This is a genomic window from Mesobacillus harenae, from assembly GCF_013343715.1.
Lineage (GTDB): Bacteria > Bacillota > Bacilli > Bacillales > Cytobacillaceae > Mesobacillus_A > Mesobacillus_A harenae.
In genome coordinates this window covers 171,398-286,740 of record NZ_JABUNR010000002.1, presented here as the reverse complement: position 1 = coordinate 286,740, position 115,343 = coordinate 171,398, and the positions used below count along the sequence as shown (strand labels likewise).

At 41.3% G+C, this 115,343-nt stretch carries 99 protein-coding genes and 2 riboswitches (2 of these 101 running past the window's edge); of the genes, 77 read left to right on the top strand and 22 right to left on the bottom strand.

Annotated features, from left to right (window positions below; genetic code table 11):
* Window positions 1-1,216: the 5' portion of a bifunctional diguanylate cyclase/phosphohydrolase gene (locus tag HRJ06_RS03585; protein WP_174729020.1), read on the bottom strand. Its footprint begins 605 nt before the window's first position; only the first 1,216 of its 1,821 coding nucleotides appear in the window; the start codon lies at window positions 1,214-1,216; its stop codon lies off the left edge, out of view.
* Window positions 1,217-1,367: 151 nt separating this feature from the next.
* Window positions 1,368-1,970 (bottom strand): DUF5317 domain-containing protein, encoded by a 603-nt coding sequence (locus tag HRJ06_RS03580; protein WP_174729017.1) that lies wholly within the window; start codon window positions 1,968-1,970, stop codon window positions 1,368-1,370.
* Between the two features lie 681 nt (window positions 1,971-2,651).
* Here HRJ06_RS03580 and HRJ06_RS03575 point away from each other — a divergent pair.
* From HRJ06_RS03575 to HRJ06_RS03565, 3 genes are all read left to right on the top strand, one after another.
* Window positions 2,652-3,482 (top strand): aldo/keto reductase, encoded by an 831-nt coding sequence (locus HRJ06_RS03575; RefSeq protein ID WP_174729014.1) that lies wholly within the window; start codon window positions 2,652-2,654, stop codon window positions 3,480-3,482.
* A gap of 230 nt (window positions 3,483-3,712) precedes the next feature.
* Window positions 3,713-4,183: a hypothetical protein gene (locus HRJ06_RS03570; protein WP_174729011.1), complete on the top strand. Its 471-nt coding sequence runs from the start codon at window positions 3,713-3,715 to the stop codon at window positions 4,181-4,183.
* A gap of 221 nt (window positions 4,184-4,404) precedes the next feature.
* A riboswitch (cyclic di-GMP riboswitch) is annotated at window positions 4,405-4,495 on the top strand.
* 43 nt (window positions 4,496-4,538) lie between these two features.
* Window positions 4,539-4,706 (top strand): hypothetical protein, encoded by a 168-nt coding sequence (locus HRJ06_RS03565; protein ID WP_174729008.1) that lies wholly within the window; start codon window positions 4,539-4,541, stop codon window positions 4,704-4,706.
* 651 nt (window positions 4,707-5,357) lie between these two features.
* On the opposite strand, the gene HRJ06_RS03560 is transcribed toward HRJ06_RS03565, so the two are convergent.
* The 4 genes from HRJ06_RS03560 to tagU form a co-directional block, all read right to left on the bottom strand.
* Window positions 5,358-5,909: a class D sortase gene (locus tag HRJ06_RS03560; RefSeq protein WP_422392711.1), complete on the bottom strand. Its 552-nt coding sequence runs from the start codon at window positions 5,907-5,909 to the stop codon at window positions 5,358-5,360.
* Window positions 5,910-5,944: 35 nt separating this feature from the next.
* Window positions 5,945-7,066 (bottom strand): processed acidic surface protein, encoded by a 1,122-nt coding sequence (locus HRJ06_RS03555; RefSeq protein ID WP_174729003.1) that lies wholly within the window; start codon window positions 7,064-7,066, stop codon window positions 5,945-5,947.
* 624 nt (window positions 7,067-7,690) lie between these two features.
* A complete protein-coding gene (gene galE / locus HRJ06_RS03550) occupies window positions 7,691-8,701 on the bottom strand; it encodes a UDP-glucose 4-epimerase GalE (protein WP_174729000.1) in 1,011 nt (336 codons plus the stop codon).
* 307 nt (window positions 8,702-9,008) lie between these two features.
* A complete protein-coding gene (gene tagU / locus HRJ06_RS03545) occupies window positions 9,009-9,929 on the bottom strand; it encodes a polyisoprenyl-teichoic acid--peptidoglycan teichoic acid transferase TagU (RefSeq protein WP_174728997.1) in 921 nt (306 codons plus the stop codon).
* Window positions 9,930-10,190: 261 nt separating this feature from the next.
* Between tagU and HRJ06_RS03540 the strand changes: the two genes are divergently transcribed.
* Window positions 10,191-14,381: a PA14 domain-containing protein gene (locus tag HRJ06_RS03540; protein WP_174728994.1), complete on the top strand. Its 4,191-nt coding sequence runs from the start codon at window positions 10,191-10,193 to the stop codon at window positions 14,379-14,381.
* A 107-nt stretch (window positions 14,382-14,488) separates the two neighbouring features.
* On the opposite strand, the gene HRJ06_RS03535 is transcribed toward HRJ06_RS03540, so the two are convergent.
* Window positions 14,489-17,041: a YfhO family protein gene (locus HRJ06_RS03535; RefSeq protein WP_174728992.1), complete on the bottom strand. Its 2,553-nt coding sequence runs from the start codon at window positions 17,039-17,041 to the stop codon at window positions 14,489-14,491.
* Between the two features lie 44 nt (window positions 17,042-17,085).
* Entirely contained in the window at window positions 17,086-17,508 is a 423-nt protein-coding gene (locus HRJ06_RS03530) for a GtrA family protein (RefSeq protein WP_174728990.1), read from the bottom strand.
* 945 nt (window positions 17,509-18,453) lie between these two features.
* Here HRJ06_RS03530 and HRJ06_RS03525 point away from each other — a divergent pair.
* The 3 genes from HRJ06_RS03525 to HRJ06_RS03515 are packed head-to-tail and all read left to right on the top strand — an operon-like array spanning window position 18,454 to window position 21,184.
* The gene (locus HRJ06_RS03525; RefSeq protein ID WP_174728987.1) at window positions 18,454-18,813 is read left to right on the top strand and encodes a hypothetical protein; all 360 of its coding nucleotides are present in this window, start codon (window positions 18,454-18,456) and stop codon (window positions 18,811-18,813) included.
* Window positions 18,814-18,840: 27 nt separating this feature from the next.
* Window positions 18,841-20,229: an O-antigen ligase family protein gene (locus HRJ06_RS03520; protein ID WP_174728984.1), complete on the top strand. Its 1,389-nt coding sequence runs from the start codon at window positions 18,841-18,843 to the stop codon at window positions 20,227-20,229.
* Complete coding sequence (locus HRJ06_RS03515) at window positions 20,213-21,184, top strand: hypothetical protein (protein WP_174728981.1); 972 nt, start codon at window positions 20,213-20,215, stop codon at window positions 21,182-21,184. Before HRJ06_RS03520 ends, HRJ06_RS03515 begins: the two co-directional genes overlap by 17 nt.
* Before the next feature lie 108 nt (window positions 21,185-21,292).
* On the opposite strand, the gene HRJ06_RS03510 is transcribed toward HRJ06_RS03515, so the two are convergent.
* The 4 genes from HRJ06_RS03510 to HRJ06_RS03495 form a co-directional block, all read right to left on the bottom strand.
* Window positions 21,293-22,270 carry a glycosyltransferase family 2 protein gene (locus tag HRJ06_RS03510; RefSeq protein WP_174728978.1) on the bottom strand — a complete coding sequence of 326 codons (978 nt, stop codon included), beginning with the start codon at window positions 22,268-22,270 and terminating at the stop codon, window positions 21,293-21,295.
* Window positions 22,271-22,401: 131 nt separating this feature from the next.
* Window positions 22,402-23,496 carry a glycosyltransferase gene (locus tag HRJ06_RS03505; protein WP_174728975.1) on the bottom strand — a complete coding sequence of 365 codons (1,095 nt, stop codon included), beginning with the start codon at window positions 23,494-23,496 and terminating at the stop codon, window positions 22,402-22,404.
* A 5-nt stretch (window positions 23,497-23,501) separates the two neighbouring features.
* Window positions 23,502-24,431, bottom strand: a complete 930-nt coding sequence (locus HRJ06_RS03500) for a glycosyltransferase family 2 protein (RefSeq protein WP_174728972.1) — start codon at window positions 24,429-24,431, stop codon at window positions 23,502-23,504.
* Window position 24,432: 1 nt separating this feature from the next.
* A complete protein-coding gene (locus HRJ06_RS03495; RefSeq protein WP_174728970.1) occupies window positions 24,433-25,863 on the bottom strand; it encodes a flippase in 1,431 nt (476 codons plus the stop codon).
* Window positions 25,864-26,239: 376 nt separating this feature from the next.
* On the opposite strand from HRJ06_RS03495, the gene HRJ06_RS03490 reads away from it, so the two are divergent.
* From HRJ06_RS03490 to HRJ06_RS03460, 7 genes are all read left to right on the top strand, one after another.
* Complete coding sequence (locus HRJ06_RS03490; RefSeq protein WP_174728967.1) at window positions 26,240-28,270, top strand: LTA synthase family protein; 2,031 nt, start codon at window positions 26,240-26,242, stop codon at window positions 28,268-28,270.
* A gap of 226 nt (window positions 28,271-28,496) precedes the next feature.
* Entirely contained in the window at window positions 28,497-33,242 is a 4,746-nt protein-coding gene (locus HRJ06_RS03485; protein WP_174728964.1) for a PA14 domain-containing protein, read from the top strand.
* A gap of 153 nt (window positions 33,243-33,395) precedes the next feature.
* Window positions 33,396-34,211 (top strand): glycosyltransferase, encoded by an 816-nt coding sequence (locus HRJ06_RS03480; protein WP_174728961.1) that lies wholly within the window; start codon window positions 33,396-33,398, stop codon window positions 34,209-34,211.
* A 10-nt stretch (window positions 34,212-34,221) separates the two neighbouring features.
* Window positions 34,222-35,094 (top strand): UTP--glucose-1-phosphate uridylyltransferase GalU, encoded by an 873-nt coding sequence (gene galU / locus HRJ06_RS03475; RefSeq protein ID WP_174728958.1) that lies wholly within the window; start codon window positions 34,222-34,224, stop codon window positions 35,092-35,094.
* A 27-nt stretch (window positions 35,095-35,121) separates the two neighbouring features.
* Window positions 35,122-36,441, top strand: coding sequence for a UDP-glucose dehydrogenase family protein (locus tag HRJ06_RS03470; RefSeq protein WP_174728955.1), 1,320 nt, complete (start codon window positions 35,122-35,124; stop codon window positions 36,439-36,441).
* A gap of 208 nt (window positions 36,442-36,649) precedes the next feature.
* Window positions 36,650-37,405: a glycosyltransferase family 2 protein gene (locus tag HRJ06_RS03465; RefSeq protein ID WP_242035121.1), complete on the top strand. Its 756-nt coding sequence runs from the start codon at window positions 36,650-36,652 to the stop codon at window positions 37,403-37,405.
* Between the two features lie 341 nt (window positions 37,406-37,746).
* Window positions 37,747-38,814, top strand: a complete 1,068-nt coding sequence (locus HRJ06_RS03460; protein ID WP_174728950.1) for a glycosyltransferase family 4 protein — start codon at window positions 37,747-37,749, stop codon at window positions 38,812-38,814.
* 98 nt (window positions 38,815-38,912) lie between these two features.
* Here HRJ06_RS03460 and HRJ06_RS03455 read toward each other — a convergent pair whose 3' ends face one another.
* Together HRJ06_RS03455 and HRJ06_RS03450 are read right to left on the bottom strand one after the other, a co-directional pair.
* Complete coding sequence (locus HRJ06_RS03455) at window positions 38,913-39,902, bottom strand: LCP family protein (protein ID WP_174728947.1); 990 nt, start codon at window positions 39,900-39,902, stop codon at window positions 38,913-38,915.
* Window positions 39,903-39,911: 9 nt separating this feature from the next.
* Window positions 39,912-40,550 (bottom strand): YigZ family protein, encoded by a 639-nt coding sequence (locus tag HRJ06_RS03450; protein ID WP_174728944.1) that lies wholly within the window; start codon window positions 40,548-40,550, stop codon window positions 39,912-39,914.
* Between the two features lie 430 nt (window positions 40,551-40,980).
* Between HRJ06_RS03450 and HRJ06_RS03445 the strand changes: the two genes are divergently transcribed.
* From HRJ06_RS03445 to HRJ06_RS03425, 5 genes are all read left to right on the top strand, one after another.
* Window positions 40,981-42,126, top strand: coding sequence for a sensor histidine kinase (locus HRJ06_RS03445; protein ID WP_174728941.1), 1,146 nt, complete (start codon window positions 40,981-40,983; stop codon window positions 42,124-42,126).
* A gap of 36 nt (window positions 42,127-42,162) precedes the next feature.
* On the top strand, window positions 42,163-42,849 hold the full coding sequence (locus tag HRJ06_RS03440) for a response regulator (RefSeq protein WP_174728938.1): 687 nt from the start codon (window positions 42,163-42,165) through the stop codon (window positions 42,847-42,849).
* Window positions 42,850-43,115: 266 nt separating this feature from the next.
* On the top strand, window positions 43,116-43,289 hold the full coding sequence (gene sda, locus HRJ06_RS03435) for a sporulation histidine kinase inhibitor Sda (RefSeq protein ID WP_174728935.1): 174 nt from the start codon (window positions 43,116-43,118) through the stop codon (window positions 43,287-43,289).
* Window positions 43,290-43,488: 199 nt separating this feature from the next.
* Window positions 43,489-44,328, top strand: a complete 840-nt coding sequence (locus tag HRJ06_RS03430) for a DegV family protein (protein WP_174728892.1) — start codon at window positions 43,489-43,491, stop codon at window positions 44,326-44,328.
* Between the two features lie 121 nt (window positions 44,329-44,449).
* Complete coding sequence (locus HRJ06_RS03425; RefSeq protein ID WP_174728889.1) at window positions 44,450-44,845, top strand: hypothetical protein; 396 nt, start codon at window positions 44,450-44,452, stop codon at window positions 44,843-44,845.
* 153 nt (window positions 44,846-44,998) lie between these two features.
* Here the strand turns inward: HRJ06_RS03425 and HRJ06_RS03420 are convergent, their stop codons facing one another.
* Window positions 44,999-45,346 (bottom strand): hypothetical protein, encoded by a 348-nt coding sequence (locus tag HRJ06_RS03420; protein ID WP_174728886.1) that lies wholly within the window; start codon window positions 45,344-45,346, stop codon window positions 44,999-45,001.
* 174 nt (window positions 45,347-45,520) lie between these two features.
* On the opposite strand from HRJ06_RS03420, the gene HRJ06_RS03415 reads away from it, so the two are divergent.
* The 35 genes from HRJ06_RS03415 to HRJ06_RS03245 all read left to right on the top strand — a co-directional run bounded on the left by HRJ06_RS03415 (window position 45,521) and on the right by HRJ06_RS03245 (window position 84,321).
* Window positions 45,521-47,014 (top strand): ATP-dependent helicase ComFA, encoded by a 1,494-nt coding sequence (locus HRJ06_RS03415; RefSeq protein ID WP_197969824.1) that lies wholly within the window; start codon window positions 45,521-45,523, stop codon window positions 47,012-47,014.
* Between the two features lie 17 nt (window positions 47,015-47,031).
* The gene (locus HRJ06_RS03410) at window positions 47,032-47,739 is read left to right on the top strand and encodes a ComF family protein (protein ID WP_174728884.1); all 708 of its coding nucleotides are present in this window, start codon (window positions 47,032-47,034) and stop codon (window positions 47,737-47,739) included.
* A 94-nt stretch (window positions 47,740-47,833) separates the two neighbouring features.
* Window positions 47,834-48,226, top strand: a complete 393-nt coding sequence (locus tag HRJ06_RS03405; RefSeq protein WP_174728882.1) for a TIGR03826 family flagellar region protein — start codon at window positions 47,834-47,836, stop codon at window positions 48,224-48,226.
* 99 nt (window positions 48,227-48,325) lie between these two features.
* On the top strand, window positions 48,326-48,592 hold the full coding sequence (gene flgM, locus HRJ06_RS03400) for a flagellar biosynthesis anti-sigma factor FlgM (RefSeq protein WP_174728879.1): 267 nt from the start codon (window positions 48,326-48,328) through the stop codon (window positions 48,590-48,592).
* Between the two features lie 30 nt (window positions 48,593-48,622).
* A complete protein-coding gene (locus tag HRJ06_RS03395; protein WP_174728876.1) occupies window positions 48,623-49,105 on the top strand; it encodes a flagellar protein FlgN in 483 nt (160 codons plus the stop codon).
* Between the two features lie 11 nt (window positions 49,106-49,116).
* Complete coding sequence (gene flgK / locus HRJ06_RS03390) at window positions 49,117-50,670, top strand: flagellar hook-associated protein FlgK (protein WP_174728873.1); 1,554 nt, start codon at window positions 49,117-49,119, stop codon at window positions 50,668-50,670.
* 9 nt (window positions 50,671-50,679) lie between these two features.
* On the top strand, window positions 50,680-51,567 hold the full coding sequence (gene flgL, locus HRJ06_RS03385) for a flagellar hook-associated protein FlgL (protein WP_174728870.1): 888 nt from the start codon (window positions 50,680-50,682) through the stop codon (window positions 51,565-51,567).
* Window positions 51,568-51,617: 50 nt separating this feature from the next.
* Complete coding sequence (locus HRJ06_RS03380; protein WP_174728867.1) at window positions 51,618-52,211, top strand: DUF6470 family protein; 594 nt, start codon at window positions 51,618-51,620, stop codon at window positions 52,209-52,211.
* A gap of 15 nt (window positions 52,212-52,226) precedes the next feature.
* Window positions 52,227-52,676: a flagellar assembly protein FliW gene (gene fliW / locus HRJ06_RS03375; protein ID WP_174728864.1), complete on the top strand. Its 450-nt coding sequence runs from the start codon at window positions 52,227-52,229 to the stop codon at window positions 52,674-52,676.
* A gap of 4 nt (window positions 52,677-52,680) precedes the next feature.
* Complete coding sequence (gene csrA, locus HRJ06_RS03370) at window positions 52,681-52,905, top strand: carbon storage regulator CsrA (RefSeq protein WP_174728861.1); 225 nt, start codon at window positions 52,681-52,683, stop codon at window positions 52,903-52,905.
* Window positions 52,906-53,054: 149 nt separating this feature from the next.
* A complete protein-coding gene (locus HRJ06_RS03365; RefSeq protein ID WP_174728858.1) occupies window positions 53,055-53,888 on the top strand; it encodes a flagellin N-terminal helical domain-containing protein in 834 nt (277 codons plus the stop codon).
* Window positions 53,889-54,018: 130 nt separating this feature from the next.
* A riboswitch (cyclic di-GMP riboswitch) is annotated at window positions 54,019-54,109 on the top strand.
* Window positions 54,110-54,187: 78 nt separating this feature from the next.
* Window positions 54,188-59,302 (top strand): OmpL47-type beta-barrel domain-containing protein, encoded by a 5,115-nt coding sequence (locus HRJ06_RS03360; protein ID WP_174728855.1) that lies wholly within the window; start codon window positions 54,188-54,190, stop codon window positions 59,300-59,302.
* A 220-nt stretch (window positions 59,303-59,522) separates the two neighbouring features.
* Window positions 59,523-60,302, top strand: a complete 780-nt coding sequence (locus HRJ06_RS03355; RefSeq protein WP_174728852.1) for an Ltp family lipoprotein — start codon at window positions 59,523-59,525, stop codon at window positions 60,300-60,302.
* A 541-nt stretch (window positions 60,303-60,843) separates the two neighbouring features.
* Window positions 60,844-61,218: a flagellar protein FlaG gene (gene flaG / locus HRJ06_RS03350; RefSeq protein ID WP_174728849.1), complete on the top strand. Its 375-nt coding sequence runs from the start codon at window positions 60,844-60,846 to the stop codon at window positions 61,216-61,218.
* 12 nt (window positions 61,219-61,230) lie between these two features.
* Window positions 61,231-63,282: a flagellar filament capping protein FliD gene (gene fliD / locus HRJ06_RS03345; protein WP_174728846.1), complete on the top strand. Its 2,052-nt coding sequence runs from the start codon at window positions 61,231-61,233 to the stop codon at window positions 63,280-63,282.
* 62 nt (window positions 63,283-63,344) lie between these two features.
* Entirely contained in the window at window positions 63,345-63,746 is a 402-nt protein-coding gene (fliS, locus tag HRJ06_RS03340; protein WP_174728843.1) for a flagellar export chaperone FliS, read from the top strand.
* Window positions 63,746-64,087, top strand: a complete 342-nt coding sequence (gene fliT, locus HRJ06_RS03335; protein WP_174728840.1) for a flagellar protein FliT — start codon at window positions 63,746-63,748, stop codon at window positions 64,085-64,087. Before fliS ends, fliT begins: the two co-directional genes overlap by 1 nt.
* Before the next feature lie 8 nt (window positions 64,088-64,095).
* The gene (locus HRJ06_RS03330; RefSeq protein ID WP_174728837.1) at window positions 64,096-64,482 is read left to right on the top strand and encodes a DUF8042 domain-containing protein; all 387 of its coding nucleotides are present in this window, start codon (window positions 64,096-64,098) and stop codon (window positions 64,480-64,482) included.
* Between the two features lie 705 nt (window positions 64,483-65,187).
* Window positions 65,188-65,733, top strand: a complete 546-nt coding sequence (gene hpf, locus HRJ06_RS03325; RefSeq protein WP_174728834.1) for a ribosome hibernation-promoting factor, HPF/YfiA family — start codon at window positions 65,188-65,190, stop codon at window positions 65,731-65,733.
* Window positions 65,734-66,025: 292 nt separating this feature from the next.
* The gene (locus HRJ06_RS03320) at window positions 66,026-66,589 is read left to right on the top strand and encodes a chromate transporter (RefSeq protein WP_174728831.1); all 564 of its coding nucleotides are present in this window, start codon (window positions 66,026-66,028) and stop codon (window positions 66,587-66,589) included.
* Entirely contained in the window at window positions 66,586-67,116 is a 531-nt protein-coding gene (locus HRJ06_RS03315) for a chromate transporter (protein WP_174728828.1), read from the top strand. The genes HRJ06_RS03320 and HRJ06_RS03315 overlap by 4 nt, the downstream gene beginning before the upstream one ends.
* Before the next feature lie 15 nt (window positions 67,117-67,131).
* Window positions 67,132-67,974, top strand: coding sequence for a DUF1028 domain-containing protein (locus HRJ06_RS03310; RefSeq protein WP_174728825.1), 843 nt, complete (start codon window positions 67,132-67,134; stop codon window positions 67,972-67,974).
* A gap of 367 nt (window positions 67,975-68,341) precedes the next feature.
* Window positions 68,342-70,855, top strand: coding sequence for a preprotein translocase subunit SecA (gene secA, locus HRJ06_RS03305; RefSeq protein ID WP_174729315.1), 2,514 nt, complete (start codon window positions 68,342-68,344; stop codon window positions 70,853-70,855).
* Window positions 70,856-71,666: 811 nt separating this feature from the next.
* Window positions 71,667-72,765 (top strand): peptide chain release factor 2 gene (gene prfB, locus HRJ06_RS03300; RefSeq protein WP_174728822.1). Its coding sequence is split into 2 segments (ribosomal slippage): window positions 71,667-71,738 and window positions 71,740-72,765, totalling 1,098 coding nucleotides; the frame shifts between segments, so codons are not numbered across the junction.
* A 298-nt stretch (window positions 72,766-73,063) separates the two neighbouring features.
* Window positions 73,064-73,927, top strand: coding sequence for a YitT family protein (locus HRJ06_RS03295; RefSeq protein WP_174728819.1), 864 nt, complete (start codon window positions 73,064-73,066; stop codon window positions 73,925-73,927).
* Window positions 73,928-73,980: 53 nt separating this feature from the next.
* Window positions 73,981-74,292 carry a cytochrome c551 gene (gene cccB, locus HRJ06_RS03290; RefSeq protein ID WP_174728816.1) on the top strand — a complete coding sequence of 104 codons (312 nt, stop codon included), beginning with the start codon at window positions 73,981-73,983 and terminating at the stop codon, window positions 74,290-74,292.
* 339 nt (window positions 74,293-74,631) lie between these two features.
* Window positions 74,632-75,318: a cell division ATP-binding protein FtsE gene (ftsE, locus tag HRJ06_RS03285; RefSeq protein ID WP_174728813.1), complete on the top strand. Its 687-nt coding sequence runs from the start codon at window positions 74,632-74,634 to the stop codon at window positions 75,316-75,318.
* Window positions 75,308-76,201 (top strand): permease-like cell division protein FtsX, encoded by an 894-nt coding sequence (gene ftsX / locus HRJ06_RS03280; RefSeq protein ID WP_174728810.1) that lies wholly within the window; start codon window positions 75,308-75,310, stop codon window positions 76,199-76,201. Before ftsE ends, ftsX begins: the two co-directional genes overlap by 11 nt.
* An 84-nt stretch (window positions 76,202-76,285) precedes the next feature.
* A complete protein-coding gene (locus HRJ06_RS03275; RefSeq protein ID WP_174728808.1) occupies window positions 76,286-77,650 on the top strand; it encodes a PcsB-like coiled-coil domain-containing protein in 1,365 nt (454 codons plus the stop codon).
* Between the two features lie 260 nt (window positions 77,651-77,910).
* On the top strand, window positions 77,911-79,365 hold the full coding sequence (locus tag HRJ06_RS03270) for a S41 family peptidase (protein ID WP_174728805.1): 1,455 nt from the start codon (window positions 77,911-77,913) through the stop codon (window positions 79,363-79,365).
* A gap of 161 nt (window positions 79,366-79,526) precedes the next feature.
* Complete coding sequence (locus HRJ06_RS03265) at window positions 79,527-80,720, top strand: PDZ domain-containing protein (RefSeq protein WP_174728785.1); 1,194 nt, start codon at window positions 79,527-79,529, stop codon at window positions 80,718-80,720.
* Between the two features lie 311 nt (window positions 80,721-81,031).
* Window positions 81,032-81,256 (top strand): hypothetical protein, encoded by a 225-nt coding sequence (locus HRJ06_RS03260; protein ID WP_174728782.1) that lies wholly within the window; start codon window positions 81,032-81,034, stop codon window positions 81,254-81,256.
* Window positions 81,257-81,383: 127 nt separating this feature from the next.
* On the top strand, window positions 81,384-82,592 hold the full coding sequence (gene cls, locus HRJ06_RS03255; RefSeq protein WP_174728779.1) for a cardiolipin synthase: 1,209 nt from the start codon (window positions 81,384-81,386) through the stop codon (window positions 82,590-82,592).
* A gap of 49 nt (window positions 82,593-82,641) precedes the next feature.
* Window positions 82,642-83,364, top strand: a complete 723-nt coding sequence (locus HRJ06_RS03250; RefSeq protein ID WP_174728776.1) for a phosphatase PAP2 family protein — start codon at window positions 82,642-82,644, stop codon at window positions 83,362-83,364.
* A 42-nt stretch (window positions 83,365-83,406) separates the two neighbouring features.
* The gene (locus HRJ06_RS03245) at window positions 83,407-84,321 is read left to right on the top strand and encodes a metallophosphoesterase (protein WP_174728773.1); all 915 of its coding nucleotides are present in this window, start codon (window positions 83,407-83,409) and stop codon (window positions 84,319-84,321) included.
* Between the two features lie 91 nt (window positions 84,322-84,412).
* On the opposite strand, the gene HRJ06_RS03240 is transcribed toward HRJ06_RS03245, so the two are convergent.
* A complete protein-coding gene (locus tag HRJ06_RS03240) occupies window positions 84,413-84,625 on the bottom strand; it encodes a hypothetical protein (RefSeq protein WP_174728770.1) in 213 nt (70 codons plus the stop codon).
* Window positions 84,626-85,035: 410 nt separating this feature from the next.
* Here HRJ06_RS03240 and HRJ06_RS03235 point away from each other — a divergent pair, with 410 nt between their 5' ends.
* Together HRJ06_RS03235 and HRJ06_RS03230 are read left to right on the top strand one after the other, a co-directional pair.
* Complete coding sequence (locus HRJ06_RS03235; protein ID WP_174728767.1) at window positions 85,036-86,031, top strand: processed acidic surface protein; 996 nt, start codon at window positions 85,036-85,038, stop codon at window positions 86,029-86,031.
* Complete coding sequence (locus HRJ06_RS03230) at window positions 86,031-86,681, top strand: class D sortase (protein ID WP_242035119.1); 651 nt, start codon at window positions 86,031-86,033, stop codon at window positions 86,679-86,681. Before HRJ06_RS03235 ends, HRJ06_RS03230 begins: the two co-directional genes overlap by 1 nt.
* Before the next feature lie 88 nt (window positions 86,682-86,769).
* Here the strand turns inward: HRJ06_RS03230 and HRJ06_RS03225 are convergent, their stop codons facing one another.
* Together HRJ06_RS03225 and HRJ06_RS03220 are read right to left on the bottom strand one after the other, a co-directional pair.
* Window positions 86,770-88,173, bottom strand: a complete 1,404-nt coding sequence (locus HRJ06_RS03225) for a DUF4179 domain-containing protein (protein ID WP_174728764.1) — start codon at window positions 88,171-88,173, stop codon at window positions 86,770-86,772.
* On the bottom strand, window positions 88,166-88,699 hold the full coding sequence (locus tag HRJ06_RS03220) for a sigma-70 family RNA polymerase sigma factor (RefSeq protein WP_174728761.1): 534 nt from the start codon (window positions 88,697-88,699) through the stop codon (window positions 88,166-88,168). The genes HRJ06_RS03225 and HRJ06_RS03220 overlap by 8 nt, the downstream gene beginning before the upstream one ends.
* A gap of 656 nt (window positions 88,700-89,355) precedes the next feature.
* On the opposite strand from HRJ06_RS03220, the gene HRJ06_RS03215 reads away from it, so the two are divergent.
* From HRJ06_RS03215 to HRJ06_RS03205, 3 genes are all read left to right on the top strand, one after another.
* Window positions 89,356-91,041 carry a glycoside hydrolase family 13 protein gene (locus tag HRJ06_RS03215; protein ID WP_174728758.1) on the top strand — a complete coding sequence of 562 codons (1,686 nt, stop codon included), beginning with the start codon at window positions 89,356-89,358 and terminating at the stop codon, window positions 91,039-91,041.
* A gap of 286 nt (window positions 91,042-91,327) precedes the next feature.
* Entirely contained in the window at window positions 91,328-91,744 is a 417-nt protein-coding gene (locus HRJ06_RS03210) for an RNA polymerase sigma factor (RefSeq protein WP_242035118.1), read from the top strand.
* Entirely contained in the window at window positions 91,731-92,945 is a 1,215-nt protein-coding gene (locus HRJ06_RS03205) for a hypothetical protein (protein WP_174728755.1), read from the top strand. The genes HRJ06_RS03210 and HRJ06_RS03205 overlap by 14 nt, the downstream gene beginning before the upstream one ends.
* A 66-nt stretch (window positions 92,946-93,011) precedes the next feature.
* Here the strand turns inward: HRJ06_RS03205 and HRJ06_RS03200 are convergent, their stop codons facing one another.
* Both HRJ06_RS03200 and HRJ06_RS03195 read right to left on the bottom strand, forming a co-directional pair.
* A complete protein-coding gene (locus tag HRJ06_RS03200) occupies window positions 93,012-93,710 on the bottom strand; it encodes an ABC transporter ATP-binding protein (RefSeq protein WP_174728752.1) in 699 nt (232 codons plus the stop codon).
* Window positions 93,711-93,794: 84 nt separating this feature from the next.
* Window positions 93,795-95,249 carry an ABC transporter permease gene (locus HRJ06_RS03195; protein WP_174728749.1) on the bottom strand — a complete coding sequence of 485 codons (1,455 nt, stop codon included), beginning with the start codon at window positions 95,247-95,249 and terminating at the stop codon, window positions 93,795-93,797.
* 295 nt (window positions 95,250-95,544) lie between these two features.
* On the opposite strand from HRJ06_RS03195, the gene HRJ06_RS03190 reads away from it, so the two are divergent.
* The 8 genes from HRJ06_RS03190 to HRJ06_RS03155 all read left to right on the top strand — a co-directional run bounded on the left by HRJ06_RS03190 (window position 95,545) and on the right by HRJ06_RS03155 (window position 105,189).
* Window positions 95,545-97,170: a M20/M25/M40 family metallo-hydrolase gene (locus HRJ06_RS03190; RefSeq protein ID WP_174728746.1), complete on the top strand. Its 1,626-nt coding sequence runs from the start codon at window positions 95,545-95,547 to the stop codon at window positions 97,168-97,170.
* Between the two features lie 93 nt (window positions 97,171-97,263).
* A complete protein-coding gene (locus HRJ06_RS03185) occupies window positions 97,264-97,494 on the top strand; it encodes a CsbA family protein (RefSeq protein ID WP_174728743.1) in 231 nt (76 codons plus the stop codon).
* 537 nt (window positions 97,495-98,031) lie between these two features.
* Window positions 98,032-100,011, top strand: a complete 1,980-nt coding sequence (gene uvrB / locus HRJ06_RS03180; RefSeq protein ID WP_174728740.1) for an excinuclease ABC subunit UvrB — start codon at window positions 98,032-98,034, stop codon at window positions 100,009-100,011.
* 8 nt (window positions 100,012-100,019) lie between these two features.
* Complete coding sequence (gene uvrA, locus HRJ06_RS03175) at window positions 100,020-102,899, top strand: excinuclease ABC subunit UvrA (protein WP_174728737.1); 2,880 nt, start codon at window positions 100,020-100,022, stop codon at window positions 102,897-102,899.
* A gap of 288 nt (window positions 102,900-103,187) precedes the next feature.
* Window positions 103,188-103,499, top strand: coding sequence for a magnetosome magnetite crystal formation protein family (locus HRJ06_RS03170; RefSeq protein ID WP_174728734.1), 312 nt, complete (start codon window positions 103,188-103,190; stop codon window positions 103,497-103,499).
* A gap of 19 nt (window positions 103,500-103,518) precedes the next feature.
* Window positions 103,519-104,622: a DUF4097 family beta strand repeat-containing protein gene (locus tag HRJ06_RS03165; RefSeq protein ID WP_174728732.1), complete on the top strand. Its 1,104-nt coding sequence runs from the start codon at window positions 103,519-103,521 to the stop codon at window positions 104,620-104,622.
* A 16-nt stretch (window positions 104,623-104,638) separates the two neighbouring features.
* Window positions 104,639-104,836 carry a PspC domain-containing protein gene (locus HRJ06_RS03160; protein WP_174728729.1) on the top strand — a complete coding sequence of 66 codons (198 nt, stop codon included), beginning with the start codon at window positions 104,639-104,641 and terminating at the stop codon, window positions 104,834-104,836.
* A complete protein-coding gene (locus HRJ06_RS03155) occupies window positions 104,836-105,189 on the top strand; it encodes a phage holin family protein (protein ID WP_174728726.1) in 354 nt (117 codons plus the stop codon). The genes HRJ06_RS03160 and HRJ06_RS03155 overlap by 1 nt, the downstream gene beginning before the upstream one ends.
* A gap of 184 nt (window positions 105,190-105,373) precedes the next feature.
* Here the strand turns inward: HRJ06_RS03155 and HRJ06_RS03150 are convergent, their stop codons facing one another.
* Entirely contained in the window at window positions 105,374-106,060 is a 687-nt protein-coding gene (locus HRJ06_RS03150; RefSeq protein ID WP_174728723.1) for an N-acetylmuramoyl-L-alanine amidase, read from the bottom strand.
* Window positions 106,061-106,317: 257 nt separating this feature from the next.
* On the opposite strand from HRJ06_RS03150, the gene hprK reads away from it, so the two are divergent.
* The 5 genes from hprK (at window position 106,318) to HRJ06_RS03125 (ending at window position 110,363) form a co-directional block, all read left to right on the top strand.
* A complete protein-coding gene (hprK, locus tag HRJ06_RS03145; RefSeq protein WP_174728720.1) occupies window positions 106,318-107,244 on the top strand; it encodes an HPr(Ser) kinase/phosphatase in 927 nt (308 codons plus the stop codon).
* Window positions 107,245-107,391: 147 nt separating this feature from the next.
* Window positions 107,392-108,210 carry a prolipoprotein diacylglyceryl transferase gene (lgt, locus tag HRJ06_RS03140; RefSeq protein ID WP_338421049.1) on the top strand — a complete coding sequence of 273 codons (819 nt, stop codon included), beginning with the start codon at window positions 107,392-107,394 and terminating at the stop codon, window positions 108,208-108,210.
* A gap of 35 nt (window positions 108,211-108,245) precedes the next feature.
* Window positions 108,246-109,199: a nucleoside recognition domain-containing protein gene (locus HRJ06_RS03135; protein WP_197969821.1), complete on the top strand. Its 954-nt coding sequence runs from the start codon at window positions 108,246-108,248 to the stop codon at window positions 109,197-109,199.
* The gene (ppaX, locus tag HRJ06_RS03130; protein ID WP_174728714.1) at window positions 109,183-109,827 is read left to right on the top strand and encodes a pyrophosphatase PpaX; all 645 of its coding nucleotides are present in this window, start codon (window positions 109,183-109,185) and stop codon (window positions 109,825-109,827) included. Before HRJ06_RS03135 ends, ppaX begins: the two co-directional genes overlap by 17 nt.
* Before the next feature lie 2 nt (window positions 109,828-109,829).
* Window positions 109,830-110,363 carry an acyltransferase gene (locus HRJ06_RS03125; RefSeq protein WP_174728711.1) on the top strand — a complete coding sequence of 178 codons (534 nt, stop codon included), beginning with the start codon at window positions 109,830-109,832 and terminating at the stop codon, window positions 110,361-110,363.
* Between the two features lie 361 nt (window positions 110,364-110,724).
* Here the strand turns inward: HRJ06_RS03125 and HRJ06_RS03120 are convergent, their stop codons facing one another.
* A complete protein-coding gene (locus HRJ06_RS03120; protein WP_174728707.1) occupies window positions 110,725-111,027 on the bottom strand; it encodes a BCCT family transporter in 303 nt (100 codons plus the stop codon).
* A gap of 238 nt (window positions 111,028-111,265) precedes the next feature.
* On the opposite strand from HRJ06_RS03120, the gene HRJ06_RS03115 reads away from it, so the two are divergent.
* From HRJ06_RS03115 to hisH, 5 genes are all read left to right on the top strand, one after another.
* Window positions 111,266-112,450: an ATP phosphoribosyltransferase regulatory subunit gene (locus tag HRJ06_RS03115; RefSeq protein WP_174728704.1), complete on the top strand. Its 1,185-nt coding sequence runs from the start codon at window positions 111,266-111,268 to the stop codon at window positions 112,448-112,450.
* On the top strand, window positions 112,447-113,079 hold the full coding sequence (hisG, locus tag HRJ06_RS03110; protein ID WP_174728701.1) for an ATP phosphoribosyltransferase: 633 nt from the start codon (window positions 112,447-112,449) through the stop codon (window positions 113,077-113,079). Before HRJ06_RS03115 ends, hisG begins: the two co-directional genes overlap by 4 nt.
* Before the next feature lie 25 nt (window positions 113,080-113,104).
* Window positions 113,105-114,373, top strand: coding sequence for a histidinol dehydrogenase (gene hisD / locus HRJ06_RS03105; RefSeq protein ID WP_174728698.1), 1,269 nt, complete (start codon window positions 113,105-113,107; stop codon window positions 114,371-114,373).
* 97 nt (window positions 114,374-114,470) lie between these two features.
* On the top strand, window positions 114,471-115,058 hold the full coding sequence (gene hisB, locus HRJ06_RS03100) for an imidazoleglycerol-phosphate dehydratase HisB (protein WP_174728695.1): 588 nt from the start codon (window positions 114,471-114,473) through the stop codon (window positions 115,056-115,058).
* A gap of 88 nt (window positions 115,059-115,146) precedes the next feature.
* A protein-coding gene (gene hisH, locus HRJ06_RS03095) for an imidazole glycerol phosphate synthase subunit HisH (RefSeq protein WP_174728692.1) crosses the window boundary here: on the top strand, window positions 115,147-115,343 show its start. It continues 442 nt past the right edge of the window; only the first 197 of its 639 coding nucleotides appear in the window; the start codon lies at window positions 115,147-115,149; its stop codon lies off the right edge, out of view.

Here is a 115,343-nt window from a genome sequence, read left to right as displayed (position 1 = left end):
ATTCTGTTTGTTCATTGTATATTTCAACCAGGTTCTTACCAAGTGATTTGGCATGATACATGGCTTGATCTGCTTTGGTGAGAATTTCGGCACTGTTATAGGTTCCTTTTTCTAGCTGAGCAATACCAGCCGAAAAGGATAAACAGCCATAGGGAAGAGCTTCAACCCCATCGAAGTGGGTGTCATTTACAAGCTTCCTTAGTCTGTCCATAAATATCAAAGCAGCGTTCTTGTCTGCAGCAGGCATTAGTATCGCAAACTCTTCACCGCCATAACGGGCAACAGTATAATCATCTGCTTGGGCTTGCGCTTCGATTAGAGTTCCGAAATCTCTCAGAAGCTTATCTCCCTGGATATGCCCGTATACATCGTTATATTTTTTAAAATCATCAAGGTCAATTAGGGACAAGCTTAGTACCTGGCCAGTTTCTTTTGCATCAGTGATCTGGGTTTCTAATATCTCTTTAAAATAGCCATGGTTATTTAAGCCCGTTAAATAGTCTTTGTTCGCTTTGTTGGAAACCTCCTGATATTGCTCGAAATGCTGAATAAACGCAATGGACAGCAGCATAGCAATACTGACAAACAGAAATAGCCCAAACAGGCCTACAGAATCTAGTAGTATAGCCACAACAAAAGAAAGCAGAAAGATATTGAAGTAGCTAACCATGAAGGTCTTGTCCTTCATGAGTTCTGATAGTAAATTCTTAAGGCCATCACGTTCAGCCAGAAGAAAATAAATAGAAATAAGGATCGTGTTTAAAAGAAAATAAACGGTCATCGATACAATATATGGGAAGAGATTAGAAGTATCAATACTGCCAACCTGGCCTCCGGTAAAGATAAACGAAAAGTCGGCTAAAATAATCATTATGCTATAGGTTGAAAAGTTAAAAACGTGCTTCCACCATTCTACCTTCCATTGATAGACCCAATATATTACGGTATAAAGAAATAAAATGTTTAAAGTTAGGTCAAGACCAAACAAAAAAATACTTGCCAGAAAAATTGCCGAATCCATAGAAATACAGTTTCCATTTGGAGGAATGATAATTCTATAGTGATTTAAAAGAAGAATTGAGCCAACAAGAGCGAAAATTGTCACAGTCTGCCCATTTGGGTCCAACTGAACTTGAGTAAACTTTAAAAAAGTACCGATACCAACAACGGCAATGAATAACAAGTATAAATTATATGATTTTTTTAATGCCTGCATGATAAAATCACTCTCATTTATAAAATAGAAGGGAGAAGTGATTGTAACATCAGCTTCTCCCTATTTCAGTGTTAGGTTAGCTTGAAACCAGAAGTTAGTGCAATAATTAAAGAACCTAGAATAATTGCATTATATAATAATGTTGTCTTTTTCAACTTATCTCACCTCCTTTTAAAAGAGGGGCGGCAGCATCATCAGTATCGTTTCCTTCTTTGAGATGATCGAGCATCAAATGCTGGATAAATAAGAAAATTCCCACGTTCATTATAACATCGCCGATGCTGATAATCTGGGTACGTGGATAAGGATCAGATAAAGGAATAATATCACCTAAAAATCCGAGTTTGGAAGCTTCAGTTAAAAGCGCATGCTTAGCGTACAATCCGTCTTTAAGGGCGGCAATATAGCTGGGGTCCAATACGGCTGCCGCTTCCGCAGAAACGGGCATCCTGCCTCCGTTTACCACCATGACAAGAAAGTTAAGAAATACCCCCGCTAAAATTAAGTTAAATCCAGGGTGATTTCGGTTTAGGAATAAGAAAGTTAACCCTACTATATATACAGCGATGTAAAGGTAACCGCTGATCTGGCCAAGGGTTTCAATTTTATTTTGCAGTGAGAATACACCAATCTGAAACACCAGCAACAAAGGGAACACCCAGCCCCAATTGAGTTGTAACGTATACATGGCCTTTAAATTGCCTTTTCGCAAAAACCCTACAATAAATGATAATATTATTCCGTCGAATACCATGCTCTATTGTTCCCACCTATAACTTTTAAATTTAATAGAATGGTAGGTACAAATCACTACTTCAATCTATTACCTGATAAAAGTAAATATTTATAATTTCATCATAAAATTTACAGTGACAAATTACAACAGATTTTTCAATATTCCCAACTTTAGACACGGAAAAATTTCCTATTCGGACAAGTGGTAAGCTCTACTTACCTATTAATCATTAGTTCAATTTAATCCCCCCTCCTTAAAAGGCTAAACTGTAAGATTGTCGTAGTTAGGAGAACCAGTATTTTATCGACCTGTCAGGTTGTTCGACAGACTTGATCAATAAAATCCTCCCTTTGATACGATTTTTTATGATTTAAAGTCTTTTTTGAATTAATCCATCATTAAAAGAGATTTATGTATCAATCAAGGCGATTTATCCATCATTCACTTTGATTTATGCATCACAAAACCAGTTTTATTGCCAAACCTGTGTCTGAATTGTGAGAACCAGACAATGGGAGGATCTCGTGTCTAATAAGGTTGCTTTTAAGGGTGAGAGAAACTGACTATATAAGGAAACGATTGAAGGGTTAACTCTATAAACAGGAAAATATTTAGTTAGTGTCTAGAGCTTATAATTAATACTTTTTGTAAAAATATGAGAGAATATAATCGGTAAGAGATGAAATAGGAGGGGATAGTATGCCGAAGAGTTTACAGGATACAACTACATTACATAATGGTGTAAAAATGCCGTGGTTCGGGCTGGGAGTTTTTAAAGTTAAGGAAGGCTCAGAAGTCGTTGATTCAGTAAGGAATGCCATTAAAAATGGCTATCGCAGCATAGATACCGCAGCCATCTACAAAAACGAAGAAGGTGTAGGCCAAGGAATTCGAGAAGCAGGAATTCCTCGTGAGGAACTATTTATTACATCAAAGGTCTGGAACTCCGATCAAGGCTATGAATCCACGCTTGAAGCATATGAAACAAGTTTAAAAAAACTTGGCCTTGAATATTTGGATCTTTATCTGGTGCACTGGCCTGTAAAAGGGAAATACAAAGAAACCTGGAAAGCAATGGAGAAGTTATACAAAGATGGCCGTGTTCGAGCGATCGGCGTAAGTAATTTTCACGTTCATCACCTTGAAGACGTGCTAGCTGATGCTGAAATCAAACCAATGGTTAACCAAATTGAATACCATCCGCATTTGGCTCAGCCTGAGGTTCGTGAGTTCTGCCGAAAAGAAGGCATCCAGATGGAGGCATGGTCCCCGCTGAAGCAAGGGGAGCTTTTGTCTGAGCCAGTGATTATCAAAATTGCAGAAAAACATGGCAAGTCGGCGGCTCAAATTATCCTAAGATGGGACCTGCAAAACGAGGTCGTAACCATTCCAAAGTCGATTAAAGAACACCGTATCATTGAAAATGCGGATATCTTTGATTTTGAATTAACAGCAGAAGAAATGAAACAGCTTAATGGATTAAACAAAAATGAACGGATCGGTGCAGATCCAGACAACTTCAACTTTTAAAATCGCAAAATAACGTAGACGGCCAAATCCTTGGCCGTCTTTATTTTTGGGAATTACCTGTGAGGTGCCTGTCACCATCCATATTCTGGATAGAGATTTCCGGATGGCACCATCCAAAGGATTTCCAGTTCACGTATTCAATGAGATTCAGCAGTTGTCTGAATCATGTCTATTTGCAGTAGGCCGTACATATTCTTGAACAAGGGACTTGTTCAAGGAGGAGGCTTAGAATGCGCAGAAGGTTTCAGCCAGCAGCGGGCTTATTCATTGGGATTGGTGCCATAATAATTGTTGTCGCGATTGTTCTTGTTGTACGAATTTTATTCTTTTCACCGGCCAACCAAGCAAAAGCAACAGTTGAAGAATTTTATCTTTATGAGCAAGAAGGGGACTTTTCTAACTCCTGGAATCTATTTCATCCGCTCATGAAAGAAAAATTCACAAAGGGCCATTATATTCAAGATAGAGCCCATGTCTTCATGAATCATTTTGGTGTCGAGACATTTACTTTTACTATTAGCGAGCCTGAGGAGCTTAAACAATGGAAGCTATCAAAAGAAGCAGAAGAAATGCAGAACATTTATAAATTCTCAGTAACCCAAACCTATAAAGGTAAATACGGACACTTTGATCTCCATCAAAACATTTACACCGCCAAAGAAAAAGACGAATGGCGAATATTATGGGATTATAATAAGTAATCCAAAAAGGCCACCAATAAGGTGTCTGTCACCCAATTAGATATACAGGTCTTTGGAATCATTTTTATATGGAACGGTTTAGTGATAATAAAACCTGGGAATTTAAGAAAAAAGGCTTCAATTACACATAATCCGGTTATTCGGCAAATTCCACTGTAAAGATGGAAAAATCTTTACTTATTGGAAAATGTTTGATAATTTAAATTTATAACACATAGATCGTACGATAACGGCAAAATCACTGAAAAGTGGTGACGCAAAGCTTTAGGGACTAATGTTATCAAAAGGTAACGATGTCAGCCAGCTTCCGAATACGATTCTCCTGCGGTTTATGTGGCTAAAAGGAGGAGTTTTTGTGTTGAATTTACTAGTTAAAATGAAGTGCAAGTTCCATTTATTCTTGCAAAGGCATAATGAAGCTTTAGTTCAAGATGCGCTCAGTGACGACCTGAAATCAAGATTAAAAGCAAAGGCCAGCTACCACGGCCAAATAGCAACGTTGTTAACATCAAAACTCAATTAACCAACGGGCTGCTTGTTTATCAAGCAGCTTTTACTGTGGGCTCTGTAAAAGCAGCTCTCTTTCCACGGACACAGCTTAGAGCTCTCTCGCTCGTACCTCGCTGCCGGCTCATGCTGGCTCGTTTTTTCGAGGAGTATCCTAATTTTATCTATTTAACTCAGCCTTTGTACCAGAATAAAGCTAACCTACGCCCCGATTAATAACTTCGAACGAGCACTGACGGCTTTTAAAATAAACAATTTATCCTGCTTCGATAACATACTCCAACTTCCAGCCTTAATCTTCACAGAGATCACATCCTTTTTTGATAGAATATTTATCATCTAAGATGCCGGTTCGTCAGATTCCAGTATTTTCATATACTTAATAAATAACCCTAATCTATCAATCGAAACAACAAAAATATCTACAAAATCCTCCGTATTTCCCGAGAAATGATTGTGTTTATGTCACAATTGCTCAGAATGGCATTGATTTCCGTTTATGTAGTAGCATTTCATAAAAGATCTTGCAGGTTGATGACGAATCCTTTTCTTTATTTTTCTATTAAAAAAGGTTTTAGAATACATCTAAATAAAAAAACTTCAGAGTTTTATATTAGGAACATGGGTACATGTCCATAACCTCACTCTGAAGGAAGTTTAACCAAGTCTAATTTTTTTGTAAATCGGCTACTAAAATATACCGCTGTGGTGCGTCGCCAATAAAGTTAAATGGATAGCACGTTGTTACAGTTAAGGTTGCCCTTGGTTTAGGAACGATAACAGTTCGGTCATCAGCATCAACAATCCGAACCTTCCGAACTTTATAGGTAAACTCTCCAGCAGAAGTGTTCACTACCAGCAAATCACCTTCACCGACCTTGCCCAGCTCTCTAAAAACGGTATCGCGATGTCCAGAAAGCACAGAATTATCCTTTTCACCTGGAAGGACACTGCCAGCGAAGTGGCCCACGCCTTTTTCCAGTTCATCTTCATCTGTTCCATGAAAGATCGGCAGCTCCGCAGATAGCTTGGGGATTACAAGTGTTCCAAACTCTTCACCGATTTTAGGGCGTTGAGAATAGATAGCAGAAACATCGGATTCTGTTTCCTGTTCAGCCATCTTGGCTACTGCTGTTGCTGAAGGCTCTTTTGGTGCCCTAGCATTGTCCTTCAGCAGGGGAGCAGCATTAATCCATAAAAGATAGACTCCCGCTAGCATCAAAACAATGCTGATAAGCTTGAATCCTTTTTGAATCATGCTTTAAAAGCAGTCCGTTTACGGAACATAAAAGCTCCTGCCAATAATAATCCAAAACCTAAAAGAGCACCTTCTGTATAATTTCCAGCAGTGTTAGGGAGTTTGCCGCCTTTGACGGTTTTAGGATTCTTTACTTTATCAACAACTTTTACAGGCTGTGTCGTAATATCTTCAATTAGGTCTGAGCCAAACAAGTCAGCCGTTAAAATTACATCAGCCAGGAAAGTACCTTCAAGGTTGTATAATTCAATCAGCATATCTGCGCCATTAGTAGATTGGAGTTTTGCTAGTTCTGCATCTGACAGAGCTGTTTTAGTTCCGCCCTTTACAAGGTAAAACTCAGCATTTAATTCAAAAACAGCTAGCATGTCATACATGATATCCATTAACTCCGCAATTTCCTCTTCAGTTAACTCTTCAGCGCTTTCGAAATCACCTAGAGCATCCATTCGCTCCATGATTTCTGTCATATTCTGCTCCATTACCAATGGATCCAAATCAGTTAATGACAAGAAATGGTTTGTCAAGTTAGCAAATTCCTCATCAGTTATTCCAAGTTCTCCAAACATATTAGGAACCAGATATTCAACAACTGCAAATTCAAGGTCCTCAATAAATTCATAGTTTTCTAGAGAATCATTATTTTGAGAAAGAAGTTCCTCTAACTCATCCAAAGTTAACTCAAAATCCTTAAGAAGCTGCTGCAGGTTTTCGTCATTAATAGGGGTACCTGAGTAAAAATCAATCGTTTCCGTCAAAGCATTGATGAAAAGGAATTGATCAGCTACCGTTGTGTTTTCGTCTATTTCATCATACTCCATTAAAAAGGCGATCAGTTCCGCCTCATCGGCAAAACCGTACTCGGTTAAAAGGACTGTCAGGTTTTCAATGTTAATCAGTTCACCAAGAAAATCGGAAAGCTCGTCCGCAGTTTCAAAGTCTTCTAAAGTCACATAATGATAATAGTCAAGGTGTGCTGACAGTTCATCCTCTGTTACCTCGTTTTCAGTTAAAAAAGTCTCCAATTCGCCACTCGGAATTGCAGCGAGTGAAACAGATGGTACCAAAAGTCCAAAAGCCAAAGTGACCGCCATTAATAAAGATGCAACACGCTTCAAATTCATTTCCTCCATTTGTAAATAATGTATATAACATATATTAATATAATCCTAAAAATCTAAAATAAATAGTATTGATTTTAATAAACTTTTAATGTAAAATTATTTCCATTTTACAATATTACAAAAGTATCATAAAACACGAAAAAAGCAAGACCAAGTGATGGTCTTGCTCTTATTAATAGAAATAGGTTTCTTATCCGAAAATACGCTTACGAGGTCTGCTCCATAGTTTAACGTACAAATGCCCTTCATTACATTTGAAGAGTTTTATTCCGATAAGCTTTAAAGGAGTAACCATTTCTTTCATCTGCAATAAAGGCATGTATCTTTTCCCCCTGTAATCTTTGTTACTTAATTTTACCGAAATAAAGAACGTTTTAATACATATTGTTCTCGATTAAATACAACATAGTTCGGCAAAATAATCTCTGTTTTACTGGGATTAAATTAGAATAACGTCTATTGATAGAGAAAAAAAGGGGATATATAAAGAGGGTCTGGTTACTTTATTAATGGATACTATTTATGTTTAATGGGTTGATAATTGTAGGAAAAACAAAACAGAACAAAACGAAACCAGAGCGCTAACGCTCTGGTCTTCAAATTTTACCTTGAATATTTTTATTCGTATCCATTTAAATTATTTGACTGCCATTTCCATGAATCAGCACACATTTCTTGGATCCCTTTTTTGGCGCTCCAACCTAATTCATTTTTAGCTTTTTCTGGATTAGCATAGCATTCAGCGATGTCTCCAGCCCTGCGATCCACTATTGAATAAGAAATGCTTTTTCCTGATGCTTTTTCAAATGCTTTAACAACTTCCAACACGCTGTAGCCTCTGCCAGTTCCAAGGTTGTAAGGTTCCGCTCCAGTAGTTGACACTACTTTCTCCAAGGCTTTTAGGTGTCCTTGAGCCAAGTCGACAACATGAATGTAGTCCCTGACGCCTGTTCCATCAACTGTTGGATAATCATTACCGTACACTTTAAGTTCAGCTAGTTTTCCTACTGCCACTTGAGTAATGAAGGGCATAAGGTTATTTGGAATTCCATTCGGATCTTCACCGATACGTCCACTTTCATGTGCTCCAATTGGATTAAAGTAACGCAATAGAGCAATGCTCCAGCTATTATCGGATACATATAAATCTCTTAGGATTTCCTCAATCATAAGTTTGGTCTGGCCGTACGGATTAGTAGCACTTAACGGGAAGTGCTCTGATATAGGAACTTCTTCAGCCATTCCATAAACGGTAGCTGAAGAGCTGAATACTAAATTTTTAACGTTCTTATCCTTCATAACTTCACAAAGTATGAGCGTACCAGTTATATTATTATGATAATAACGGAGCGGGATCGAAACGGACTCACCAACCGCTTTTAAGCCGGCAAAATGAATGACTGCTTCAATATGATTTTCATTAAAGACTTCTTCAAGCCCTTCCCGGTCAAGTAAGTCAACATCATATGTTTTAAAGCTTTTGCCAGTTAATTCACTTACGCGCTTGAGTGCCTCAGGCTTACTGTTAGAAAAATTATCTACCACTACTATTTCATAATTAGCATTTAGCAGTTCAATACAAGTATGCGTACCAATATAACCAGCACCGCCAGTAACAAGTATAGCCATTTTAATCCTCCTAGTTAGAGAAATCTAATCTATAGTATACAACAAATTTTAACGACAAGCACTTAAAAAACCCAGGTTAGCCTAGATTGGGATGCCGAGTTAGATCGCTTTGCTAGATTCTTTAAATAGTCCTATTTCTCCTTACCCAGCCAAGATGGTATGCCTTGTTCCATGCGCTTTAATTCATTCCTGTCAAAAAACTGCTCCTATATTTATGGTTGCATTTTGTTATTGGAGCCGCTTTTTAAGTAGAAAAAGGACTGTCAAAAGTCGATTGTAATGACTTAGGACAGTCCAACTGTATTTTCTATAACTCCAAGTGTGATTTTAATTCAGAATGAATCCTCTGCTTTTCCTCATCAGGGACTACTAAATAATAGATCCCGCTTATGGTAGTGGCATTGCCTTCAATGGTTAACTGTTCAATGTTTTTTGCCGCTGCTTTGTAGTTCTTTTGAATCTCTATCATTTCATCAAAAGCGACGTCAGTTTTAATGTTAGTTCCTAATGCTGCAAAGATATCACCATAATTAGTTAGCGAAGATATACTGGCTCCTTCTCTGAGGACTCCCTGAATAACTTGGCGCTGCCTTGTATTACGGCCAAAGTCCCCGTTAGGGTCTTGCTTTCTCATTCGAACATACGCTAGTGCCTCATCACCATTTAGTGAAATATTTCCTTTTGCATAATGATGTCCGCCTTCAGAGAACTCGAATGAGTTGTTTACCGTGATTCCTCCCACTGCATCAACAATATCCTTAAACCCATCCATATTGATTTTCATATAATAATCAATCGGAATATCAAGGAAGTTCTCGACAGTAGCAATTGACATATCAACTCCGCCAAATGCATAGGCGTGATTAATTTTATCTTCTGACCCTCTTCCAATAATCTCAGTGCGGGTATCGCGCGGAATACTCACCATTTTTGATGAATTTGTTTTAGGATTAACCGTCATAACGATCATTGTGTCTGAGCGGCCTTTATCCCCTGAGCGCTCGTCAACTCCTAATATCAATACAGAAAAAGGTTCTCCTTTTAATTGTAGTTCTTCTAGTCTTTTATCGGAGCTTTCTCTATCAGTAGGTTCGTGCATTGTGTCCACAGCATCTGTTAGGGATTTATACATAGAATAACTGTACGCACCCACTATGATAAGTAGAAATAGAAGAAAAAAACCAAAAAATTTCAACCATTTTCTCTTTTTTCTATTCGTATTCCTCATTAATAGAATAGCCCCCAGTAAACATGATTTTTATGTCTGACAATAGATTATCAGAAAAGGGGATAAAAAGGTATAGATAAATTTGGGTTACCTGGCTCCTCACTAGCTGGTATTTTTCAAAACACTAAAAGCTGCATAAAGTAACTTGAGGTTTATACCAATTTATACCTATTAAAATATTGAATGTATTTCTATTAATATATAATTTATAACCGATAAATAAATTGAGGCGACAGCAACAATGTTAAGGAAGGTGAACCCATGAAAAAATTTTTATTAATATTTTTTATTCTATTTGCACTAAATATTAATTTTAATTACGAGATTGGCTTTTCAACAGAAACTCCGCTCCTATCAAATGAGTCTAACCAGGTTATTGTTATGTTTAAAAATGAACCAAAACATTCTGCTCTTAAGACTTATACGGTTACCGAAAATGCTGTAGGGGCAAATCCAACAGTTAAAGCTGTCAAAGTCCCTAAAAGTAAGAGTATGAAAAATTTCATTAAAGAACTTGAGAAAAGAAAAGATGTTTTATATGCAGAACCAGACTATAAGATTAAACTTACCCGTGTGCCCAGCGATCCGAGATATCAATCACAGTGGCACTTAAAAAAAGTAGAAGCTGAAAAAGCCTGGGATCAAACAAGGGGCTCTAATAAAATTACAGTGGCAGTGGTTGATGATGGAATTGATTTAAATCATGAAGATTTAATTGGCAAGATTGTTTCCCCTTATGACGCAGTTTATAACACGAGCGAATATGTCACTGTAGGTAAACATGGGACTCATGTAGCTGGTATAATAGCCGCCACAATGGATAACGGGATAGGAGGCACCGGTATAGCCCCAAGTGTAAAGATCATGCCCATCAATATTTTTGCTGGTGACAGTGCAAAAACTTCGGATTTAATTGAAGCTATAGGTTATGCGGTAAATAACGGGGCCAATATTATAAACTTAAGTCTCGGTAGCCCGGAGTATTCACGGGCATTAGATGAAGCGATACAGGAGGCAAATCGACAAGGAGTAATCATAGTTGCATCTGCCGGCAATGATTCCAGCAATTTGAAATTTTATCCTGCATCCCTTCCTAATGTAATTTCAGTGAGTTCAACAGATTCTTATGATCAGCTGTCAAGTTTTTCGAATTTTGGATACAATATAGATTTTGCTGCTCCAGGCACTAGCATTCTTTCAACCTTTCCAAATAATAATTACGGCTATATGAGTGGGACTTCAATGGCATCCCCTTTGGTAGCTGGTATAGCTGCTCTTGTATGGTCACAATGTTCTGAATGCACTAGTGAGCAAATTCAATCAAAATTGAAAAATAGCGTGGATGATTTAGGGGCTGCCGGATGGGACCCATATTATGGATATGGGAGAATAAACGCAGATATTGCCTTGGCAAAAACAAATGTCTACACGCCATCGGTTTTCAACAAAGATGTTCAGTATAATTGGGGATCTGGAAATCCCGAACCCTGGATTCCGGCAGATCATTTTGAGGCTCTTTTTAATCAGTCTGGTTACTACCATACTGGTGACTACTTTATTCAAACACTTGCAGATGATGGCATAAAGGTTGAAGTTGACAATCAGTGGCTTATTAATCGGTGGAGTGACTCCGGCGGAGCGATTGATCGTGCTATTTGGAGCAATGTTACAGAAGGTGAGCATAATGTCAAAACCCATTATTATGAAAAGGCAGGTAATGCAGCTGTTTTTTCACATATTGTCCAATTTGACTCCTGGCTTGCGTACTATTACCCGAACAGCGGTTTAAAGGGAGTTCCAGTTGAAGCCAGAACTTTCGATCCTATTGGCGAGTCGAAGAACCTGTTTGAGGACTTTGGGCTCGGCAGTCCTGGCAAAGGAGTACCGGCAGATCATTTTTCGGCCCGTTACACTACGGTAAAACGAATCCCGGCTGGAGAATATATCTTGCGAGTGAGGGCTGATGACGGCATACGGGTATATGTGGACGGTAAATTGGTTTTGGACAGATGGACGAACAGCGCCTTCCGTGAGGATGCCATAAAAATGGCGATATCAGATCAGAAGGAAGCTCAAATGGGAGAAAGAGATATTCATTGGATTGAAGTTCAGTACTATGACTCTTTAGGTAAAGGAAAAGTAGAATTCGGGCTGGAGCCTGCCGACAATGTAGCAGAGGACACTTGGGTTGGCGAGTTTTATCCAAACTTATCCCTCCAAGGTATTCCATACATATTGGGAGGGAAAAACTCAGCTAATAAAATCGATGATATCAGTTTTTACTGGGGGTATGGCTCCCCGCTTCCAACTATTCAGTCAGACCAGTTTTCCGCAAGATTTACGAAAAGGGAATATTTCCAGGAAGGGTTATATCTATTCGAGGTAAAATCTGATGATGGAATTCGTATTTGGGTGGATGAGCAACTGGTTATTAATTCATGGGGCAACTCATCTGGGTCCCTGAAAACAGGAAAAGCAGCTATAACAGAAGGACAGCATATCATCAAGGTAGAGTATTTTGAAAATACCGGCGCTGCTCTTTTGGAGCTTAATTACAAACCATTCGTAAAAAGTCCTGTCCAAGCGGGCGGGGAGGTTCATTATAATTGGGGAGCAGGCAGTCCCGGAGCAGGAGTTCCGGCAGATTACTTCCAAGCAGAGTTTGACCAAACACAGCATTACGGAGCTGGGGATTATTTCATCCAGACACTGGCCGATGATGGTATAAAGGTTGAAGTAGACGGAAAATGGCTCATTAACCGCTGGGGAAACTCCGGCGGTGCTATTAACAGGTCTTTATGGACGGATGTAACGGAGGGGGAGCACAGAATCAAAACCCATTACTATGAAAGTACCGGAAATGCGGCGGTTTTCTCTGATGTGGTCCAATTGGACTCCTGGCTTGCGTACTATTATCCGAACAGCGGTTTAAAGGGAGTTCCAGTTGCGGCCAGGACCCTCGCTCCTGTTGGCGAGTCGAAGAACCTGCTTGAGGACTTTGGGCTCGGCAGTCCTGGCAAGGGAGTCCCGGCAGATCATTTTTCGGCGCGTTACACTACGGCAAAACGAATCCCAGCTGGAGAGTATATCCTGCGGGCGAAGGCTGATGACGGAATTAGGGTATATGTTGATGGCAAGCTGGTATTGAACCGATGGAGTGATAGTGCTTTCCGGGAGGATGCTATAAAAATTTCTTTATCAGACCGGCAGGAAGCCCATGAGAGAGAAAAAGATGTACATTGGATTGAAGTTCAGTACTATGACTCTTTAGGTAAAGGAAAAGTAGAATTCTATTTGCAGCCTTTTAACAATGAAGGAACATGGATTGGAGAATATTATCCAAACATGTCTCTCCAGGGGGCTCCGTATATAATAGGGGGTGACGATTCAACTAATCAAGTAGAACACCTCAATTTTAATTGGGGATATGGTTCCCCGCTTCCAGCTATACAGTCAGACCAGTTTTCCGCAAGATTTACGAAAAGGGAATATTTCGAGGAAGGGTTATATTTATTTGAGGCAAAATCTGATGATGGAATTCGGATTTGGGTGGATGACCAGCTGGTTATTAATTCATGGGCCAACTCATCTGGAACCCTAAAAACAGGAAAAGCAGCTATAACAGAAGGACAGCATACCATCAAGGTAGAGTATTTCGAAAATTCCGGCGCTGCTCTTTTGGAGCTTAATTACAAACCATTCGTAAAAAGTCCTGTCCAAGCAGGCGGGGAGGTTCATTATAATTGGGGAGCAGGCAGTCCCGGAGCAGGAGTTCCGGCGGATTACTTCCTGGCAGAGTTTGACCAAACACAGCATTACGGAGCTGGGGATTATTTCATCCAGACACTGGCCGATGATGGTATAAAGGTTGAAGCAGACGGAAAATGGCTCATTAACCGTTGGGGAGACTCTGGCGGTGCTATTAACAGGTCTTTATGGACGGATGTAACGGAGGGGGAGCACAAAATCAAAACCCATTACTATGAAAGTACCGGAAATGCGGCCGTGTTCTCTGATGTGGTCCAATTGGACTCCTGGCTTGCGTACTATTATCCGAACAGCGGTTTAAAGGGAGTTCCAGTTGCGGCCAGGACTCTCGCTCCTGTTGGCGAGTCGAAGAACCTGCTTGAGGACTTTGGGCTCGGCAGTCCTGGCAAGGGAGTCCCGGCAGATCATTTTTCGGCGCGTTACACTACGGCAAAACGAATCCCAGCTGGAGAGTATATCCTGCGTGCGAGAGCAGATGACGGAATTCGTGTCTATGTGGATGGGAAGCTGGTATTGGACCGGTGGAGCAATAGTGCCTTCCGTGAGGATATTGCAGCAGTAAATATTGTTGACGGCGCTATGTCAGAGAACGGCCATCAGAATACACATTGGATTGAAGTCCAATATTTTGATAACACCGGATATGGCAAGGTAGAGTTAATTTTGGAGAATATAGTCAGATAATTCAGGAGCTCTGTCTAGAAAAGACGATAGTTATTATGACAGAGTCTAAGAACAACTCTAAATTTAAAGTTAAACAATCCAAATCCGGAATTTCGGGTTTGGATTGTTTATTTCTGTTTAGATTTTCTACGGAATAAACAGTAAAAAATGAAAACCAAAAGGCTAAGGCTTGAAACGGTTATTCCGGATTTCAGTCCGGGAGGTGTATAGACAAGTTCTACTTCCCGTTCGCCTGAGTCTAGCTGTATTCCTATAAAAGCCCCGAAGACTTTCTCCGCCGCTGCTGGTTTCCCATCCACTGTTACAGACCATCCTGGGTCATAGGGAATGGATAAGAAAAGAAGATTCTCGTTCGCTACATCAATTTTCCCCTTTATCGACCGGTTTGACCAATCCAACACTTCAAAAGAGTTATTTTGCAGTTCTGTTACCCTCTTTTCAAACAGCTGTTTGTCGAGAACGTAAAATTTTAATCCAGTTAATATGATATCCTGTTCTTTGAATTTCAGCCTGATGCTTAATGGATTCTCTTCGGCTTTTAATGATAGAGCCCCATTATTATTGGTGCGGGGATAGATCCCGTATTCCTTGCCGTTTACTTCTAATTCAGCATCGGTCCCGCTGTAGTGAGTATAAATTGTCTGATTTTTATCCAGGTTAAATTTTAACTCTATTTGACCATCCTCCATATCTGTCTTTTTCTTATATTGTTGGATATTATCCTTGCTTGATATAGCCTCTAAATTCGTAAAAGTGGTTTTTACAGGCATGATCTCTTGGAAGTATTCTTTTTTTCCATTATCTGATCCCAACAGGCTGTTTTGGATTTCAAAAGGATTTTGCTCCAGTGCAGTATTTGAAAGGAGCCCTTGATTGAGCATAAACCCAATCGGAAGATACAAATCATTTTCATAAAGGTAATAACTATTTTCACTACTGTTAAGTTTGTAACCGTATTTGGTTACAAGGTGGTTGGAGGCTATATATTTAATGGAAAATAATGACTCAGTCACAATGGTAGAACCGGTCGAAGATACCCAAAAATAATTTCCAAGCGCAGTAAACCCAGCTTTATTCAGAAAATGATGCAATTCGCCATTTGCCATCGAACTAAAGTGATCGATACCTTTATACCCCAATCTAAAAGAATCATTGTGTCCTCTCTTAATTGTTGGAATCATACGGTAAAATGATTTATCTTTATTTTGAATCTCCAGAATCATTTCCTCATATTCGGCAGGGAACGAATGGTAACTCCCTTTCGAAGAATAACCAAATTGACTGTCCATTTCATTCATCATTATTCCAGTATTTCTTAATAAATCTAACGAGACAGCTAGTAAGATTAAGATTTGAACAACTTTCTTTTTCTCAGGTAATTTTGTTTGAAAAAACAGCAAGCCACTGAAAATTATAGTGAACAAAATATTAAACCAAACTAGTTCCGGTTTCATTACATTAGCTGAAAATCGGCTTAGAAAAACTATCATAAACAAATTGAATGAAAGAGAAATAAGAATAGCAAAATTCATTGTTTTATCAAATACAGAATATACCCGTGCAGCCAGGAAGATGATAAAAAAAGAAAAAACAAAAGAATACCGGTAAGGAAACCATGTTGGAAGATCAAAACCATGCCAGACTAAATTCAAAAAAGTTAATTCAAAGCTAAGTACTAATCCTACAGCTATTAAAAGAGAGAGCAGTTTTTCTTTTACTGAAATTTTATTATTGATGAAATAAACGGGCAGAAGGACCAGTACAAATAAACCGGCATAAATATTGGGAAGCCCATGAATTAACGAATCATATGTACCATTATAAAGCTTTCCATATAAGTCCCATAAATCAAATAAGAAAATGAAATTGGTGTCTGGGCTCAGAGGACTATTGGGGGAGTTTTGTAATGCCATATATGTCGGCAATATCAAAATGCTTGCTAATCCCGCAGCTAAAAACACTGAAGCGAAAAAAAACACTCCTTTTTTTAAAAACAGCTTTATTGAAGGTTGGCTAATGATCAGCCGATATATAAAATAAATAGCAGCGAAAAGTCCTGTCATATAAGAAATATAAAAATTCGCAATAAAAACGAGTGCCAGGCTAAGGGTTAGCAGTCTAATATCATTGTTCTTCAGTAACTTTTCTATTCCCAAGAGAATTACTGGCAGAAAAACTACTCCATCCAACCACATAATATTAAATGAATAAACAATGTTAAAAGAAATAAGTGAATAAATTATAGAAAAAATGAAAGTACTAAATCGGCTTCTATATAAATGGTTCATAAACCAAAAGCTGGTCATCGCAGAGGTACCTATTTTCGCTAATGTAATTAAAATGATCGCTTCTGGTAATTGGTCTTGGTTAAAAAAAACAATCAAAAGTGAAAAGGGACTGGCCAAGTAGTAAGCAAAAATACCAATGAAATTCACTCCAAGGCCTGCTTCCCAGCTGTATAGCAAACTTTTTTCTCCATTTAAAACATTATGAAGGTGAGCATAAAACTCGATATATTGGTTGTTCATGTCAGAGATTAATAACGTTTTCCCGCCGAAAGGGTAAATTTCTTGATTTGCCATTGAAACGCCAAATATAATAATTGGGATGAAGAAAACAGCGCAATAAAGCAGGAATGTGTTTATTTTATTTTTATGCAAGATAATCACATCCTTCAAAGGTAGTCTAAGCAACTTTCCTTTTGTTAGCTAGCTGCGTTCTCATTCTTGAAAATATAGGATTTACTAGCTGTATAATTGAAAAAGACAATAATTACATTAGCAGTAATCTTTGAAAAAATTTCTCCGGCTGTAAGCAGGTCGATCATTATAAACATAATCGAAAGGTCGATTCCTAAACTTAATATCCTGAAGGCTGAAAAAGTCAAAAACTCTCTAGAAAGAGATTGGAGGCTAAATGACCTCGAATTAAATACGAATAGCTTGTTTGTTATAAAAGCAAACAGGACAGCCAAAAACCAAGCAATTACAGTAGAAGTTTGGTAGTTAATGTTCAGTAATTTAAAACTAGCAATAAATACAGTAAAGTTGACAAGAGTGGTTAATACTCCGAAAATAAGGTAATTAATAATTTGTTTGTCTTTGAAAATTGACAGGCTTGGTTTCATACTTTTCATCCTTTAAGAGTATTCTATTTTCTAAGCAGGAAAAACTAAAAAAGTGATAGCCTTGTCCTTTGATCTAGATAGAGACATTTGCTAAAACAGCAAACACCTAAATGAAATGAACTTACCATTGTTTGGTTTTGATTCAACCTTGCATTTGTGTTGTCTGTAAGGGTGAGTACAAAAAAATTAACTATTTAACAGTATCAGGCTCACTATGTCTTACGGACAGTCCGAACCGATCTTCTTTTTGCACTTGAATCGGTATTAAGGAATATGATCCTCGAAAATCAATAGATTTACAGATTAGGAAAGGCTCTAATAATCCTAGAATAATGTTTTAAAACTTGAATCGATTTACCTGGTTATTGCAGGTTTTGGGTATAATTTTGTATACCCTGATTTTTACTTATATACTCTCCGAATGCTTAGTTATTCAATTAGCGCTTTTACATTCAAAATCCACACGATTTTTACGTCGTTGGTAAGATAATAATATTACATGCTTATAATCTTTACATTATTTGCGGGTAGCGAATGTTTGCCTGTAATCGTTTTTGAAAACTTCGTGCAATATCGACACAAAAAGCGACTCGCGCATTTTAAAATAGAAACTGCCTAACTATATTATTCCTCAAATTGGAGTATATTCTGTATCTGGGGGGAAACTTTAGAGTACGCTAATTGACGCAGTCTTCAGCTGCGATTTATTGAGTTAGGATTTTTTTGTTTTGTTATTTTTATGGTTGGTCTAAATGTGCATCAATCCTCATTCATCAACATCTCTTCTTCCAATAAGACGGGTATTACAGTGTAAAAATATACTATTTATTACCTAGAAGCATGGAAAGTTTTGTTTTTTTTTATCGAAACTTAATCTTTATTGGAGAAAAATGAATTATTTTGTTAAAGTAATTAGGGGAATATGACTTAAGAGGAGTGACAGCTTTGAAATTTTTACGCAATTTTTTGCTTGGATTATTGCTAATTTCTATTTTATCTGCTTGTGAACAGGAACCTTTAAAGTTTAGAAATTTACTTGAAGCAGATCAATATATAAGGAATAATGTCCCCTCAATGGAGTGGAATGAATTTAAACAAATTCTTGGTAATGAAGATACAGTTACAGTTGATGAATTCCAATATCTTAAAGAGGAACTATCCTCGAAATATAGTACTTCCTATATAGTAGTCGAAAATAAGCTTTACAGGTTTAGAAAAAATCAAAATCTTATGTATATGACCGAGTGGGAAGAAGTTGATAACCTGCTCTATCTAAAAGAAATTTCTTATATTCCGAATAACTAACCGGTCTAACAATAAAGGAGTTTATCTATGAAAAACCGCCTAAAGACTCCCGGAGTCAAATCAGTCTTTGAGATTGTTATATTAGTCATCTTTGCAGTATATCTATCGTTGATACAGTTTACAACTTCTTACCCATACATTCATTTGCTGCCAATTCCTACCCCTGCAGTGCTTACCCTCGGTATGGCTTTTTTATTCCTAGTTTATTGTTTTTTATGGAGGAATAATCGATCTTCATACGACGCCGACAGACTGATAAAGATATTTATGCTACTATTCACGCTTTCGATTTTGTTATCTTTTTTATCAGCATTTTATACTCAAATAACAATTAATAGTACAGAATATACAGCATACTTGAAAAAATCAATGGTTACCAGAATGCTTTACTACGGTGCCTTTATTGCAATGGTCTACTTTGGGTACCATTCGTTAAGCCAAATTGGGAGAATTAAAACTCTTAGGACAATATTAGCGTATCCATTATCTATATTTCTCATGGTAGCTATCGGCCTTTGGCAGTTAACCTATTTTTTATTTGGAATTCCCTTCCTGGATATTGATACCCGATCATACGTTCATAGCGTAAGCGGCATAACTTTCTTTAATTTCCGGCTAACATCCTTTGCGGATGAACCGAGCTATCTTGGTCCAATCATTATTGATATGCTGGTACTCGGATATCTTGCTTTTAAAAGAAAATGGATTTATGTACTCCTACTGGCCATACCCTCTATAGTTGTGCTCTTATTTTCTTTTTCTGTGAGTGCTTACTTGAATTTGGCTATATTAGTTGCCTTTATTATTGTCTTTCTAATGTTTCATCCGAAATTTCCTAAAAGATATTTGTGGTACTTGCTCGCCTTTACCTTTGCGGGAATAGTGATTGTAGTCCTTGCGAAGCCTGGACTCGTTGCAAGTTTTTTCAGCCCGATTATTGGACGTTTAGACAGTCTTTTTAATCCAGAAGAATCGAGCAGAATTTATATGTATGTAATGCCGATATTTTGGTTGTTCGACCATTCCATTATTTCTGCACTATTTGGTTACGGACCTGGTTCTTTTGAATTTCTGGCTAGCAGCAAAATACTGCCGAACACCGGAAGTGTGAGTACATCTTCAAATAATATGTATATTGACTTATTATTTGAAAATGGATTAATAGGTTTTAGCCTAATTGTTCTGGGCCTTGGGATACTTCTTCTCTCCTTGTTTAAAAATGCACGAAAGAATATTTATTATTTTATAGCTCTCCTGGAATTAACCCATTTATTGATTACGTCTCTTTATCGAGCAGATTTCGTTACCCCTCGATTTTGGGGTGTTCTGTTAATCATTTTTCTATTGAATAGATTTGGAGAAATGAAAGAAAAGGGGAAAAACAGCAGGAACGGAGTGGATGTCATTGACGGTTAGAAAAGTGCTGCTGTTTTTAATTTCTTTTGTAATTCTAGTCTCGGGCTGTAGCCTGAAACTAAAAACAAAGGAAATTGTAGAGTCCGAGTATCGGTCAGTTGGTAATGAAATGAAGGTATTTGGTTTTGGTATTGGAGAAAGCATGAGCAATATTGTTGATGTCATTGGAGAGTCCGGAGAAAAGAAAGAAACTTTTCATTATTTTCCTGGCGAGGACTTGAAGGTATATTATCAGCATAATCATTCAAGATTTATTGCGACTAAAAATAATGAATTTGCCATACTTGATGATATAAAAGTAGGTATGCACAGGGAAGTACTAATTAATGATTTCCCGAATCTTGATTTATTTGAGTACACTGTGGAAGGGCGAGAGGATCCTTCTATCTTTCTGACAGCGGGTAATCAAAAAATAGTCCTAAACATGAAGAATAATGAAGTGAATGAAATTATTTTAGGGAAGCAGGATGTATCTTTTGCAGAGCTTTTAGGATTGAAATCCGAAGGTCAGGACATGTATTCAGATGAAGAGTTGTTTTCCCAATCAAAGTTTTTATCATTTAAACTTGATATTGGGACAAATAATGAAAAGTTACTTTCAAAAGAATTTTTAGAGTATGCAAAGATTGGTTTAATAGAAGGAGTTCCTTTGCCAATTGGTACCAGTAAGTATGAGCTTTCTAGGAGGTTTGGGACTCCTAACTATATCTTTAAAGGGGAAGATGGAAAGGGTTCCTATTACTATTATAAGCGATTCAATCTTTATTTAGGGTTTGATGAAAATGAAAGGCTTAAAATCTTGAAAATGCCGGTAAATGTAAAAGTTGAGGATTTCTTGAAAGCCCAAGGTCTTGCAAGTGCGGAGAACCAGGAATTTGGTCAATATTCACTGAGCATTTATCATGAGAATGGCGTGGTATCCGAAGTGCTGATTACGGGTAAGGATTTGCCTTAATAATTCTATGTGTCTGCTTTAATAAAGCTAAATCAAAGATCGATAAAAACCTTGAGATTCGTTCTGATTCATATAGAACAAATCTCAAGGTTTTTTCTAATTTCCTTTTTAATTCCCTTTTTTAACAGGGTGTTTGTCGTGGCCAAGTAAGTTGATTTTCTCATCATTATATTCATCGATAAAATAAAGCGGCCTATTTTTTGTTTCATTAAAAATCCGGCCTATATATTCGCCTAGAAGGCCTAAGGAGATTAATTGTATTCCGCCTAGGAAAAGGATTACAACCATCAGTGAGGGGTAACCTTGGACCGATTCTCCCCAAAACAGAGTTTTCATGATTATAATAATCATATAAATAAATGCAAACGCGGATACAGCTGTCCCGATTAGAGTTGATAATCTTAAGGGGGCCTTAGTAAAGGATGTAATTCCTTCAATGGCTAAGTCAAACAACTTCAAATAGTTCCACTTTGTTTCACCAGCTATCCTGGGATCCCGGTCAAATAGTATTTCTTTTTTATTATAACCAATCCAGCTAAACATTCCCTTTGTATATCGTTGGGATTCTCGAAGCTGCCTTAAAGCTTCAACACATCTCCGGTCCAGCAGTCTAAAATCCCCTGTGTTTTCCTGAACGGAGAATTTAGTTGTCTTCTTTAGAAGGCTATAGAATATTTTTGCGGTCCGTTTTTTTAACCACGTTTCTCCAGCACGGCTCCTTCGCTTAGCAAAAACATCATCATAGCCTTGCTCCCAGTAATCAATCATTTCGGATATTAATTCAGGAGGATCTTGGAGGTCAGCGTCAAGGATAACCACTGCATCTCCTTTTGCGTAGTCGAGACCTGCAATCATGGCTGTTTCTTTCCCGAAATTTCTGGAAAGATCCACATATGATATTCGTTTGTCAAAATCACGTAAACTTTTGATTATATCTAAGGTCCTGTCTTTACTGCCGTCGTTTATGAATAAGACTTCAAAGTTATAGTTGTCTATTTTTCTCATTACCATAGATAAACGGTCGTATAAATCGTGTAAAACCTCTTGTTCATTATAGCAGGGTATAAGAATAGATATTGTCCTCAATTAAACTACTCCTTCCATTTCTTATTAGAGATTCGGTTCGTTTAGCAGTATCCATTACTGCCAATTAGGAAGAGGTTGTTATTAGAGAGCATTTAATAAAAGCCATTTCATACAGGACAAGAGTATATCTTTTATTTCTTTCTTTCTGTATGTAACGACGTTAAGAGTTGCTTATAACCGGCAATCGCTTTCTCACTAGTAAAATCCAACGCCCTTATCTGTTGGGTATTGGGGTCGGGAGGATTTGAAAGTGCTTTCTCAATGCCTTTTGCCAAGGCCTCAGCATTCCCAACTGGCGTAAGTACTCCAAATTTGCCTCCTTCTAATATTTCCTCGGGACCGCTTGGACAGTCAGTAGAAACAATGGGTAACCCAGTATAAAGAGCTTCAATAAGAACGGTTGGAAGGCCTTCAGTGACCGATGATAAAATAAATGCATCAGCGCCTTTTAAAAATTCTAGGGGATTACCCGTATAACCGGGCAGACTTACATATTCTTCAAGATTGAGTTCTTTTATTAAACTTTCTAGCTTTGCTCTCTCTAAACCTTCACCTACAATCGTTAATTTTGAAGGTACTGTGTTCTTTAATAATTTGAAAGCGTGTATCAGTGTAACAAAGTCTTTTTCCTTAGAAAGTCTTCCGATCGAAACTAGTTGCTTTTCAAAGGCCTTATTAACAGAGTTTGTGCTTTCATACATTTTTAAAAACCCGTCAGTTATAACTGGATTATAGATTACTTTAATTTGTTCACGAGGAATGTTTGCAACCTCGCTAATATTATTTGCAACACCTTTAGAAACGGCTATTATTGCATCTGCCTTTGGATAAAGTCTCCTCATTAAGAAAGGCAGGGCTCCAGATTTATTGCCGTTATACATGCCATGCCCGCTTACAATCACTTTTGTGCTAGTCCTAGACAGGGCTTTTGCTATTAGAACTGATGTATTAATGTAATGCTTGGCTGAAACCAGAATATCGGGTTTTTTTAACTTGAGGTATTTGATGAGCTTAGGGATGCTTTCGGCTGCACGGCTTGTACCTAATTCATATATACCCATATCTGCATCCAGTTCAGACAAAAAAGGCCCTTTTTTATTAAAACAAACAAACTCAACCAAGTATCCTTGGTTTTTTAATTCCGATGCAAGGTTGATGGTTACTTTTTCGACACCTCCATCATCAAAGGACGGAAGGAGAAATGAAATTCGAAGGTCGTTTTTCAAATTATTCACCTATTTTTCATTTTTCTATAAACACGATTTTTAAATATTTTTGGCAAACGTCTGGCAAAGATTAGCAGGGTGGCTGGTGATTTTATTAACTGTCCAATACCTTCCGTGGTTTTTCCGTCTTTTATTGGCTGCATAAATTTATAGTACTTTATTGCTTCTTTAATATCTTTTTTTCTCTTTTTTAGCGCTTCTTTTACAGATGTGTCATTTACATAAAATGGATCTCTCAAAAGTTTTTCTGTTGTTTGTAAAGTTTGTTCAAGGAGCTTCATATTATTTGTCACTAACGAACCTTCTCTGGCCCGGTAATAGTAATAAGCTACTGGCAGTAAGTATGCATCTGCTCTGTGAAGCAGGCAGTCCAAAAACAAAAGATAGTCCTCTCCATATCTTAAATCTTCGTTGAATAAAATGTTATTTCTGTGCAGGAAGTTTGTTTTTAGCAGGGGCTTTAAACCCATATTATTATTGATGAAATCAGCAGCACTAAACTTAGTGGGCTCAGCAATTATAAGACCGCCGTTCGTAAACACCGTGCCCCACGGGACAGTTTTATTGTCGTCAATCAGCATTTGATCGTCACATACCATCTCCGCATCGAACTTTTCCGCAATGCCGACCATTTCGTTTAATCGATCATGATCCCACCAGTCGTCGCTATCAAGAAATGCTACATAATCGCCCGCAGCCTCCTTTATTCCCCGGTTTCGAGAGTGAGCAGGACCGCTGTTTTTCTTGTTTATCAACAATTTAATTCTAGGGTCCTTTTCAGCTAGAGTTTTAATAAGTTCAACAGTGCGATCTGAACTAACATCATCAATAACGATTATTTCAAAGTCTGTAAGTGATTGATTCAGTACTGATTTCAGACACTGGACAATATAGTTTTCAACGTTGTATGTTGGAATGACCACCGTTACTTTCATATTACTTAACCCCTCGTTTTCTTTTCGATGTTATGGAAGCTATCCTTTTTATAACTTCCCTTCTTATATCAGTATCAACCATTAATATGAACATAATAAATAATAAATCAAGGGCTATGCTTCCGATGAAAGGGTGAACCCTTGAACCGACTGTAATGAAAAGAATGGAGGTACCAGCGAAAGCAATTAGTACTTTGGAACTACTTAGCATTAAAGAAACAAAGTTTTTACCCTGAAAAATAGCGAAGCCAGTAAAAAGCATTAATTCAATGGTCACAGCAGCTATTGCCCCTCCCGTACTGCCGAAACGGGAACTTAGGACATAATAAAGAGCAATACCAATTAATAAAGCTGCTGATTGGATATAGGTTCTAATCGTTTGCCTCCCTGTTGTGGTGAGAGCATCTGCCATCGGATAATTAAAGGATTGCAATATAACTACAAATGCTAATATTGATAGAGGCAAAGCAGCGCTTTGCCACTCATTGCCAAACAAAAACGATATCCACCAATCAGCGTAGTATAGGAAAGGGATAGCCATGGCAATTCCTAAAAAGCTCATCGTTTTTAATTGTTTTCTATTTAGGTCCAAGTGTTGATCAAATTCTTTATTGTTACCTAGCCTGAAGAGAACCGGATAAAATGCAGCAGCTACTACACCAGGAATTTGATACAGAAGGGCGGGGATTCGATAAGCGGCGGAGAAATAGCCAGCTTCTTTCAGGTCTGAGGCTCTTTCTATTATTATAGGACCTATCTGAGGAAGCAACATTATCGTTAGCCCGCTTATAGTGAAGCTAAATAGGCCCTGCAGCAAGCTTTTATCCCAGCCTTTAAATATGTTTACATTCCTGATAACAATAAACAGAGAAAATAGCCCAGCCGTTATATTAGCCAGTCCGTATACCGGGGCAATATAGAGTAAAGGCCATTTAAATATAATACCGGCTATCAAGGCAGCAGCGGTTGTAAAACCAGCTATAGCTCTGATTAAAGCTGTTAGATGCATTTTTTCAATCATCTGATAGTATGCTGCCCCAACTCCTTGGAGAGCTGCCCCTATTATAGTTGGAATCAAAACGATATATAAAATTCTTTTCAAGTAAGGGTCCTCATAAAGCCCTTCAATGATTAACACTGATAAAAGAATAGTCGCTAGGGATAGAACCATTCGAATACGAAAGAAGCTGCTCATCAGCACTGGAATAGATGTCTGCTCTTTTGTTCCTTCCCGAATAAGAGTATGTGTCAATCCAAGATCGGTAAAGTATGCGGCCACAGCTGCATATGCAAGAGCTATACTTAAGATTCCATAATCTTCAGCCCCCAAATAGCGTGCAATAAGAATAGTAGAAGCCGCGGTTAAAAACCTTACTAAAACGTTCCCGGAAAACAAATATACTGCGTTAATAATGATGCTGTTTTTTTTCAAGGTCATACACCTGCTCATTTTATTTATATATTATTTAATAATGAAACATATAAAGGATACCTTAAACTATCTAGCAGGTAAACCCATTGGGTAGCTTACAGACAATAGCCGGCTTGGTTTTTCAAAGGTTCCTCTCAGCTGTATTGGAGTATTCTATTGCTTTATGACAGGGAAGAAGCCGCAAGAAATTTAAGAGCTAGTTAATTGCCGAAGCAGGCTTTTCCAGCAAGAAATAATAATTTTGTTTGCATATTAAGCAAATTTACATTAATTTATAATTTAGAAATAATTTTTACAATTGGGTATATAAAAGAAAAAGGCGGTGTGCTGTATAAAGAGCTTAGATAAAACAATTCAAATAGTTATTTTTAATATTATGGCGAGTATATTTATTTACTCATTTTTCTTTCTAATTACAAATCGCTTTTATGTTGCCCTGCTAGCTCAAACATTCCAAGACAGTACAAAACAGACGGCTGTAATTATTTTGCTGCTGTTTTTTATAATCAGTCTTTTTTATAAAGTTGAATCAAGAGTATATGACGATCTGAGAAGGAGCCGATTCACCCAGGGTACACTTTTCAAGTTTATACTTGTATTGTTTGTGGGTGTGCTTGCTGCGATGACAGGTGCCTTTCTTTTAGAGTTTTCTTATAAATTGGGCAATGCCTTTAACTCGACAGTATGGATTACTCAGCATAAAGGAATCTTTATCTATAATTCCGTCATGTTGTTTTTTATTATTTTGCTTTTTTATAGCATTTTTGGAAACATCTTTGGCAGTGCAATGGTATTTCTTTCATTTGCAGGCTTATTCAGCTTTACAAACTATCAAAAGCGCAATTTACTTGGAGATCCGCTTTTTCCATCAGACTTCCTTCAGGTAACACATATACAGAATGTTATACCGATGATTGAGGGATTTGTTTCAGTTCCACTCCTTATTGCGGCTTTAGCAGGAGTTGTGTTCTTATTTTTACTGATTAGGTTCCTTCCCAAATTGAACATTAGACTAAGGTACAGGTTTTTATTATTGCTCCTGTCTCTTGTTATGACCTATTCTCTTATCTATCACCCAAAGACTTACATGAAATCTTTTGCAGAGATGGCTAATATTCAAATTACGCCTTGGAACCAGTTGACAAACTATATTAATAATGGATTTCTGGCAGCCTTTATATCAAATTTATACATTGATGTTTTTGAAGAGCCAGAAGGCTATTCGAAAAATTATGTTTTAAAGGTTGCTTCCGAAATAAAAGAGGCAAATGCAAAAAATGTGTTGCCGAAATACAATAAAGAAATTAATTCACCCAATGTGATATTTTTAATGAACGAATCTTTCTGGGATCCGACTAGACTGAATGCAGAATTTAGTGAGGATCCTTTAAAGACTGTCCGATCCCATATGAATGAAGGAATGGGAGGGGATCTTCTCTCCCCGATGTTTGGCGGCGGAACGGCCAATGTTGAATTTGAGGCCTTAACAGGTTATTCAATGTCCTTTTTGCAGCCAGGTGCTATTCCGTATCAACAGTTAGTAGATATGCAGCCAGGAATTATGTCATTCGTAGGATCCCTTAAAGATAAAGGGTATTCAACTTTGGCTATTCATCCCTACGAGAAGTATGTGTATAAACGCAATCGCGTGTATAGTTCCCTCGGCTTTGACCGGTTCCTTGGGGTAGAGGATATGGATTACCAACAAAGATCTGGACCATTTGTTTCAGATGAAGCCCTGACTGATCAAATTATCAATGAGCTAAAAGGAAATAATGAATCAATGTTTATTCATGCTGTGAGTATGCAGAACCATTTTCCATATGATAAAGGCCGTTATCCTAAAAATGAAGTTTCAGTTGACGGGCTTTCTGAGTCCTCTAACGATATGCTTGAGGTATTTACTGAAGGAATTAGACAGGCTGACGATGCAGTAAAGAGATTAACTGAAGAAATAGAGAAATTAAACGAACCAACTATTCTGGTGTTTTGGGGCGATCACCTTCCTATTCTAGGGAGTGATAAAGCTCTATATAAAGAAGCTGACTTTGCAGGGATTACTAAAACGAATGAAGAAACAAGGGAATATTTCGAAACACCTTATTTTGTATTTGCAAACTTTAATATTCCCAAGCTGGAAAATGAGGCACCGATAAGCCCTATATATCTTGGCCCTATAGTTTTTGAAATTACTGGCCTTAAAAGCGCGCCGTTTTATAATTTTTTAACTAGACTTAGACAGGAAATTCCCGGGCTGAAAAGAGATTTATATATAGATTCCAGTAATAATGAAATAGAAAATTTTACGGATGAACAAAAGGTTTTGCTGGAACAGTATAAATTAATTCAATACGATTTATTAGTAGGAGAACAATACAGCAAGTCGATACTGTTTGATTTAGAATAATTTATAGACCCCCTTTAACGGCTGTGTCAGACGTTGAGGGGTTTTTTGTGCATTTTCCAGTTGCCATCAGGCAATTTCCTGCAGCTATAAAACTTCGAAAACCAAATATAACCATTTAGTCAAAATGGTTCAAAAGTCGATAGAATTTGTCGATATATGTGATATGATAATGCTGTATTTGGCAATATTGTAAATTAATAAATTAATAAGGGGTGTTTTCATAGTTTTGAAGTTTCGAAAATTAAATACTATTGTTGCTTCCGGGATATCTGTGTGTTTTTTGTGGAATTTGCCTTCTGCTGAGGCTTCTGATTTTAATTACACCGAAAAAACTAGTGTGGTCCACTATAACTGGGGGAGTGGAAGTCCGGCAGCCAATGTTCCTAAAGATCATTTTACTGCATTATTTGACCAGTCAGGTCACTTTGCTCCAGGGGACTATTTTATCCAAACCCTGGCCGATGACGGTGTGAAAGTAGAAGTGGATGGGAATATGCTGATTGATCGCTGGGCGGCTTCAGGCGGAAAGATTGACAGAGCGCTTTGGCTGAATGTTACCGAAGGACAACATGACGTTAAAACCAATTATTATGAAGAGCGCGGGAATGCTGTGTTATTTTCGGATGTAGTCCCTTTGGACCATTGGGTTGCTTATTACTATCCCAATATTGGCGTGCAAGGAACTCCTGAAGCGGCCAAAGTTATTAGTCCAAGCGGCAGCCTCAAAAAGCTGGTTGATGACCATGGGTTGAACAGCCCTGCACCCGGGATTCCAAAGGACAATTTTTCTGCCAGATATACAACTGCCAAGAGAATGCCTGCAGGGGACTATATCCTGAGAGCAAAAGCTGACGATGGTTATCGGGTGTATGTGGACGGGAAATTGGTCCTCGAACACTGGAAGGCAAATGATGGACGCACTGAAGATGCAATTAAAGTGTCGGTCAGCGACAATGCTGGCGCAAAGGCCGGTGAAAGGGATATCCACTGGGTTGAAGTTCATTATTATGAAGGGTCGGGAAACAGTAAGATAGATTTGTTCCTAGAGCCAATGAATGGAATGAATGATCCAAACGGGTGGACTGGAGAGCTTTACCCGAATCTTTCTCTAGGCGGAACGCCAGTCATCCTTGGGGGAAAAAACTCGGCCAATCGTATTTCAGAGCTTGACATGAATTGGGGCTGGAATTCTCCGCATTACTTAATACCGAGTGATAAGTTTTCAGCACGGTTTACAAGAGAAGAAACATTTGAAACTGGCTATTATACCTTTCACGCTGTCTCAGACGATGGGGTGCGTATCTGGGTAGATGACAGAATCGTCATAGATTCCTGGAAAAATAGCGATGGCACCCTGAAACAGGGGAAGGTTTTGCTAGAAAAAGGGGTTCATAAAATCAAAGTTGAATACTTTGATAATACTCAACGTGCTAACCTGAAACTTAACTACTTTAAGACACCTAATTCCTCTTTTGAAGCTGATGCAAGGGAGGTCCACTTCAATTGGGGAGGCGGAAGCCCGGATGCTTCAGTAAATAAAGACCAATTCACTGCTGTGTTTAATCAATCTGGAAGCTATGCAGCTGGGGACTACTTTGTCCAGACTCTAGCGGATGATGGTGTTAAGGTTGAAGCAGATGGAAACTGGCTTATCAATCGATGGGCACCTTCCGGAGGAACATTGAATCGGGCCCTTTGGCTTGGAGTGGGTGAAGGAGAACACACGGTTAAAACCCATTACTACGAAGATAAGGGTAATGCGCTGTTATTCTCTGATATTGTTCCATTGGATTCGTGGCTGGCCTATTACTATCCTAATCCCAATCTAGAAGGGACGCCTGCAGCTGCCAAACAGATTCATTTTGACCGGCTTACGGAAGACCATGGTTTAAATTCTCCTGCTGGAGGGATTCCGAAAGATTGGTTCTCGGCAAAGTATGTAACATCTAAACGCTTGAAGGCAGGAGAGTATGTTTTGCGTACGCGGGCTGATGACGGGTATCGTGTTTATGTGGATGGAAAGCTAGTCATGGATCACTGGGGTCCAAACGATTTTAAGTCGGAGGATGCCATTAAGCTAGTGATTGGTGATAAAGCTAGTGTACCTGCTGCTGAACGAGATATACACTGGATAGAGGTTGAGTATTATGAAGGAAGTGGTAACAGTAAAATTGATTTTTTGATTGAGCCCTATAGTGCTGCAATTGATGACGCTGGGTGGATTGGGGAAATTTATCCTGCAATGGACTTTAGCGGTACTCCAATTGTTTTGGGAGGCAAGAACGCAGCTGTGAAAATTCCGGAATTGAACTTTAATTGGGGGAGCGGAAGCCCGCATAAAACGATTCCAATAAACAGATTTTCAGCCGTTTTCAAACGAAACATTGACATCACTGTGCCTGGTAAATACATGTTTGATGTGACAGCCGATGATGGCGTACAGCTAATCATTGATGGGCAAATAGTCATAGACTCATGGCATGCTAGTTCAGGAGAAACTAGAAGCGCTGTAGTAAACCTGTCCGCAGGATTACATAGTGTAGAAGTTAAGTACTATGAAAATAGCGGAAATGCTTTGTTAAAGGCTGAGTATAAAAAGGTTGATGACAACTTTTACTTTAACAAAACAACTGATGTTCAATTTAACTGGGGATCAGGAAGCCCTGCAGAGGACATTCCGTCTGACAACTTTACTGCGCTTTTTGATCAATCACAACGGCTAGGAGCTGGGAATTACTTTGTTCAAACACTAGCGGATGATGGAGTAAAAGTAGAGGTAAATGGACAGTTCCTCATTAACCGTTGGGCGGACTCTGACGGAAAAATCGACAGAGCTTTATGGTTAAATGCCACTGCTGGCAACCATTCGGTTAAAACTCATTATTACGACAAGACTGGAAATGCGGCTTTATTTTCTAACATCGTTCCTTTTAACAACTGGCTTGCTTACTATTATCCTAATCAAAACCTGGCAGGCCTGCCTGTTGCCTCCAAAAAGATACAGCCTGTTGGCAACATTGGGCTGTCAGAAGATAACGGAAATGGAAGCCCGGCTGCACAGGTGATTGGGTCCGATAGCTTCTCGGCTAAATATACCACCGCTGCCACCATTGCTCCTGGGGATTATCTTCTTAAAACCCATGCGGACGATGGAGTAAGAGTATATGTAGATGGAGAACTCGTTTTAGACCGATGGACGAATTCGTCGGTTCGTGAAGATACCATCCTATTGAAAGTGAACCAGAAGCAAAATGTTCCTGCTGGACAGGAAAACGTTCACTGGATTGAAATTGATTACTTTGAAGCAAGCGGGGCCAGCAGTATAGAGTTTACCCTGGAACCATATAATTCAAACATTTATCAAGGCCAATGGGCTGGATTTATATATCCAAATAAAACTTTATCAGGTACTCCTGCTGTTATAACTGGATTAGGGGGCACAAGCCACCTAAAGCAGGATTGGAAGGCCGGCTCACCAAGTCCGATGATTCCGGCTGATGGCTTTTCTGCAAAATTCAAATATAAGGGATCTTTTAAGGCTGGTCCTTATATTCTTAGCGGCCATTTTGACGATGGGGCTAAGGTATGGGTGGACGGCAAGTTACTTATTGATGAATGGTACAATACCGGTCAATATGGCACGAAAAAGACTGTAAAACTCAATCTGACAGAAGGGCAGCATGAAATAACGGTCGATTACTTTGAAAATATCGGCAATGCTTACCTTGATATTAATCTATTTGAGGATAACGGATTCAGGGTCGCAGACAGGCCTGCCCCGTACGGTCCAGATTTCTATGAGGTTAAAAACGGGATTTTATATCACTATCTCGGCATTCCTGGAAGCACGACTGCTACTATTTACATCGGACCAGCACCCTCTTTCTTAACGGGAGGAAAGGTGTATGTAAAGGATTCAGCTGATAAATTTTACTTGCGAACAGACGTAAATGATGTGTATGTGGGCCACTACCTTCCGCCGTATAAGGGAATTGATTTGCGTACTGGTTCAATGGTATCAGCCGACAGAATTAACAATTACATCAAAGGAGTCGTCCCTGACAGTCCGCTTATTGGATACGGACAGGCATTTCTGAATGCCCAGTCAAAATATGGGGTTAACGCTTTATATTTGGTTGCTCACTCTTTAGTTGAAAGTAATTGGGGAAGATCAAGGCTTGCAAGGGAAAAACATAACCTCTTTGGTTTCGGTGCATATGATAACTGCCCATTCGAATGTGCCTATTATTTCCCATCTTTTAACGAAAGCATTGAATATGTAGCATGGTATGTTAGGAAGAACTATCTAAACAGTGATGGTAAATGGTATGGTGGTGCTCCAAACTTGAAAGGGATGAATGTCCGTTACGCTACAGATATGGATTGGGCAGAGAAAATTTCTGGCTTAATGCATAGGATGCATGGTTATAATTCTACGGAATATGCTAATGCTTCACTCTTACCGGCTAATCCTGATTCTCCACCTACCCCAGGAAGAGACATGCCAGGGGAAGAAACTCTTGATGTATTCCCTGATGGCATCCAGGGGGCCACTACTAGCAATGTTAACTTCCGTACCGAGCCTGTTGTAAGTGACTCCACCTATATCCAGACACTATCTGCGAACACCTCAGTAGCTGTCCTTGGCCAAAACAACAATGGATGGTATAAGGTGAAAGTAGGCGATAAGATAGGATGGCTTCACTCTGATTATGTAAATGTAAAGAACTTACTTCAGGTTAAGAATATTGAATCAGGTTCTACTTTAAGGATAAGAAACGAACCAAGTACTTCCGCGGAAGTTGTTGGCGGAGTGGCTAATGGTACCTATATTAAAGCAGCTACAGATGCTAATGGAAGTTATATTAAAGATTCAACAAACAACTGGTACCATGTTCATATTCCTTCAACCAGTCTCCTTGGCTGGGTTGGAGGAGGATCAACCTATATAAATGAAATAGGAAAAAAATAAACTCATTTTTTGGAAGGCATCCCAGTCGGGATGTCTTTTTTTGTCATTAGAAAGATATTTCAATAAAAATTATCTTTCTGTTATAATGCAATATGAGTCTTGACATAAAACAACAAAAAGTTACACCTGTTGAAAAAAAAGAGGTGAACAGAAGTGCGTTTCAGCATAATAATTCCAACTCTGGGTTTGAGAGAGGAAGAGTTTTCCAGGCTGCTGAGCAGCCTGGAATCTCAGACACACAAAGATATCGAGGTTATTATTGTTTCCCAGGATAATCATAAGAATGTACAAAATATGATTGAAAAGTTTCCTTCCTTGGCTGTTAAGCATATAAAATCTGAAGAGAAGGGGCTTTCGCTGGCAAGGAACAAAGCAATCCCATTTATTAATGGGGATGTAGTTACATTCTCGGATGATGATTGTTGGTATCCGGAAGATGCTCTCAATAAAGTGGCAAAGTCTTTTGATGGACAGAAGGAATCAGATGTCATATGCTTTCAAATATATGATCCTGTACAAGAGTCATACTATAAACCCTACCCGCAAACTGATATTCCAGAAATAAAGATGAGACAGGTCTTTCAAAGGTCATCAATCGAAATCTTTATTCAGTTAAGCAGACTAAAAAAAGAAGATCTTCGATTTAATGAAAATTTCGGGCTCGGAGCCAGGTATCCTAGCGGTGAAGAAAATATCATGCTTTCCTGTTTGTTTAGGAAGGGATACAAGATATCATATGAGAATCGGGTGGTTGTATACCATGCCAAACCTTCACAGAAATCCAGGCTGAATTTGAATACTTTTAAAAGCAAGGGTCCATTATTAAAGGAAATTTTCGGTCCATATACTGGATTTTTAATGCTTTCCGCTTTATTTCTAAAAAAAATTCCGGATTTAGAGAAACCTTTTACGTTTTATTTAGCTGCCTTAAAGGAAATGTATGCTTATAAACGAACCAATAACATTTAGGAGTGAAAAAATGAAGATTAAAAAAGCAGTTATACCTGCTGCGGGACTTGGAACTAGATTTTTGCCTGCCACAAAAGCGCAGCCAAAAGAAATGCTTCCAATCGTTGACCGCCCCACTATTCAATATATAATTGAAGAAGCAGTTGAATCAGGTATCGAAGATATCCTCATTGTAACTGGACGGGGGAAAAGAGCTATTGAGGACCACTTTGACCGTGCCTATGAGCTTGAAGAAACACTAGAAAGTAAACAAAAGTATGACATGCTGGAAGAAATGAAGAGAATTTCAAACCTAGCAGATATTCATTATATTCGACAAAAAGAGCCAAGAGGTCTAGGCCATGCTATTTGGTGTGCAAAGAAGTTCATCGGTAATGAACCATTCGCTGTTCTTCTTGGAGACGATATAGTTGTGCCTAACGGAAAACCTTGCCTCGAGCAAATGATACAAAGGTTTGAAGAGACTGAAAGCAGTATTATTGGCGTACAGGAAGTACCTAGAGATATGCTCTCAAGCTATGGGGTTATTTCCTATGATAAGAGCTCAAGTTCTGAGAATCTTTTTAAGATTAATGATCTTGTAGAAAAACCTAAGATAGAAGATGCACCGTCTAACTATGCCATTATGGGCCGTTATATCCTGACCCCCGAAGTGCTTGATATTCTAGAAAATACAAAGCCGGGAGCAGGTAATGAAATTCAACTTACAGATGCATTGAAGGAGCTGCTCGGTTCACAAAGCATTTATGGTTACCAATTTGATGGGAAACGCTACGATATTGGTAATAAGCTTGGTTTTATTGAGGCTACTCTTGAGTTTGCATTAATGCGTAATGACTTAAAAGAAGATGTCCAAAGACTAATAAATTCACTTTCAAAGTAATAAACTGGAAACGAGAGGCTTGAAAACATGAATATTACAGTGATTGGAACAGGATACGTAGGTCTGGTTTCTGGTGTTGTGTTTAGTGAAATGGGAAACAATGTTCTATGTATTGATATTGATAAAGAAAAAGTCGAGGCAATGTCAAAGGGGATTTCTCCAATCTATGAGCCTGGACTTGAAAATATGATGAAGAAAAATATTGAATTAGACCGCTTGCGTTTTTCAACTGATATACAAGAAGGGGTACAAACATCAGAGGTGATTTTCATCGCTGTAGGGACACCTCCAAAAGAAAATGGTGAGGCTGATCTTCGTTTTGTGCACCAGGTAGCAGCAGATATTGGGAAATATATTAATGAGTACAAGCTTGTCGTCACTAAAAGCACTGTCCCTGTTGGTACAGGCCAATATATTAAACAGATTATAAAAGACAATGCTTCAAAGGTTATGGACTTTGACATCGGCTCTAATCCTGAATTTTTACGAGAAGGCTCTGCAATTGACGATACTTTGAACATGGAAAGAGCAATTATCGGTGTTGAAAGTTCCAAAGCATCAGAAATTCTTAACGAGCTTCATAAACCATTCAATACAGAAATTGTTGAAACAAATATTGAAACTGCTGAAATGATCAAGTATGCTGCAAATGCTTTTTTAGCTACAAAAATCAGCTTTATTAACGAGATGGCAAATGTATGTGAAAGGGTTGGGGCAGATGTAACTCAGGTTGCCAGGGGAATGGGGCTTGACCAAAGAATTGGTGGAGCGTTCCTTCAGGCAGGCCTTGGCTATGGAGGCTCTTGTTTCCCTAAGGATACTAGCGCTCTTATTCACATATCTAAGAAGGCTGGATATGACATGAAAATAGTGCCATCAGCTGAAGAGGTAAATTACCTCCAAAGAATAAATTTTATAAATAAGATTACCGAAACATTTAAAAATAACCTTGAGGGTAAAAAAATTGGTGTACTTGGACTTGCATTTAAACCTAACACTGATGATATGCGGGATGCTCCTTCAATTGAAATTATTCATGCCTTAAATGAAAAAGGAGCAAATGTTGTTGCGTTTGACCCCGTTGCAGGCGAACAGGCAAAGAAAGTTATAAAGGACCTAAACTTGGCTGATTCAGTTGATGAAGTGTTTGAAGAGGCTGAAGCGGTGGTTGTCATAACGGATTGGGAAGAATTTAAAAATCTTGATATTCAACGCAAGGGAAAGCTTATGAATCAGAAGATTATCTTTGATGGCAGAAATATGCTTGATCCTCAGGATATGGAAAACCACGGTTTTTATTACGTATCGGTTGGGCGTCCTGTTGTAGGAGGTAAGAAGGAATATTAACTTCTTTCTGGCTTATTTAGGAGGCATTAAATTAAGCACGAGCGTGGTATTAAAGGAATTAAGAGGTTTTACCTAATAATAGTGTGATTTAAGGATAAAATATTAGCAAAAACAATTAATTACTTTTAGTTAGCAAAAAAAATCCTGTGAAAACTTCTTTACAGGATTTTTATCTTATAGATTTCAAAAGAGATTGGAGCAATTTATATTGGATAGCCAACCATTAGTTTCCATAATAACTCCGGTATATAAAGCAGAAGAATTTATTGAGCAGACTATAAATTCTGTACAGTCGCAAACATACACCAATTGGGAAATGATTTTAGTTGACGATCTGTCGCCAGATAATAGTAAGCAAATTATTGACCGAATTTCAGAAAAGGATAACAGAGTGCGCCTTATCCAACTTGAGAAAAATAGCGGGGCAGCTATAGCTAGAAATACGGCTATAGAAAATTCCAACGGGAAATATATCGCTTTTCTGGACAGTGATGATCTTTGGCAGCCAGAGAAACTTGAGCGCCAGGTTCAGTTTATGTTAGAAAACAACATTGAATTTTCCTTTACTGGGTATGAAATTATGAAGGAGGACGGAACCAAGACTGGGAAGATTGTTCATGTGCCTCAAGAGATAAATTATAATGGGCTGCTGAAGAATACAATAATTGGCTGTCTAACTGTAATGCTTGATAAACATGCAATTGGAAAAATCGAAATGGTTAATATTCGAACCAGACAGGATTTCGTACTTTGGCTGGATATACTTAAAAGAGGTCATATAGCATATGGAATAGATGAGCCCTTAGCATATTACAGGAAGGTTGAAGGGTCGATTTCTAGTAATAAGATTAAGACGGCCAAAAGAAATTGGAAAGTATACAGAGAAATTGAAGGATTGCCATTGCCAAAAGCAATATATTGCTTTTGCGGGTATGCATATAATGCCTTAAGAAAATCGCTTTAACAAAGGAAAAAGCCTCTTTACGAATATGGAGGTTTTTTCCTTTGTTAATTTTATTGTTATCGGGGTATTAGGATAGTATATTCATAACTTAAAAGGTACCAAGTTAATTCGTTTATTTTTATCTAGCAAAACGGATAGTGAAGTGGTAAAATGAATATGGTTTTGTATGTTCGTTTACAGAAATTTGTCAAATAAAGTAATAGATTGTAAGTTAGATAAGCTTCAAAGTTATTTTGGATTATGTGATTTTTTTATTTAATGCTACTGCCATATATTTATTCGTATTAAATATGGATTTTAGATAAAAATATTCATAATCCATAAAAAAGGAGATTTCAATTATGGATTTGCAAAACATCTTAGCATTTGTAACGTCCTTTGTTACTGTTTTGATCATAACACCTTTGGTGATAAAGTTTGCAGTCAAGATTGGCGCTACAGACAAGCCTAACCATAGGAAGGTCCATCAAAAGGTAATGCCTCGTTTAGGCGGGCTAGCCATTTTCATTGGTGTTGTTGCGGGATATTTTGCTTCTGGATTATATTCGGAAAGAATTTTGACTATAAGCTTGGGAGCAATCCTTATCATTGCCGTGGGAATATTGGATGATCTTTATGAATTATCGGCAAAGGTAAAGTTTTCCGGTCAAATTTTGATCGCAATCCTAATTGTGAGTTCCGGATTAACCATAGATTTTTTAACTATTCCTTTCATTGTTGAAAGAATGGAATTGGGCTGGCTGGCTTATCCAATAACCGTATTCTGGATCGTAGGTATAACGAATGCCGTTAACCTTATTGATGGTTTAGACGGGCTTGCAGCTGGTATCTCAACCATTGGACTTGCTGCTATTGCCATCTTAGCTGGGTTATCAGGGAAGGGGTTAATCTTAACACTTTCGTTAATTGTCCTGGCCAGTACCCTTGGATTTTTGTTTTACAATTTTCACCCAGCCAAAATCTTTATGGGTGATACTGGAGCCCTGTTTTTAGGGTATAGTATTTCAATACTCTCTTTACTCGGCTTATATAAGAGTGTAACCCTATTTAGTATAATTATTCCCATCATTATTCTAGGTGTTCCAGTCTTTGACACCACTTTTGCCATTATTCGGAGACTGATTAATAAGCAGCCAATATCAGCTCCGGATAAATCGCATCTCCATCATCGAATCATGGAACTGGGCCTTTCGCACCGGAATACTGTACTGGTTATTTATGGACTGGGAATTTTGTTTAGTGTAGCTGCGATCCTATTATCTTCTGCTGAATTATGGGTATCGCTGATCATCCTATTTGTTTTATTTATAGTTCTGCATATTATCGCAGAGCTGGTTGGGTTGGTTAGCGAACGTCATAAAACCTATTCTAAACTAATTAGGAAACTGGCTGGAAGACGTCATATGTAAAAATAAATGCATCGAATCAATTGATTCGATGCATTTATTTTATTATCTCTAGATTGATTTAAATCATACAAAAAAACGCCTATAAAGACGTTTTAATTTTAATTATCATTAATTCCTTGATATTCAAGATGTGTCTGTAAATCTGATTTAACAGAAGCCAAGCTTTGTTCATCTGCTTCAAAGTAATAAATTCCGTTAATAGTTGAGTTTTCCCCATCAAATCTAAGAGTTTCTATGTTATTAGAGGAAAACCCCTTATATTTTTTAAAAAAGTAGAGAGGATCTGACATTTTCATGTTTGTTTGAACATTCTCTCCAAGGTGCGAAGCAAGTTCATCAATTTTCAATACATTACTTGGAGAAGATAGCTTATCAACGAGTGCTTTAATTACCTCTTTTTGTCTATCGTTTCTTCCGAAGTCCCCTCTAGGATCTTGCTTTCTCATTCTTGCGTAAGCTAGAGCTTCTAAGCCATCAAGTGTAGCAGAACCTTCTTCAAAGGAAAGTTGTTTTCTAGGATGAGTATCTGTCCATTCAGTAAAATCAAATGGTACTTCAACTTCAATACCACCTACTTCATCAACTATCTCTTTAAATCCATCGAAGTTTACTTCTACATAATAATCAATTGGAATGTCCAAGAAATCCTCAACAGTTCTTATTGTTTCATCCCTGCCGCCTGCACCGTATGCATGAGTGATTTTGTCGTTTTTACCTTCGGCCTCTATATATACATAAGTGTCACGCGGAATACTTAATAATTTCATCGTTTTAAGTTCAGGATTAAAAGTTGCCACCATTAAGGTATCTGTTCTGCCTCCTGTGTAATTTGTTGTATAATTTTCAAGACCAACTAAGAGAATTGAAACTGGGTCTGTATTTATCTTAACTTCTTTTTCTCTAAGTTTGGATTGGTTCCCCCGTTCGAGTTCGTTATATGATTTCTCTGCGGCTTCGTATGTCTTATAGGCAACAAATGCGAAATAGGAACTAACAGGAACTAAAGTGAAGATTACTATTATCATAATAAGCCGTTTTATCCGTAAACGGCCCTTCTTTTTGCGCTTTTTATATCTAGTGTCGTTCATATTAATCTCCTAACATATTGAGTTACTTTCAAGATATTCATTTTCTCCATATTTAATTTTACCATTTCCATTGGTTAGTTCAATAATCCAATTTAAAAATATATCCTTGTGCTGTTCTTCTACATAAGTTTTTATTTCCACCTTATCCAAATAAAATATATCTTTTAGGATATACTCAGAATTCCTCAGCTCGTTCTCGACTTTTCCGAGCCAGGTATAATCGATCGTGGTATGCATAATCCGCATAAGCTTTCGTTCGACGACACCTGTTGCAGCGATGCCTTCGGTAGTGGCTTTGCCATAAGCCCGGATTAGTCCGCCGCCGCCTAGTTTTATACCGCCGAAATAACGGGTGATGACAACTACGGTATCCTTTAGCTGTTGTTTTTTCAAAACCTCGAGGATTGGGACGCCAGCTGTGCCGCTTGGTTCGCCATCGTCGTTTGCTTTTTGGATTTGGTCATGCTCGCCGATCAAGTAGGCTGAGCAATTATGATTTGCATTGCCATGCTGCTTTTTAATTTTACGGATGAATTCTTGTGCTTCTTCCTCTGTTTCCGCTCTGTTTACATAGGCGATAAACCGTGACTTTTGGATAATAAATTCTGTTCCGCCTTCACCCTTAACAGTATGGTATCGGGATAGCATCGACCTCGCTCCTCTCCTAATTGATCTTTCTCTGTACAATCTATTATTTAAGTCATTGTGCTAGACTGCCAAGCCTGCTTTTTATATCTCTCTTAAAGTTCCAATATCCATTATAATTCGACAGGTCTGGTATCACAATCTGTCAGTTCCTTGTAATGTAATTTTAATATGGAAAAATGATGTCCGTGATATAATAGAGTAAATTCGTTTCACAAGGTTTTTTACATAAGGATCATCGGGGTAAATTCTTATATGACTTTAGGTTTCATCCTTAATAAAATAGGATAAATGACTTAGGGCCAAAAAACAAATCTGTGCCTATTTACCGATTTTTTAGAAAGTTGGTAGGTTTTACATACAGTCTACGAGTCTTTCACGATAAAATGAAGACAAGTACTGATAGGGTACCATAGCCCCTGGGGGAATTTTTATGGCAATCAAGAAAATTGATACAAAAGCTTTGGATTTTATCCTTGAGCAAATGATTGAAACGGTCGGAAACAGCAAGAGCGAAATTTTTCGGATCGGGGAGCAATGCAGGCAGGACTTTGACTCAATTACGGAGGAGTTAAAGGAAGTTAAGCTGTCTGTTGCCAAAATCATTTCTGAAGGGGACAAGCTTGAAGTCCAGGTCCGGTTAGCGCGTAAACGTTTGTCCGAGGTCAGCATGCACTTTAAGGATTACACCGAGTCTCAAGTTCGTGAAGCTTATGAGTCGGCCCATAAGCTGCAAATGGATTTGACGATGAACCGTCAGATGGAAAAACAAATGCGTCTGCGGAGAGATGATCTTGAGCGCCGAATGCTAGGGCTCAATGAGACAATTGATCGGGCTGAGCAGCTTGTGTCCCAAATCAATGTTGTGATGAATTACATGATGAGTGATTTGAAGCTAGTTGGTGAAGCTCTTGAAAACGCTAAACTGAAGCAGGATTTCGGCTTGAAAATTATTGAAGCCCAGGAAGAAGAACGGAAGAGGTTATCAAGGGAAATTCATGACGGGCCAGCACAAATGATGGCGAACGTGATGATGCGTTCTGATTTGATCGAACGGATTCATCGTGAAAGAAGTCCCGATGAAGCGATTAGTGAAATTCGCGATTTAAAAGTGATGGTTCGCTCGGCTTTATATGAGGTTCGCAGGATTATTTATGATTTGCGGCCAATGGCTCTTGATGACTTAGGTTTAGTACCTACCCTCAGAAAATACTTACAGACCATCGAAGAATATCATAAAACAACGAGAATTCATTTTGCGAACATTGGTGAGGATACAAGATTGCCGTCGAAATACGAGGTTGCCTTGTTCCGGATGATTCAGGAGTCTGTACAAAACGGTCTGAAGCATGCCAAAGCCAAAAATATTCAAGTGAAAATAGAGATTAAAAAGACCGCAGTTACTGTCATTGTAAAAGATGATGGAACAGGCTTCGATATCAATGAAAAGAAGCCTGAGTCTTTCGGTATTCTAGGGATCAGGGAGCGAGTTGACCTTCTCGAAGGCGAGCTGACTCTTCAATCAAAGCCAGGTGCCGGAACTGTAGTCATCATACAAGTACCTTTAACGTTTCAATAAAAATAGAGAACATCAGGCGTAGGGGAGGCGAATGGATTGACAACAAAGATTGTCATTATTGACGACCATCAATTATTCAGAGAAGGTGTAAAACGAATTCTCGATTTTGAAAAATCATTCGAAGTAGCAGCAGAGGGGGATGACGGCAGCGAGGCGCTTTCGCTTGTTGAAGAACATCAGCCTGATGTAGTTATCATGGATATCAACATGCCCCATATTAACGGGGTAGAGGCTACAGGCCATTTAATTGAGAAATACCCTGATTCAAAGGTTATTATCCTATCGATTCATGATGATGAAAACTATGTAACCCATGCGTTAAAAACAGGGGCAAGCGGCTATTTACTGAAAGAAATGGATGCAGACGCACTGATTGAGGCCGTAAAGGTAGTCGCTGATGGAGGATCTTACTTACATCCGAGAGTTACTCATAATTTAGTAAAAGAATATCGCAGATTGTCTTCAGAGAAGTCCAGCAACGGCGAAGGCTATAACCAGCATATTGAAATCCGCCGTCCGCTTCACTTACTGACACGCCGGGAATGCGAAGTGCTTCAGCTTCTTGCTGACGGCAAAAGCAACCGCGGAATTGGCGAAGCGTTGTTTATTAGCGAGAAAACCGTTAAAAACCATGTCAGCAACATTCTGCAAAAAATGAGTGTCAACGACCGTACACAAGCAGTCGTCGTTGCCATAAAAAATGGATGGGTAGAGGTAAAGTAGTTTTTCAATATAATTACTATTACATATTTAATAGAACCAGAGCACATTTGTTGAGAGGCAATGTGCTTTTTTGTTTTATGGCTGTGTTAAACCTGCCAGTTGATTTGCGCTCCAGGTACTTTGTTTTAGGCAGAGGAACCAATAAGCCTTTTAGCTCCCGGTTATATGATAAAACAACTATTTAATTTGTCCTGGAATCTGACTAATTTTTACAATATTATTAATTATTTGACAATACTCCTTTTGTTTCTGGTATAATAGTCCCAATGTACTATGAAGGGGTGGTTATCATTTGTGGGTTAAGTAATCTGTCGGATTCGGACTTGCTCGAGGTCTATAGAAGAGCAACTTTGTTAAATCTTGAAGAGAACTTCCTTAACATCCTAGAACACGAGATTAACAAGCGAGGTCTTTTAGATTTGTCCGAGGTAAAGGCTTAATAGGTTGCTGCTGGCTGGTGAGCCGGCAGCATTTTGATTTTTGGCGAGGAACTGAGTCATGATTCTTTTCATATGAACTAGAAAGATGTATGCGCCTAATTACCCCGTTTTGCCGTTATGTAATGCATTTTGGCTAAAACTCATATAAAATAATGGATATACTAATTAGCAGATAATAAGAGTGAGGAAGGTACCTATCATGAAAACGGCAGTTGTAACAGATAGTACTGCATATATCCCTAAAGAATTGCGAGATAAACTTAATATACATATGATCCCGCTAAGCGTTATATTTGGAGCAGAAACGTACCGCGAGGAAATAGACATCACTGCAGATGACTTTTATGAAGAAGTAAAAACAAAAGATCTTCCGACAACCTCCCAGCCGCCAATCGGCGAGTTTGTTGAACTGTTTGAACAGCTTTCGAAAGAATACGATGCTGTTATAAGCATTCATCTGTCAAGCGCTATTAGCGGAACCTTTCAAGGCGCTGTTGCTGCAGGGGAAATGGTTGATAGCATTAAGGTATACCCATTTGACACTGAAATCAGTGCAATGGTGCAAGGCTTTTATGCGCTCGAAGCAGCAGAGATGGCCAATGAGGGGAAAGACCCGGAAGAAATCATCTCTCGTCTATCGGAAATGAAGAACACAACGCGTGCTTATTTCCTGGCTGACGATTTAAGCCATCTTCAGCGAGGCGGCCGACTGTCCGGTGCTCAAGCGTTTATCGGAAGCCTGCTTCAGGTAAAACCGCTTCTTCACTTTGTAGACAAGAAAATCGTTCCTTTTGAAAAAATCCGGACCCGGAAAAAGGCATGGAACCGGATCGTCGATCTGCTAGGCGAAGATGCCAAGAGCGGCGAAGCCTACCGTGCTGTCGTGATTCATGCAAAGCGAGAGAAAGAAGCGAAAGAATGGAAGGCTGATCTTGAAGCCAAATATCCTAATGTTGAGTTTTCTATCAGCTATTTTGGGCCCGTCATCGGGACCCATCTCGGTGAAGGTTCGATGGGTATGGGATGGTATAAGAAGTAATCAGAGGAAGCACCTGACCGATTTTAGGGCGGGTGTTTTTTAACGAAGATTTTTAAAGTTTTGAAAAAAGCTTGCATTGGTATGTTAAACCAACACTTACGAAGAAGAGGGATGGTATGTTGTGAAAAGGCCTTTAGGTGTTGCTGTTATCAGCTTTTATTATATTTTTGGTGCTTTAGTTTTGTTATACACCGCCATTTTTAATAACGGTGCTATAGAAGATATCGGTATGGCCGCTAGACTTGGGCTGGAAAATGTCCCTGAGCAGCCTGTAAGGATCGCTTTAGCGATCTTTTCACTCATTATGGTCATTGGTTATGGATCATTGAAGGTGTGGGGTTTTTGGCTGATGCTTGCTTATTCCGTCGTGTTTGGGGGAGTCAGTTTACTGCTGGCCCTGGAACATAGCCAGCAGCCTTACATTGGGAACTTTATCTGGTCGTTGATTGTTTTAGTGTATACACTTTACGTAAGGAACCATTTCTTTGAGCGGAAGACCGAAGGATTTACTCAATAAAAGTCATAATAGTCGAGTAAGGAGTATATTCTGCGGGATTGCAAGGCCAAGGGGAGACCCCACAGGCGCATTAGCGCCGAGGAGGCTCCCGGACTGCCTGCGGAAAGTGAAGTGCCTGGAGAGGAAATCAAAAGTTTTCCTGTATTATAAATACTAGATACCTGCAGCTGCGGGCAGGAATCTTATCAAAATAGAAAATCCGGTTATACAGTTAAATGCAATAAGGAAAGCCGATAAGATGATGAACGTAGTGTGTTTTGCTCGAACGGATACAACCATTAATAAAATAAAGTAAATGAATTGGATGATATTTGTCAAAGGAGCTATGTAAAAAGACTTACTATAAACATTGTAAAATACATCTTGTGTCCAGGTATCTTCCATTTCATGTGCGATATATTGAAAATTTAAATCCGCGATAAAACCTAATACGGGTATGATGAATAACAAGATAAAAGGAACTAAGATTTTGTTGGATTTTATTAAATTAGCCTCGAACATACTACCTCCATAATAACTTTTTCAAATCTTATTCGTTGTTACCAGCGATCATTCCTTTAATTCACAGTCTAAGAAGTCGGAAATAATAATTCCGAATCTATCATTCATCTAGCAGGATTTTAGCAAAGGGCTAGCAAATTAATAGGGGAGTATAGTAAAAGAGGTGATCGATTATTGAGATTTGCTGTTTATAATAACCGGCTAGTTCCGGAACCACTTCTCCCCTCTGCAGAAAAAACTGAACCTATCTCAAAGCTGCCGACAATCCCGCTTCAACCCCTTAATCCTGATTTCCCTTTTAATCCCGACCTCCAAACGATACTTACAGGCAAACAGCTCCTTTTAGACGAACTTCCCTTTGAACTAGAAGAAATTCAAACCCACTACGAGAACGGCTTTCTTGCCTACCGAAAATCAATTGAATTAAAAGGCAAGCAGGCTATCTGTATTCGTTGCGGCACGAAGGACCCGGCATGGTTTGCCAGCTACCCTTGTGCCCGTTGCAAGGAAAGCTGTACATATTGCCGACAATGTTTGATGATGGGCCGAGTGAGCAGCTGCACGCCGCTGATCAGCTGGACAGGACCTGAGCCTGAAGCACAACCTGCTGAAAGGATTCTAAACTGGGCAGGCTCATTATCTAAAGGACAAAAAGAGGCTTCCTCCCGTGTTGTTGAGGCGGTAGAGACAGACTCCGAGCTCCTCGTTTGGGCCGTATGTGGTGCTGGTAAAACGGAGGTGCTGTTTGCCGGGATTGCCGCAGCTCTTGCTGAGGGTAAACGGGTTTGTGTTGCGACACCCAGGACAGACGTGGTGCTCGAGCTGACTCCAAGGTTTAAAGCTGTCTTTCCTCACACAACGATCGCTTCCCTTTACGGCGGGAGTGAGGATCGCCAGAAGCATGCCCAGCTAACGATTGCAACGACGCATCAGCTTCTGCGGTTTTATCAGGCATTTGATTTCATGGTCGTCGACGAAGTGGATGCCTTCCCGTATTCAGTTGATGCTGCGCTCCAATATGCTGTCAAACAGGCAAGGAAACAAGGCTCAGCCCTCGTATTTTTGACTGCCACTCCAAACCAAAAATGGCAGCAGGAATGCCTCTCGAAAAAGCGGGCATTTGTCACCATCCCCGCCCGGTATCATCGTTTTCCGCTGCCCGTTCCAGTGTTTGTATGGTGCGGGAACTGGCAAAAACATCTCCAGAAAAATAAACTCCCGTCAAATGTTCTTAATTGGATAAAACACCGGATCAATTCCGGCAACCAAGCCCTCGTCTTTGTCCCGCAAATTGAACAGATGGAGAAGCTGCTCCCGCTCCTGCAAACACTTCATCCAGATATTTTATCCGTCCATGCTGAAGACCCCTACCGAAAGGAAAAGGTCCAAAAGATGCGGAATAAAGAAGTTCCCATCCTGCTGACGACAACCATTTTAGAGAGAGGCGTTACCTTTCCAAACATTGATGTGGCCGTTCTTGGTGCAGAAGACCGGATTTTTGCAGAGAGTGCACTTGTCCAGATTGCTGGCCGGGCAGGACGAAGCAAGAATTTTCCAAGTGGAGACGTTACGTTTTTTCATTATGGAAAAACGGAGGCAATGGTGCGTGCTAGAAACCAAATCCTAAAAATGAATCAGGTGGGAAAACAGAGAGGGCTGTTAGATTAGCGGGAGGCGGGTGTAAGATGTTTTCAGAAAGATGCTTATATTGTCATGGGAAAAAGGAACAGGCGGTAAGCTGGACGGCCTTGTTTTGGAAGGGAGAGAGTGATCTGCTTTGCGGAGCTTGTAAAGCGAAGCTTATGGTAATCCATGGAGATATCTGCTCGATGTGCAGCCGGCCGCTGGATGAGCTAGACTCAAAATTTATAGAAGGCGACAGGTGCCTCGATTGTGTCCGCTGGGAAAAGGACTCGAACTGGAGCGGCTGTCTGGATAAAAACATTGCTCTGTACAGCTACAATGATTTTTTAAAAGAGCTGCTATCACGCTATAAATTTCGGGGAGATTATGTTCTGGCTAAAATTTTTGCTGTACAGCTTCAAACTAAAATCAAGCGGGCAGCCCCAGACCTAATTGTCCCAATTCCGCTTAGCTCGGAACGTTTATACGAAAGAGGCTTTAACCAGTCGGAGGCTCTGATTATAGAAGTTAACCACACCCCTTCCCATCTCCTTGAACGGATCCACACGGAAAAACAATCGAAAAAATCCCGAGACGAACGCATCCATCTGCAGCAAGTTTTTAAAATAACTGACACCGATACCATAGCAAGTAAAAAAATCCTCCTAATTGACGATATATACACTACCGGATCAACTTTACGCCACGCCGGAAAAATTCTAAAACAAGCCGGCGCCACACAAGTCCAATCTCTCACCATCGCAAGGTAATTACCAAACCTTGAAAGGTGACAGGCACCATCCAGGAATTTTCCAGGTGACAGGCACCTTCAAGGTAAATGGAAATATAGTAGGAGGAATTTTAATGGAGCTCGATAATTGTCCTGTTTGCGGCAGTATTTTTTATAAGAATCAATTTAATCAGCTATGCCCGAAGTGTAAGAAAGAAGAAGAGAAGCTGTATGAAACGGTTTATCAGTACATGAGAAAGCGTGAAAACCGGGCAGCGACCATGAACCAAATCGTGGAGGCGACAGGCGTTCCAGAAGAGACCATCCTCAAGTTTATTAAAACCGGAAGATTGCAGATTGCCCAATTTCCTAACCTTGGCTACCCTTGCGACAAATGCGGAAAGGTTATCCGCACCGGTAAACTATGTGAACCATGTTCGACAGTATTAAAGCAGGATCTCGATGAATTCGACCAAGAACAGGCACGGAAAAAGGCGCATGGGAAGACCTACCTATCCCGCAACTAACGCTAGCCGCCCTTGAAAATGATATAATTACTTTATAGTAAAGATTATTAAACATAAGCCGATAATAGATATAGAAAGCACACGTTCGGAGGTGTAGTTATGAAAATAAATAACATTGGTCCATCCGGAATCAATCCATATAAGCGACAAATGAATAACCCTGAAACAGCCGGAACGTCAAAGGCTAAGGGTTCAGATAAGGTGGAAATTTCGTCGACGGCAAAGGAACTGCAGCAAGGTTCACAGGTGCAGGCCCAGCGTGAAAAGAAAGTCGAAGACATTAAGCTTCAGGTTGAAGCTGGAACGTATTCGGTTAACCCAAAGGAAGTCGCCAACAGCATATACAACTTTTATTTTAAAAAGTAATTTCTGCTAAATCGGATCGGAGGGTGTTCTATGAATTTAGAAGCCATCGTAAGCACCATGACAAAACTTATTAAACTTCATAAAAGCCTGTTTGATTTGTCGGTCAAAAAGACAGACATCATCAAAAAGGGCGACATAGAATCCATGAACACACTGATCAAGGATGAGCAGACCCATATTGCGGCGATCAGCAAGCTTGAGCAGGAAAGAGCCATCCAGGCTTCAAAGCTTGTTCCTGGCATCAACAACCCAAGCATAGCCGATTTGTTCGAACATCTAGAAACACCGGAAAAAGAAAAACTCAGCAGCTTAAGAGACGGTCTTATGGACGTAGTTTTAAAGATCCAAAGTCAAAATCAGCTAAACCAGCAGCTTCTGCTCCAATCAATTCAATTTCTCAATTTTTCGATGAGCCTTGTTATGCCTCAGGCGGAAAATTATAATTATGGACCGCCCCAAGGGAAACAAGGAAAAGTTAACTCCCCAGCCGGTATGTTCAATACAAAAGCGTAGGAGGCACGGACATGCGTTCAACCTTTATGGGATTAGAAACAGCACGGCGCGGGATGTTTACTCAGCAAAGCGCCTTACATACAACCGGACATAATATTGCTAACGCCAATACACCGGGTTATACACGCCAGCGCGTGAACTTTCAGCCAACAGAACCGTATCCAGCTGCAGGAATGAACAGACCGCAGCTTCCAGGACAAATTGGAACCGGCGTGGAAGCGGGATCTGTACAGCGAGTCCGCGAAAGCTTTCTGGATGTGCAGTACCGCGGCGAAAATAACAAACTAGGATACTGGGAATCTAGAGCAGAGGCGTACAGCAAGCTGGAGGAAGTGATGAACGAGCCTTCCGATTCTGGCCTTGCAAAAACAATGGATCAGTTCTGGCAATCACTTCAAGATTTAGCTGTTAACCCGACGAATTCCGGAGCCCGGTCAGTTGTCCGCCAGCGCGGAATTGCCGTTGCAGAGACGTTTAATTATTTAAACAGCACCTTAAAAGATATTCAGGCCGATTTGAAAAATGAAATTGGCGTTACAGAAAAAGAAATCAATTCGATTTTAAATCAAGTGAGTAAAATCAATGATCAGATTGGGGCCGTCGAGCCGCATGGCTACCTCCCGAACGATTTGTATGATGAACGGGACCGGCTGATTGACCAGCTATCAACACTCGTTAACATTAAGGTCGACTACACCCCTACTGGCGGAAATGCATCCACTCAAGCCGAAGGGAAAGTGACCATCACGATGATCACCGACGCGACACGTGATGAGCTTGGTGTGCTTGTTGATCCTAAAGGCTTCAATGCTTTAAAAGTTGATTTTGACGGGCAAGACGGCTCGGTTAAGACAGTCACGATCGCTGGAACTCCTTACGATTTTAATGATGTAAAATCAAGCGGGAAACTCAAAGGCTTAATCGAGTCATTCGGTTATGAAAAAACCGGCGGGGTTACAGGTATTTACCCTGACATGCTAAGAGAACTCGATAACCTGGCGTTTACGTTTGCGACAGAATTTAATAACGTCCATAAGGATGGCATGAGTCCGAATGATATTTTAAATGAGGAAAAAGCGGCTAATTCGTTTTTTGCTGATTCAGCAAGTGATGATACCCTTGAACGAACTGGCTTAGCCGGCCGACTGGTCATTGCAGACGCCATCGTTGCTAGTCTCGATAATATTGCAACAGCGAGCGGTGAACCAGGTTCAGCTACGATTGGTGATGCGCAAAACATCGTAAAGCTGGCAGATGTCATCAATCAGAAATTGAACTATGCAGAAAACAACCAGCAGCAGGCCAATTTCCGTAACTATTATGAAGGTGTGATCGGCGGCATGGCCGTGTTATCACAAGAGGCAGTCCGGCTAACGCAAAACAGCAGTGCTTTAAGAGAGTCAGTTGAAACAAGACGCCAATCGGTCAGTGCGGTATCGCTTGATGAAGAAATGACGAATATGATTCAATTCCAGCATGCCTACAACGCATCAGCGCGGATGATTTCTTTGACGGATGAGCTGCTTGATAAAATTATTAACGGTATGGGTACCGGAGGAAGATAGGTGAAGTAAATGCGTGTCACTCAAAGCATGCTTTCAGCCAATTCGCTGCGTAATTTAAATAACAGTTACTTGAAAATGGCGAAGTATCAGGATCAAATGTCGACTGGTACAAAAATTACTAAGCCATCCGATGATCCGGTCGTTGCGATGAAGGGGATGTTTTACCGTTCCAACCTTACAGAGGTCGAGCAGTATAAACGGAATCTTTCCGAGCTGTACCTTTGGATGGAGAACTCTGAAGCCGGGATTGAACATGCTAACAATGGTTTGCAGCGTGTTCGGGAGCTTGTTGTTCAGGGGAGCAACGGAGCATTAAGTCCGGATGATAAGAAATCGATCGCCCGTGAAGTCGAACAGATTAAGAATGACCTTGTTCAAGTAGCCAATACCCAGGTCGCGGGCCGCTATATTTACCATGGCACGGATACTGCCAATGCACCGGTAGCAGAGGGTAATCCGCCTATTGTAGCCGCTAATTTAACTGATCCTGCGATAGGCCAGTACAAGGTCGAGGTATCCCGGGGTGTTTCTTTGCAGGCAAACGTAAATCCTGCTAATGTTTTTAATAAAGAACTATTCGATGTCGTACAAGGAATCCAAACGAGCTTGGAAAATGATGCGGCAGGCTTGGATGATTTATTTGGACGTCTTGATAAGGTGATGAACAATCTGACTGCTGAACGATCCGAGCTCGGCGCGCGTTTTAACCGTTTGGAAATGGTTGATAACAGGCTGGCTCAGCAGGAAGTTATGGCAACAAGAATTCTTTCTGATACAGAGGATATCGATTTTGAACGTGTCGTGACCGATTTTAAAACACAGGAAAGTGTACACCGGGCTGCGCTCAGCACGTCCGCACAAATTATAAAACCAACCTTAATGGACTTTTTACGATAAAGGCTATTCTCCCATAGAATAGCTTTTTTCTCTAGGAAGGAGAGGCAGCTATGCAGATGCCGCAAATCCGCTTACAATCCACGTTTGCCCAAACACAAATTCAGACGACTCCTGCCAGGCTTGACATGGAAAAGTCCAAAGCCGAATTAAGCATCGAACAACCTCAAGCTAAAATGGAGGTTTCCCATACTCCTTCCAAGCTGACAATTGACCAGACAGAAGCTTGGGCACAGCTAGGCTTTAAAAGTATTCCAAGGCTGGTTGAGGATGCAAAACATGAGGGCTATCAGGCTTGGCTCGAAGGGGTCGCCCGTGTCTCCCAGGAGGGCGATGAGCTAATGAAGATTGAAAACGGAGGCAGTCCGATTCCCGAACAAGCTAGACGGAACAGTGAACCCACAAGCTATGAGTTTAATATCGGCTGGATTCCAACACAGGGAAGCGTAAAGATCGATTACAAGGCAAGCAAAATTGATATTGACTGGAAGGTGAATAAGCCGATCATTTCGAGCAACGTAACCAAGCAGGAAGTCTATCAATATTCTCCAGGGAAAGTGGATATCTCATTAAAGAACCATGCCTCGCTAAAAATTGACTTTGAAAACTTGAAATTTGTTGGTACCAATTATGAACAATCTATTTAAAAGGAATGATACAAAATGAAACTCCAAACAAAATATCATAGCGAGATTGAAATAGATGAAAAAGATATTTTAACTTTTGAAAAAGGACTGCCGGGTTTTTCTGATGAGAAGAAATTTATTGTTCTTCCGTTAACCGAGGAGCAAATCTATTTCTCACTCCAGTCACTTACTACCCCTCAGCTCGCGTTTATTGTGGCGAATCCGTTTGTGTTTTTTAAGAGTTATGATTTCAAATTAGAAGACGGAGTCGTTGAAGAATTGGCAATCGAGTCTGATCAGGATGTTCAGGTTTATTCAGTCCTCACTGTCGAAGATCCATTTAGTAAAACAACCGCCAATCTTCAGGCACCTGTCATTGTAAACATGAAAAACAAAAGGGCCAAGCAGGTTATCCTGCATGGTGAAACCTATAAAACGAAGCATCCGATTTTTGAAAATACTAAAGCTACATCTGCAAAGGGGTGAAGACATGCTAGTGCTAACCCGAAGAAACGGAGAAACAATCAAAATTGGTGATGATATTGAAATTACCGTCATTAGCTCGAAAAATGACCAGGTTAAAATCGGTATCAAAGCACCGAAAAATATCGAGGTCTTTCGTAAAGAACTATTTGATCAAATCCAAACTGAAAACGAACAAGCATCCAAGGATGTCTCTAGCTTAATAGACCTTTTGAGAAAAAAAGATAAATAAAAAAATATTTCACTAAACTATTAAACTCCTTCAGCATTCAGACGATAAGTATAGTGTAAGAGTTGATCAGGGCGGCCGACCAGATCGCTCAAGCAAAACCTAATTGTTCACAAGGACGTGAACAACACATTCAAGGAGGAAAAATTACAATGAGAATTAATCACAATATCGCGGCACTTAACACACACCGCCAGTTAAACAGCGCAACTAACGCACAAAGCAAATCTATGGAAAAATTATCTTCAGGTCTTCGTATCAACCGTGCTGGTGATGATGCAGCAGGTCTTGCAATCTCCGAAAAAATGCGTGGTCAGGTTCGTGGGTTAGATATGGCTTCTAAGAATTCACAGGACGGAATTAGCCTCATCCAAACTGCCGAGGGAGCTTTGAACGAAGTCCATTCAATTCTTCAAAGACAAAGGGAGCTTGCTATACAAGCGTCCTCTGACACAAATGTTGCGGCTGATAGAACTGCTTTAAATGATGAATTTGACCAGTTAAGTCAAGAAATTACAAGAATTAAAGGTAATACTGAATTTAATACAATGAATTTGTTGGATGCATCTGCTGGAGCAGCTGGGGTACTAAAAATTCAAGTGGGTGCCAATTCAGCTCAAACAATGGACATTAATCTTGCAACTGCTGGTGTAGATTTAACAGCCCTTGATACTGCTGTTAATGGATTGGATATTTCAGACTTAGCAGGAGCGCAAGCTGCTGTAACAGCACTTGATACTCAAATCGGAACGGTTTCTTCCGGTCGCAGTTACCTAGGTGCGACCCAAAACCGCTTAGAACATACTATCAACAACTTGAACACTTCTTCTGAAAACCTAACTGCTGCTGAATCACGTGTACGTGACGTTGACATGGCGAAAGAAATGATGGAGCAAACTAAGAATTCTATTCTTTCTCAAGCAGCACAAGCAATGTTGGCTCAAGCCAACCAACAGCCACAAGGAGTTCTACAACTTCTTCGTTAAATTAATCTTAAGAGGTTTGTCCCCAAGGCAAGCCTCTTATTTTTTACCTTTAAATAGTTAAAAAGACCTATATTTAGATAAAAAGAACTAGCCGATTATAAGGATAATAGATTATAATAAAGTTAAATTTTAGTGAAAAGGGCAAATCATGGGAAACCGTGAGACGCAAAGCCAAGGGCCTGACCCATACGCATTTGTATGGATGGCAGCCGGTTGCCACAAGGATATCAGTGTGATTTTCAGCTGGACCCTTGGAGGGTTTTTTTATTGCCTTTTCCGAGAAGGGTAGGAAAATAGTCTTGAACAAGAGTCTTTTTAGTATTCAATCGTTTTTGGTCGTTGTGTTACTTTTATCCCAATTTCTTTTGCCGATTGGGAGTATGAAAGCAGCCGCAAACTCTACTCTTTTGCCTCCTAGTAATCTGGTTTATCAAACTGTCACGCCAGACGATGGGAAGCTCAATTGGAGTGCTGTCTATGGAGCAACTGGATACAATGTCTACGAAATTAAAGAAGGGCAAATTACCCTGCTGGCAAAAACAACAGCAGCGAGCTACAGCCTTAATGATCTTGCTGAAGGATCGTACAGGTATGTGGTGTCCACATTAAGTGCCGATGGAGAATCTGGGCCGTCTGCCCCGATTGATGTGAACATCGAATACCCGGAAATGCTGGCCCCAGACACCCTGACCCACACGATTCAAAAGGGGAGCGATATTGTCCTTAGCTGGACTGCTGCACAATACGCAGAGCAGTACAAAGTTTTTGAGTTAGCGGAGGATGGTCATGCTGCTCTGTTAACCACAACCTCAAATCGTACCTACACAATTGAAAACGCGCCTGAAGGAAAGTTTACGTACGCAGTTAAATCTGTAAATCCCTTATATGGCGAATCCTATATATCATCACCTTTAGAGGTTCAATTGGTGCACCCAATTATGGTGAATCCTGCTAATCTCACTTTTACGATTACGAACGGAAGTGATATTAACTTAAGCTGGAAGGCTGCTGACTATGCTGCAAGCTACAAGGTTTACCAGGTTGTTGATGGGAATCTAGAACTGAAACAAACAGTCACTGGAACAAGTGCCAAATTCAGCAATGTTCCGGCCGGGGATTACATCTATAAGGTGTACTCCTATAATGATCGTTTCGGTGAGTCTGCAGAGGGCAGCCAGGCGGAATTGACCGTCAGTGAAATCACAATGGTACCTCCTTCAAGTGTCACACCGAAAATCCAAAATATTAATGACCTGACGTTATCATGGGGGACTTCTCCATATGCTACCGGCTATAAAATTTATCAGGTAATTAACGGTGAAAGAGTACTAAAGAATACAGTAACAGGCACTTCTGTTACCTTTACGAACCTTCCCGGCGGAGAATACACCTATGAAGTGTACTCATACAGCGACCGGTATGGTGAATCTGAACAAGGAGCTCCGGTTTCAGCAACGATTGAAACGGTTACGATGGAAGCGCCACAAAACAGCTCTTATAAAATACAAAATGGAAACGATCTTGTTTTAACGTGGGATGCAACAACCAATGCCAACAACTACAAGGTCTATCAAATAATAAATGGTGAAAAGATATTAAAGAGTTCACCGACAGGCACAACGGCAACATTTACAAACCTGCCGGACGGGGACTATTCATACGAAATTTATTCCTACAGCACTCGGTTCGGGGAATCTCAGGAAGGTGCGCGCCAAGCATTTTCATTAGTACACCCAGAGATGCAGTCTCCTGAAAATGTGATTCAATCAATCAAAAGTCCAACTCAGTTTGCAATAAGCTGGGATGCATCGCTTTATGCAGCCAATTATCGAATTTATGAGATTATAGATGGACAAAAGAAATTAAAAACTACAACAACAGGAAAAACGGTCACCTATTCGAACATGCTTCCTGGCGTTTACAATTATGAAGTTTATTCCTACTCGACCCGTTTTGGAGAGTCCAAGGCAGGATCGAAAGTTCAAGTTACCCTAAACGGCCAAACAATGGAACCACCAGCAAACTTGACTTTGACGCTTGCGAATGGAAATGATGTAACGCTTAAATGGAATACAGCCGAATATGCCAACAGCTATAAAATCTATCAGGTTGTTGATGGGGAAAGAGTTTTAGCAAGGACCCTAACTGGAACAACTGCCGTTTTTTCAAATATGCCTGAAGGCGATCATCAGTTTTTAGTGACATCCGTCTCGAATCTTTTAGGTGAATCACCTGAAGGATCTGAAGAGAATGTTAACATCACCTTCCCTGAAATGCTGCAGCCTGCTGCTTTCACGGCCAAGGTTCAAAACTATAATGATGTAGTTTTAAATTGGGGATCTGTCCAATATGCAACCAGCTACAAGATATACGAAAAAATTGGGGATAAAGAAGAACTAATCAAGACATTATCTTCGCTATCAACAAGCCTGAGCAATGTTACAGAAGGCACCCATAATTATGTAGTCCGCTCAGTCAGCTCACGGTTTGGCGAGTCCGTAGAAGGTGCTGAAGTTAGTGTTTCGGTTGTTTTTCCGGAGTTAGAAGAACCTGCTGGCCTGACACACACCATCACAAATGGTAATGACTTAACACTTAAATGGACTGCGGTTAGCTATCCATCAGGCTACAAAATCTACGAGATTATTGATGGAGAGAAAATATTAAAGAAGACTGTATCAGGCACATCCACCATCTTCTCGAATTTGCCAGAAGGGGATTATGACTTTATCGTCCATTCTTCCAGCGTTCGATACGGGGATTCACCTGAGGGAAGTAAAATATCGGTTACAATCGTTCATCCAATTATGGAAGCTCCGGAAAACGTGACGGTTAACATTTATAACGGAAATGACATTGCCTTGAAATGGAACGTATCAACCTATGCGACAGCCTATAAGGTCTATCAAATTATTGATGGAGAGAAAGTATTTCAGCGGCAGGTGACAGGTACGGGCACTACGTTTGCAAATATGCCTGAGGGTGACTATGAGTATGAGGTTCATTCTTACAGCTCCCGTTTCGGTGAATCACCTGAAGCAAGCAAGCTAACTCATACCCTGGTGCATCCGATTATGCAGGCACCTGTCAATCCTACAAATACGATTACAAATGGAAATGATATTGTTCTTAGGTGGAGCGCATCAACTTATGCTACAGGTTATAAGATCTATCAGATTATTGATGGAGAGAAAGTGTTTCAGCGGCAGGTAACGAGTATTTCAACTGCATTTACCAATATGCCGGAAGGGGATTATCAGTATGAAATCCATTCCTACAGCACTCGGTTTGGTGAATCACCGGAATCGAGTGAGGCAACATTTAATTTAACCTGGCCGGAAGTGGTGGCTCCGGTTATAGTGGGCACTGTGTTCAATGCGAATAATGTCAAGCTGACTTGGAAGTCTGTACCGTGGGCAAATGAATACCGCGTCTACAAGGTAGGCGGAGATGAAAAGACCCTGATCTATAAAGGTACAGCTTTAACCTACAGTGTCTATAATTTGACGGAAGAAAGCCATTCCTTTGAAGTAACAGCCTATAGCACTCGGTTTGGTGAATCTGTTGTTTCGAATCGTTATTCAGAAACAATCGTCTATCCTGAAATGGAAGCTCCAAAGGCAAGCCTTACACTTTTAAGCGAAACAAGCGCAAGAATCATGTGGGACTTTGTCACTTATGCAAATGGCTACAATATTTATGAAATCATTGACGGAGAGGCAGTGCTGGTTGCCGAAAAGGTTAACAACCTGTCTTATACGTTTAAAAACTTGTCGTACGCCAACCATCTTTATTATGTAACTTCCTACAGCAACTCTTTTGGCGAATCAGATCCATCAGAGACAGTTCTGGCGAAATTGATCATTGATGAGGTTGCACCTGAAACGACTTCAGATGCTCCGAAGGACTGGGTGAAGGAAAGTCAGGCTGTTACCCTAAAAGCAACTGACGATGAAACAGGTGTCGATAAGACATTCTATTCCCTGAATGGCAGCGGATTTGTGGAAGGCACTCAAGTCGAGGTTAAAGAAGAAGGCGTAAATAAGATTTCCTTCTATTCAGTTGATAAGGTTGGAAACAAGGAAGAAGCAAAAACAGTTGAAGTAAAGATTGATAAAACTTCGCCTGAAACGGCTGCGGAGCTCCCTGCTGCCTGGGTGAGTGAGGATGTAACGATCACTCTGACTGCAGCGGACGAGCACAGCGGAATAGCTGCAACCTATTATTCTATCAATGGTTCAGAGTTCACCGACGGAACTTCCTTCACTGTAACAGAAGAAGGAATCAACAAGGTCTCTTATTACACTGTTGATGAAGCGGGCAATCAGGAAGAAGCTAAAACAGCAGAGGTGAAAATTGATAAAACTTCTCCAAAAACTGCTTCGAATGAACCTGCCGTTTGGGTCAACGAAGATGTAACGATCACTTTAACTGCAACAGACAGTCACAGCGGAATAACTGCAACCTACTATTCTATCAATGGTTCAGAGTTTACCGAAGGAACTTCCTTCAATGTAACTGAAGAGGGAATCAATAAGGTTTATTATTATTCTGTAGATGAGGCAGGTAATAAGGAAGCAACAAAGATGGCTGAAGTAATGATTGATAAAACAGCTGGCGTGATTTCTTCTAATGCTCCAGACGTCTGGGTTAATGAAGATGTAGCTGTAACTTTAACGGCCGCTGATGATCATAGTGGAATCGCTAAAACATATTATTCCATCAATGGATCAGAATTTGCGGAAGGCTCTTCGATTGTTGTTGATCAAGAGGGAGTCAACGAAATTTCTTATTACTCAATCGACCATGCCGGCAACAAAGAAGAAACGAAGACTGATGAGGTGAAAATTGATAAGACTCTTCCTGTGATCACTACAAACTTTAATGAATTGTACGAACTGGGCAGTACACTCCAGTTGGATTACAAGACATTAGATGAATTGTCTGGAATCGCCTCTGAAACGGTAATCTTCTCACGTCCGGGCGAACTTCTGGGCACAGAGATTTATAAAGGTTCAAATTTAACTTTAGACCAGCCAGGCGATTACACAGTTATCATCATTGCTAAAGATCACGCCGGTAATATTACATCAGTGAAAAAGCAATTTACAGTTTATATTCCAGCAACTGTAGAAGTAACTCCAAAAGTAGTAAAAGGAAACAAAGGTGTATTTACTGTCCGCGTTGAAGTTCCTGAAAACTACGTTGGTCAGCTTAATCTTGATGCAGCGACTTTAAATGGAGTGAAGGCATTAGCAACTAACAAGGGCTACTATAATCAGGCGAAGCTAGGCCAGTTCAAGTTCGAACGCTCCGATTTCAATTGGGCTGCGCCGGAAGTTTCTGTTGAATTTCGCTCGCTGGTTAACGGATACCTGGTTATTGGACATACCACAGTAATAGTTAAAAAGTAATATCTTTGTCTCTCTACCTCGTAGATAACCCGTTCGGTTTAAAGAGAGAAAAACGTAATTCACAATCAGAATAACTCCTTGTTTAACAAGGTAATTAACAGGCCAAATCGCAAGGCCTGTTTTCCTTGTTGAATTTGGTAATATTTTACTTATAAATGTTATAATAAAGGTGTTATAATTTGAAGTATTGTTATTTTTATATAATATAGGGGGGAAAGAGATGGATGATTTATTTTTAATATTGTTTTTTATATCTACATTAGCACTTATTATAGGCTTAATTAAACCTAATATTGTATTATCGTGGTCTCCAGCAGCCAAAAGAAATAGGAAATATGTGGCGATGTATTTTGGTATTGCAACAGTAGTATTTTTCATTTTATTTGGAGTAACTACACCTCCCACAAACGAGAGTGCTGTTAACAGCGAACAAATAGAGAGTGAGAATGAAGATAAAATAGAAAAAGAAGAAGAGGCAGCTAAGCTAGAGGCAGAAGAGCAAGCTAAGAAAGAAGCAGAAGAGGCAGCTAAGCTAGAGGCAGAAGAGCAAGCTAAGAAAGAAGCAGAAGAGGCAGCTAAGCTAGAAGCAGAAAAGCAAGCCAAGAAAGAGGCAGAAGAGCAAGCTAAGAAAGAGGCAGAAGAGCAGGCTAAGAAAGAGGCAGAAGAGCAAGCTAAGAAAGAAGCAGAAGAACAAGCTAAGAAAGAAGCAGAAACGATGTCACAGCAACAGGCAGTAATAATGGCTGAAGATTACCTAGATTATACTGCCTTTTCAAAAAGTGGCTTAGCAGAACAGTTAGTATTTGAAGGTTTTAGTAATGATGATGCTACTTATGCAGTAGAAAAAATCAATGTAGATTGGAAAGAACAAGCAGTTAAAATGGCTGAAGATTACCTAGATTATACTGCCTTTTCAAAAAGTGGCTTAATAGAACAGTTAGTATTTGAAGGTTTTAGTAATAATGATGCTACTTACGCTGCTGACAGTGTAGGTCTATAATAAAACTTTTCAACAATTTGAGAGTTAACCCTGCTAGTTCGCTTGGAGACCAAGGCGAAGTAACGTTGGCGTTAGTTCAAGAAGATATTTTTTACTTAAAAGGAGCTCTGGAATCTAATCCAAGCTCCTTTTAAGTGTCTGTTATTTTGTTTATCTTTAAATCCATTCCAATGAAGTTTCATCTATTAAAAGCTTGAGGAGCAGTTTATCTACAACGTCAATTTCTGTGTACTCCATATATTTAGCATAGTAAGAGATAATAACTCTTGCGCGTTTTGAAATAAGCCAATCCACCTTATCTGCATTGATATTCCTGGTTCAATAAATTTCATTACTATTTCCTTATTGTAAAACCAGTCTACCCATTAATAAATAAAACAATAAAAAAGAAGGTGCGAATTACCCTCAACCGAACGGGTCACTCTACACAGACAGAGGGGCTTTTTATTGTGAGTGAACCTCTAATAACATAAAACTTAAAAACTTTTCTTTCATGCCGATAATACTATTAGATTATCATTCGAAATATTTAGGGGGATTCATGATGGAGCGTCTGTCAACGGCGTCTGTCCCCGTACAGCATAGAATCACACACATTGATGGGGCAAATGGAGTACAACCAAAACAACAAAAGGCCGAAAAGGAAGTCATTAAAGCAATTACTTCTAGTGAAAATGAACAATCTCCCCCTTCAAGAGAGAAGGTTGAGGAAGCTATCCAAGGATTGAACGGGTTTTTGGAACCGGCCCATACCTCACTAAAATTTGAATTTCATGAAAAACTGAATCAGTATTATGTAACGATTATTGATGATAAAACGAGCGAAGTCGTACGGGAAATTCCTGCGAAAAAGCTTTTGGATACATATGCAGCCATGACGGAGTTTCTTGGACTGATGGTCGATAAAAAGATATAAAGGGTGATATAAATGAGAATCGGCGGACTGGCCAGCGGAATGGATATTGATTCAATCGTTGGCGAATTAATGAAGGCACAAAGGATGCCACTGGATAAATTAAAACAGAAAAGACAAGTGATTGAATGGCAGCGGGATGATTACCGCTCCATGAACAGCATGTTGTTAAACTTCAGGCAGGAACTGACGAACATGAAATTATCCACTGCCTACCGGGCGCGAACTACAAGTTCAACGAACACGGATCGTGTTACGGCAACAGCCAGCAGTGCTGCTTCTCAGTCATCTTACTCAATCAGCCGAGTTGATCAGCTCGCAAGTGCAGCAACAAGAATTACCAACGAAGGGATTTCGGCAGATTCAACAAATAAAATCGATGCATCCAAGTCCCTATACAGTCAGCAGGCGAAGCTGGACAGTACATCAGGTTTTACATGGTCTGAAGGAAGTGTTGGATCCAAAACAATTGCTGCTGATGGTACAAGCACTACCTTTTCGTTAGGTCTTAATGCAGGAGAGCAAATCCTCACTGCAGAAGCATCGAAAATGTCAGTAAAAGTAAACGGTGCAGCCTACCAGATCGTAACCGACCCTGCTGCCACACTGACCAGTAACCAGGTTCTCCTTGGAACTGATGGTTCTTTAACCTTTAGTAATGCTTTAGCGAAGGATTCCAGTATTAAAGTTGACTATATCACTGATCAAAAAGTGACCTCAAACACCTTAACCGCCGAAACCAGTGAATGGCAGCTTGGCGGGGGTATAACGGGTGCTAGTCTGAGCCTGCAAGTTGGAACAGCCTCGTATGTTACGAACGGTGCAGCTGATGCAGAAGGGTTTACGCAGCTTGTTGCAAATGGTGATCCGACCACTGTTCTTGGCAAAATCAATCTTGATACAGGGAAGGTCGTTTTTAACGAACCGCAAGCTGTTGGCACTGAGCTTAGTGCAACCTACAAACAGCAATATTCAGCTTTTAATATAACTTCGCAAACATCGAAGGGTGCTGTTAGTGAAAACTTCCTTGTGGCCTCTTCAGAATCGCTTAGCCAAGTTGTCAGTAAGGTGAACAGCTCAAATGCAGGTGTGTCAATGTTTTATGATAGCTTTTCCGATAAGGTTTCGCTTACCCGGAAAGAAACGGGTGACTTTTTAGCTGGAGCAGGAAACGAAATTTCTGCCACAGGCACGTTTGCAGCCGACCTGCTTAAATTTTCAGGCTCAACTGAAACAGGCGGCCAGAATGCTATATTCACGATCAACGGGCTACAGACGGAACGAAACACGAATACATTTACAATGGACGGCGTAACCTTCACACTAAAGCAAACCTTTACAGACGGGAACGCTGTGTCGATTAATGTCAGCAATGATACAACTAAAGTTTTTGATAATATTAAAGGGTTCATTGACAAATACAATGAATTAATCGATAAAATTTCAAAGAAAACGTCTGAGGAATATTACCGTTCTTATTCGCCGCTGACAGATCAGCAGCGTGAGGACCTGTCAGATAAACAGCAGGAAAAGTGGGAAGAGATGGCGAAAAGCGGCTTGCTGCGCCGAGACCCAATCCTTAGCCAGGCGCTGAGCGGCATGCGATCTGATTTTTACGCACCGGTCCAAAATGCCGACGTCAATCCGCTGTTTAATCAGCTTGCAAGTATCGGCATTAAAACAACCGCCAACTATTTGGAAGGCGGGAAGCTTCAAATTGATGAAGCGAAGCTGAAAAAAGCGATTGAAGAGGATCCGACATCTGTAGAGAATTTATTCCGTGCTACAGGCACAACGGATTCGGAAAAGGGAATTCTGCACCGTTTAACAGATACCACGAATGAAGCAATGAATAAACTCAAGGAGCGCGCTGGAAATACTTTTTCCACCAACCAGCAGTTTATGCTTGGCCGCCAGCTTTCCAATGTTGATAAGCAGATCAACAGGTTTGAGGATCGGATGAAGACAGTTGAGGACCGCTACTGGCGCCAATTTACAGCGATGGAAAAAGCGATTCAGAAGGCGAATAGCCAATCATCGTATTTAATGCAGCAGTTCTCAATGTAGACTTTTATGAAGAACATTTTTAACAAATAAAGAAAGCACGCAGTTTAAAAGGAGTGTACCTTGTGGCAATCAATAACCCCTACAAAAGCTATCAGCAAAACTCAGTTAATACCGCTTCACCGGGCGATTTAACTTTGATGCTGTATAACGGCTGCCTGAAATTTATCAGTATCGCCAAGCATGCGATCAGTGAAAAGCAGATCGAAACGAAGAACACGAATATCCAAAAGGCACAGAACATTATTCAGGAACTGATGGTCACCCTAAACATGGACCTTGACGTCTCAAAGGATATGATGTCATTATATGACTACATCAACCGCCGCCTGGTTGAAGCAAATATTCAAAATGACGTGGCTATTCTTGAGGAGGTTGAGGGGCTCGTAACAGATTTTCGCGATACGTGGAAGCAAGTGATCCAGATGAACCGCAAAAAGCAGTTTGAGCTTGGCGGCCGAGTCTAATGAGCGCTGTCCGTGAATTTCATCAGCTAACAACCGAATTAATCGATCTGCTTCAAATGAAAACGGACCGCGATGAAAAAATTCTTCAAGTAGAGGCGCTTTTGGAGCAGCGGGAGCAAGCGATGGTCAGAATCGTTCCTCCCTATTCTGACGATGAAAAAGCGCTCGGAAAATCATTGATTGACCTAAACCGCCAGTTAACCGGCTTGCTATCAAGGGAAAAGCTTTTGATTCAAAAGGATATGAAGGATTTAAGCAATAAAAAGGAATCGAACCTTAAATACACCAATCCTTATGAAAATGTGTCGGTTGACGGGATGTTTTATGACAAGCGAAAATAGGTGAAAGAGTGTTCACTTTAAAAGAGGAAACATTTGAACTAATCAAGAAGTACATGCAAATTTTACATACTGTAGAGGAAGCGTTTGAATTCATCTCTGAGGGTTATGAGGCCCATGATTTAACCGGTTCAGAAGAGCTGGTGAAAGATACCTTTAAGGCTTTCTCACAAATCATGGAAACTCATTTTCTCTTAGGCTATTACTTTAGGGATAAGCCAGCTGTATTAAATGTCCTGGCTGAATTTGAAGAGGTCGCCAAGCTGTCAGAACGTCTGCACAGCATGGTCGCCACTGAATGGGCAAAGCAGCAATTTATCCATGAACAACTGTACCCTGCCTTTATAGAGTGGAGCACAGCTGTTCAAAAAGAATTAAATCCATACATACAATCTTAACCGTCTGAAACCCAGGCGGTTTTTCTCATAATATCAGAATTTATATGATTCGTATTTTATGCGGGGAAGAGAAATGCAAATCAATTCCGCCCAAACTTCCTAAAAGAAGTGTGAATATTCAAAGGGTGTGAAAATCCGAAAAAGGATTTAAATTGTTTAATTGTGTGTGGAAATATCGCCAGTCACTCTTTACGATTGATGAAGGTTTGCGCGTTATTTTTCTGCTTTATTGGAAATGTTGATTTTTGTTCTCTGTTGATTGGAGCAGAAGGCGCTTGACTCCAGCGGGAGCAGCGGGACAGGAGAGACCCCACAGGCGCTTTAGCGCTGAGGAGGCTCACCGCCCGCCCCGCGGAAAGCAAGCGTCTGGAGCGGAGATCAACAGCACCGTTTCAGAGGATTAAGTTAAACCCATCACTTTTTCCAAGCCCGCAATAAAAGTTTGTCCAAACATCAGTCATATGTGTCCAAATTATGTAATAGATTGAACTATCAACCCCAAAACAGATGAATTCTCACAAAGCCATGGGAGACTAGGGTTTTAGGCATAATTCGACAGAATTAGCGGGCAGTCTATAAGGTTATTACTATGCCGACCTTGCAAAACGTCATTAATTCGTCAAAACTTATAGCTGTTTTTGCAGGAGATTGTTAGGGTAAAATAGAAATGTAACTACATAGCATTTTCAAAGGAGGAGTTCGCATATGGATTATAACATTCGTGGGGAAAACATTGAGGTAACTCCGGCAATTAGAGATTATGTCGAGAAAAAAATTGCCAAGCTTGACCGCTACTTTACAGAATCACCAAACGCAAACGTAAATGTTAACTTAAAAACGTTTCAAGATAAACGCTCCAAAGTGGAAGTAACAATTCCAATGCAAAACCTGGTCCTTCGTGCTGAAGAAAACCATGAAGATATGTACGCAGCAATTGACCTAATTACAGATAAATTAGAACGCCAGATTCGCAAGCACAAAACAAAGGTAAACCGCAAATTCCGTGAGAAAGCCAACATGGTGGATTTTGCTCCAATTTTTACTGAAGTAGATGAGCTTGAGGATCAAGATGAACTGGAAGTTGTCCGGACGAAGAGTTTTGATTTAAAGCCGATGGACAGCGAGGAAGCGATCCTGCAAATGAACATGCTGGGCCACAACTTCTACGTTTTCACTAATGCAGAAACGAACGATACAAACGTTGTATATAAGCGTAAAGATGGCCGCTACGGCTTGATTGAAGCTCATTAAAGCAAGAATGCAAGCTCGCAGTCACGTTGGCTGCGGGCTTTTTATTTGTTCAGCGTACTATAAAAGTTCCAGGTTGTGGATAGTCGCAGGTATTGTCATCATCCAGGTCCAGCGTACTTCGCCCACCTCCCTATGATAAGTCAACATCGAATCGCGTTCGCTCTTCGTGTTTCCTTTATCTCAGTCGGTGTGCTTCAGTCCATACGCCGTTTTACGGGCGCTTACGCTTTTGTTCTTATTCTAAACCTAAAAATGATATAGTAGTAGAAAAGGGTAGGAAAGGGTTATACATATGAAGCATCTCAATATCTTTATTGCCTTTTTTCGGTCGGGGATTCTTGGGTATGGCGGCGGACCGTCGTCGATTCCTCTCGTTCACAAGGAAGTGGTTGAAACGTTTAAATGGATGGATTCTGATGAATTTGCCGATGTATTGGCGCTCGGAAATGCTCTTCCAGGACCTATTGCCACGAAAATGGCCGGATACATCGGATACCGCGTTGGCGGGCTTTCTGGCATGGTTGTAGCCCTTACAGCGTCAGTCCTGCCCACAGTGATTCTCATGATTATCCTGCTTACAGCTCTAAATACCTTCAAGGATAAACCGTGGGTCAGCGGAATGTCGAGTGCTGTCATCCCTGTTGTTGCGGTTATGCTCGGAAAGCTGACCTGGGATTTCTTCAGCAAATCAGGGAAATCAAAGCTTGGCTGGATGTGGTCACTCCTGTTTGTCGCCGGAAGTTTGCTGCTGTTAGAGGTAGTTAATGTTCACCCTGCGATGATCATTTTTGCGTTATTGCTGGGGGCTCTTTTGAAAAAGAATTCCCCTGCCGAACAGGAGGGGAGCTCATCGTGATTTATATCCATCTGTTTTTGGCCTTTTTCATTCCCGGAATTCTTGGGTATGGCGGCGGGCCTTCTTCTATTCCGCTTGTTGAAAATGAAGTGGTTGACCGCTATGAATGGCTGTCTGTAAAAGAGTTCAGTGAAGTGCTTGCGATGGGCAATGCTTTGCCTGGCCCGATTGCCACGAAAATGGCTGGCTATATCGGCTATGACCAGGCCGGGATTACAGGTGCGGTCGTGGCGATTTTTGCTACAGTGGCTCCATCCTTGATCTTGATGATTAGCCTCCTGAGCCTGCTTATGAAATACAAGGAGTCGCCTAGGGTAAAAAGAATGACGATTGTTGTCAGGCCGATTATCGCTGTACTTCTCGGAATTATGACTTACGATTTCTTTTTCACATCTTATGAGAGCGTTGGAATGCTGCAAACAGTGTTTATTGGTGGAGCGAGTTACATATTGATGGAAAAGTTGAAGGTTCACCCTGCCTATGTGATTGCAGGTGCACTTTTGTATGGCGGCATTTTTTTAGGCTAAGAGGGAGGAAGAAAAGTGACATTTTCAATTGTAGGATACGATGCAAAGGAAAAAGAGTGGGGCATTGCGGTTCAATCTAAGTTTGTCGGCGTTGGTGCTGTTGTTCCATTTGCAAAAGCAGGTACCGGAGCAGTAGCAACTCAGTCCTACGCTAATACTTCCTACGGACCCCAAGCGCTAGAATTAATGGCGGCAGGGAAGTCAGCAGAAGAGGCGATGGAACTTATCACGAAAGATGATGCAGACAAGGAGCTTCGCCAGGTTGGCCTTATTGATGCATCTGGAAATCCGGCTACTTTTACAGGAAGCAAGTGCTACAACTGGGCAGGCGGTGTTACAGGAAAGAATTTTGCAGCGCAGGGTAATATTTTGGTAGATGAAAAAACAGTTCAAGCGATGGCGGACACGTTTATCGAAACAGAAGGCAGCCTTGCCGAGCGTCTCCTCTCAGCTCTTAATGCGGGACAGGAAGCTGGCGGGGACAGCAGAGGCGAACAGTCAGCTGCACTCTTAGTCGTCAAAGAAAAGGGCGGCTATGGCGGCTTTAATGACCGGTACATTGATTTGCGTGTTGATGATCATGCTGAGCCAATCACTGAGCTGATTCGTGTCTTCAGGCTTCAGCAGCTTTACTTCGCTCCATCCAAGCCAGAGAACGTTGCTGCAGTTGAAGGGTCGCTTAAAGAAGAGCTTACAGCCAACCTTCTAAGGCTGAATTATTTAAAAGCAGAGCTTGAGAATGATGAAGAATTATACAAAGCTTTAACAGCTTATATTCATACAGAGAACTTTGAAGAACGTGAGCAGGAAACAGGAAAAATTGATTTGGAAGTTTTAGAGTTTATGAGAAAGCAATAGAATGCAAAGCCACCTTTTCTGAAAAAGAAGGGTGGTTTTGTCGTTGTGGCGGTTGTTGCGTTTTTTGTGGCGCCTCAGCTGCAGTTTGTTTCGGCACAGGTTGTAAAAGTTTCGACTTTTTTGAAGAAAAAACATAGCTGATTTAAGAAGATTCTATTGTCAAACATTGCCTTCCTAGCACCGTCAGTTGTCACCCTATATTGGAAGTGGTAAAATTGTAGAGGGAATTATCGAATTTTTTTAAAAGGGATTTGCAAGGCACGAAGCGAATTTCTATTATCTCGAGTCCATGTTTACTAACAGGATATTTTTAAAAAATCAACTATCATCTTTATCTCTTTAGTTTGAATAGATAAAAAGGAGCGTCATAATGGGGATTTTAAATAAAATTTTCGACCAGAATAAGCGCGAAGTGAAACGCCTAGCAAAGCTGGCTGACCAAATTGATTCACTTGCTGTGGATATCGAAAAGCTATCCGACGAGCAGCTTAAAGGAAAAACAGAGGAATTTAAAGGGCGCTATGAAAAAGGAGAAACTCTCGATGAGATCCTTCCTGAAGCTTTTGCTGTAGTCCGTGAAGGAGCTCGCCGTGTGCTTGGTCTTCATCCTTATAAGGTTCAGTTAATGGGTGGTGTGTCCCTCCATGAAGGAAATATCTCTGAAATGAAAACCGGGGAAGGTAAAACGCTGACGGCGACGATGCCGGTTTATTTAAATGCGTTATCCGGAAAAGGTGTACATGTTATCACGGTCAATGAATATCTTGCCAGCCGTGATGCCCATGAAATGGGACAATTATATGAGTTCCTTGGCCTAAGTGTCGGCTTGAACCTGAACGGAATGTCTAAGGAAGAAAAACAGGCTGCCTATGCTGCTGATATCACATACGGAACAAATAACGAATATGGTTTTGACTACTTGCGCGACAACATGGTGCTGTACAACAACCAGAAGGTTCAACGCCCGCTTAATTATGCTGTTATTGATGAAGTTGACTCCATCCTTATTGATGAAGCGCGGACACCGCTGATTATTTCAGGTACAGCTCAAAAGTCAGCACAGCTTTATGTCCAGGCAAATGCATTTGTCCGTACGCTGAAAAAGGATGAGGACTTCACATATGATGAAAAAACAAAAGGCGTCCAGCTGACGGAAGAAGGAATTACGAAGTCTGAGCGCGCTTTTGGGATTGAAAATTTGTTTGACATCAATCACGTTACCCTTAACCACCATATTAACCAGGCGTTAAAAGCCCATGCAAGCATGCACTTGGATGTGGATTATGTGGTTCAGGATGGCGAAATTGTCATCGTTGACCAGTTTACAGGCCGTTTGATGAAAGGCCGCCGCTACAGCGAAGGTCTCCATCAGGCCATTGAGGCGAAAGAAGGCCTTGAAATTCAGAACGAAAGCATGACTTTGGCAACGATTACGTTCCAGAACTACTTCCGCCGCTACGAAAAACTGGCCGGGATGACCGGTACAGCGAAGACGGAAGAAGAAGAATTCCGGAATATCTATAATATGAATGTAGTTGTCATTCCAACGAATAAAGAAATCATTCGAGATGACCGAGCTGATTTGATTTACGCTTCAACAGAAGGGAAGTTTCGCGCTGTTTGTGAGGACATTGCCGAGCGTAATGAAAAGGGCCAGCCTGTGCTCGTAGGTACAGTCGCAATTGAAACCTCTGAATTGATTTCAAGATATTTAACGAAAAAAGGCATTCGCCATAATGTATTAAATGCGAAAAACCATGGCCGTGAAGCTGAAATTATTGCAGAAGCAGGCACAAAGGGCGCGGTTACGATCGCAACAAACATGGCCGGCCGCGGTACAGACATTAAGCTGGGCGAAGGGGTCGTCGATGTTGGCGGGCTAGCTGTTATTGGTACAGAACGCCATGAAAGCCGCCGGATTGATAACCAGCTTCGCGGACGTTCTGGACGTCAGGGAGACCCTGGTGTAACTCAATTCTACCTTTCAATGGAAGATGAATTAATGCGCCGTTTCGGATCGGACAACATGAAATCAATGATGGAGCGCCTTGGAATGGATGATACCCAGCCAATCCAAAGCAAAATGGTTTCCAGAGCGGTTGAATCAGCACAGAAACGTGTTGAGGGCAACAACTTTGATGCTCGTAAGCAGCTCCTTCAATATGATGATGTTCTCCGCCAGCAGCGTGAAATTATTTACAAGCAGCGGAATGAAGTCCTTGATGCAGAGAATTTAAAAGAAATTGTTGAGCAGATGATTATCTCTTCTCTTGAGCGCAATGTGCTTGTCCATACTCCTGCCAGTGAAGATGAGGAAGAGTGGAACCTTGAGGCCGTTATTGATTATGTGAATGGAAACCTTCTTAATGAAGGTGATATTACAATAGAAGATATCCGCGGTAAGGATGGCCAGGAAATCATTGAAACAATTCTTGCAAAAATAAAAGAACGGTACAATGAAAAGGAAGAACTGCTAGGAACGGAGCAAATGCGCGAATTTGAAAAAGTTATCGTACTTCGCGCGGTCGATTCAAAATGGATTGACCATATTGACCAAATGGATCAGCTTCGCCAAGGTATCCACCTGCGCGCTTACGGACAGATTGACCCGCTTCGTGAGTACCAGCAGGAAGGCTTCGCGATGTTTGAACAGATGGTTGCGTCCATTGAAGAATATGCTGCCAAGTACATCATGAAGGCTGAAATCCGCAATAACCTTGAGCGCCAGGAAGTGGTGAAAGGCCATGCGGTTAACCCGAAAGAAGAGGGCGGCAAGCCAAAGAAAAAACCAGTTACGAAGGTAATGGATGTCGGCCGCAATGACCCATGTATTTGCGGCAGCGGCAAAAAGTATAAAAACTGCTGCGGGAAAGTGGAATAGCAGTATTTCGGGGTGCCTGGGAGGATGACTGCCCGGGCATTTTCCGGAAAAAGGGCTATTAAAAGCGCCCGTCTATCGGCGACAAGCTTAAGACGAGCGCTGACAGTAGGCGTTTTTGCCTTCCGAAGCAATTGCTTCAGACCTCGTAGCCCGCTTTTCCAGGAGAGCCGGCGGGATGCCGACTCTCCTTTTAACTATTAATGTCTTTTAGAAGCCTCTTTTTTAAAAGATTGTTGTTCTTGCATGAGTTGTGAGAATAAAGGTTGATTGGAGCTGTAGATGCGAGACTCCTGCGGGATCAGCGGGAGGCCACTGAATATCTCCTGATTTTAAGTTTTCCTCAGGAGTCCTGATATGAAAAGTTGGCTTTTTATTCCGTAACTTGGAAATAATTCGGCAGTTTTCTTATTGAGTTTTATCCTTAGTTAGGTTTGGTAGTACCAGGTTGATTGGAGAAGAAGGTGTGAGACTCCTGCGGGATCAGTGGGACAGGTGAGACCCCGGAAGTGCTTTAGCACTGAGGAGGCTCACCGCCCGCCCCGCGGAAAGCGAGCATCCTGGAGCGGAAATCAACCGGTTTATTTAACAAAGCTATCCTTAAAGCACTTTTTGAGTGGCCTTATCAGCGGTACAGGTGAGACCCCACAGGCGCCATTGCGCTTCCGAAGCTCACCGTCCGCCCCGCGGAAAGTGAGCATCGGAAGCGGAAATCAACGACTGCTTGTTAAATAGCAACAAAGTTTGCAAAGTTATGACCTTAAGGTTTGAACACATATAATAGAAGATAACAAAATTATGAGGTGGGTTTTATATGGAATTAGCAGATATACGCAACGAACTTGAAAGAACATCCAAACGTTTAGCGAACTTTAGGGGGTCTCTTTGACTTAGACAATAAAGAAGCGAGAATTGCTGAGCTTGATGACGTGATGCTTGCCCCCGATTTCTGGAATGATCAGCAACAGGCTCAAACAGTTATTAATGAAGGGAACGCATTGAAGGACCAGGTCCATGAGTTTCATGATTTATTTGCAGCATTTGAGGATCTTGAGCTGACTTTTGAGCTTGTAAAGGAAGAAAGTGATGCAGAGCTGCAGGCAGAGCTTGAAAGTGAGCTGTCCAAGCTGACCAAACGCCTGGATGAATTTGAACTTCAGCTCCTGCTTAGCGAGGAGCATGACAAAAATAATGCAATTCTCGAATTACATCCTGGAGCGGGCGGAACGGAATCACAGGACTGGGGTTCCATGCTGCTTAGGATGTATACTCGCTGGGCTGAGAAGAAAGGTTTTAAAGTGGAAACGCTTGATTATCTGCCAGGTGATGAGGCGGGGATCAAGAGTGTCACGCTTGCGATTAAGGGGCATAATGCTTATGGCTATTTGAAAGCGGAAAAAGGAGTGCACCGTCTTGTGCGGATCTCCCCATTCGATTCATCTGGCCGCCGGCATACCTCGTTTGTATCATGTGAAGTGATGCCGGAGTTAAACGATGAAATTGAAATTGATATCCGGACAGAGGATTTAAAGGTTGATACGTACCGTGCCAGCGGAGCAGGCGGGCAGCATATCAACACGACAGACTCTGCCATAAGGATAACCCATCTGCCAAGCGGAGTCGTTGTGACATGCCAAACTGAGCGCTCTCAGATTAAAAACCGCGATCGGGCGATGAAGATGCTGAAAGCGAAGCTCTATCAGCGCCGGGTTGAAGAGCAGGAACAAGAGCTTGCTGAAATCCGCGGCGAGCAAAAGGAAATCGGCTGGGGCAGCCAAATTCGCTCCTATGTTTTCCATCCGTACTCAATGGTAAAAGACCACCGCACCAGTACTGAGGTTGGGAACGTCCAAGCCGTCATGGATGGAGAACTCGACGCATTTATCGATGCCTACCTCCGTTCCAAGCTTTGATTATAATTTGTTAAGCCTTCGCCGCCTTTTGCCGGTGAAGGCTTTTTGATTTTAACGAGTGCAAATAAACGGGCTCTCTCCACCAGTAAACTGCAGTTTGAACGTCAGAAAGTGTCTAGTTCCGGAAGTAAAACCCTAATAAACGCATCAATCCAATTTATTTGGTAAAACTAATCAACAGCATCTTGTTCCTGATTCCGCTTTTAGTCCTTTAATACGGCACCCTAGTGGCATTTACACCCTTTTATCCCCATGCTATACTCACTGTCAGATATTAGGACTAAAGGGGATACTTTATATGAAAAAGAGAAAAACTCAAACTGTTAATCCTAAGCTGGAACGTCTGCTTGAATACATATATGTCATCGTCGGTTCATCTATTGTTGCCGTGGCTTTTAATGTTTTCTTGCTTCCTAATCGGATTGCATCAGGCGGAGTGAGCGGGATCAGTACAATTTTTGATGCGTTGTTTGGCTGGGAGCCGGCCTTTGTGCAATGGGCCTTTAACATTCCCTTGTTCATATCGGGTGTTGTGCTGCTGGGCGGAGCATATGGTTTAAAAACGTTGGTTGGAACGCTGTTTTTGCCCTTTGTTGTGTTCTTAACGAGCGATGTGGAACCATGGACACTTGACCCGCTGCTGGGTGCGTTGTTTGGCGGGATTGGAGTGGGACTTGGGCTTGGGATTGCTTTTCGCGGCAAAGCGAGTACGGGGGGAACTGACCTTGCTGCGCAAATTATCCAAAAGTACACGGGTTTATCGCTGGGTACCTGTGTAGCGCTCATTGATGGCATGATTGTCCTTGCCGCAGCAATTATATTTGATATTGAAAGAGGCCTGTACGCAATGATCGGGCTTTATGTAACGAGTAAAACGATTGATTTAGTGCAGGTTGGCTTTGGCCGATCCAAGATGGCATTAATCATCACTTGCAAAGAAGAAGAAGTTCGCGAAGGTGTTTTGAATAAAATTGACCGTGGTGTGACAAAACTATCAGCATATGGTGGCTATACCGACCAAGTGCGCCCAATACTCATGTGTGTCGTGGATCAGACAGAGTTCACTAAATTGAAACAATTGGTCAAAACCATTGACCCGTCTGCATTTGTGATCGTAACAGATGCCTCAGAGGTATTGGGAGAGGGTTTCAAAAGAGGGTAAGCATGGTATAAAATAGGAGCGTATGTAATTTATGTTAAAAAGGGGGATTTATAGTGAAAAAGAAGTTGCTAGCTTTAATGATGGGTACCTCACTAGTACTTGCTGCCTGTGGCGGCGGGGAAGATGAAGCGACTGGCGGAGCAAACGCAGGGGATCCAGAAAAGCTTTATAACCAAAAATGTTCGAGCTGTCACGGCGGTGACTTGCAGGGTGGAGCGGGACCGAAGCTTAGTGATGTAGGTGCACGATTATCCCAGGAAGAAATCGAATCTGTAATTGCTAATGGGCAAGGCAGCATGCCTCCAGGATTATTAAAAGGTGAAGATGCTACGGCTGTCGCTGAGTGGCTGGCAGGTAAAAAATAAATTTGGTTTCCTAAGCATTCCGAAAAACGGAGTGCTTTTTATTTTTGACGACTCATTCATATAAATTCTCTTACTACCTTCAACTTGGGATCCCTCTACTATTTCTCCCAATCTCGCTCACTAACGACAGTAATTTTATAGAACACATTCCAATAACATCCATTTATATAGGTTTAATTTACCATAATAGGTGTATTATGGGGAAGTTTGGTGTATTTGAAAAGAAACTGTAATATTAAAAGGGGTTTTTTTGTCGGATGATGGTGATATAATTGGTTTGTTGTTAAATTACTGCTAATAGACTCTGTGAATACGACTTACTTATAAGGTGATTCCTAAATGATAGAAATGCAAGACGTATATAAAACATACCGAAACGGTGTGACAGCTGCGAACGGTTTAAATATAAAAATTGATGCAGGCGAATTTTTATATGTGGTCGGCCCAAGTGGAGCCGGAAAATCTACCTTTATAAAAATGATGTATCGAGAAGTAAGGCCAACGTCAGGAACGATTACGATAAACGGTGTTAATCTTTCCAAGCTGAGGGATAGCAAAGTACCTTTGCTCCGCCGCAATATAGGCGTTGTCTTTCAGGACTTTAAGCTTTTAAACACGTTAAACGTATACGAGAATGTCGCTTTTGCTCTCGAGGTAATTGAGGAGCAGCCAAGCTATATAAAGAAGCGTGTGATGGAGACACTCGAGCTTGTCGGGCTGAAAAACAAGGCCCGCATGCTGCCCACTGAACTGTCAGGGGGAGAGCAGCAGCGTGTGTCGATTGCCCGTTCAATCGTAAATGCACCAAAGGTTGTTATTGCTGATGAGCCTACTGGAAACCTTGACCCTGATACTTCCTGGGATATTATGAACGTCTTTGAAGAGATCAATATGAGAGGGACAACCATTGTCATGGCCACCCACAACAAAGATATAGTTAACACGATCAAGCACCGCGTTGTCGCCATTGAGGGCGGCCGGATTGCGCGAGATCAGCAGAAGGGTGATTACGGATATGAAGCCTAGAACTTTTTCCCGGCATATTCGTGAAAGTTTCAAGAGTTTAGCAAGGAACGGATGGATGACATTCGCGTCCGTCAGTGCTGTTACTGTAACTCTCCTTTTAGTCGGTGTATTCTTTGTTATCATGATGAACTTAAATAATGTGGCTACTACGATTGAAGAGGATGTGGAAATAAGAGTCCATGTCGATGTAGCTGCAAATGAACAGGATCGCGAAGCACTTGGCGAGCAGATCACTCAGCTCGCTGGAGTAAAAACCGTTCAGTTTTCTCCAAAGGACAAGGAACTTGATAATTTGATAGAAAGCCTTGGAACTGAGGGAGAAGCTTTTAAGCTTTTCGAACAGGATAATCCATTAAACGATGTCTTTGTCATTAAGACGACAGAGCCTACTGATACAATGGAGGTTGCCGAGGAGATCGAGGCATTTAATTATGTAGCCACTGTCAAATACGGCCAGGGTAAAATTGAACAGCTTTTTAAAATTATCAATGTCAGCCGAAATGTAGGACTTGCCTTGATTGTCGGCTTATTGTTTACTGCCATGTTTTTAATCTCTAATACAATTAAAATTACAATCGTTGCCCGGCGCCGTGAAATTGAAATTATGAGGCTTGTCGGTGCTACAAATTCATTTATCCGCTGGCCATTTTTTCTCGAAGGACTTTGGCTCGGAATCTTAGGATCCCTTGTGCCGATTGCAGCCGTGTCCTCTGCCTATTACTATGCTTATGGAATTATTGAACCAAAACTGAAGGATCATTTCATCCAGCTGATAGAGTTTGACCCATTTGTGTATCAGCTGTCTGCCATTCTGATTATTATGGGAGCGGCAATTGGAATCTGGGGAAGCCTCATGTCCGTCCGAAAGTTTTTAAAAGTGTAATCTGATGTTAGCCCGGGTTGGGCGCTGACGATAACCATAGAGAAAGTTACGAAACTATCAAAAGTAAGAGAGGGGTAAGTTCTAGTGAAAAAACAGATACTCTCACTAGCAATAGTCAGTACTTTAAGCCTGGGTTCATTGGTAAGCCCAACAATTCAACATGCTGATGCTAACAAGATTACCGATCTTGAAAACGAAAGAAAAAAGGTGACGGAGGAACGCTCTTCTGTAACCGAAAACATTAAAGAAAAAGAAGCTGAAATTAACGAAATTAAGAGTGAACAAGATAGAGTCCACGCTGAAAAGCAACGACTGGAAATCGCTATTGGCGATGCAGCCTCTAAAATTGAGGAAAAAAATGCTCAGATTGCCCAGACAAATAAAGAAATTGACCAGTTAAACATCGAAATCAAAGAGCTAGAAGAGCGGATTGACAAGCGAAATGAACTTCTGAAAAATCGTGCCCGCTCCTTCCAGGAGAATGGCGGAAGCGTCAGCTACCTGGACGTGCTTTTAGGAGCACAAAGCTTTAGTGACTTTGTTGACCGTGTAACGGCTGTTGCAACTATCGTTGATGCTGATAAAGACATCCTTGAGCAGCACCAGAAAGATAAAGATGATTTGGAACGAAAACAGCAGGAAGTTAAAGGAAAGCTTGCTAGTCTTCAACAAATGAAACAAGAATTAGAAGGCTTAAGGGCCGAGCTTAAAAAACAGAGTGCTGAAAAAGACAAGTTGATGGCCGAGTTAAAAGAAGAAGAAGGCCATGCTCATGCGGCCAAACTGGAAGCTGAGGAAGAAAGCGCAATGCTTGCAGCTCAGGAAGGTGCCATTAAAAAGGCAATTGAAATGGAGCAGGCCCGACAGGCTGAGATTGCAAGACAGGCTGAGATCGCCAGAAAAGCAGAAGAAGAGAGAAGAAAGGCGGCTGAAGCTGCGGCAGCAGCAGCCGCAGCTGCAGAAGCAGCAAAAAATAACGGCGGCAGCAGTGCACCCGCTCCGGTTGTAGCAGCCCCGGCACCAGCTCCCGCTCCGACTCCAGTGGTTTCGAACGGAACATGGACAAGGCCTGCAGCTGGACGTGTAACTTCAGGCATAGGACCTCGCTGGGGAACTTACCATGCAGGAATCGATATTGCTCAAGGTGGAATTGTACCGATCGTAGCGGCAGCTGATGGAGTCGTTATCCGTTCCTATTATTCTCCTAGTTATGGCCATGCTGTGTTTATTTCCCATTCTATTAATGGGCAGATCTTTACAACCGTATACGCTCATATGAGGAATCGTACTGTTTCCAGCGGAGAATTCGTTCCAAAAGGGACTAAGCTTGGCAACATGGGTAATACAGGCGACTCTCAAGGTCAGCATTTGCATTTTGAACTGCATAAAGGTTCTTGGAATCCATCAAAATCAAACGCAGTTAATCCTTTAAATTATATTCCTATGTAAACAGAACTTAAGGAAGAAGCGCTCATTGCTTCTTCCTTTTTATTTACCCCATTTTATAGAGAAAAAACCCTTTTTACAGTTAATTTACATTTCTATTTAGCGCCCTCTTTAGAGAAAAATCTTCATACCCTGTCCATCTATCACATATAATGGAGAACATACAATTACTGAAGAAGAGGCTGGACGGTCATAATTTAAAACAGCCGATAATAAATTTTAAGAGAATCAGAGTGAGGGACAAGGCTGCGAGGGGGATATGCATGAATAGAAAGTGGTTGGCGCTGTTAATGACTGGATCGATGTTAACGGGTGCCGGTGGAACCTATGCAGGAATGCAATGGTATCAACAAGAAGATGGCTCAGACCTTAACCAAGGGACAGCCGAGTTGGGATCTGGCTTGAAAAATAGTTCAGAGAATGGGGATACTCTGGCAAAGGTGGAACAAGCCTATGGCTTAATATTAGATAAGTATGTAGAAGAAGTCGAAGAAGGCCAGCTTGTAGAGGGAGCGATCCAAGGAATGCTTTCAACGCTTGAAGACCCTTATTCAGTATATATGGATAAAGAGACTGCCAAGCAATTCAACGATACACTGGAATCTTCTTTTGAAGGAATAGGGGCTGAGGTAAGCGTCGTGGATGGAGAGATCGTGATTGTATCTCCATTTAAAGATTCGCCTGCTGAAAAAGCCGGTTTAAAGCCAAAGGACCAGATACTCAAAGTAGACGGGGAAAGTATTGAAGGGCTGGACTTATATGAGGCTACTTTGAAAATACGCGGTGAAAAGGGAACAGTTGTTAAATTGGAAATAAGACGCCATGGAGTTAAGGACCCTCTAGTGGTCGAGGTGAAACGGGATGAGATCCCACAGATTACGGTCTATTCTGATGTTAAAAAGCAAAATGGGAAAAATATAGGCTATCTCGAAATTACCACCTTTTCAGAGGAAACTTCAAAAGAGTTCCAAAAAGAGCTAAGAGATTTAGAGGAGAAAGATATTGAGGGACTGGTTATTGATGTTCGCGGCAATCCAGGAGGACTGCTGCTTAGTGTTGAAGAAATTTTAAAAGAGCTTGTTACGGAAAAGAAGCCATATGTGCAGATACAAGAGCGTAATGGTGAAAAAACCAGGTATTTTTCAACCCTTAAGAAGCCAAAGGATTATCCTATTGCAGTCTTAATTGATAAAGGCAGTGCATCTGCCTCTGAGATTTTAGCCGGAGCTCTAAAGGAAGCTGGCGGATATGCGCTGATCGGAGAAAATACGTTTGGGAAAGGAACTGTCCAGCAGGCTGTGCCGATGGGGGATGGCAGTAATATTAAGTTAACTTTGTTTAAGTGGCTGACCCCTGATGGGAACTGGATTCATAAAGATGGAATTAAGCCAACTTACGAGGTAAAACAGCCTGAGGTATTTGAAACACACCCGCTTCAAGTGGAAGATCCGCTTAAAAGGGATATGAATAATGAGCAGGTAAAGAATGCGCAAATGATGCTTGAAGCAATTGGGTTTTCCCCAGGCCGGACGGATGGTTATTTTAATGAACGGACCGAGACAGCCGTTAAGGCATTTCAAATGCAGAATGAACTCGAGCGAACAGGCGTCATTGATTCAAAAACTGCTGCTGCCCTAGAGCAGGCCGTCTTAAAAGAAATGCGCAAAGAAGAAAACGACATCCAGCTCCAAACTGCCATCCGTTATCTAGCAAAATAAGAACTAAGGTGACAGGCACCATCCAGTTTACTGGATGGTGCCTGTCACCTTTTTAGGTTTTGGTAAAACTAGTAATATGTTTTGCTAGGGAATTTTGGTAGAATGGTTTTAACTAAACTTATTGTGTTGGACTATTTTACATAGAGGCTGGTGAATATTGGGTGACGCAGGAAATACTGTTTGAATTTTTAAAAGGGACGGGTATGTTGTTTCTTCACCCTCTGTTCTATTTTTTGTTTTTTATAGCAGCAGTTCTTGGAGTTATGCGTGTGAAGAGGGAGCGGCGGAATTTTCATCTTCGAGTTGAAGATGCCTATTTTGAGCTGAGACAGCTAATCCCTCTCGGTGCAGTGATTGGATTAGGCGTTTCGCTCGTTGTACTGTCAGCCGGTCTGACTGTACCTGTGGCTGTGGTTATTTTAACTGCGGTGGTCACGTTTTTATGGAGTTTGACCACAAAGATAAGGCTTTTGTCGCCGGCCTATACGGTTGGTGCTGCGTTCTTTGCACTGATTTTTATAAGCAGCAGGGATTTCTCCTTACCCGTTTTTAATCAAGAATTTTCAGCTATAGATGAAAAGGTTTATCCATCGTTAGCGATTGTTTTGGCACTGCTGATCATCGGGGAAGGAATCTTTATATTACTGAACGGGCACAAAGCTACTTCTCCAAAGCTAATTAAAAGCAAGCGGGGTCTGCCTGTAGGGGTTCATGAGTCAAGACGGATGTGGATGCTTCCGGTATTCCTTCTCGTTCCAGGGGAAGTGCTGACAGCACCTTTTGAATGGTGGCCGGTATTTTCAATTGGTGCGCAAACATATGGTTTACTGCTTTTTCCGTTTGCAGTCGGCTTCCATCAGCAAATACAAGGGCTGCTGCCCAAATTGGCCGTCCGAATGGTTGGAAGGAAAGTGGTCTGGCTTGGTGTCCTGATCCTGTTTTTAGCTGCAGGAGGATACTGGTACCCGGTAATTTCGATTGGAGCGGTGGCTCTTGCAGTGATTGGACGGGAGTTTATTACTCAGCGGCAGCGGATCCGGGAAGAAAATCTGCCTTTTTACTTTTCCAATCGCGATCATGGTTTAATGATTCTTGGAGTTATGCCAAATTCCCCTGCGAGCAAGATGGGCTTGAAGGCGGGCGAGCTGATTACAAAAGTAAATGGCGTGAAAATTCGGGACGAAAAACCGTTCTATGAAGCACTTCAGCGTAATCGTGCTCATTGCAAGCTGGAAGTTCTCGATACAAACGACCAAATTCGTTTTGTTCAGCGGGCCTTGTACGAAGGTGACCATCATGAATTAGGCATCTTGTTCATTCATGAAGGCAAAGGCCGCAAGAATCAGGCGGTGTAGCGGAAGCTTTTATACTATTAAACTTTTATGCAGAGGAATAGCATAATTCTTTTATGCAGAGGAATAGCATAATTTGAAATGGTATTTTTAATAAGTTTATTAAAGAGCTGCTGCCCGCAGCTCTTTTTGATTCCTATATTTTCTGGCAATCAGATCACCTTTCACACTGTAAGTTCATTAGACTCTATTAACGAGGGCGGTAACGTTTACTGGACTAGCTGCCGGGTATGGGTTTAAAGAAGAAATTTATAGAATTGAAAAGATCCAAATCCTATTTAAAGATGAAGTACAAACTGAAAGGAAGTGTTATTTTGACAAAAAGACTACTATTTTCTATACCTATTGGACTTTCACTCGTTCTTAGCGGCTGTACCGGCAATGGGGATGAAAACTCGGAGCAGGAAATATTAGAGACGTCAAGTGAAGAGTCACCAAGTGATGAACGACCGGTCGAGGAAACAGGATCAGAATTCGAGGATGAGAATTTTAGACTTGATGAAGAAAATACAGCTACTACAGAAGACGAAAATCTCTAACTGCCCATAAGAAAGTAAGGTATAAAAATTTGGATCAGTATCACTTAAACTTCATTTGAATTTGTTTAATTCGCTCTCAGCACGCCATTCATATATTTAAGAAACCTCGCCTGTTCTTTATGCAGGCGTGGTTTTTTCTAAAGAGGTGATTCTCATTGTCATTATAATGTTGATTATTTTCATTATTCTCTGGATGAAGGCAGATTTTTATCTGGGCAAACGAAAAACAACTCACATGCTGAAAGAATATCCTGTGCGGAAAGGGGATGTTGAGTTTTTTGGGAATGGTACTTACTATTTTTCAACACTTTTTAAGGATGTCTCAAACGCGGAATCGTATGTTCATCTATCTTTTTACCGGTTTAAACATGATTCAGTTGGGAAGGAGTTTCTACAGCTTTTAAAGACGAAGGCAAAGGAGAATGTAAAAGTACGATTGCTCTTAGACTTTGTAGGAAGTGTCAGCTTTCCTAAAAAAGAGGCTAGAGATTTAAAAAAGCATGGGGTAGAACTTGTTTATTCTCATAGACCCTCTTTTCCTTTTTTCTTTACTTCGCTTAATAGGAGAAATCACCATAAAATTATTGTTATCGACGGAAAGATTGGATTTGTTGGCGGCTTTAATGTTGGAGATAATTATGCAGAAAAAAATCCTAATATCGGATTTTGGCGAGACTATATGGTTAGGGTGAAAGGAAGTGGAGTTGAAGACTTACAAGATCAGTTCTTAAGCCATTGGTACAAATCAGGTAGGGATGGCGTAACAAAGGAAACTGTATTACCTGATTTAAGTGAAGGGAAGTCCAGCTTTCAGCTTTTTGCCTCGAACGGAGGTTTTTTTGACTCCAAGGTGATTAACTTAATAAAGTCAGCAAAGAACAGGATATTAATAGGTTCCCCATACTTCATTCCAACACCGAAGGTAAAAATTGCTTTATTAGAAGCAGCAAAACGTGGGGTGGAAATCAAAGTTATTATACCTGAAAAGGCTGATCAGCCTCTTGTAAAAGAAAGAGCTTTTTCAGAGTTTTCTTACCTTATGGAAAAAGGGATACAGCTATTTCTCTATAAAAATGGATTTTATCATGCAAAGATCATGCTGGTTGACCAGAATGCTGCTTATGTTGGGACCTCCAACTTTGATATTAGAAGCTTTCGTACCAATGATGAATTGATCTTGTTCACAAGTGACAAGAACTTTCTTGGTAAAATTGAAGAAAATTTACAAGAGGATTTACTTCATTCCGAGAAACAATCGTTATCAGACATAAAAGCAAAGAATGTTTTAACTAAAACAAAGAGAGCAGCAGCCCATTTATTCTCTGACTTTTTATAATTTACAAGGCTAGATGCAAAAAATATTAATGGCAAGGGGGGACAAATACTTGGAAACAAATAAAGAAAAGATGAAAAAAGCAGCTTTTCCTGTACTCTTAGTGCTAACGGGTTTAGTAACATCCATGTTTTTTGTCTATTTATTTGCAGAAATTGCAGAGGAAATGTTGGAACAGGAGCTGAAAACTTTTGATGATGCTGTAATAGGTTTTTTTAGAGCTATTGAAAGTAGTACGCTCAATCAGGCAATGATTTTTATAACAGAACTAGGATCTGTCTGGTTTTTAGCAACATTATCTATAATCACTATTCTGACTCTGTGGATAAAAGTGAAAGATAAATGGGGGATTCTTTTTTTCATTATCGGTATTGGCGGAGGCGGGTTACTGACTAGGCTATTAAAATATTACTATGGAAGAGGACGTCCTTCTATTAATCCAGAAATAGACGCAATTGGCTATAGCTTTCCCAGTGGGCATTCTCTTGGTTCCCTTATTTTCTACGGGTTTATCACCTATTTTATTATTCGTTCAGAGCTGAAAAAGTCGATTAAATGGGTCGCCGCATGTCTTGCTGGATTGTTAGTTGTACTGATTGGGATGTCGCGGATCTACCTGGGAGCTCATTTTCCGAGTGACGTTATCGCTGGGCACCTAGCTGGAGCTATTTGGATGATTCTATCGATTCTTGCCTTGGAATGGGTGCAATGGCAAACTGCAAATTCGATCAGGCCATTAAAAACCATTCGGGAATTTTTCCAACATAAATTTTAATCGCGCTTCCTAAGATAACTGACAGGAGGAGAATATGACAAGATGAAATTCAAATCGAACATAATCGGTATTGTATTAGGAGTATTAATTCTACTCATATTAGTATGGGGTCTTGCAGAACCATATTTTATCGATATACAAGAAGAAGAAGCAGTTATAGAGAATTTGCCGGCTGAATGGGAAGGAAAGGAAGTAGCCGTTGTCGGGGATTTTCAGGTTGGAATGTGGATGGATAACACAGCGACTGTTACCCGTATTTCCGAAAAACTTGCGAGCATGGAACCGGCTGCCGTCTTGATACTGGGTGATTTTATCTATCATGCCGTAAAGGATTCAGACAAAGAAATGAAACACGTAAAAGAACTTTTACGTCCTTTGACTAAAACAGACATTCCTGTTTTTGCAGTGCTTGGCAATCATGATTATGCTATGAAACTTAGAACTGATGAACCGAACGATCAAGCAGCTCAGAACGTAACTTCTACACTAAATGAAATGGGAATTGAGGTACTTCATAATGAATCTGTGCCATTGACACTTTCAGAGGGGGATCAGGTTGAAATAGGTAACCCGTCCTCGGATAGCCTGTATCTTGCGGGGATTGGAGCAGCCTGGCCAAACGAAGCGGATCCAGCTAAAGCTCTTGAAGAAATCCCTAGTTCTTCACCCCGTATGGTAATGATGCATAACCCAGATACTTTCGGGAAGCTGCCGGCCGATGCCGCTCCGTTTACCGTTGCCGGCCATACTCACGGGGGACAAGTTCGGATTCCATTTGCTCCGGAATGGACGTATATGACATACACCAAGAAGGATGAGGTGCACGCTGATGGCTGGATAGATGGATATGGTGCTTCAGGAAATCGGTTATATGTTAATCGTGGAGTAGGTTTCAGTGATGTGCCGATCCGTATAAATTGTCTCCCTGAGATTAGCTTGTTTACTTTAACCTCCTGATTTAAATAGAAACTTAAAGTGCAGTGAATCATTTTGATTCACTGCACTTTTTACCTTTTAGTTTTACAAGCTTTATCTTTAAAAAAATCCTTTATATTAATAAATTTATAAACACCCAGCTCATACCGGAGAATAAACCGGTAACCCCAAGAAAAATGAGAATCAGCTGCCTGTTGCCTTTCTTTTGTAACCGTAAGTAATCGTTATAGGTGATGTCCCCTTTAGCAAATCTCAATCCTATATCGTTTGGTTCAATAGAGAAAAGCCGACCATACTTATCTTCCAAAATCACCTTTGTTATCAAAGGCAGCGCCTCCTCTTTCAAGGAGTCAAAGCTATTTGGATGGGAGCTTTTAGTTTCTATAAGAATGCTTGTATTTCCAATAGTGTCAAATCGTAATGGTTTATAAAGTGATTGTTTGCATATCTTTGTTGCAAAGCTATAAGCTTGTTGTTCTATTGCATTATTAGAAACACACACTGGATTTTCACCTCATTATCATTATATTGCAGAAAGCGTACATCGTGAACTTTTAAAAAGATTTCTTTCTGAAAGTTTAGAGGGTAAAGCGGGGATATATTAATTTCCCGTTTAGGAGCTTTTCTTCAGGGTAGTTGAATAATAGGAGCAAAAGGAATATATATCGCAGCTTTGCTGCAGGCTCTAAAAATGCTGTTACACATCTGCCAAATTTTAACAAGGAGGAGTTCAACATGAAAAAACAAATTAAGCCGATTGCGGCGGCTTCAGTGTTAGCTTTCGGAATTGCTCCCCTTTCAGCGGGCGCAATTGAATACAATGAAGTACAGGATCAATATCCTGCTCTAACTGGATGGTCAGAAAGCGATTGGAACAGCTACCTTGAAGATAATTATGGTACTTCCCTAAGTGACTACACTACAACCGGGGATCTTGAGGCTGACATAGGAGAGCCGATTGATGTAGATATGATAGGAAATACAGATACTGAAGATCCCAATATCCTGGACATCATGGAAAAATATAATTTAAATACGGATGAACTTGTCTCATTTCTCGCAGCTTATGATAATCGTGATAATATTCACTTTGTCGGGGATCTAGAAAATGCATTACAAGATAGTGGTCAGACTCCGGTAAATGAAGGGTCGGGTAATGACCAAGCAACAACTGGAGATTCGGATAACGAGCAGACTACTGTAACTGATCAATCCACATCGGAGTCAGGCAATGACCAGGTGAATTCTGGAGATTCAACAAGTGACCAAGCAACATCTGATGAATCTGGAATTGATCAGTCAGAACTAGAGGAGACTTATTTAGTGCCACTTGGATGGTCGGTTGACGAGTTTAATAGATATCTAGACGATACCTATGATATGAATTTAAACGACTTAAATTTATTTGAAGATCTTGAAGCAACGGTAGGACCGGTGCTAACCGATGAAAATGAGCAAGAACTGATTGGGGAATATGATCTTACACACGATGAGTATGTGGGTCTTCTTAATGAATATGGAGAAACACCAGAAGATTATGATTTTGTTTATGATCTGGATGATTCATTAGAGTATTACACCAGTGAACAACCAAGCCAGGCTGAAACTGAGCAGGGCGCAGAGATGCCCGATACAGCGTCAAGTTCTGTAGCTTATATTTTAATGGGAATGGGAGCCGTAATGCTTGGTGGATTCATGCTTAAAGGCAGGAGAAAATACGGTGAACATTAATGGGTCGGAACGATAAGGAAAGAAAAATAAACAAACGGACCTTCGTTTTATTCATTGCCTGGTTTCTGATTGCTTCCGGCGTGTATATGGCTGTATCACATACCATAAAGTGGACAAAAGGGTATATGGCCGTTGAGCAAACCAGTGCAAGCGAGGATGTTACTTCACTAGAGCCGGGAAACGATATACATCAAGGTGATGGAAGCAGCTTATATTCAGAACAGCCCAGTGAGGGTCAGGAAATAGGCAGTATAAGTATTCCAAAGCTTGAGATTTCGATCTCGGTCTTTGAAGGAACAGCTGAAGCTCAGCTTGAAAAAGGAGTTGGCCATTTCTCAGGGAGTGTTCTCCCTGGTGAAAATAACAATAGTGTCCTTTCCGGCCATAGAGATACTGTCTTTCGCAGATTAGGTGAAGTGGATGAGGGAGATGTGATAATAGTTGAAACATCAGCAGGCGAGTTTACCTACAGGGTTAAAAAAATTCGTATTGTCGATGCAGATGACAGAACGGTTATTGTACCAAAACCCGAGGCGTCACTCACCGTAACAACCTGTTATCCATTCACCTATATCGGCGACGCTCCAGAACGGTACGTACTATTTGGAGAATTAATCGGATCAAAGACTGGCAATGAAGTAGAAACTTAATATAGGTTCGGGTGACAGGCACCATCCATTTTTCTGGATGGTGCCTGTACCACATAAACCTCCTAGCCAAATGGATAGGAGGTTTTTATTATTTCGGCAGTGTTACTTTAAAAGGTGCTAATTTTTTTGTTTCTATAAAACTTGAAAAATCAATTTGAAGAAGGGTATTTTCCAACGAATAGTTTTTAATATGATCTTCCCCATCCAGGTCAAATACCGACTGGAAACGCAGTGTCTCTTTATCTAACAGCGTCACTTCATTTTTTGAAATACTGTGACTGGCAGGAGGTACAGGATTGGCAGGGTCAATTTTATCCGCAAACTCCCTATCAATCAAAGTAAGGCTATAGGATAAATTGTTTAAAAGAATAGCTAATTGGTTTTTGCTAATATCCTCTGGCATGCCTGTAAACTCATAATCTAATAGTAATGTCTTGCCCACTTCCTTGATTTTGTTAACTTTTATTCCAAGATTCGAACGCTCACTTTCCAATGTAAAAGAACCGGCATTAAGCAGTTTGCGGACCGGAGGATCAGAAATTGAGACTGAAGGGTATAAGGTAATCGATTGAGCCTTCCCATTAAGTTTTTCCATGTTCTTGCGGAGGTTGGTGTGAAAGCCATCTTGCTCCGCTGTTCTGGAAAGTGTAGTGTTGTTTTCATAGTAGAACAACTCATTCCCTAAGTCGTCTACTGCTTTATAAAGGTCTATATGATCTCTCTCAAATGCTGATATTGTCTTAAATTCGAGAGTTGTTGAAGCATTGGCCAAAAGGATTTCTTTTATGTAGATCTGAAGCCCTTCATACGCTTGGGATTGATCGATGGCGATCGTTTCAATCTTATCCTGTGAGATTGGTATGTTAAACGTCCACTCACCTTTTATCCCGTTTATATAATGGATCGTAATCGGAAGAGTAAATCCTTTATGAATGGTTTCATAGGGGTATGCCAGCTTCCATTGAAACTTATAGCCGCTTTTAGTTCTTTTTGATGCGGTTGACATCCCGTTTAGCCAAGGATCGCTATCACCATTATTGTTTTCAAAATTCATATCGAAGCTTAGTTCGCCAGTCTCATTCGTTCCTTTATCAAGATCTCCTGTTATATCGCCAGTAACGGAAACCGAGTCGCCGTCAAAGTAGGCGTTATTCAGTTCAACTGTCATACCGTTTGCAGTTGCGGCCATATTCAAATCAGATACAAGGTTCTGTGCGGACAGATGCATACCCAGCTTGTCTCCGAATTCTTCGTAAATTCCTCCAATTAACGGGGCAGCAGCCAGCACACGATTCATGCTCGGATTGATAAGACCGGATGAAAGAGTTAATCCAATAAGCGAGGCTGCAGCGATGGTTGTGATGAATACCTTTTTCCTTGGCTTTCTAGTTGCCTGGCGTCCTTGTGCGATTCCTTTTTCAATTGCCTTCATAACAGCTTCCTTTGGAACATCAATTTGGTCTATTGCGTCCTTCATTTTGTTGTTATCCATGGCACTGCTCCTTTATCAAAATTTTTCTAAGTGCTTCCTTACCTCTGCTTAAATAGGTTTTAACCGTTCCCTCGGGAATCTCCATGAGTTCACTGATGGTTCTTATAGAATGATCATGGTAATAAAACAGGATGATTGCAGTTCGGTAACGTTTATCAAGATTTGCGATTATCTCGAGAAGCATAGTTGAGTCTTCATTTTTAATCTCCGGGAAGGGTTTGACAGCGGACAGCATGTTTTCTGTCAATGGAATAACCGTTTTACTTTTAATCTGCAAATCCCTTGAGCATCTAATCAAAATCCGAGTTAGCCATGTCATGAAATATTCAGGGTTTTTTAATGTGTGAATAGATTTAAAAGCCTGATAAGTCGTTTCCTGGACAATATCGAGCGAGTCTTCCTGGTTATGTACGTACAAGAAAGCTGTCCTGTAAAGTTGTTCATAATGCTGTTTGATTAAAAGTTCAAAAGCTTTTGTGTTTCCGTTAATTGCTTTTTTGACAAGCTTGATATTCTGATTCTTCATTTCACAACTCCTTTCTGACTATTAGTGGACAGAGAGTTTGAAAAAGTTTCAAGCATTTTATTTATTTTAAAAAGAACCTAATAAGTTTTCGGTACAGAAACCTGTAATACAAATTATACCTCTGTTGAAAGATAGTCGGAGAGGCTCTCTTTTTAAAATTTGTTCTTAGAGTATTAATAAGGCATGCCAGTCCTGCCAAAAAGTATATAAATTTAAAAATACAATCCTAACCTCAAATAAACCCACGGTTTTACTTTAACTAACACGATTCATCCTGTTCCTTTTTTGATGTATACTTAAAATTAGTGTACAGAGAGATGAGGGTGTGCCAATAATCACTGATGTTACAAGTGCTTCAAAGCTTTTGGTTTTTCACTGGACTAGAGCTACTTGTTAGTATTATGGATAGGTTTTTTCAGGCAGTATTTCTCCTTGTGAAGGCGTGGGATCTGACCTTTCACAACAGGTGCAAAGTGTTATTGAAGAAAAAACAACTGGGGTTTTTGGATATAAAGAGCAAGAGGGTAATTTTAAATAATAAATAAAAAACCTTTTAAATACAGAACAAGTTCACTTATTACTTAAGGAAAAGTTAGATTAGGATACCTGCCTTACTAGTTTGCGAACTAGTATTTAATTAGAAAAGGAGAGATAGTATGAAAGGAAAACAGTGGTGGAAAGAGAGTGTTATCTATCAAATTTACCCACGGAGTTTCATGGACAGCAATGGAGATGGGATCGGGGACATTCGTGGGATTATTTCTAAGCTTGATTACTTGAAGAAGCTTGGGGTTGATGTGGTCTGGCTTTCTCCTGTCTATAAATCACCCAATGATGATAATGGTTATGATATCAGTAACTATGAGGACATTATGGACGAGTTTGGTACGTTAAAGGATTGGGAGGAACTGCTTGAAGAGATGCATAACCGTGGCATTAAGCTGGTTATGGATCTGGTTGTTAACCATACTTCAGATGAACATCAATGGTTTACGGAAGCCCGTAAACCAAAAGATAATCCTTATCGTGATTATTATATTTGGCGTCCGCCTTTAAATGGGAAGGCACCAACGGACTGGACTGCCGTCTTCGGTGGCTCGGCCTGGGAGTACGATGACCAGACGGGTGAATATTACCTGCATATGTTCTCCAAAAAACAGCCAGATGTTAACTGGGAGAACCCCGAGCTGCGGGATGAAATTTATAAAATGATGAAGTTCTGGCTTGATAAAGGTGTTGATGGATTCCGAATGGATGTCATTAATATGATCTCAAAAAAGGAATTCCTCGCCCCGTATGAAGACTTTATTTCAGGAGACCCGGTTAATAAAGAGTATGAGCCTAATGGAGAACGAGTCCATGATTTTCTTCAGGAAATGAACAAAGAAGTCTTGTCAGAGTATGACATCATGACTGTCGGAGAATGCCCTGGTGTATCGCCGGAGCAAGCCGAGCTTTATACTGGCGAAGATCGCAAAGAGCTGAACATGGTGTTTCAATTTGAACATATGAGCCTTGATAAACAGCCGGGCAAGCAAAAATGGGACTTGAAGCCACTGGACTTAAAGGACCTAAAGGCAAATTTATCGAAATGGCAAAAACAGCTCGAGAATAAAGGCTGGAACAGCTTATACTGGAACAACCATGACCAGCCCCGGATTGTTTCGCGATTCGGAAATGACGGAGAATATCGGGTTGAATCAGCAAAGATGCTCGGAACACTTCTCCATATGATGCAAGGGACTCCGTACATTTACCAGGGGGAAGAAATCGGCATGACAAATGTAAGATTTTCTTCTATTTATGATTATAACGATATTGAAAGTCTAAACATTTATAAAGAACGAGTATTAGAGCAGAGTTACGATCCGAACGAAGTAATGGAATCGATTTACACAAAGGGACGGGATAATGCCAGAACTCCAATGCAGTGGGAGAGTTCAGCTAATGCCGGTTTCACAGCTGGCACTCCGTGGCTTCAGCTAAACCCGAATTATCCAGAAATCAACGCGGCAAAAGCGCTTGAAGATCAAAACTCAATCTTTTACCATTACCAAAAATTAATCAGTCTTCGTAAACAACACGAAATTATTGTTTATGGATCTTATGATCTGATTCTTGAAGATCATGACTCGATTTTTGCGTATACCCGGACACTTGGGAATGAAAGGCTCATTATCATCAATAATTTTTACGAAAAAGAAACCCGCTTTGAGCTGCCTGAAGATATTCAGTACACCAAAGCAGAACTGCTAATTAGCAACTATCCGGTTAATGAAGATCAAAGTTTGGCTGCAATTAAGCTGCGTCCATACGAATCCTTAGTATTTAGATGCTCGTAAAAAGACTTTAAGGTTCTGGGTAATTTTCAGCCCGGTAGAGCTCGTGGTCAACGAACTCTTGTACCTAGTCTATAATCAAATGGTCAGCCAGATATTCTGGCTGGCCTATTTTTATATGAAAAGTAAAGTGTAATTATCCGAATAATCTTTCGTCTTATATACAAGGAACACAACGGGAGGAGAAATCCGTGACAGATAAAAAGATGATAACGAGATGGTTTGAGGAATATGGGGATGATGTATATAATTTCTTGATTTATTATACAGGCACGGGCGATGAGAGGATATGGTACAGGAGGTTTTTGTCAAGGCAATCCGCAAGCTGGATACATTTGACGCAAGGTCCAGTCCGAAAACATGGCTCTTCAGTATTGCCCGCCATGCTGCTATTGATGAGATGCGGAAGCGAAAAAAAGAAACAGAGAAAATGGATAAAGCTTTAGCTTTCAGTGACCAGCCAAACCCGAATACACCAGAGGAAATCTTTCAATTAAATGAAAGGAAGCAGGAAATCTACCGTGGGACCAAAAGCTTAAAGCAATCGTATCATGATGTGCTTATTTTAAAGGGAATCAAAGAGCTCACCGTCCAGGAAGCGGCTGAAGTGCTTGGCTGGAATGAGAATAAGGTAAAAGTGACGTATCACCGTGCTGTAAAAGCGCTCGAAAAAAAACTGGGAGGGATTCTTGATGGATCATCGTAAGCTTTCAGAAGAACTAAATTCTTTCCCGAAGGATAAAAAAATGGACCATAATGTAAAAGCGAATATAGCCAGCGCACTGGAAGCGGAGCTATTAGTGGACCATAAGAAAACGTCTTTAACAGAAGGCATTTTTAAAAAGTCGATGATTGGAATAGCCAGCGTTGCTGCAATGGTGCTGTTTTCCGTTATCCTGCTTAGCAATGATTTAAACCTTCTTAATCCAGGCAAGGATGCTCCAAGTAGTTTTACAGGCTCGGCAGCTTTGGAGCTTACCAGTGTTTCGGTAGACCTTAAAAATGACAAGGGCGGAGTAGGGATCATGTACGGAGAAAAAGCAGGTGACATCATTTATCCTGTTGCTCTTGGCTACACGTTTTCTATAAAAAATTATGGCAAGAACACCATTGGAGGCATGGAAGAACCAAATCGAGAAGTCTTTGAATACGACGATGGCATAAGAATAGAGATATTACCTGATGACCAGCTAATCCAAGTTTCTGAGGAAGTTATGGGCTTTAATCTGTTTAATGAATCCGCAAGAGTCGAAGCTCGGCTTGGTCAAGGCAGCTCAGGAAGCCCCATCCTTGAACCGGGTGCTTCCGGCGAATATAAACTTGACTTTACCTTGGGGGCTCTTGAGAAAAATCCGGAGGTGAGACTGGCTCCCTCTCAGGACCAAATGAAAGAGCTCTTAAAACATGCATTAGAATCAACCCTTGTCCTTTATAGTAAGGATGAAGAAATCGGCCGTTACCCTTTAAGCCAATTGGCAGCCCATGAAATGACTTTAGAAGCAAATGTTTCCGAGTTAACAGACCAGGAGTTTACGGAAGTCGGAGCGGCAGGAATCGAGAATCGTGACAAAGCTGATTTCAGGAAATTTACGTTTGATTTTGGTATGGGTTCTTCAGATAAACTGCTCTCTAGGACGATCGATATCCCTGAGTTGAACGTCTGGAAAACTGCTATAAACTCTTTGGGGCAGGACCGCTACTGGTTTGGAAGTGATTCCAACCAGACTACTACCAGTGAGGAGCCAGCAAACCGGGCTATTGAGTTTGTCTTTTATGCTAAAGGATTAAGTGAAAAAGAAATAAGAGAAGCCTTCAATTCTATACGGGTCAGTGCTTCGTGGCAGACAGCCGAAGGTGTTAGCGTCCAAAAGGAATTGATTGTGGGGGATTTAATTGAATTTGAATAAAGAGTGAGTTCGGCCACTCAAACAGATAACCACCTCTTCTTGTAGCAGGAGAGGTGGTTTTGTTGTTTAAATAGATATGGAGGGCTGCTTGTTATCTATCACGGTTATTGTACCCTTAGATAGTCTAACCGTTCGATCTGAAGATTTGGCAATATTAAGGTCATGGGTAACGACAATGACGCATTTCCCTTCATTTTGGGCTACATTTTTCAATAACAGGATAATCTCTGCTGCGGTATCTTCATCAAGGTTTCCTGTTGGCTCATCTGCGACGATTAAATCGGATTCACAGCTGAGGGCACGTGCAATGGAGACACGCTGCTGCTGGCCTCCACTAAGAGTCAGTACTTTTTGTCTGGCTTGCGTTTCAGTTATACCAACTTGCTCAAGCATTTTCAATGCAAATTCTTTCTTATTCTTTTGCTTTGAACCGGTAATTTCCATGGCAGTCAAAACGTTTTGCAAGCCTGTCATGTAAGGAAGAAGATTATAAGATTGAAAGACGATGGAAACATACTTGTTTCTAAATTTTGTGAGCCCGATTTTATTAATATCTTTCCCCTCATAATAAATCGTACCTTCTTTTGGTGCATCCAGCGCGCTTGCAAGAGCAAGAAAGGTTGTTTTTCCAGAGCCGGACGGGCCAGTGATTGTGTAAAAGGATCCTTTGTTAAAGCTCACATTGATGTTTTTTAAAATATCATGCTGTTTATTATCTTGTTTATACCAGTAGCTAATATCAGTAAACTCGAGCAGTGCACCCATTTTTTGATCTCCTCTTTTAAGAAAAATTTGTTTGACTTCAGTCCATAGGATCAGATATGCATTACTTTACTATAGACTGGTTCTTTAGTCCTGCCTGCTTAAAATAGTCTTTGGCTGCAGACGAAGCACTGATAAAGACGGAAGGAGGGCGGAGATGATGGCGATCAACAGCCCGATTAAAGACAATCTGCTTAAGTCATTGCCGGTAACCGTAACATTAAGTTCTTCAATGGTTTCGACCGGCTGTGTCTGCATCTGCTGCATCCCTGGTCCAAATCCTTCCATTCCCCTGCCTCTAAACGAATCAGGAGTATTCAATGCATCTACTGAAGCTAGTTCTTGATTCAACAGCTGATTTCCAATTTGATCAGCGATAACGTTTCCTGTCACAGTTGCTAAACCAAGCGAAAGTACCGCCACCATGAGGATTTCGGTAACAAACTGTCCGGAAAGCTTCCATCTTTTCTCCCCAAGTGACAGGAGAACTCCCATTTCATATTTTCGTTCACGTATGGACATCATCACGATAAGACCTAGTATGACTGCTCCGGCAATCGACACAAGATAGACGATATTTTTCGAGAAGGCTGCGACATTATCAATCGGCCCTACCATTTGCTGATATAACTGGTCATCAGCATCAAGTTTAAACATTTCAAAGTCGATCGTGCTGCTTGCTTTTGCTGTGTCAATAAAGCTCTGCATATCAGCTGGGTCGTCGATATAGTAGATAGCACTGTCTATTGTATTTTCGGAGCCTTCTCCCTTTAATGAAGAAGCAGCTGTATAAGGTACGTAAAGCTTGTTGTACGGAATTAATGCTGTGAAGTTCATTGCCTGTTCAGGGCCCATTGATGTTGTTTTATAAATTCCTGCAATCTCGAGGTCTATAGTCAATGAGTCGTCCCTTGGATTGGTAACTGTAATGGTGTCTCCAAGTTTGAGGCCGTTCTCTTCTGCTAATGTTTGCTCAATAAGGGTGACATTTGTTCCCGTATCCTCTGCAGTTAGATGCTCGCCTTCTATAATGATGGATGTTTGGTCCACAAATTCACTAATGGAATCCGTAAAGGCTGCACCCTGGAGGCTAACATCCCCTTGTGCCATCCCGCCGCCCTGCATGTTTCTCCCTGAGCTGTCGGCTGTAGGTTCCTCTGTCTCCGTGTCGGCAGCTTCGTTTTCAATAGGATTGAAGCCAGATGCCGTCCCAGTTGTGGACGAGTAAAAATTGTATCCTATTATTTCATGGTAAGCGGTTAGTTCCTCAGCAGATTCCACTGGAATAGGTACGGCTTCGAAACGAGACCGCCCTCCTTCATTCACTTGCTGCTGTTGTTCACGAACTTTTTCCATGTCAACCTGAAGCGTAACGTCAGCTCCTAATTTTTTCCTTGCCAGCTCACCCGATTTTTCCGCAGCGGACTGAATCGACAGGCCAGCTAAGACGAATACACAAATAACGGTGAACACAAAGATTTGCAGGATGCTTTTCCCTTTCCTGGCTTTTACACTTAAAACAGCTCTTTTAAAAAAATTCATGACTTTTCTCCTTTTCTATTTCTAAGAGTTCTGGTTCCGGCTTGTATCGTGATATGTACCTTAAGGAAAGTTTATCCAAAAGATATGAAAAAACTATGTCCAAAATATTACGAGGCTTGTAACAATGTAAGAAAATTCCGGAAGATGTTGAAACGTTCTAAATTACGTGAGAATAGTAATGTAGCAATCCAGTTTTTGTGCTAAAGTGTAAACAAAATAGAATTTCGTCAAATATTGCCGAATGTTGCCGTTGCCAGGTTTTGAACCATACTTCTTGAGATCTAGAGGTGATTTGATGACTTCCATAAAAACAAAACTAACTGAGCGCCTTTATGAATTAGTAGAATTTGAAAGCATTACCCATTCTGACGGCGAAAGAGAAATAGACAATCTGATTTATGACAAACTGTTCGCACTCCCTTACTTTCAGGCTAATCCTTCTTATTTGCAGGTCCATCCAACTGAGGATGGCCGAAACCTTTTGACAGCTCTTGTGAAAAAGAATTCTCATGCCAAGACAGTCATTTTGGTGAGCCATTTTGATGTAGTGGATGTAGAGGAATACGGTCAATTCAAAGATTTGGCGTTCCGGCCAAAAGAGTTAACGGACCTTTTTTATAAAAATAAAGAATTGCTTCCGGATGAGATTCAGAAGGAAATAGGCGCAGAAGGCTGGGTGTTTGGCAGAGGGACAATGGATATGAAAGCAGGGCTTGCTATCCATATGGAGATGATTGAGCAGGCGATCAGCGGTGAATTTGATGGGAATATTCTGCTTCTAACAGTTCCGGATGAAGAGGTCAATTCACTTGGCATGAGAAGCGCGATCCCTGTTTTACTAAGGCTTGCAGATGAATTTGGGTTAGACTATCAAGCTGTCTTGAATAGTGAGCCTCAGTTTACCCGGTATCCGGGAGATGAGAACAATTACCTGTACACCGGTTCAATCGGCAAGGTATTGCCCGGCTTTGTCTGCTTTGGGAGAGAAGCTCATGTTGGGGAGCCGTTTTCAGGTTTAAATGCAACGCTGCTTTCGTCCCTTCTCGCAGCTAAGCTGGAGCTGAACACCGACTTTTGTGAACAGACAGATGATGAGGTAAGTCCGCCGCCAACCTGTCTTTTACAGATGGATCTTAAAAAAGAGTACTCAGCCAAGATCCCACAAAGCTCGGCGACTTTGTTTAATTTATTTTTACAAAAGAAGTCGCTTGACCAGTTAATTGTAGAGTTATTGCAGGTGGCCGAAGAAACGGCTCGGGAAACAGAAAGACTATACCATTTACGAGCTCAAAAGTTTGCGGAATTAGAAAAATCGAAATCTGGCGATGTTCGAATCAATGTTTTGGATTATCAGGACTTAGTGAGTTACATTACGAAGCAACACGGTTCCGAAGTGATACAGGAGATATTTGCGCGAGCGGAGACAGCAGACTTAAATCCGCGCCGGAGAAGCATTCAGATTGTCGATGAACTAGGGTCCATGTGCAAGGAGCTCGCTCCGATGATTGTGTTATTCTTTGCGCCGCCTTACTATCCACCGGTTAACTCAAGCCACGATCCTGTGATTCAAAAAACGGTAAAAGAGTTAACTGCTTACGCAAGCAAACAGCATGGAGTGGACTTCAAGCAACAGCAATATTTTGGCGGGATATCGGATTTAAGTTATGTCGGCCTTGAGGAGCCTTTGGCTTTTGTCGAGCGATTTATTAAGAATATGCCTGTTTGGCACAGGGATTACTGGGTTCCGTTCGAGGAAATGGAGAAATTCCAGGTACCCGTTATCAATGTTGGTCCGCTTGGCAAGGATGCCCATCAATGGACCGAGCGTCTTGATGTGGCCTACTCCTTTGGACCATTTATTGATATTTTTGAAAGAACAATTAAACTCTTATTAAAAGGTGACAAATCAGTTCGTTCTTGAATAAATAGTTCAAAAAAGCTATTCTATAGGAAGAAAGCGGAATAGTCAGCATTTAAAAAATCTTGTGGCTGCTTCGGTGTGAGGTGTGAACCAATGATACAAATTATATCTGCCTTCATTCTTCCAGGGCTGCTAGTTTTGCTATTTACGAGGGTAACTTTTAATGCCGTAATTGGCTTGCTGCTAACGGTTGCACTCATTGCTGCATCAGCCTATAAGGGATATACCGATACATGGCACTTAATCATCATAGATGCTTTTTCATTGACGGCAGGGTTTTATCTAGCCTCGAAAATGCGAAAGCAAGCTAAAAAAGAAGCCTAAATATAGCGGGAAAGGGACCAGACAATGATCTGGTCCCTTTTTTATAGCTCAGAAAATTATAAAAGTTCCAGATTTCGGGAGGGAATTCTGTGAATGCTAGATGATTCCGAGGAGTTCAGGAGTAATTCCTTGGAGTTATGCAATAATTCAGGGGAGTTTCAGATTAATTCACGGGAGTTTCTCTATAATTCTTAAACGCTGAATATTCAAAAAATAAAAGTGGACAATCTCCCTGCCTAAAAACCTTGCCACCCGAATACCCGTTCGCTTTTCATTGGTTTGTTTTATGCTGTTTGTGGTAAAATGGTGATATGAGTTTACAAAAAATTGTCAGTCTTTTTTTGAAAAGGGCGACCGTTTATTTTTATTATGGTTGCCCATTTTCATCCAGCTCCAGCGCCTAGCCCCTCGAGATCGCTGCGGCCTAACTGATGAAGTCAAAGAACGACATCATCTTCTGGCCCTCCAGCGCTTGTCGGGGCTGTACAAGGCGCTTGCGCTTTTGTTATAGATTGTATTTGAACAGGGGGCTTGTTTGTGAAAGACCAGTTTGAATTAGTTTCGCGCTATTCTCCTGAGGGAGATCAGCCGGCCGCCATCAAGAAACTGGTGGAAGGCATTAATGCAGGGAAGAAGCATCAAACCCTGCTTGGAGCAACAGGTACAGGTAAAACGTTTACGATCTCCAATGTAATCAAGGAGGTTAATAAGCCGACGCTGGTGATTGCCCATAATAAAACGCTTGCCGGCCAGCTGTACAGCGAGTTCAAAGAATTCTTCCCGAATAATGCGGTGGAGTACTTTGTCAGCTATTATGATTATTTTCAGCCAGAGGCTTATGTACCATCAACCGATACTTTTATAGAAAAAGATGCAAGCATCAATGATGAAATTGACAAGCTTCGGCACTCGGCTACATCCTCTCTCTTTGAACGGAAGGATGTTATTATCATAGCGAGTGTCAGCTGTATATACGGTTTAGGTAATCCTGATGAATACCGCGATCTTGTGGTATCTCTAAGAACAGAAATGGAAATTGAGCGCAATCAGCTGCTCCATAAACTTGTGGACATTCAATACGAACGCAATGATATCGCATTCCAGCGCGGAACGTTTCGTGTGCGCGGGGATGTCGTAGAAATTTTCCCGGCATCCCGGGATGAACATTGCCTTCGTGTGGAGTTTTTTGATGATGAAATTGAACGAATCCGTGAAGTTGATGCATTGACAGGTGAGATCATCGGCGAGCGGGATCATGTAGCGATTTTCCCGGCCTCCCACTTCGTTACCCGCCAGGAAAAAATGGAAGTCGCAATCGGAAATATTGAAAAAGAGCTGGAAGAAAGGCTCGCTGACATGCGTGAAAATGGCAAGCTGCTTGAAGCACAGCGGCTTGAGCAGCGAACCCGATATGATCTTGAAATGATGAGAGAAATGGGCTTTTGTTCCGGTATTGAAAATTACTCACGCCACTTAACATTAAGGCCGCCAGGTTCAACTCCGTATACATTGATCGATTATTTTCCGGATGATTTCATGATTGTTGTTGACGAGTCACATGTTACCCTGCCGCAGGTCCGCGGGATGTTCAATGGTGACCAGGCCCGTAAAAATGTGTTGGTCGAGCACGGATTCCGTCTGCCTTCAGCAATGGACAACCGTCCACTCACATTTCAGGAATTTGAAAGACATGTTAAACAGGCTGTCTATGTATCAGCAACGCCTGGTCCATATGAAATTGAACATACCCCAGAGATGATACAACAGATTATCCGTCCGACTGGGCTGCTTGATCCGACAATTGATGTCCGGCCAATTGAAGGCCAGATTGATGATTTAATCGGCGAAATTAATGAGCGGATTAAACGGAATGAACGTGTTTTGGTTACAACATTGACTAAAAAAATGTCCGAGGATTTGACCGATTACTTAAAAGAGATTGGAATTAAAGTTCAATATTTGCACTCAGAAGTTAAAACGCTTGATCGGATTGAAATTATCCGGGAACTTCGGCTTGGGAAATATGATGTGCTGATTGGCATCAACCTTTTAAGGGAAGGGCTCGATATTCCGGAGGTTTCGCTTGTTGCGATTCTGGATGCTGATAAAGAAGGCTTCCTCCGTTCAGAGCGTTCCTTGATTCAGACAATGGGCCGTGCAGCGCGGAATGAGAGAGGCCATGTCATTATGTACGCGGACCGAATGACCAATTCTATGGAGCTGGCCATTGGTGAAACCCAGCGGCGCCGAGCGACACAAGAGGAATACAACCGTAAGCATGGCATTACCCCGCAGACGATTCAGAAGGAAATCCGCGATGTGATTCGAGCAACGATTGCAGCCGAGGAGCAGGAAGAGTATACACCAGCAGAACGGATGAAGAAGCTGACCAAGAAAGAGCGCGACGAGGTCATTGCTGGAATGGAAATAGAAATGAAAGAAGCAGCAAAAGCCCTCAATTTCGAAAGGGCGGCAGAGCTGCGTGATCTTATACTTGAATTAAAAGCGGGAGGATGACGTAAAAAATGGCGATGGATAAACTGATAGTTAAAGGTGCCAGAGCTCATAATCTTAAAAACATAGATGTCACCATTCCGAGAGATAAGCTTGTTGTTTTGACGGGACTTTCCGGTTCAGGAAAGTCCTCGCTTGCCTTTGATACGATTTATGCTGAAGGACAGCGGCGCTATGTGGAATCCTTGTCGGCCTATGCCCGGCAGTTTCTCGGCCAGATGGACAAGCCAGACGTGGATGCAATTGAAGGTCTGTCACCAGCAATTTCGATCGACCAAAAGACGACAAGCCGAAACCCGCGTTCAACTGTAGGAACCGTGACAGAAATCTATGATTATTTGCGTTTACTTTTTGCGAGAGTAGGCCGGCCTACCTGTCCAATTCACAATATTGAAATCTCGTCGCAAACGATTGAGCAAATGGTCGACCGAATTATGGAATATCCGGAACGGACAAAGCTGCAGATTTTGGCGCCGCTTGTTTCGGGGCGAAAAGGGACCCATGCAAAGACACTTGAGGATATTAAGAAACAGGGTTTTGTAAGGGTTCGAGTGAATGGAGAAATGCTTGATCTGAGCGAAGAAATTGAGCTGGAGAAAAATAAAAAGCATTCAATTGAGGTTGTTATTGACCGGATTGTCGTCAAAGAAGGAGTCGCGGCTCGGCTTGCCGATTCACTTGAAACAGCGTTAAAGCTGGGCGAGGGCAATGTGATTGTGGATGTGATGGAAAAAGAAGAGCTCATGTTCAGTGAAAATCATGCCTGCCCAATTTGCGGCTTTTCAATTGGGGAACTTGAGCCGAGAATGTTTTCATTTAACAGTCCGTTTGGAGCATGTCCGGAATGTGATGGTCTTGGCGCAAAGCTTGAGGTAGATCTCGAACTGGTCCTGCCTAATAAAGATTTGAGCCTGCGGCAGAACGCAATTGCACCGTGGGAGCCGACAAGTTCCCAATACTACCCACAGCTGCTTGAATCGATCTGCAACCATTATGGAATTGATATGGACGTTCCTGTTCGCGACCTTCCAGGGCATATGCTTGATAAAATTTTATATGGATCAGGATCAGACCGAATTTATTTCCGCTATGAAAATGATTTTGGACAAATTCGTGAAAATTATATCGAGTTTGAAGGGGTGCTCCGCAATGTTGAGCGCCGCTATAAAGAAACTGGCTCAGATTACATTCGGGAACAGATGGAAAAGTATATGGCCGAGCATCATTGTCCCACCTGCAAGGGCTATCGCCTGAAGCGGGAGAGCCTGGCTGTTCATGTGGACGGGAACCATATTGGACAAATAACTTCGCTTTCCATTCAGGAAGCCCATGAGTTTTTTGTCGGACTAACTCTTTCTGAAAAAGAAATGCAGATTGCGAATTTAATATTTCGTGAAATCAGTGAACGTCTTGGCTTTTTAAATAATGTCGGGCTCGACTATCTAACCTTAAGCCGTGCGGCTGGTACTTTGTCAGGCGGCGAAGCGCAGCGGATTCGTCTGGCAACTCAAATAGGCTCTCGGCTGACCGGTGTTCTCTATATTTTGGATGAGCCGTCAATCGGCCTTCATCAGCGAGATAATGACCGCTTGATTGAGACACTAAAAAACATGCGCGATATCGGAAACACCCTAATCGTTGTTGAACATGATGAGGACACGATGCTGGCCGCTGATTATTTGATAGATGTTGGTCCGGGAGCCGGTGTACATGGCGGGGAAATTGTTTCAGCAGGAACTCCGGAAGAAGTAATGAATGACCAGAATTCCTTGACTGGCCAATACCTTTCTGGAAAAAGGTTCATTCCGCTTCCGCTTGAGCGCCGTAAAGCAGCTGGACGCCATATTGAGGTCAAAGGTGCTAAAGAAAACAACTTAAAGAACGTTAATCTTAAGTTTCCGCTCGGCGTGTTTACAGCCATTACCGGTGTCTCAGGTTCAGGAAAAAGTACACTGATAAATGAGATCCTTCATAAATCGCTGGCAATGAAGCTTCACAGAGCCAAAACTAGGCCCGGGAATTTCCGTGAGATTAAAGGCGTCGAGCATCTTGATAAGGTGATCGATATCGATCAGTCACCAATCGGAAGGACGCCAAGATCAAACCCTGCCACCTACACGGGCGTGTTTGATGATATTCGCGATGTGTTTGCTTCAACGAATGAAGCAAAGGTGAGAGGCTATAAAAAAGGACGCTTCAGCTTTAATGTTAAGGGTGGCCGTTGTGAGGCCTGCCGAGGTGACGGAATCATCAAGATTGAAATGCATTTTCTTCCTGATGTTTACGTTCCTTGTGAAATTTGCCATGGGAAACGCTATAACCGCGAAACACTTGAAGTGAAATATAAAGGCAAAAATATAAGTGACATCCTTGAGATGACGGTGGAGGATGGCTTAGAGTTCTTTGGCAGCATTCCTAAAATCAGCCGCAAGCTCCAGACCATTTTTGATGTCGGACTTGGCTATATCACGCTTGGCCAGCCAGCTACAACGCTTTCAGGCGGAGAGGCCCAGCGGGTTAAGCTGGCCTCTGAGCTGCATCGCCGTTCGACTGGGCGCTCCTTGTATATTTTAGATGAGCCGACCACAGGACTGCATGTGGACGATATTTCACGGCTGCTCGTCGTTCTCCAGCGCCTTGTCGACAATGGCGACACGGTACTGGTGATCGAGCATAACCTTGATATAATCAAGGCCGCCGATTATATCGTTGATCTTGGTCCGGAAGGCGGAGATAAAGGCGGGATGATCGTTGCGTCTGGAACTCCGGAAAAAGTTGCAGAGGTTCCTGAGTCCTATACCGGCAAATATTTAAAACCAGTTCTTGAGCGAGACCGCCTGCGGATGCAAAAGCGGGTGAAAGAACGCGAAACAAGTACAACTAATGTTTAAAATTTTATGAGACTCCTTTAACAAGGAGTCTCTATTTTTTATCTGGAACAACGCTCTTGCCGGCTATAACGTAAAAGTCACAGAATTTTCGCTTCTTCAGCTTGAAACAAAAATGGATCCGAATCTTATTTGGAGAATATTATCATAGAGTATGAAACTTAAGCGGCTATAGATTCGTAAGTAGGAATATGGAATCCTTTTTGATCCGCCAATTTTAAACGGTATCCAAATAAAAAGCTTCATAGAATAGAAGCGTCTAGATATAAATCCGCTAAGGAGATGTTTGGAATGGAAACGAAGAAAGTTCTGTCAGCATTAGCGTATTTCAGTTTTATGTTTGCAGGCATTCTTTTTCCCGCGATCCTCTATTTTGCGTCGGATGAGATGGAGGTAAAACAGCATGCTAAACGGGCTTTGTTGTCGCAGTTAATTCCACTGATTCCAATCCCGTTCGTGCTATACTCGGCTTACCATTTAATTGTAACCGGCCAGACTGATTTTCCTGTATTAGTATTAGCTGGCATTGGCATCAGTATATTGCTTAGTATGATCGTTTTAATCTGGAATCTTGTTCAGGGCGTTCGTGTTTTAAAGAATTAGAAACAAGGAGGAAACTGAAATGAAGGAAGAGAGAATTAGGATACTTAAAATGGTTGAGGAAGGAAAGCTGACGGTTGAGGAGGCGCTCACACTGCTTGAGACGCTTGAGCAGGCTAACCAGTCGATGGAACAAAAAAAGGCTGACATAATTAATGAGCTGTCCACCACTGTAAAGTTTGACGAAGAAAAAAAGCAGGAGCAGGCTGATTATAAGTTCCAATCTGCGAAGGATAAATTTGTGGATTTTGTAGATTCGGCATTTAAGAAGATAAAAGATTTTGATCTGGATTTTAACTTTGGCCAATCGGTTAATGTGTCTCATATATTCCACCAGGGCAATACCGCTTTTTCTGAGATTGATATTGATGTTGCAAATGGGTCGGTTAAATTGATTCCATGGGATCAAAAAGATATCAGAGTCGAATGTGAAGCAAAGGTTTACAGGGTGGATGGCCAAGATGCAGCGAGAAAACGTTTTCTCGAGGAGGTATTTTTTGCTGTTGAAGGGGAGAAGCTGCGCTTTGCAACGCAGCAAAGAAGCATGAAAGTGAATGCCGCCATCTTCGTTCCTGCTGAAGAGTATAAAAAGGTAAAGGTGCGCCTTTTCAACGGACCGATACAGGCTGACCGCCTAATTACAGACGATTGCACAATCAAAACTGCTAATGGGAAAATTAGGCTGGGGGCTTTGTCATGCGGAAAGCTTGAGGCTGAAACGGCGAACGGAGCGATTGAGATTAGCGGCAGCAAAGTGAAGGAGCTCGAAGCCGAAACAATAAATGGAGCGATTAAGCTTGACGGAAGCTACCACATGCTTGATGTTCAAACCTTTAATGGAAATATCTCATGCTTATTAAATAACCATGATGCAGCTGAAATTGAAGCAAAGGCGACAACAGGGAGCATCGAATTATTTGTTCCTGGAGAAACTGGTGTTAAAGGTGTCTTGAAATCGAATCTTGGCGGTTTCTCTGTAGAGCTTGAGGGTATTAAAATTGTAGAAGATAAAAGCGAAATGGTGCAAAAGCTTCTACGATTTGAATCAGTTAACGAAGGAGAGCATCAATTAAAAGTGAATGCTGAAACGAAAACTGGTGGTATTTCGGTGAAAAAGTCACACTAACGAAGGAGGGATAAAGATGAAATTAACCCGTTCAAATACAAACAAAAAGCTGGCTGGAGTTTTGGGAGGCATTGCAGAATCAATCGGTGTCAATCCTACGATAGTTAGGGTGATCTTTATCATCCTGCTGTTTACAACCGCCTTCTTTCCAATGACGATTGTTTACTTTGCAGCAATGTTTCTAATGCCGAAGAAAAAGGATGTTTACCGGTAATGAGATGGCTGCTTGGGATTGTTATAAATGCAGTGTTATTTATGGCGTTTGCCGGGTATTTTGAAGAATCCTTCTACCTCTCTGGATTCGGGGCAGCACTGGGGGCAAGCTTTATCTTGTCCATTTTGAATATACTTGTACGGCCGATCTTGATCATCTTAACCCTCCCGGTGACGATTATATCACTTGGACTGTTTTTATTTGTAATTAATGCGATTACCCTGCTGCTGACGGACAGCTTAATGGGGGCAGCATTTGAAATAAACGGTTTTGGGATGGCCTTCTTTGCGGCCATACTGATGTCTGTTGTAAACCTTGTTATTCAGAAAACGGTTTTTGAAAAAAAGGATTAAGTTTAACGGCCGGCGCTTTGTTGAGTGCCGGCTTTGGTGTTAAGGAAACTATAAAAGTTCCAAGTAACCGATAATCGTATGAGTTGTCTGCATCTAGCTCCAGCGCCTAACCAGTTTTCTCCAAGAGCTAGCTTCCGTGAGGATCTTGCGAGGAGCCGCTAGGCGTCGAGAGCTCAAGAACGCTTTAATGTTTAATCTGTAACACCATTGCCTCATAGCCAGCTTTCTTTAAACGTGCGGCCACTTCTTCGGCCTTGCTTTTATCCTTAAAAGCGCCTGCTTGTACCTTAAATAGCTGCTGATCGGCTGGAGAGGGAGCTGATTTTTTTAGCTTATAGGTATAGGAAATGGCAGTGGCAATGGCTTCTGCACACATTCTCCGAAACGCGTCAGCTCTTAGCAGGCCTGCTTCCTTTTGATTGGTCATAAAACCGCATTCCACGAGGACGGCTGTCATACTAGTCTCTCTTAAGACATGGAAGTCTGCTGTCTTAACTCCCCGGTCCCGTAAGCCTGTCCTGGAAGTCATTCTATGCTGAATTTCATGGGCAAGTTCTGCTGCTTCTTTTGGACGCGTTTTATAAATGTAGGTTTCGATTCCACCGGCGTTGTTCCAGCCTGTTCCATAGGCATTAGCATGAATTGATACGTAACCATCTACTTTCAATCGATTTGCTTTATCAGTTCGTTCTTGCAGCGGCACATCCCGCTCATCTTCATGACAAAAATACACCAAGACATGTTGATAGTCTTCTAGTAAGCCTTTAGTATATTGGGCTACAGCTCGGTTAAATTCATATTCACTCATTCCATCTGGCGTTCGTTTCCCCGGTGTAGTATAGCCATGTCCTGCATCGAGCATAATTCTCATCCAACCCATCCCCCTCTATAGATTGTTTCATCCCTATAATATGAACCAGTAGGATAGAAGGACAGGCATTATTGCTAAAAGAACACTAGGTGATTGCTGTCCTCCCTCAACTAATTAAGCCTTTGCAGCAAATTCTCCGCTTATAATTAGTCAGTACATTTTGTTCTGAACCAAAAAGTGCTAAAATAGTTAGTATTGTTTGACTATCGATTATTTTAAATAAAATAGATGTGTCAAAACGTAAGGAGGAAGCTTCTTTGGTTAAAGTTCGCACAAAGGATTTAATTGAAAAGTTTGATTTGGAGCTGATTAGCGGGGAAGAAGGGATTGACCGTCCGATTTCTATAAGTGATATATCAAGACCAGGCTTAGAGATTGCCGGTTTTTTTGATTATTACCCTGAAGAGAGAATTCAGCTGCTTGGAAAGACAGAGTTAACTTTTATTGGGAAACTTGATGATGGTGACCGGAAATACCGGCTCCAGCGGCTTTGTACAGACATAACTCCGGGGATCATCATCTCTAGGGGAATGGAGGTTCCTGAGGAATTACTTGAAGCCTCAGAAAGAGAATCCGTTCCGGTCATGCGTTCTAAATTGAAAACGACGCGGCTGTCGAGCCACCTGACTAACTATCTGGAGGGAAAGCTAGCACCAACGACGGCGGTTCATGGAGTTCTCGTTGATATTTATGGTGTCGGTGTCTTAATTACTGGAAAAAGCGGCGTTGGTAAAAGTGAAACAGCACTTGAGCTCGTTAAGCGCGGCCATCGTTTAGTGGCAGATGATTGTGTTGAGATTCGCCAGGAGGATCAGGATACTTTAATTGGGAGTTCTCCCGAGTTGATCGAGCATTTACTGGAAATTCGCGGACTAGGCATTATTAATGTAATGACCTTGTTTGGAGCAGGTGCTGTCCGCAGCTATAAACGGATCACCTTGGTTATTAATCTGGAATTATGGGATCAAAACAAGCAGTACGATCGCCTTGGCTTGGATGAGGAAAAAATGAAAATTATCGATACAGATATCACGAAGCTGACTGTTCCGGTTCGTCCCGGCCGAAACCTTGCTGTTATAATTGAGGTCGCAGCAATGAACTTCCGTTTAAAACGGATGGGTGTAAATGCTGCGGAGCAATTCTCAGCGAGGCTTTCAGATGTTATAGATGACGGTGAACATTAAGTTTTTTTAGAATTACTGCTTAAAAAATAATGAACAGATAACTGTCTAGTTCAGAGCTTTAAGGCAGCCTGCCGCTCCGGGTTATTAAATTAATATTGCGGTGGTTGCCTGGACTCTGTACTTTCTGACTGGGGGAAAACTAAAATGGTGGAAGAACAAATTCAGCCGCTCAATCCCGTTGCTATATCACTTGGCCCGATTCAAGTGAACTGGTATGGGCTGATCATTGGAGTAGGAATTGCACTTGCACTTTGGCTGGCAATGCGTGAGGGTGACCGCCGCGGCCTTCCAAAAGATATTTTTGCTGACTTGCTTTTATGGGCAATTCCGATTTCGATTATTTGTGCGCGTATTTACTATGTGATATTCCAATGGGATCATTACAAGGACAGTCCAGGAGATATCATTAAAATCTGGGAGGGTGGCATTGCCATTCATGGTGCTCTAATTGGGGCAGTCGCTACCGCCTATTTTTTCGCAAAATCACGAAACGTTTCTTTCTGGAAACTTGCCGATATTGCGGCGCCGAGCATTATTTTGGGTCAGGCAATCGGACGCTGGGGCAACTTTATGAACCAAGAGGCGCATGGGGGGGAAGTAACCCGGGCGTTCCTGGAAAGCCTGTATCTTCCTGAATTTATCGTGAACCAAATGTATATACAGGGAACTTATTATCATCCGACTTTTTTATATGAATCGATCTGGAATTTCATTGGATTTGTGCTGCTGATGATGCTTCGCAGAGTGAACCTTAGACGGGGAGAAATCTTCCTGACTTACGTTATCTGGTACTCGGTCGGGCGCTTCTTTGTAGAAGGAATGCGGACGGACAGTCTGATGCTGACAGACAATCTAAGAATTGCCCAAACGATTTCCGTGGCACTGATCGTTTTTGCAATTGGATTGCTTTTGTACAGACGGAAAAAGGGTTATGCCGACATTAGGTACTTAGAACAAAAGAATTAACAATTAAATTTAAGAACAACAGGGGGGAGCGTATAATGCTTGGTTCATTAAAAGAAGGTACATTTGTTGGCCTGCGAACCACTTGGGCGCTCGGAAAGATCATCTTTCCGGTAACGCTGATTGTGGCGATTCTCCAGCATACACCTTTTTTGCCATGGCTAATTAAGGTGATTGAACCAATGATGTCCCTGTTGGGATTATCAGGCGATGCGGCCATTCCGCTTGTGCTTGGGAATTTATTAAATCTATATGCAGCAATTGGGGCCATTTTAACGCTCGATCTAACGGTAAAAGAAGTTTTTATCATTGCGGTTATGCTGAGTTTTTCCCATAACTTACTAGTCGAGTCTGGCGTTGCTTTAAAAGTAGGCGTGCGCCTTTGGATTGTCTTAACCGTAAGAATTGGACTCGCGCTAGTGTCCGGGTTTGTTATAAACCTAGTCTGGCACGGAGGCTCAGAGCTTGCACAATATGGTTTTATCCCGCCAAAAGAACAGCAGGTAACCGGGTGGGGAAACATTATCATTGATGGATTAGAGAAGGCAGGGATCGGAGTCTTCCAGCTTGCCATCATTGTTATCCCGCTCATGATTGGGATTCAGATTTTAAAAGATTTAAAGTGGCTGGCTGTATTTTCAAGATGGATGGCTCCTGTAACGCGAGCACTTGGAATGAAGGAAAACACGTCGACGACACTTGCGGCCGGCCTGCTATTTGGCCTTGCAATGGGTGCAGGCGTCATGATTCAGGCGGTAAAGGAAGATGGAGTCAGTAAAAGAGATGCTACGATCGCGTTTATTTTTCTCGTGGCCTGCCATGCGGTGATTGAAGATACACTTATTTTTATTCCCCTTGGAATCCCGGTCATTCCATTATTGATCATCCGGCTTGTTGTCGCAGTCTTGTTAACGATGGCGGTCGTGTATTTTTGGAAGCGCGCTGATGTTGCTAAAGGAAAGGAAGCTGCAGTCTATGAACAATCAAGTTAACACCGTGCTGTTTGATTTGGATGGCACCCTTATTGATACAAATGAACTAATTATTTCATCCTTTCTCCACACACTTGAACATTATTATCCTCGCCAGTACAAGCGGGAAGATGTTTATGCGTTTATCGGTCCGTCCTTGTGGGAGACATTTGGGAAAATGAACCCTGAACAAGTGGACGAGATGATTGCGATGTACCGAGAGCATAATTTAGCAAACCATGATTTGATTGTAAAAGAGTTTACCGGAGTTTATGAAACAGTCCGGACGTTAAAAGAAAATGGCTATAAGCTAGCGATTGTGTCAACGAAAATTTCAGATACGATTTACAAGGGCCTGAAGCTGACCGGACTAGATGAGTTTTTTGAAGTGGTTATCGGCCTTGATCATGTTACGAACGAAAAGCCAGATCCCGAGCCAGTCTATAAAGCTCTTGGGCTTTTAAACTCAAAGCCTGAAGAGGCGATTATGGTTGGAGATAATTATCATGACATTCTTGCTGGTAAAAATGCCGGGACAAAAACAGCCGGTGTCGCCTGGTCACTTAAAGGCCGTGACTACCTAGCTGAATTTAAGCCTGATTTTATGCTCGAAAACATGGCAGACCTTCTAGATATTGTTGGAGTGTAGCTATGCGAAAAACAATCCGTTATCCTGTGGAAGGTGCAAATTCCCTCTGGCATGTTTACAAGACTGTTCCGTTTTGGAAAGTTGTCCGCAATTTTGTCGTTATTCAGCTGGCCCGTTACACCCCGTTTCTAAGTGCGAAAAACTGGATGTATAAAACGTTTTTAGGAATGAAGGTGGGCGACCAAACATCCTTCGCTCTAATGGTTATGCTTGATGTGATGTTTCCTGAAAAAATCAGCGTCGGCCGCAATACTGTCATCGGCTATAATACCACGCTTCTGGCGCATGAATATTTGATTAAGGAATATAGGCTCGGTCCAATCGAGATCGGCAGTGAGGTTATGATTGGGGCCAATTCAACAGTGCTGCCAGGCGTGACAATCGGCGATGGTGCGATCGTATCGGCCGGAACACTTGTCCATAAGGATGTGCCGCCCGGTGCATTTGTCGGCGGCAACCCAATGCGGGTTATCTATACAAAAGAAGAACTTGCCAAACGATGGGCGGAAGATCCCATTTACGGAAAAAAACAGTAAAGAGCTGCCCTATGAACTGCCTCTCCTTTGGGATGCAGTTCCCAGGTACAGCTCTTTTTTGTATTACTGCTATTGATTTAGAGCAACACTATAGACATATACAGCGACCTAACTGCCGCTCTGGAAATACACTACGCTTTCCGCGGGCAACGCTTCAGCTTCCTCGGAAGAAAACCGCTTCCTGCGGGATCTTCAGCTGTTGCTTTTCCCGCAGGAGTCTTCGTGTATTTCCTCCGCTAGTGTTGCATCTATAAATGAATAGGCATCTTGATTGAAGCGGAAAGCATGAGACTCCTCAAAAATGCATTCTTTTTTTCAAGAGTGGGTTAACTCTAGGATGCCCAATCCATCTCCTGCGGGTTCAGCGGGACAGGTGGGACCCCGCAGGCGCTTTAGCGCTGAGGAGATTCAGCGCACGCCTTGCTAAAAGCGAGTGCCTGCAGCGGAAATCAACGGTCCGGTTTAAATAGCAAATGAGAAATAAGGCAAAAACAAGAAAAAACGTTGCAGACAGCTGATAAAACCAGCCAAAGTTAACGAGGAAAAAGCTCTTAGCTACATTCATGGACGCTTCAAGCTCTTGAGGTGAAGCGACCCCCCAAGCAATAAAACCACCTGCTATTACAAGTGATATCCAAAAGACTTTTGTCACCTTGTCATTCATTGCAATCCCCCTTTTTGTCTAGGATAGCTTAAAAGCCGATTTATTATAAATCAATTTAGCCTGAGAATTGTCAGTTTTCGGTTGACGGGGATTGTCATGAGCGGTAAACTACTAATAACTTCAACTTGCTACCACATTAGCGAACTAAAGCAAAATTTCGCAAATGCCATTTAATGCATTCTATATTAAAAAAAGATATGATAGAAATACTTACTATTTCTGACAAAGGGTGAAATAAATGACTGAACTGTTTATGTTCGAAAAGCCGCTGGGTATGAGAGATACTCTGCCGGATCTATATGAAACTAAGAGCCGCGCCAGATCATCGATAAAAGCCGAAATGAAGCAGTGGGGCTACCAATTTATTGCGACACCTGCTTTGGAATATTACGAAACGGTTGGTACGGCATCAGCCATCCAGGATCAGCAGTTGTTTAAACTCCTTGATCAGCAGGGGCATACACTTGTGCTCCGCCCTGATATGACAGCTCCAATTGCACGCGTTGCAGCCTCAAAGCTGTTGAATGATGATCTGCCGCTTCGTTTGGCCTACTCGGAGAGCCTTTACCGGGCTCAGCAGCGCGAGGGGGGGCGGCCGGCTGAGTTTGAACAGGTTGGCGTTGAATGTATTGGTGACAACACCATCAGTGCTGATGGCGAGATGATTGCCCTTGCTGTTTCCTCATTAAAAAAAGCAGGCTTAACCAATTTCCAATTGTCTGTCGGGCATATTGGCTTTGTTCAGGATTTATTTTTACAAATTCTCGGAAATGAAGAACGGGCCCAAACCTTGACCAAATATCTATTTGAGAAAAATTATGTGGGATACAGGGAGCATGTTCAATCCTTATCCTTATCATCGATTGACCGGCAGCGCTTATTCAGCTTTCTTGATATGCGCGGCGGAGAAGAAGTCATCGACAAAGCCTTATCAGTCGTTGAGAATGGGAAAGGTAAAGCAGCAATTGGGGAACTTCGCGTCCTTTGGGATATTATCCGTGAATATGGAGTCGAATCCTCCGTAAAATTTGATTTAACGCTTGTAAGCCATATGAGCTACTATACTGGCATTTTATTTGAAATTTATGCCGGAAACGTAGGCTTTCCGATCGGTAATGGAGGCCGCTATGACCGCCTTCTGCAAAAATTCGGCAAGCCAACAGGGGCGACAGGTTTTGCAGTCCGCCTGGATCGCCTGCTGGAGAGCCTAGGAGGCCTTCAGGAAACTACACCGCTCCATTGTGTGCTGTTTAGTTCTGAACGCAGACAGGAAGCCTTTGCGGCAGCGGCTGAAAAGCGGGCAAATGGGGAGAATGTTGTCCTTCAGGATATTAGCGGGGTCAAAGATATTGATGCCTGCACGAGTAAGTTTTCCGACATCACTTTTCTCGTCGGAAAAACTGGGAAGGGGCCACTATCATGAAGGAAATGCTGACAATTGCGATGCCGAAGGGCCGGATTTTTTTGGAAGCTGTTGAGCTATTGCGCGGGGCAGGTTATGAGCTGCCACCAGAGTTTGATGATTCTAGAAAATTAATAATAGAAGTGGAAGAAGAAAAGTTTCAGTTTATTTTAGCGAAGCCAATGGACGTTCCGACGTATGTTGAGCATGGTGTTGCCGACCTCGGTATTGCCGGCAAGGATGTTATGCTTGAGGAAGAGCGTGATGTTTATGAACTTCTAGATTTGAAGATCAGCGGCTGCTACCTGGCAGTAGCTGGCCTTCCGGATAAAAAAATGAACGATGTTGCCCCAAAGGTAGCCACGAAATATCCGCATTTAGCAGCAGCGTATTTCCGGGAGCAAGGGGAGCAGGTTGAAATTATTAAGTTGAACGGTTCGATTGAACTGGCACCGATTATCGGCCTGTCGGATCGGATTGTAGATATTGTTTCAACAGGACAAACGCTAAAAGAAAACGGGCTTGTTGAATATGAGAAAATTACTGACATTACTTCAAGGCTCATCGTCAATCCAGTCAGCTACCGCATGAAGGATGCCCGGATCAGTGAGCTTGTCAGCCGCCTTTCAAAGGTAGTAAACCCGGCCTAAGCTTGAAAAGGATGAGGATGCGAAAATGAAAATTATCAATGTAAATAATGAGATATCAATAAAACGGACAGTTGATGGCGGTACAGAGGAACAGCGGACAGCCGTCCAACAGATCATTTCTGAAGTGAAACAGAACGGAGACCAGGCTTTAAAAGCTTTTACCGATAAGTTCGACGGAGTGAAACTTGCTGATTTCGCTGTTAAGGCTGAGGAAATCGAGGAGGCATACGGGCTAGTATCACCCGAAGATCAGGTAATCATTAGGGAGGCTGCTCAAAATATCCGCAGCTTTCATGAAAAACAGCTTCGTCCATCATGGATGACAACAGAAGAAAACGGAACGGTTCTTGGGCAAAAAATAACGGCGCTGGATTCGGTTGGCGTGTATGTCCCGGGTGGCACCGCGGCTTACCCCTCTTCTGTTCTCATGAACGTGATTCCTGCAAAAACTGCCGGAGTTGAGCGGATCGTCATGGTTTCTCCGCCTAACCAAACTGGAAAGCTCCCGGCAGCTGTTTTGGTAGCTGCTAAGGAGGCTGGAGTGGAAGAGATCTATAAACTGGGAGGAGCGCAAGCCATTGCAGGGCTCGCTTACGGTACTGAAACGATCCGTCCTGTTGACAAGATCGTTGGACCAGGAAATATCTTTGTCGCTCTAGCAAAACGGGAGGTTTTCGGTGATGTCGACATCGATATGATTGCTGGCCCAAGTGAGATCGCGATCCTTGCTGATGATTCAGCTTTTCCGGATGAAGTGGCAGCAGATTTGTTATCTCAGGCTGAACACGACCCTCGTGCATGCAGTATTCTCGTGACCACTTCAGAGTTTTTGGCTGCTGCTGTTAAAGATGAAGTTGAAAAGCAGCTTGCAAGCTTACCGCGCGAGGAGATTGCCAGGAAGTCAATTGAAGATTTTGGTGCTATTTACATAGCAGAAACAATGGATCAGGCCATTGCTGCGGTTAACAAAATTGCGCCTGAGCATCTGGAGATCCTAACCGAAAACCCGATGGAACTCCTCGGGAAAATTCGCAATGCAGGAGCTATTTTTCTTGGACGTTACAGCTCTGAGCCTGTGGGCGACTATTTTGCAGGGCCCAACCATGTTCTGCCGACTAACGGAACCGCACGCTTCTCCAGTCCGCTTAACATCGATGATTTTCAGAAGAAATCAAGTATCATAATGTACAGCGAATCAGCATTAAAGGATAATGGAGATAAGATTGCAAGATTCGCCCGCCTGGAAGGGCTTGAAGCTCATGCCCGTGCAGTGGAGTCGAGATTGAAAAAATAGTCCTGCTAATTACCTTCAGAAAAAAAGAAATGCCTATAAACTTTAACTATATGAAAGTTTTTTAATATTAAAGAGCCGAAGCAATGGAGGAATGGAAATGGAAAGAACGGCAGCAATCAGCAGAAAAACAAGTGAAACGCAAATTGAATTAAGTTTTGACGTAGACGGAGAAGGCCGCTCAGACTTAGTAACTGGGGTTCCGTTTCTTACACATATGCTTGACCTTTTTACAAAGCACGGACAATTTAATCTGACCGTTAATGCAAATGGTGATACGGATGTTGATGACCATCATACAACTGAAGATATCGGGATTTGCCTTGGACAAGCATTAAGGGAAGCGCTTGGAGACAAGGGTGGCATCAGGCGTTATGGAAATGCATTTGTGCCGATGGATGATGCACTGGCGCAGGTTGTCATTGATTTAAGCAATCGTCCGCACCTCGAAATGCGTGCGAATCTCCCGGCTGCAAAAGTTGGTACATTTGATACCGAGCTTGTTCATGAATTCCTGTGGAAACTGGCGCTTGAAGCTAGAATGAACCTTCATGTCATTGTCCATTACGGCCATAACACTCATCATATTATTGAAGCAATTTTTAAAGCTCTCGCTCGTGCCTTGGATGACGCAACTACCATTGACCCGAGGATAAAAGGAGTTCCATCCACAAAAGGATTGCTGTAAAAAATTAACCTAAAGGGAGTAGTTGTTACCCTATTGGGTCGGCTAAAAAGATAGCAGAAAAACACGGTTCCATGGAAGGGTGTTCTATATGATTGGCATCGCGGATTATGGAATGGGGAATTTATTCAGTGTCAGCAAAGCGCTTGAACGCCTGGGGGTTCCTTATTTTTTATCTGAAGACGAAAGTGAATTAATGGCTGCTGATGCACTGATTTTACCAGGGGTGGGGTCCTATCGGGATGCTATGGAGCGCCTGAGTGAAACAGGGCTCGCGAAAATGGTGAA

Bases quoted from the DNA above. Each gene is read 5' to 3' on its own strand.
- HRJ06_RS03580 (WP_174729017.1), bottom strand. From the start codon at position 1,970: ATGGTATTCGACGGAATAATATTATCATTTATTGTAGGGTTTTTGCGA.
- HRJ06_RS03575 (WP_174729014.1), top strand. From the start codon at position 2,652: ATGCCGAAGAGTTTACAGGATACAACTACATTACATAATGGTGTAAAA.
- HRJ06_RS03570 (WP_174729011.1), top strand. From the start codon at position 3,713: ATGCGCAGAAGGTTTCAGCCAGCAGCGGGCTTATTCATTGGGATTGGT.
- HRJ06_RS03560 (WP_422392711.1), bottom strand. From the start codon at position 5,909: ATGCTAGCGGGAGTCTATCTTTTATGGATTAATGCTGCTCCCCTGCTG.
- galE (WP_174729000.1), bottom strand. From the start codon at position 8,701: ATGGCTATACTTGTTACTGGCGGTGCTGGTTATATTGGTACGCATACT.
- tagU (WP_174728997.1), bottom strand. From the start codon at position 9,929: ATGAGGAATACGAATAGAAAAAAGAGAAAATGGTTGAAATTTTTTGGT.
- HRJ06_RS03540 (WP_174728994.1), top strand. From the start codon at position 10,191: ATGAAAAAATTTTTATTAATATTTTTTATTCTATTTGCACTAAATATT.
- HRJ06_RS03530 (WP_174728990.1), bottom strand. From the start codon at position 17,508: ATGAAACCAAGCCTGTCAATTTTCAAAGACAAACAAATTATTAATTAC.
- HRJ06_RS03520 (WP_174728984.1), top strand. From the start codon at position 18,841: ATGAAAAACCGCCTAAAGACTCCCGGAGTCAAATCAGTCTTTGAGATT.
- HRJ06_RS03515 (WP_174728981.1), top strand. From the start codon at position 20,213: ATGTCATTGACGGTTAGAAAAGTGCTGCTGTTTTTAATTTCTTTTGTA.
- HRJ06_RS03500 (WP_174728972.1), bottom strand. From the start codon at position 24,431: ATGAAAGTAACGGTGGTCATTCCAACATACAACGTTGAAAACTATATT.
- HRJ06_RS03490 (WP_174728967.1), top strand. From the start codon at position 26,240: ATGGCGAGTATATTTATTTACTCATTTTTCTTTCTAATTACAAATCGC.
- galU (WP_174728958.1), top strand. From the start codon at position 34,222: ATGAAGATTAAAAAAGCAGTTATACCTGCTGCGGGACTTGGAACTAGA.
- HRJ06_RS03470 (WP_174728955.1), top strand. From the start codon at position 35,122: ATGAATATTACAGTGATTGGAACAGGATACGTAGGTCTGGTTTCTGGT.
- HRJ06_RS03460 (WP_174728950.1), top strand. From the start codon at position 37,747: ATGGATTTGCAAAACATCTTAGCATTTGTAACGTCCTTTGTTACTGTT.
- HRJ06_RS03455 (WP_174728947.1), bottom strand. From the start codon at position 39,902: ATGAACGACACTAGATATAAAAAGCGCAAAAAGAAGGGCCGTTTACGG.
- HRJ06_RS03450 (WP_174728944.1), bottom strand. From the start codon at position 40,550: ATGCTATCCCGATACCATACTGTTAAGGGTGAAGGCGGAACAGAATTT.
- HRJ06_RS03445 (WP_174728941.1), top strand. From the start codon at position 40,981: ATGGCAATCAAGAAAATTGATACAAAAGCTTTGGATTTTATCCTTGAG.
- sda (WP_174728935.1), top strand. From the start codon at position 43,116: ATGTACTATGAAGGGGTGGTTATCATTTGTGGGTTAAGTAATCTGTCG.
- HRJ06_RS03430 (WP_174728892.1), top strand. From the start codon at position 43,489: ATGAAAACGGCAGTTGTAACAGATAGTACTGCATATATCCCTAAAGAA.
- HRJ06_RS03420 (WP_174728886.1), bottom strand. From the start codon at position 45,346: ATGTTCGAGGCTAATTTAATAAAATCCAACAAAATCTTAGTTCCTTTT.
- HRJ06_RS03410 (WP_174728884.1), top strand. From the start codon at position 47,032: ATGTTTTCAGAAAGATGCTTATATTGTCATGGGAAAAAGGAACAGGCG.
- HRJ06_RS03405 (WP_174728882.1), top strand. From the start codon at position 47,834: ATGGAGCTCGATAATTGTCCTGTTTGCGGCAGTATTTTTTATAAGAAT.
- flgM (WP_174728879.1), top strand. From the start codon at position 48,326: ATGAAAATAAATAACATTGGTCCATCCGGAATCAATCCATATAAGCGA.
- HRJ06_RS03395 (WP_174728876.1), top strand. From the start codon at position 48,623: ATGAATTTAGAAGCCATCGTAAGCACCATGACAAAACTTATTAAACTT.
- flgK (WP_174728873.1), top strand. From the start codon at position 49,117: ATGCGTTCAACCTTTATGGGATTAGAAACAGCACGGCGCGGGATGTTT.
- flgL (WP_174728870.1), top strand. From the start codon at position 50,680: ATGCGTGTCACTCAAAGCATGCTTTCAGCCAATTCGCTGCGTAATTTA.
- HRJ06_RS03380 (WP_174728867.1), top strand. From the start codon at position 51,618: ATGCAGATGCCGCAAATCCGCTTACAATCCACGTTTGCCCAAACACAA.
- fliW (WP_174728864.1), top strand. From the start codon at position 52,227: ATGAAACTCCAAACAAAATATCATAGCGAGATTGAAATAGATGAAAAA.
- csrA (WP_174728861.1), top strand. From the start codon at position 52,681: ATGCTAGTGCTAACCCGAAGAAACGGAGAAACAATCAAAATTGGTGAT.
- HRJ06_RS03365 (WP_174728858.1), top strand. From the start codon at position 53,055: ATGAGAATTAATCACAATATCGCGGCACTTAACACACACCGCCAGTTA.
- HRJ06_RS03355 (WP_174728852.1), top strand. From the start codon at position 59,523: ATGGATGATTTATTTTTAATATTGTTTTTTATATCTACATTAGCACTT.
- flaG (WP_174728849.1), top strand. From the start codon at position 60,844: ATGATGGAGCGTCTGTCAACGGCGTCTGTCCCCGTACAGCATAGAATC.
- fliD (WP_174728846.1), top strand. From the start codon at position 61,231: ATGAGAATCGGCGGACTGGCCAGCGGAATGGATATTGATTCAATCGTT.
- fliT (WP_174728840.1), top strand. From the start codon at position 63,746: ATGAGCGCTGTCCGTGAATTTCATCAGCTAACAACCGAATTAATCGAT.
- hpf (WP_174728834.1), top strand. From the start codon at position 65,188: ATGGATTATAACATTCGTGGGGAAAACATTGAGGTAACTCCGGCAATT.
- HRJ06_RS03320 (WP_174728831.1), top strand. From the start codon at position 66,026: ATGAAGCATCTCAATATCTTTATTGCCTTTTTTCGGTCGGGGATTCTT.
- HRJ06_RS03295 (WP_174728819.1), top strand. From the start codon at position 73,064: ATGAAAAAGAGAAAAACTCAAACTGTTAATCCTAAGCTGGAACGTCTG.
- ftsE (WP_174728813.1), top strand. From the start codon at position 74,632: ATGATAGAAATGCAAGACGTATATAAAACATACCGAAACGGTGTGACA.
- ftsX (WP_174728810.1), top strand. From the start codon at position 75,308: ATGAAGCCTAGAACTTTTTCCCGGCATATTCGTGAAAGTTTCAAGAGT.
- HRJ06_RS03270 (WP_174728805.1), top strand. From the start codon at position 77,911: ATGAATAGAAAGTGGTTGGCGCTGTTAATGACTGGATCGATGTTAACG.
- HRJ06_RS03245 (WP_174728773.1), top strand. From the start codon at position 83,407: ATGAAATTCAAATCGAACATAATCGGTATTGTATTAGGAGTATTAATT.
- HRJ06_RS03235 (WP_174728767.1), top strand. From the start codon at position 85,036: ATGAAAAAACAAATTAAGCCGATTGCGGCGGCTTCAGTGTTAGCTTTC.
- HRJ06_RS03230 (WP_242035119.1), top strand. From the start codon at position 86,031: ATGGGTCGGAACGATAAGGAAAGAAAAATAAACAAACGGACCTTCGTT.
- HRJ06_RS03225 (WP_174728764.1), bottom strand. From the start codon at position 88,173: ATGGATAACAACAAAATGAAGGACGCAATAGACCAAATTGATGTTCCA.
- HRJ06_RS03220 (WP_174728761.1), bottom strand. From the start codon at position 88,699: ATGAAGAATCAGAATATCAAGCTTGTCAAAAAAGCAATTAACGGAAAC.
- HRJ06_RS03215 (WP_174728758.1), top strand. From the start codon at position 89,356: ATGAAAGGAAAACAGTGGTGGAAAGAGAGTGTTATCTATCAAATTTAC.
- HRJ06_RS03210 (WP_242035118.1), top strand. From the start codon at position 91,328: ATGGTACAGGAGGTTTTTGTCAAGGCAATCCGCAAGCTGGATACATTT.
- HRJ06_RS03205 (WP_174728755.1), top strand. From the start codon at position 91,731: ATGGATCATCGTAAGCTTTCAGAAGAACTAAATTCTTTCCCGAAGGAT.
- HRJ06_RS03200 (WP_174728752.1), bottom strand. From the start codon at position 93,710: ATGGGTGCACTGCTCGAGTTTACTGATATTAGCTACTGGTATAAACAA.
- HRJ06_RS03195 (WP_174728749.1), bottom strand. From the start codon at position 95,249: ATGAATTTTTTTAAAAGAGCTGTTTTAAGTGTAAAAGCCAGGAAAGGG.
- HRJ06_RS03190 (WP_174728746.1), top strand. From the start codon at position 95,545: ATGACTTCCATAAAAACAAAACTAACTGAGCGCCTTTATGAATTAGTA.
- HRJ06_RS03185 (WP_174728743.1), top strand. From the start codon at position 97,264: ATGATACAAATTATATCTGCCTTCATTCTTCCAGGGCTGCTAGTTTTG.
- uvrA (WP_174728737.1), top strand. From the start codon at position 100,020: ATGGCGATGGATAAACTGATAGTTAAAGGTGCCAGAGCTCATAATCTT.
- HRJ06_RS03170 (WP_174728734.1), top strand. From the start codon at position 103,188: ATGGAAACGAAGAAAGTTCTGTCAGCATTAGCGTATTTCAGTTTTATG.
- HRJ06_RS03165 (WP_174728732.1), top strand. From the start codon at position 103,519: ATGAAGGAAGAGAGAATTAGGATACTTAAAATGGTTGAGGAAGGAAAG.
- HRJ06_RS03160 (WP_174728729.1), top strand. From the start codon at position 104,639: ATGAAATTAACCCGTTCAAATACAAACAAAAAGCTGGCTGGAGTTTTG.
- HRJ06_RS03155 (WP_174728726.1), top strand. From the start codon at position 104,836: ATGAGATGGCTGCTTGGGATTGTTATAAATGCAGTGTTATTTATGGCG.
- HRJ06_RS03150 (WP_174728723.1), bottom strand. From the start codon at position 106,060: ATGAGAATTATGCTCGATGCAGGACATGGCTATACTACACCGGGGAAA.
- HRJ06_RS03135 (WP_197969821.1), top strand. From the start codon at position 108,246: ATGCTTGGTTCATTAAAAGAAGGTACATTTGTTGGCCTGCGAACCACT.
- ppaX (WP_174728714.1), top strand. From the start codon at position 109,183: ATGAACAATCAAGTTAACACCGTGCTGTTTGATTTGGATGGCACCCTT.
- HRJ06_RS03125 (WP_174728711.1), top strand. From the start codon at position 109,830: ATGCGAAAAACAATCCGTTATCCTGTGGAAGGTGCAAATTCCCTCTGG.
- HRJ06_RS03120 (WP_174728707.1), bottom strand. From the start codon at position 111,027: ATGAATGACAAGGTGACAAAAGTCTTTTGGATATCACTTGTAATAGCA.
- HRJ06_RS03115 (WP_174728704.1), top strand. From the start codon at position 111,266: ATGACTGAACTGTTTATGTTCGAAAAGCCGCTGGGTATGAGAGATACT.
- hisG (WP_174728701.1), top strand. From the start codon at position 112,447: ATGAAGGAAATGCTGACAATTGCGATGCCGAAGGGCCGGATTTTTTTG.
- hisD (WP_174728698.1), top strand. From the start codon at position 113,105: ATGAAAATTATCAATGTAAATAATGAGATATCAATAAAACGGACAGTT.
- hisB (WP_174728695.1), top strand. From the start codon at position 114,471: ATGGAAAGAACGGCAGCAATCAGCAGAAAAACAAGTGAAACGCAAATT.